Source organism: Halobacillus salinus (assembly GCF_004684905.1).
Taxonomy (GTDB): Bacteria; Bacillota; Bacilli; order Bacillales; family Halobacillaceae; genus Halobacillus; species Halobacillus salinus.
This window is the reverse complement of sequence record NZ_SRJC01000003.1, coordinates 227,164-342,506: the sequence shown is the minus strand read 5'-3', so window position 1 is coordinate 342,506 and position 115,343 is coordinate 227,164. Positions and strand designations below refer to the sequence as shown.

General features: G+C 46.2%; 105 protein-coding genes and 1 riboswitch (2 of these 106 only partly in view). Of the genes, 69 read left to right on the top strand and 36 right to left on the bottom strand.

Features of this window, described 5'->3' with window-relative positions; genetic code table 11:
* The 3 genes in view from E4663_RS14125 to E4663_RS14115 are tightly spaced (at most 1 nt apart) and all read right to left on the bottom strand, a layout consistent with a single transcriptional unit that may run on beyond the window.
* Positions 1-104, bottom strand: the start of a protein-coding gene (locus E4663_RS14125; protein ID WP_135328093.1) for a hypothetical protein. Its footprint begins 874 nt before the window's first position; 104 of the gene's 978 nt are visible here — the first part of the coding sequence; it begins with the start codon at positions 102-104; its stop codon lies off the left edge, out of view.
* Positions 101-1,336, bottom strand: a complete 1,236-nt coding sequence (locus E4663_RS14120; RefSeq protein WP_135328092.1) for a glycosyltransferase family 2 protein — start codon at positions 1,334-1,336, stop codon at positions 101-103. Before E4663_RS14120 ends, E4663_RS14125 begins: the two co-directional genes overlap by 4 nt.
* Before the next feature lies 1 nt (position 1,337).
* Entirely contained in the window at positions 1,338-2,096 is a 759-nt protein-coding gene (locus E4663_RS14115; protein WP_135328091.1) for a hypothetical protein, read from the bottom strand.
* Between the two features lie 332 nt (positions 2,097-2,428).
* Here E4663_RS14115 and E4663_RS14110 point away from each other — a divergent pair, with 332 nt between their 5' ends.
* Positions 2,429-3,814, top strand: coding sequence for an amino acid permease (locus E4663_RS14110; RefSeq protein ID WP_135328090.1), 1,386 nt, complete (start codon positions 2,429-2,431; stop codon positions 3,812-3,814).
* A 133-nt stretch (positions 3,815-3,947) separates the two neighbouring features.
* Here the strand turns inward: E4663_RS14110 and E4663_RS14105 are convergent, their stop codons facing one another.
* Together E4663_RS14105 and E4663_RS14100 are read right to left on the bottom strand one after the other, a co-directional pair.
* Entirely contained in the window at positions 3,948-5,129 is a 1,182-nt protein-coding gene (locus E4663_RS14105) for an MFS transporter (RefSeq protein ID WP_135328089.1), read from the bottom strand.
* Positions 5,130-5,143: 14 nt separating this feature from the next.
* Positions 5,144-5,560: a MarR family winged helix-turn-helix transcriptional regulator gene (locus E4663_RS14100; RefSeq protein WP_135328088.1), complete on the bottom strand. Its 417-nt coding sequence runs from the start codon at positions 5,558-5,560 to the stop codon at positions 5,144-5,146.
* Positions 5,561-5,814: 254 nt separating this feature from the next.
* Here E4663_RS14100 and E4663_RS14095 point away from each other — a divergent pair, with 254 nt between their 5' ends.
* The 8 genes from E4663_RS14095 to E4663_RS14065 all read left to right on the top strand — a co-directional run bounded on the left by E4663_RS14095 (position 5,815) and on the right by E4663_RS14065 (position 15,268).
* Positions 5,815-7,095 (top strand): peptidase, encoded by a 1,281-nt coding sequence (locus tag E4663_RS14095; protein ID WP_135328087.1) that lies wholly within the window; start codon positions 5,815-5,817, stop codon positions 7,093-7,095.
* A 2-nt stretch (positions 7,096-7,097) separates the two neighbouring features.
* Complete coding sequence (locus E4663_RS19995) at positions 7,098-7,268, top strand: hypothetical protein (protein ID WP_168927353.1); 171 nt, start codon at positions 7,098-7,100, stop codon at positions 7,266-7,268.
* Positions 7,269-7,292: 24 nt separating this feature from the next.
* Positions 7,293-8,885 carry a sodium:solute symporter family protein gene (locus tag E4663_RS14090; RefSeq protein ID WP_135328086.1) on the top strand — a complete coding sequence of 531 codons (1,593 nt, stop codon included), beginning with the start codon at positions 7,293-7,295 and terminating at the stop codon, positions 8,883-8,885.
* Positions 8,886-8,897: 12 nt separating this feature from the next.
* Positions 8,898-10,133, top strand: coding sequence for a Zn-dependent hydrolase (locus E4663_RS14085; RefSeq protein WP_135328085.1), 1,236 nt, complete (start codon positions 8,898-8,900; stop codon positions 10,131-10,133).
* 52 nt (positions 10,134-10,185) lie between these two features.
* The gene (locus E4663_RS14080) at positions 10,186-11,457 is read left to right on the top strand and encodes a sigma-54 interaction domain-containing protein (RefSeq protein WP_158290501.1); all 1,272 of its coding nucleotides are present in this window, start codon (positions 10,186-10,188) and stop codon (positions 11,455-11,457) included.
* Between the two features lie 16 nt (positions 11,458-11,473).
* The gene (gene gabT, locus E4663_RS14075) at positions 11,474-12,805 is read left to right on the top strand and encodes a 4-aminobutyrate--2-oxoglutarate transaminase (RefSeq protein WP_135328083.1); all 1,332 of its coding nucleotides are present in this window, start codon (positions 11,474-11,476) and stop codon (positions 12,803-12,805) included.
* Between the two features lie 59 nt (positions 12,806-12,864).
* The gene (locus tag E4663_RS14070) at positions 12,865-14,295 is read left to right on the top strand and encodes an aldehyde dehydrogenase family protein (protein WP_135328082.1); all 1,431 of its coding nucleotides are present in this window, start codon (positions 12,865-12,867) and stop codon (positions 14,293-14,295) included.
* 265 nt (positions 14,296-14,560) lie between these two features.
* A complete protein-coding gene (locus E4663_RS14065; protein WP_135328081.1) occupies positions 14,561-15,268 on the top strand; it encodes a transposase in 708 nt (235 codons plus the stop codon).
* Between the two features lie 233 nt (positions 15,269-15,501).
* Here E4663_RS14065 and E4663_RS14060 read toward each other — a convergent pair whose 3' ends face one another.
* The 3 genes from E4663_RS14060 to E4663_RS14050 form a co-directional block, all read right to left on the bottom strand.
* Positions 15,502-17,601 carry a TRAP transporter permease gene (locus tag E4663_RS14060; RefSeq protein ID WP_241657208.1) on the bottom strand — a complete coding sequence of 700 codons (2,100 nt, stop codon included), beginning with the start codon at positions 17,599-17,601 and terminating at the stop codon, positions 15,502-15,504.
* Entirely contained in the window at positions 17,598-18,116 is a 519-nt protein-coding gene (locus E4663_RS14055; RefSeq protein ID WP_135328080.1) for a DUF1850 domain-containing protein, read from the bottom strand. The genes E4663_RS14060 and E4663_RS14055 overlap by 4 nt, the downstream gene beginning before the upstream one ends.
* An 86-nt stretch (positions 18,117-18,202) precedes the next feature.
* Positions 18,203-19,216, bottom strand: coding sequence for a TAXI family TRAP transporter solute-binding subunit (locus E4663_RS14050; protein WP_135328079.1), 1,014 nt, complete (start codon positions 19,214-19,216; stop codon positions 18,203-18,205).
* A gap of 622 nt (positions 19,217-19,838) precedes the next feature.
* On the opposite strand from E4663_RS14050, the gene E4663_RS14045 reads away from it, so the two are divergent.
* The 11 genes from E4663_RS14045 to E4663_RS13995 all read left to right on the top strand — a co-directional run bounded on the left by E4663_RS14045 (position 19,839) and on the right by E4663_RS13995 (position 31,007).
* Positions 19,839-21,059 carry a hemolysin family protein gene (locus tag E4663_RS14045; RefSeq protein ID WP_135328078.1) on the top strand — a complete coding sequence of 407 codons (1,221 nt, stop codon included), beginning with the start codon at positions 19,839-19,841 and terminating at the stop codon, positions 21,057-21,059.
* A 314-nt stretch (positions 21,060-21,373) separates the two neighbouring features.
* Complete coding sequence (locus E4663_RS14040; protein ID WP_241657207.1) at positions 21,374-21,817, top strand: hypothetical protein; 444 nt, start codon at positions 21,374-21,376, stop codon at positions 21,815-21,817.
* A gap of 14 nt (positions 21,818-21,831) precedes the next feature.
* Positions 21,832-22,125: a helix-turn-helix domain-containing protein gene (locus E4663_RS14035; protein WP_135328077.1), complete on the top strand. Its 294-nt coding sequence runs from the start codon at positions 21,832-21,834 to the stop codon at positions 22,123-22,125.
* 214 nt (positions 22,126-22,339) lie between these two features.
* Positions 22,340-23,323: an N-acetylglucosamine kinase gene (locus tag E4663_RS14030; protein ID WP_135328076.1), complete on the top strand. Its 984-nt coding sequence runs from the start codon at positions 22,340-22,342 to the stop codon at positions 23,321-23,323.
* On the top strand, positions 23,316-24,224 hold the full coding sequence (gene murQ / locus E4663_RS14025) for an N-acetylmuramic acid 6-phosphate etherase (protein ID WP_135328075.1): 909 nt from the start codon (positions 23,316-23,318) through the stop codon (positions 24,222-24,224). The genes E4663_RS14030 and murQ overlap by 8 nt, the downstream gene beginning before the upstream one ends.
* Before the next feature lie 70 nt (positions 24,225-24,294).
* Complete coding sequence (locus E4663_RS14020) at positions 24,295-25,644, top strand: ABC transporter substrate-binding protein (protein ID WP_421803823.1); 1,350 nt, start codon at positions 24,295-24,297, stop codon at positions 25,642-25,644.
* Between the two features lie 67 nt (positions 25,645-25,711).
* Positions 25,712-26,605 (top strand): carbohydrate ABC transporter permease, encoded by an 894-nt coding sequence (locus E4663_RS14015; RefSeq protein ID WP_079478087.1) that lies wholly within the window; start codon positions 25,712-25,714, stop codon positions 26,603-26,605.
* A gap of 18 nt (positions 26,606-26,623) precedes the next feature.
* Entirely contained in the window at positions 26,624-27,460 is an 837-nt protein-coding gene (locus E4663_RS14010; protein ID WP_079478088.1) for a carbohydrate ABC transporter permease, read from the top strand.
* A 14-nt stretch (positions 27,461-27,474) separates the two neighbouring features.
* The gene (locus tag E4663_RS14005) at positions 27,475-28,344 is read left to right on the top strand and encodes a MurR/RpiR family transcriptional regulator (protein ID WP_079478467.1); all 870 of its coding nucleotides are present in this window, start codon (positions 27,475-27,477) and stop codon (positions 28,342-28,344) included.
* Between the two features lies 1 nt (position 28,345).
* Positions 28,346-29,749, top strand: a complete 1,404-nt coding sequence (locus E4663_RS14000) for an FAD-binding oxidoreductase (RefSeq protein WP_135328074.1) — start codon at positions 28,346-28,348, stop codon at positions 29,747-29,749.
* Complete coding sequence (locus tag E4663_RS13995; RefSeq protein WP_135328073.1) at positions 29,742-31,007, top strand: (Fe-S)-binding protein; 1,266 nt, start codon at positions 29,742-29,744, stop codon at positions 31,005-31,007. The genes E4663_RS14000 and E4663_RS13995 overlap by 8 nt, the downstream gene beginning before the upstream one ends.
* 58 nt (positions 31,008-31,065) lie before the next feature.
* On the opposite strand, the gene E4663_RS13990 is transcribed toward E4663_RS13995, so the two are convergent.
* Complete coding sequence (locus E4663_RS13990) at positions 31,066-31,569, bottom strand: DoxX family protein (protein WP_079478091.1); 504 nt, start codon at positions 31,567-31,569, stop codon at positions 31,066-31,068.
* A gap of 261 nt (positions 31,570-31,830) precedes the next feature.
* Here E4663_RS13990 and E4663_RS13985 point away from each other — a divergent pair, with 261 nt between their 5' ends.
* The 11 genes from E4663_RS13985 (at position 31,831) to E4663_RS13935 (ending at position 46,761) form a co-directional block, all read left to right on the top strand.
* On the top strand, positions 31,831-33,570 hold the full coding sequence (locus E4663_RS13985; RefSeq protein WP_135328072.1) for a sigma-54-dependent Fis family transcriptional regulator: 1,740 nt from the start codon (positions 31,831-31,833) through the stop codon (positions 33,568-33,570).
* A 183-nt stretch (positions 33,571-33,753) separates the two neighbouring features.
* Positions 33,754-34,755, top strand: a complete 1,002-nt coding sequence (locus E4663_RS13980; protein WP_135328071.1) for a 2-keto-3-deoxygluconate permease — start codon at positions 33,754-33,756, stop codon at positions 34,753-34,755.
* A 25-nt stretch (positions 34,756-34,780) separates the two neighbouring features.
* On the top strand, positions 34,781-36,109 hold the full coding sequence (locus tag E4663_RS13975) for a four-carbon acid sugar kinase family protein (RefSeq protein WP_135328070.1): 1,329 nt from the start codon (positions 34,781-34,783) through the stop codon (positions 36,107-36,109).
* On the top strand, positions 36,072-37,076 hold the full coding sequence (gene pdxA, locus E4663_RS13970; protein WP_241657206.1) for a 4-hydroxythreonine-4-phosphate dehydrogenase PdxA: 1,005 nt from the start codon (positions 36,072-36,074) through the stop codon (positions 37,074-37,076). Before E4663_RS13975 ends, pdxA begins: the two co-directional genes overlap by 38 nt.
* A 109-nt stretch (positions 37,077-37,185) precedes the next feature.
* Positions 37,186-38,376 carry a CdaR family transcriptional regulator gene (locus E4663_RS13965; RefSeq protein WP_135328069.1) on the top strand — a complete coding sequence of 397 codons (1,191 nt, stop codon included), beginning with the start codon at positions 37,186-37,188 and terminating at the stop codon, positions 38,374-38,376.
* Between the two features lie 139 nt (positions 38,377-38,515).
* A complete protein-coding gene (locus E4663_RS13960; RefSeq protein WP_135328068.1) occupies positions 38,516-40,198 on the top strand; it encodes an alpha-amylase family glycosyl hydrolase in 1,683 nt (560 codons plus the stop codon).
* Between the two features lie 4 nt (positions 40,199-40,202).
* Positions 40,203-41,360 (top strand): glycerate kinase, encoded by a 1,158-nt coding sequence (locus E4663_RS13955; protein WP_135328067.1) that lies wholly within the window; start codon positions 40,203-40,205, stop codon positions 41,358-41,360.
* A complete protein-coding gene (locus E4663_RS13950) occupies positions 41,357-42,982 on the top strand; it encodes a sodium:solute symporter family protein (protein WP_135328066.1) in 1,626 nt (541 codons plus the stop codon). Before E4663_RS13955 ends, E4663_RS13950 begins: the two co-directional genes overlap by 4 nt.
* A gap of 10 nt (positions 42,983-42,992) precedes the next feature.
* On the top strand, positions 42,993-43,529 hold the full coding sequence (locus E4663_RS13945; protein ID WP_135328065.1) for a hypothetical protein: 537 nt from the start codon (positions 42,993-42,995) through the stop codon (positions 43,527-43,529).
* Between the two features lie 167 nt (positions 43,530-43,696).
* Entirely contained in the window at positions 43,697-44,554 is an 858-nt protein-coding gene (locus E4663_RS13940) for a zinc metalloprotease HtpX (RefSeq protein WP_135328064.1), read from the top strand.
* Between the two features lie 260 nt (positions 44,555-44,814).
* Positions 44,815-46,761 carry a phospholipase D-like domain-containing protein gene (locus E4663_RS13935; RefSeq protein ID WP_135328063.1) on the top strand — a complete coding sequence of 649 codons (1,947 nt, stop codon included), beginning with the start codon at positions 44,815-44,817 and terminating at the stop codon, positions 46,759-46,761.
* Between the two features lie 44 nt (positions 46,762-46,805).
* Here the strand turns inward: E4663_RS13935 and E4663_RS13930 are convergent, their stop codons facing one another.
* Together E4663_RS13930 and E4663_RS13925 are read right to left on the bottom strand one after the other, a co-directional pair.
* The gene (locus E4663_RS13930; protein WP_135328062.1) at positions 46,806-47,648 is read right to left on the bottom strand and encodes an aldo/keto reductase; all 843 of its coding nucleotides are present in this window, start codon (positions 47,646-47,648) and stop codon (positions 46,806-46,808) included.
* A gap of 100 nt (positions 47,649-47,748) precedes the next feature.
* Positions 47,749-48,252 carry a peroxiredoxin family protein gene (locus E4663_RS13925; protein WP_135328061.1) on the bottom strand — a complete coding sequence of 168 codons (504 nt, stop codon included), beginning with the start codon at positions 48,250-48,252 and terminating at the stop codon, positions 47,749-47,751.
* Positions 48,253-48,499: 247 nt separating this feature from the next.
* Between E4663_RS13925 and E4663_RS13920 the strand changes: the two genes are divergently transcribed.
* Entirely contained in the window at positions 48,500-48,916 is a 417-nt protein-coding gene (locus E4663_RS13920; protein ID WP_206663492.1) for a hypothetical protein, read from the top strand.
* A 30-nt stretch (positions 48,917-48,946) separates the two neighbouring features.
* Here E4663_RS13920 and brnQ read toward each other — a convergent pair whose 3' ends face one another.
* The 5 genes from brnQ to bglX form a co-directional block, all read right to left on the bottom strand.
* Positions 48,947-50,308, bottom strand: a complete 1,362-nt coding sequence (gene brnQ, locus E4663_RS13915; protein ID WP_135328059.1) for a branched-chain amino acid transport system II carrier protein — start codon at positions 50,306-50,308, stop codon at positions 48,947-48,949.
* Between the two features lie 191 nt (positions 50,309-50,499).
* On the bottom strand, positions 50,500-51,864 hold the full coding sequence (locus tag E4663_RS13910; protein WP_135328058.1) for a PTS ascorbate transporter subunit IIC: 1,365 nt from the start codon (positions 51,862-51,864) through the stop codon (positions 50,500-50,502).
* Between the two features lie 32 nt (positions 51,865-51,896).
* The gene (locus tag E4663_RS13905; protein ID WP_079478102.1) at positions 51,897-52,163 is read right to left on the bottom strand and encodes a PTS sugar transporter subunit IIB; all 267 of its coding nucleotides are present in this window, start codon (positions 52,161-52,163) and stop codon (positions 51,897-51,899) included.
* Between the two features lie 16 nt (positions 52,164-52,179).
* Entirely contained in the window at positions 52,180-54,282 is a 2,103-nt protein-coding gene (locus E4663_RS13900) for a BglG family transcription antiterminator (protein ID WP_135328057.1), read from the bottom strand.
* 253 nt (positions 54,283-54,535) lie between these two features.
* A complete protein-coding gene (gene bglX, locus E4663_RS13895; RefSeq protein WP_241657205.1) occupies positions 54,536-56,707 on the bottom strand; it encodes a beta-glucosidase BglX in 2,172 nt (723 codons plus the stop codon).
* Between the two features lie 212 nt (positions 56,708-56,919).
* On the opposite strand from bglX, the gene E4663_RS13890 reads away from it, so the two are divergent.
* The 6 genes from E4663_RS13890 (at position 56,920) to E4663_RS13865 (ending at position 63,945) form a co-directional block, all read left to right on the top strand.
* Complete coding sequence (locus E4663_RS13890) at positions 56,920-58,152, top strand: sugar ABC transporter substrate-binding protein (protein WP_135328056.1); 1,233 nt, start codon at positions 56,920-56,922, stop codon at positions 58,150-58,152.
* Positions 58,153-58,224: 72 nt separating this feature from the next.
* Positions 58,225-59,109 (top strand): carbohydrate ABC transporter permease, encoded by an 885-nt coding sequence (locus E4663_RS13885; RefSeq protein ID WP_079478105.1) that lies wholly within the window; start codon positions 58,225-58,227, stop codon positions 59,107-59,109.
* Between the two features lie 72 nt (positions 59,110-59,181).
* Positions 59,182-59,958: a carbohydrate ABC transporter permease gene (locus E4663_RS13880; protein WP_421803827.1), complete on the top strand. Its 777-nt coding sequence runs from the start codon at positions 59,182-59,184 to the stop codon at positions 59,956-59,958.
* Between the two features lie 51 nt (positions 59,959-60,009).
* On the top strand, positions 60,010-61,011 hold the full coding sequence (locus E4663_RS13875) for a LacI family DNA-binding transcriptional regulator (RefSeq protein ID WP_135328054.1): 1,002 nt from the start codon (positions 60,010-60,012) through the stop codon (positions 61,009-61,011).
* A gap of 234 nt (positions 61,012-61,245) precedes the next feature.
* On the top strand, positions 61,246-62,265 hold the full coding sequence (gene galE, locus E4663_RS13870; protein ID WP_135328053.1) for a UDP-glucose 4-epimerase GalE: 1,020 nt from the start codon (positions 61,246-61,248) through the stop codon (positions 62,263-62,265).
* Between the two features lie 252 nt (positions 62,266-62,517).
* Positions 62,518-63,945, top strand: a complete 1,428-nt coding sequence (locus E4663_RS13865; protein ID WP_135328052.1) for an alanine/glycine:cation symporter family protein — start codon at positions 62,518-62,520, stop codon at positions 63,943-63,945.
* Positions 63,946-64,043: 98 nt separating this feature from the next.
* Here E4663_RS13865 and E4663_RS13860 read toward each other — a convergent pair whose 3' ends face one another.
* The gene (locus tag E4663_RS13860) at positions 64,044-64,487 is read right to left on the bottom strand and encodes a hypothetical protein (protein ID WP_135328051.1); all 444 of its coding nucleotides are present in this window, start codon (positions 64,485-64,487) and stop codon (positions 64,044-64,046) included.
* A 264-nt stretch (positions 64,488-64,751) separates the two neighbouring features.
* Between E4663_RS13860 and E4663_RS13855 the strand changes: the two genes are divergently transcribed.
* Both E4663_RS13855 and E4663_RS13850 read left to right on the top strand, forming a co-directional pair.
* A complete protein-coding gene (locus E4663_RS13855; protein ID WP_135328050.1) occupies positions 64,752-65,564 on the top strand; it encodes a transposase in 813 nt (270 codons plus the stop codon).
* Positions 65,565-65,691: 127 nt separating this feature from the next.
* Positions 65,692-66,507 (top strand): alpha/beta fold hydrolase, encoded by an 816-nt coding sequence (locus E4663_RS13850; protein ID WP_158290500.1) that lies wholly within the window; start codon positions 65,692-65,694, stop codon positions 66,505-66,507.
* A gap of 74 nt (positions 66,508-66,581) precedes the next feature.
* On the opposite strand, the gene E4663_RS13845 is transcribed toward E4663_RS13850, so the two are convergent.
* From E4663_RS13845 to E4663_RS13835, 3 genes are all read right to left on the bottom strand, one after another.
* Positions 66,582-67,436 (bottom strand): dimethylarginine dimethylaminohydrolase family protein, encoded by an 855-nt coding sequence (locus E4663_RS13845; protein WP_241657204.1) that lies wholly within the window; start codon positions 67,434-67,436, stop codon positions 66,582-66,584.
* A 123-nt stretch (positions 67,437-67,559) separates the two neighbouring features.
* Complete coding sequence (locus E4663_RS13840) at positions 67,560-68,396, bottom strand: YitT family protein (RefSeq protein ID WP_135328048.1); 837 nt, start codon at positions 68,394-68,396, stop codon at positions 67,560-67,562.
* 38 nt (positions 68,397-68,434) lie between these two features.
* The gene (locus tag E4663_RS13835; RefSeq protein ID WP_135328047.1) at positions 68,435-68,806 is read right to left on the bottom strand and encodes a MerR family transcriptional regulator; all 372 of its coding nucleotides are present in this window, start codon (positions 68,804-68,806) and stop codon (positions 68,435-68,437) included.
* A 92-nt stretch (positions 68,807-68,898) separates the two neighbouring features.
* On the opposite strand from E4663_RS13835, the gene E4663_RS13830 reads away from it, so the two are divergent.
* Positions 68,899-69,663: an SDR family NAD(P)-dependent oxidoreductase gene (locus E4663_RS13830; RefSeq protein WP_135328046.1), complete on the top strand. Its 765-nt coding sequence runs from the start codon at positions 68,899-68,901 to the stop codon at positions 69,661-69,663.
* 57 nt (positions 69,664-69,720) lie between these two features.
* On the opposite strand, the gene E4663_RS19815 is transcribed toward E4663_RS13830, so the two are convergent.
* The 5 genes from E4663_RS19815 to E4663_RS13810 all read right to left on the bottom strand — a co-directional run bounded on the left by E4663_RS19815 (position 69,721) and on the right by E4663_RS13810 (position 74,668).
* Positions 69,721-69,861 (bottom strand): hypothetical protein, encoded by a 141-nt coding sequence (locus tag E4663_RS19815; RefSeq protein WP_158290499.1) that lies wholly within the window; start codon positions 69,859-69,861, stop codon positions 69,721-69,723.
* A gap of 113 nt (positions 69,862-69,974) precedes the next feature.
* On the bottom strand, positions 69,975-70,655 hold the full coding sequence (locus E4663_RS13825) for a DUF421 domain-containing protein (RefSeq protein ID WP_241657203.1): 681 nt from the start codon (positions 70,653-70,655) through the stop codon (positions 69,975-69,977).
* A gap of 156 nt (positions 70,656-70,811) precedes the next feature.
* A complete protein-coding gene (locus tag E4663_RS13820; protein WP_135328045.1) occupies positions 70,812-72,479 on the bottom strand; it encodes a DUF2207 domain-containing protein in 1,668 nt (555 codons plus the stop codon).
* A gap of 93 nt (positions 72,480-72,572) precedes the next feature.
* Positions 72,573-74,045 (bottom strand): MDR family MFS transporter, encoded by a 1,473-nt coding sequence (locus E4663_RS13815; RefSeq protein ID WP_079478123.1) that lies wholly within the window; start codon positions 74,043-74,045, stop codon positions 72,573-72,575.
* A gap of 5 nt (positions 74,046-74,050) precedes the next feature.
* Positions 74,051-74,668, bottom strand: coding sequence for a TetR/AcrR family transcriptional regulator (locus tag E4663_RS13810; RefSeq protein ID WP_135328044.1), 618 nt, complete (start codon positions 74,666-74,668; stop codon positions 74,051-74,053).
* A 195-nt stretch (positions 74,669-74,863) separates the two neighbouring features.
* Between E4663_RS13810 and E4663_RS13805 the strand changes: the two genes are divergently transcribed.
* The 4 genes from E4663_RS13805 to E4663_RS13790 all read left to right on the top strand — a co-directional run bounded on the left by E4663_RS13805 (position 74,864) and on the right by E4663_RS13790 (position 77,844).
* A complete protein-coding gene (locus tag E4663_RS13805) occupies positions 74,864-75,418 on the top strand; it encodes a TetR/AcrR family transcriptional regulator (RefSeq protein WP_135328043.1) in 555 nt (184 codons plus the stop codon).
* A 110-nt stretch (positions 75,419-75,528) separates the two neighbouring features.
* A complete protein-coding gene (locus tag E4663_RS13800; RefSeq protein ID WP_135328042.1) occupies positions 75,529-76,416 on the top strand; it encodes a beta-keto acid cleavage family enzyme in 888 nt (295 codons plus the stop codon).
* 2 nt (positions 76,417-76,418) lie between these two features.
* A complete protein-coding gene (locus tag E4663_RS13795; RefSeq protein ID WP_135328041.1) occupies positions 76,419-77,372 on the top strand; it encodes a 3-hydroxyacyl-CoA dehydrogenase NAD-binding domain-containing protein in 954 nt (317 codons plus the stop codon).
* Between the two features lie 13 nt (positions 77,373-77,385).
* Entirely contained in the window at positions 77,386-77,844 is a 459-nt protein-coding gene (locus tag E4663_RS13790) for a thioesterase family protein (protein WP_079478128.1), read from the top strand.
* 130 nt (positions 77,845-77,974) lie between these two features.
* On the opposite strand, the gene E4663_RS13785 is transcribed toward E4663_RS13790, so the two are convergent.
* Positions 77,975-79,315 (bottom strand): sugar porter family MFS transporter, encoded by a 1,341-nt coding sequence (locus tag E4663_RS13785; RefSeq protein ID WP_135328040.1) that lies wholly within the window; start codon positions 79,313-79,315, stop codon positions 77,975-77,977.
* A gap of 239 nt (positions 79,316-79,554) precedes the next feature.
* Between E4663_RS13785 and E4663_RS13780 the strand changes: the two genes are divergently transcribed.
* From E4663_RS13780 to E4663_RS13765, 4 genes are all read left to right on the top strand, one after another.
* A complete protein-coding gene (locus E4663_RS13780; RefSeq protein WP_135328039.1) occupies positions 79,555-79,812 on the top strand; it encodes a YhdT family protein in 258 nt (85 codons plus the stop codon).
* Positions 79,809-81,260 (top strand): sodium/pantothenate symporter, encoded by a 1,452-nt coding sequence (panF, locus tag E4663_RS13775; protein ID WP_135328038.1) that lies wholly within the window; start codon positions 79,809-79,811, stop codon positions 81,258-81,260. The genes E4663_RS13780 and panF overlap by 4 nt, the downstream gene beginning before the upstream one ends.
* A 21-nt stretch (positions 81,261-81,281) precedes the next feature.
* On the top strand, positions 81,282-81,464 hold the full coding sequence (locus tag E4663_RS13770; protein WP_079478131.1) for a hypothetical protein: 183 nt from the start codon (positions 81,282-81,284) through the stop codon (positions 81,462-81,464).
* A gap of 488 nt (positions 81,465-81,952) precedes the next feature.
* Positions 81,953-82,657, top strand: coding sequence for a class I SAM-dependent methyltransferase (locus E4663_RS13765; RefSeq protein WP_135328037.1), 705 nt, complete (start codon positions 81,953-81,955; stop codon positions 82,655-82,657).
* 48 nt (positions 82,658-82,705) lie between these two features.
* On the opposite strand, the gene E4663_RS13760 is transcribed toward E4663_RS13765, so the two are convergent.
* Together E4663_RS13760 and E4663_RS13755 are read right to left on the bottom strand one after the other, a co-directional pair.
* Positions 82,706-82,831, bottom strand: a complete 126-nt coding sequence (locus E4663_RS13760) for a YjcZ family sporulation protein (protein WP_079478133.1) — start codon at positions 82,829-82,831, stop codon at positions 82,706-82,708.
* Positions 82,832-82,905: 74 nt separating this feature from the next.
* Positions 82,906-83,139: a hypothetical protein gene (locus E4663_RS13755; RefSeq protein WP_079478134.1), complete on the bottom strand. Its 234-nt coding sequence runs from the start codon at positions 83,137-83,139 to the stop codon at positions 82,906-82,908.
* A 120-nt stretch (positions 83,140-83,259) separates the two neighbouring features.
* On the opposite strand from E4663_RS13755, the gene E4663_RS13750 reads away from it, so the two are divergent.
* The 6 genes from E4663_RS13750 (at position 83,260) to E4663_RS13725 (ending at position 90,807) form a co-directional block, all read left to right on the top strand.
* Positions 83,260-84,087 (top strand): DUF2268 domain-containing putative Zn-dependent protease, encoded by an 828-nt coding sequence (locus E4663_RS13750; RefSeq protein WP_135328036.1) that lies wholly within the window; start codon positions 83,260-83,262, stop codon positions 84,085-84,087.
* A gap of 332 nt (positions 84,088-84,419) precedes the next feature.
* Entirely contained in the window at positions 84,420-85,061 is a 642-nt protein-coding gene (locus tag E4663_RS13745) for a YczE/YyaS/YitT family protein (RefSeq protein ID WP_135328035.1), read from the top strand.
* Positions 85,062-85,191: 130 nt separating this feature from the next.
* Complete coding sequence (locus E4663_RS13740; protein WP_135328034.1) at positions 85,192-87,120, top strand: alkaline phosphatase; 1,929 nt, start codon at positions 85,192-85,194, stop codon at positions 87,118-87,120.
* Positions 87,121-87,272: 152 nt separating this feature from the next.
* Positions 87,273-88,136 carry a formyltetrahydrofolate deformylase gene (gene purU / locus E4663_RS13735; RefSeq protein ID WP_079478138.1) on the top strand — a complete coding sequence of 288 codons (864 nt, stop codon included), beginning with the start codon at positions 87,273-87,275 and terminating at the stop codon, positions 88,134-88,136.
* Between the two features lie 66 nt (positions 88,137-88,202).
* Positions 88,203-89,738 (top strand): cryptochrome/photolyase family protein, encoded by a 1,536-nt coding sequence (locus E4663_RS13730; protein ID WP_421803815.1) that lies wholly within the window; start codon positions 88,203-88,205, stop codon positions 89,736-89,738.
* Between the two features lie 148 nt (positions 89,739-89,886).
* The gene (locus E4663_RS13725) at positions 89,887-90,807 is read left to right on the top strand and encodes a helix-turn-helix domain-containing protein (protein ID WP_135328032.1); all 921 of its coding nucleotides are present in this window, start codon (positions 89,887-89,889) and stop codon (positions 90,805-90,807) included.
* On the opposite strand, the gene E4663_RS13720 is transcribed toward E4663_RS13725, so the two are convergent.
* From E4663_RS13720 to E4663_RS13710, 3 genes are all read right to left on the bottom strand, one after another.
* Positions 90,804-91,376 (bottom strand): YdcF family protein, encoded by a 573-nt coding sequence (locus E4663_RS13720; protein WP_135328031.1) that lies wholly within the window; start codon positions 91,374-91,376, stop codon positions 90,804-90,806. The two genes, E4663_RS13725 and E4663_RS13720, sit on opposite strands and share 4 nt — an antisense overlap.
* Before the next feature lie 398 nt (positions 91,377-91,774).
* On the bottom strand, positions 91,775-92,662 hold the full coding sequence (gene dapA, locus E4663_RS13715; protein ID WP_168927352.1) for a 4-hydroxy-tetrahydrodipicolinate synthase: 888 nt from the start codon (positions 92,660-92,662) through the stop codon (positions 91,775-91,777).
* A 102-nt stretch (positions 92,663-92,764) separates the two neighbouring features.
* Positions 92,765-92,943, bottom strand: a riboswitch (Lysine riboswitch).
* A 285-nt stretch (positions 92,944-93,228) separates the two neighbouring features.
* A complete protein-coding gene (locus tag E4663_RS13710) occupies positions 93,229-94,083 on the bottom strand; it encodes an STAS domain-containing protein (RefSeq protein ID WP_079478143.1) in 855 nt (284 codons plus the stop codon).
* Between the two features lie 254 nt (positions 94,084-94,337).
* On the opposite strand from E4663_RS13710, the gene E4663_RS13705 reads away from it, so the two are divergent.
* The 4 genes from E4663_RS13705 to E4663_RS13690 all read left to right on the top strand — a co-directional run bounded on the left by E4663_RS13705 (position 94,338) and on the right by E4663_RS13690 (position 97,912).
* Positions 94,338-94,898 carry an RNA polymerase sigma factor gene (locus tag E4663_RS13705; RefSeq protein ID WP_079478144.1) on the top strand — a complete coding sequence of 187 codons (561 nt, stop codon included), beginning with the start codon at positions 94,338-94,340 and terminating at the stop codon, positions 94,896-94,898.
* On the top strand, positions 94,891-95,667 hold the full coding sequence (locus E4663_RS13700; protein WP_135328029.1) for an anti-sigma factor: 777 nt from the start codon (positions 94,891-94,893) through the stop codon (positions 95,665-95,667). Before E4663_RS13705 ends, E4663_RS13700 begins: the two co-directional genes overlap by 8 nt.
* A gap of 235 nt (positions 95,668-95,902) precedes the next feature.
* Positions 95,903-97,234: a copper amine oxidase gene (locus tag E4663_RS13695; protein WP_135328028.1), complete on the top strand. Its 1,332-nt coding sequence runs from the start codon at positions 95,903-95,905 to the stop codon at positions 97,232-97,234.
* Positions 97,235-97,282: 48 nt separating this feature from the next.
* The gene (locus E4663_RS13690) at positions 97,283-97,912 is read left to right on the top strand and encodes a class F sortase (protein ID WP_135328027.1); all 630 of its coding nucleotides are present in this window, start codon (positions 97,283-97,285) and stop codon (positions 97,910-97,912) included.
* A gap of 311 nt (positions 97,913-98,223) precedes the next feature.
* On the opposite strand, the gene E4663_RS13685 is transcribed toward E4663_RS13690, so the two are convergent.
* Positions 98,224-99,954, bottom strand: a complete 1,731-nt coding sequence (locus E4663_RS13685; protein WP_135328026.1) for a glycoside hydrolase family 13 protein — start codon at positions 99,952-99,954, stop codon at positions 98,224-98,226.
* Positions 99,955-100,234: 280 nt separating this feature from the next.
* On the opposite strand from E4663_RS13685, the gene E4663_RS13680 reads away from it, so the two are divergent.
* The 5 genes from E4663_RS13680 to E4663_RS13660 all read left to right on the top strand — a co-directional run bounded on the left by E4663_RS13680 (position 100,235) and on the right by E4663_RS13660 (position 105,359).
* The gene (locus tag E4663_RS13680) at positions 100,235-101,533 is read left to right on the top strand and encodes an extracellular solute-binding protein (RefSeq protein ID WP_135328025.1); all 1,299 of its coding nucleotides are present in this window, start codon (positions 100,235-100,237) and stop codon (positions 101,531-101,533) included.
* A gap of 80 nt (positions 101,534-101,613) precedes the next feature.
* Positions 101,614-102,903 (top strand): sugar ABC transporter permease, encoded by a 1,290-nt coding sequence (locus tag E4663_RS13675; RefSeq protein WP_135328024.1) that lies wholly within the window; start codon positions 101,614-101,616, stop codon positions 102,901-102,903.
* Position 102,904: 1 nt separating this feature from the next.
* Complete coding sequence (locus E4663_RS13670) at positions 102,905-103,738, top strand: sugar ABC transporter permease (protein WP_135328023.1); 834 nt, start codon at positions 102,905-102,907, stop codon at positions 103,736-103,738.
* Positions 103,739-103,856: 118 nt separating this feature from the next.
* Positions 103,857-104,894, top strand: a complete 1,038-nt coding sequence (locus tag E4663_RS13665) for a LacI family DNA-binding transcriptional regulator (RefSeq protein ID WP_079478152.1) — start codon at positions 103,857-103,859, stop codon at positions 104,892-104,894.
* Between the two features lie 255 nt (positions 104,895-105,149).
* Positions 105,150-105,359: a YkvS family protein gene (locus E4663_RS13660; RefSeq protein WP_135328022.1), complete on the top strand. Its 210-nt coding sequence runs from the start codon at positions 105,150-105,152 to the stop codon at positions 105,357-105,359.
* A 505-nt stretch (positions 105,360-105,864) separates the two neighbouring features.
* Here the strand turns inward: E4663_RS13660 and E4663_RS13655 are convergent.
* The gene (locus tag E4663_RS13655) at positions 105,865-106,866 is read right to left on the bottom strand and encodes an LCP family protein (protein WP_135328021.1); all 1,002 of its coding nucleotides are present in this window, start codon (positions 106,864-106,866) and stop codon (positions 105,865-105,867) included.
* Between the two features lie 215 nt (positions 106,867-107,081).
* Positions 107,082-108,542 (bottom strand): APC family permease, encoded by a 1,461-nt coding sequence (locus E4663_RS13650; RefSeq protein WP_135328020.1) that lies wholly within the window; start codon positions 108,540-108,542, stop codon positions 107,082-107,084.
* Positions 108,543-109,046: 504 nt separating this feature from the next.
* Here E4663_RS13650 and E4663_RS13645 point away from each other — a divergent pair.
* Positions 109,047-110,093: a glycosyltransferase family 4 protein gene (locus E4663_RS13645; protein WP_079478157.1), complete on the top strand. Its 1,047-nt coding sequence runs from the start codon at positions 109,047-109,049 to the stop codon at positions 110,091-110,093.
* A gap of 138 nt (positions 110,094-110,231) precedes the next feature.
* Here E4663_RS13645 and E4663_RS13640 read toward each other — a convergent pair whose 3' ends face one another.
* Together E4663_RS13640 and E4663_RS13635 are read right to left on the bottom strand one after the other, a co-directional pair.
* Positions 110,232-111,242 carry an LCP family protein gene (locus E4663_RS13640; RefSeq protein ID WP_079478158.1) on the bottom strand — a complete coding sequence of 337 codons (1,011 nt, stop codon included), beginning with the start codon at positions 111,240-111,242 and terminating at the stop codon, positions 110,232-110,234.
* Positions 111,243-111,258: 16 nt separating this feature from the next.
* Entirely contained in the window at positions 111,259-111,900 is a 642-nt protein-coding gene (locus E4663_RS13635; RefSeq protein ID WP_135328019.1) for a YigZ family protein, read from the bottom strand.
* A 158-nt stretch (positions 111,901-112,058) separates the two neighbouring features.
* Between E4663_RS13635 and E4663_RS13630 the strand changes: the two genes are divergently transcribed.
* The 4 genes from E4663_RS13630 to E4663_RS13615 all read left to right on the top strand — a co-directional run.
* Positions 112,059-113,198 (top strand): sensor histidine kinase, encoded by a 1,140-nt coding sequence (locus E4663_RS13630; RefSeq protein WP_135328018.1) that lies wholly within the window; start codon positions 112,059-112,061, stop codon positions 113,196-113,198.
* A 175-nt stretch (positions 113,199-113,373) separates the two neighbouring features.
* On the top strand, positions 113,374-114,051 hold the full coding sequence (locus E4663_RS13625; RefSeq protein WP_079478161.1) for a response regulator: 678 nt from the start codon (positions 113,374-113,376) through the stop codon (positions 114,049-114,051).
* Positions 114,052-114,220: 169 nt separating this feature from the next.
* On the top strand, positions 114,221-115,066 hold the full coding sequence (locus E4663_RS13620) for a DegV family protein (protein ID WP_135328017.1): 846 nt from the start codon (positions 114,221-114,223) through the stop codon (positions 115,064-115,066).
* 63 nt (positions 115,067-115,129) lie between these two features.
* On the top strand, positions 115,130-115,343 hold the 5' portion of the coding sequence (locus E4663_RS13615; RefSeq protein ID WP_241657202.1) for an ATP-dependent helicase ComFA. Its footprint extends 1,097 nt past the window's final position; the window shows 214 of its 1,311 coding nt (coding positions 1-214); the start codon lies at positions 115,130-115,132; its stop codon lies off the right edge, out of view.

Sequence of the window (115,343 nt, the reverse complement as noted above, 5' to 3'; positions counted from 1 at the left end):
CGCTCTTTTATTATTTTCTTCACATCGGTTTGGCCATCGAACAGCATGATGACGATCACTCCTCCTATACAAAGGATGATCAGAAGCAAAGCGATCCTTTTCATCCTTCTTCCCCTTGATTCTTGAAACGTTTCGTCTTGTCCCAGGTTTGATGACGGTCAGTGATTCTGCCCAAGATATAGACAAAGGTACTCCTCATCAGAAGGACCAGGAAGATCTGGGCGTAGGTGAAATACATGAGTAAAACGAACAGCACATTCTTAATGGAGACATTCTCGTCCACAACAAGCGCACTGAAAAAGTGAGAAACGTACACGATATAGCTCATAAACCAGATCAACATGAGAGGTATATCGGCTGTTGGAAGAGAGTAACCGAGAACGCCGGTGACGAAAAAGAAATCCGAAAGAAGCAAAAGGACGATGAATACGAAGTAGGTAAGCACGTGTTGCAAGCTTAAGAAAAAAGTACGACCGCTCCAATGATCCGATTGATGGAGCGATTTTTCCATTATATAGAGGTTCCCTGACAACCACCGGGTTCGTTGTTTGATGAATGTTTTGATTCTTTCTGGCTCTTGTTCCCATGTCCGGGAAGCAGGCTCTACAGGCAGAAGGTACCCTGCGGAAGTAATGCGGACAGAAAGTTCTGCATCCTCCGCGAGTGCCTGTTCATCATACCCCCCTACCTCATCGATGACCTCTCGCTTCAACAGCATGTTTGTACCGGCAAGAGATCCTAATTTGAAAAGACCCCATCTTCCGCTTTGCATCAACAGCTGAAATACTTGGAACTCAAGACCAATCATTCGGGTCAAGATGTTTCGGCTCATGTTGATAGTCTTCACATACCCGACGGCTCCAGCCGCATTCTCTGTTTGTAAAGCACGTTCCATTAATCGTCGCACGGCATCGGGTTCCGGTTGGTTGTCTGCATCATAGACCACGAAGTAATCAGAGTCTGATATATGTAGTCCATAGTTCAAGACGCGTGATTTACCCTTCGGTTCCCCATCTGGAACCAGAATATGATGGATGGAAGAGAAGACGTGGGAAAAGCGTTGGACAACGGAAGCGGTATTATCTGTCGACCGATCGTCCAGTACGTAAATATCAAGTTGTCCTGGATAGTCTAATCGCTGCATCGCTCTCAGCGTAGCTCCGATTACGACGTCTTCGTTAAAAGCGGGAATGAGAACCGCAACGCTCGGATAATGGTCAATTTGTGCTTTTTCTGGTATATTCGTACGCTGCTTCACGCCTGCAATCGTAACGATGGAATAAAATAAAAGCAGGAACCAAAAGAGTGAGGCAGATACATAGAGTAAGATCGTCAAATTAATCCACTCCTATCTGTTCTAAAAACTCTTCATCCTTCACAATCGTTTTCTCGACGGTGAAGGGGGAGTCGAGCAGTTTGAACCTCTCACGAATGTGCTGGTTGATCCTCTCAATTACAATGTCTACTCCTTCTCCTTTAGTATCCTTCAGTAATAAGTAGACGTGGTTATTGGCCGAAGTGATCAGATCGAAATGGTGTCGGATTGAATTCTTGGAAGCCTCTTCTACTGTCATCTGAATATTTTTTTCCACGTATGGCTGATTTTCTTTCACCTTTAAGTCAACTAACCATGCTTCGGATTGGTTTCGTTTCACAGACGTCATCACCCACTTCGCCCGCTCTTGAAATTCCCTTTTTGTAAGTACATTCGTCTCTTTATCGTATCGTTGCAGCCACTTCACCTGAGCATGTAACACATCCATCTGGTTTCCTAGTTTTTTAATATAACTAAATAAAATCCAGCTTAAAATTAAAATCCCTGTGAAGAGAAGGTGGATGGATATTAAGGCCGCCTGAATGCTGTTGGAAGTGTAGTCGTTCAGAAAGGCATATACAATCAAGAACAGACCAAATCCTAGAATCATCGTGATGGCATACAAAAAGGTCAATGGCTTGCGAAGCGCGCTCATCACTACAACCGATACAGCGCTCATGACCAGTACTTCATTGGTGAAAGGCAGGTCGAGAAACGAAAGAGTCACAGCAATTCCTATTAACAGAAGAACAAGAATTCCCATCGTCAGATTTTCTCTCATACTAGTAGTCTCCTTATTTTATGTAGAATATTGTAGAATCCATTTAATTCCAAATTAGTTTACAAAAAAGGTATACCCACTATTTTTTACCTAAAACTATAGATTCATCTTTTTGTTTAATTTAACCAACAAATGAAGAGGTGACGAGAAGCTACAAGGGTACTATTTCTTCTACAGTGGAATTCGAAGGCAAACGAAAGCGTTCATAGTACATCCTCTGTCGCGGGTTACGTGGAAGGGCTTTAAATAGGAAAAACACCCCGAGAGTCCAATATTTTCCTCGAAGTCAGGTCATACTATAATGTCTGATTTTATAATTAGGAGTGTATTCTGTGAAAAACCATCACCTGACCAAACAAGCAATCGAACATAAAAAAGCGAAACAACACGCCAAAGGAAAAGAAGGCTTAATGTGGTGGCAGGTGTCCTTGATCGGAATCGGATCTATCATCGGCGCCGGCTTCTTCTTAGGGACAGGGCTGTCGATTCAATTAGCCGGACCATCGGTATTGATCGGCTACCTCATCGCGGGCGTTACCACCTATTTCGTCTTCAGTGCGCTGGCGGAAATGAGTGTGAACGATCCGGAATCTGGCTCATTCCGTGCCTACGCTAAAAAAGCATTCGGCCATTCCATGGGCTTCGTCGCGGGCTGGATGTATTGGTTGTCGGGGATCTTGATCATGTCGAGTGAAATCGTCGCCCTGTCGACATTCAGTCAGTTCTGGTTTCCGAATGTACCGCTTTGGATCTTCTCGGTCGTGTTTGCAGCGTTAGGGTTCGGAATTAATTTGTTCGGAGTGAAAAACTTTGGAAAGATTGAATCCCTCTTTGCTGTGGTCAAGCTGTCTACACTCGTGGCTTTTATTGTATTCGTGGCATTGTTTTTGTTCGGAATTGTCAGTCCGGCAGAATCCCGGGTCATGACGCAGACGGGTATCAGTGAATTTTTCCCGAATGGTGTTAGAGGCTTGTGGTCGGCGATGATCTTCATCTTCTTTTCGTTCGGTGGAATTGCTGTTGTCGGAGTGGCTTCTGCTGAATTGAAGAATAAAAAGGATATTCCGAAGGCGGGAACGTTGCTGCTTCTGATTCTCGTTTCGGTGTACGTTGCCGGGTTGTTCTTTGTGTTGTATATGGTGGACTGGAGTGTGATCAACGAATCGGAAAGTCCATTTGTTACATCGCTGTCCGCTTTTGCGATACCTTATTTGGATTCGGTGTTCAATGCGGTCATCATGAGTGCCGCTTTTTCTACAATGGTAGGGGCACTATTTTCTATTACTCATATCATGGTTTCGCTGGCGGAAGACGGGGATGCTCCTCATAAACTGAAACGGAAAAATGAACGTGGCGTAGCTCTTCGGTCTCTTTTTCTAACAGCAATTGGAGTGGGTGTGTCGATTCTGTTCTTGTTTCTACTGCCGGATACGATGTATGAATACGTGACGACGTCTGCCGGGGTTATGTTGATTCTGAACTGGGCGATCATACTTGTTTCGCATCTGAAATTACAGAAAACCTATAAAGGGAATGCGGACAGCTTCCATACATTCGGCTATCCTTTCACGTCTTACTTAGGAATTTTTCTGATAGGTGTTGCGATTACAGGGGCGCTGCTTCGTGAGACGGAGCGGATTGGGTTGTTTATCAGCCTTGGCATGATTGTGGTGATTTTTGTTTGCTATCGTTTTGTTGGGGACGGTTCTGGTGATTGAATTTGAAGTTTGGGATAGGTGCTTTTGAGTTTGCTTTAGAGTTGGGCTTTTGAATTGGGGACGGTTCTCGCGTTAGGGTCAGAACATTTAAGTTGGGGACGGTTCTCACGTTAGGATGAATCGCTCGTTTCCATTAAGGAGACGAGCGATTTGCTTTTTCTTGAAATAGGTAGAAAACTCCGAGTACAGCGACTACGATCAATGCGCTGACATTGTAGAGCACGGTGAAGCTCGATAAGGAAACTAAGATACCTAATACATATGAGCCGAGCGCAATCCCGGTGTCATAGAGAGTGAAGAAGGTAGCTGTGGCGTGCCCGCTTCGGTTGTCTGCCGTCGATTGGATGGCCATCGTCTGGAAGCTCGGAAGCAAAGAACCGTAGCCCAAACCGATGATTGCTCCGGCGATCAGCAGTCCCCAGATGGTCTGGATGAACCCTAAGGTGACGAGTCCGATGGCGAACACAATCAGGCTTGGTATGATGACGATATTCGGTCCTCGTGAATCGAAGGCGCGTCCGAGTGATGGACGGGATAGGATCATCACGATCGCAAACACGACAAAGAAATAGCTGGACACGGAAGCGAGGCCAAGCGAATTAGCGTAAACCGAAATGAATGAAATGATACTTGAATAGGAGAACGCGATCATGCTAGCGATGATGGCAATTGGCAATGCTTTCGTATCGAACAAGTCGTGGAAAGACAGCTTCTTCGGCGCTTCGGGCTGTTCTTCTTTTTCATTAGCCGGTAGCTGAATCAAGGTCGAGCTGATGACGCCGCAGACCATCACTCCGCTCAAGACGAGAAACAGATTCGTGAAATCCGTGATCTGTAGCATCGTCAGGCCAAGGAAGGGACCGACGACTACGGCAACATTCATCGCCATGGCAAAATAGCCAAGTCCTTCGCCGCGTCGCTCTGCCGGGACGACGTCTGCTGCGATTGCTCCAGTCGTGGTGGTGAGTATTGCGAAAGATAGGCCGTGAATGAACCGTAAACCGAGTAGTGCCTGATATTGTGTTGCAATTAGATAGAATCCTGTTGTGATGGTGAACAGGAGTATAGAAATTACGAGCGCCTTTTTCTTGCCGAGTTTCTCGAGAATTTTTCCTGAAAAAGGACGGACGAGAATAGCAGCAAGCAGCATAATCGTAACGACGAGTCCGCCTTGCGCTTCGTTGCCTCCGAGTTCGTCGATGACGTAGATCGGCAGGGTGGTTAGTAAGGCGTAGAAGGTGACAAATACAATAAAATGCGTCAGCGATATACTGACGAAACTCTTCGTCCAAATTGGCCGTTTCGTGTGTTCCATAGTGTGTACTCCTTCTATTTGTTAGATGTAATATGCTCGAGTAGTTGCCTCAGTTGGTTTTCCTCCTCGGTGGATAAGTGGAAAAGTTGTTCGTCCTCGTACGAGCGGATGATATCAGCTAAACGGCTGACTTCGTCTTTTGCGTTATCAGCAATATGGACGATACGCTGCCTTTTGTCTGTGCCAGGCTTGCGGCTGAGCCAGCCTTTTTCCTCCAGGCGCTTCACTGTGCGTGTCACCGTTGGCGCTTCGACGTTCATGTACTGCCAAATGTCGGTCAGGGTCATTGGACCGTTTTTGTGGAGGCAGTAGATGATTGCCCACTGGGAGGTGTATAGGTCGTATTCTTTGAGTTTTTCGTTCATGCGTTGATTCATCAGTCGAACGCTTTGGTTGAGTAAGTGTAATAAGTTGTGATTGGAATAGTTCACGTTATTCTCCTTTGTATATTATTTACTTAGGTAAATAAATAGCATGACTACTATTCTAAGTCGGAGGGTTGAATTTGTAAATGGCTTTTTGGCTGATTTTAATCGGGGACGGTTCTGATGTTTGGAGTACAGTTTGCTTTAGCTTAGTGATGGAAAAAGCAAAGTGAGTCATATGTGACTTACTCCAACCCTACATTGCTTTATATAAAATTCAGAAAATTTAGTAATATATGAATCAACGAGGGGAGGAGAGGATGATTCCAATTAACGAAGAAGTGAAATCATTCATCAATAACCAAAGAGAAGACTATGTAGATTTATTGAAACAAATGGTTCAGCGAGAGAGTTTAGCAGGTCATGAAGCTTCTGTACAAGATTTGGTTGAGGAGAGGCTGAATAGTAATGGTCTCATGGTAGACCGTTGGGAGCTTGATTATAAGCAATTATCCAAACACCCTGAATTCTGTGCATCCCGCACTGACTTCGAAGGAAGTGAGAATGTCGTTGGTGTATGGAAAGGAGAAGGAGGAGGAAAATCCCTAATTCTAAATGGTCACGTAGATGTGGTACCTGAAGGAGAACTTGATCAGTGGGACAAAGCTCCTTATTCAGGTGAAGTTAAAGGTGGAAGGTTATATGGTCGGGGATCGACTGATATGAAAGGTGGCAACCTCGCCTCTCTTATTGCTTTAGAAGCCTTAAAGAAAACTGGAGTTAGATTAAAGGGGGACGTAATCTTCCAAAGTGTCGTAGAGGAGGAAGCTGGTGGATCAGGTACGCTTTCTACGATTGAACGCGGTTATAAAGCTGATGCCGCGTTGATTCCAGAGCCGACAAATTTAGCAATTTTCCCTGTGCAACAAGGTTCAATGTGGTTTAAAGTTCATATCTATGGAAAATCAGCCCATGGTGGTACACGTTATGAGGGAATAAGTGCAATAGAGAAGGCGTTCAAGGTGAACGAAGCAATCTTGAGCTTAGAGCGAGAAAGGAACGAATTATTAAGTAGGGATTTATACGATGGTAACCCAATACCTGTTCCGATCAATATAGGAACAATTAATGGTGGAAACTGGCCATCATCGGTACCAGATCATCTAGAGATGGAAGGGCGTATGGGGGTCATTCCAGGAGAGATCCCGCAGCAAGCTAAAAGCGAAATGGAAGAAAGGCTGCGGAAGTTGAGTGAACAAGATGAGTGGTTTGCTGAACACCCGGTTAAGATTGAGTGGTTCGGGGCGAGGTGGCTGCCAGGAGAGATTGATGAGAATCATCCTTTTCTTGAAAGGTTAGAGGAATCTTATACATCTCATAAAGGACAAGCTCCTGTAATGAAAGCATCCCCTTGGGGTACTGACGGCGGTTTGTTATCAACAATAGGCAATATTCCGACTGTAGTATTCGGTCCTGGGACAACAAGTGAGGCCCATCAACCGAATGAATCAATCGAACTTGATGCAATTTTCGACTGTGCAACTATTATGGCAGATACCATTCTAGAGTGGTGTGAAGTGGCAGAGAGGAAGGAGGAGTAAATATGAATGTAGATGTTCTAATTCTATTTCTGAATTGTATTTTGACAACCGTCGTTTCGTCGGTCGTTGTGATCTATATTTTACGTAAGCAGTATAAACCAGCCATTAAGAAGCTTGAGGAAGAAGAGCAGGATTTCACGCAATTTAAGGACAATCAATCCGCTAATGGATGACTCAATTAAAAGGAGGTATGAGAAATGACAACGACTGTATTTTTTGTAGTATTAGCTCTTTATGTTGTAGTTGGTGCTGGTGTCACTAGATTTGTAAAAAGCAAAGATGACTTTTATGTTATGGGGCAAAAAGGAACTACCGTTCTGATTGTAGGGACGCTTTCCGCAACATATTTAAGCGCTGTTACACTACTAGGGATTTCAGGTACTTCGTATAAAGAAGGGCCGCTTGTCATTGCTGCTCTTGGTTCTTTTGGGGCATGGATCGGTACGCTTATTGCTGTAGTTTACATAGGTAGAAAAATGAAGGCGCTAGACTGTAAGACAATGCCTGACTTCTTTGAGAAGAGATTCAAAAGTAGAACAGTCAGTATCATCGCAGTACTAATTATGATTGTCGGTTTGCTAGGTTACGGAGTTATTCAATTGATTGGTGCTGGACTTGTTCTGAGTGAGATCACGAACATTTCCTTCCCGGTAATGATTGTACTGTTCACAGCAGCACTCCTAATTTTCTGTGCACTTGGTGGTATGTATGGTGTTGTTATTACGGATACGTTGATGTTCTTTACGATGTTAGCAATATCCGTAGTCATCGCTCCACTTATCATCGGGAAAGCTGGTTTGGAAGAGATGAAAGCTTTATCGGACACTATTCCATTCTACTGGACGATTGAAGGGGCTAATGAAAGACCTTTAGGTTGGTCTATTTCACAGTTCCTTGTGTGGATTCTTTTCTTCTCATGTACACCTGCTCTCGTGTCACGTGTATTTCCAGCAAAAAACGATTTTGTCATTTTGAAAGCGGCTATCATCGGTGTCTTCTTCGCCCCGTTTATGCAAGTCATTGTGTTCTTAGCGGCGGGTGGAATGCGTGTACTTCAGCCAGGAATTGAGAACACAGATAACGTTATGATTATTGGATTCCTTCAACATGTACCTAGTTTCTTAGGTGGAATAGGTCTAGCAGGATTGATGGCTTCCATCATGTCTACCGCTTCTACTTTGTTCGTCCTTGTCGGCTTCGCTCTTGCTAGGGATTTATTTGAGAATTTAAGAAAAGAACCATTGAGTGAGAAAAATTCGTTGAAGGTTGGAAGATGGGCACAAGTGCTTGTGGGTGTAGTTGTCTGTCTTATTGCCATCAGTAGACCTGCTGCGATTTACTGGATCTCAATCTATGCAGGCGCAATCTTCGGAGTGGGGTGGCTTCCAACTGTTATTGCAAGTCTTGAGTGGAAGCGCATGAATAGCAAAGCTGCAATAGCAAGTATGCTTTCAGGGGTTACTTCCTTCATCTTAGTATCTGAACTGGCAAGCCGTGGAATTATTTCGCTCCCTATCCATATCGACGCGTTGATGATTGCATTTGCCATTTCATCAATCATTTTGATAGTAGTTGGGCTCACGACTACAGCGAATTCTCATGAAAAGAGCTTCTTCAGTAAGATGAAGCAGGTTAATCCGGCTACTCAGACTATCAAGTCTTTTGCATCCGAAAAAAATGGCTTGATGAAATTGAAAAAGCAGTATGCACAGACAATGGTAATTGCAATCTCCTTCATCTTTATATCTGTTTTGATTTGGGGATTCTTCTTTATTCAACTTGGTCTATAAGGGGAGAAAGTTATGAACAGAGAAAGGTTAATGCAAAGGTTCAGCTCAATGGCTGAAATTGGTCAAACCGATCGGGGAGGTGTTAATCGACTAGCTCTCACGGAAATGGATAAACAAGCCCGGGACCTTCTCTGGAAGTGGTCTGAAGAAATAGGCTTATCGGTGAGGGTGGACGACTTTGGGAATATATACGCACGCCTCGAAGGAGAGAAAGTCGACTATAAACCTGTTGTGCTCGGGTCTCACTTGGATAGTGTTCCTTACGGAGGGAAATTTGATGGTACTTTAGGCGTTTTGGTAGGACTAGAGTTGATGGAAACTATCATTGAGGAAGGGAAAACACCTGAGAGACCTTTGGAGTTAGCGGTGTTTACAAATGAAGAAGGTGCACGATTCCCTACTCCAATGCTTGGGAGTGGTGCAGTCACCGGTGTATTTACGAAAGAGCACGTTTACAACATGAAAGATGATGACGGTGTAAGGTTTGAGGATGCTTTAGTCAAAATTGGTTACGTAGGGGATTCCTTCAACAGAGTGACTGAAGTTGAAGCATTTATAGAACTTCATATAGAACAAGGGCCTGTACTAGAGTCAAAGGGTGTACCTGTGGGCATTGTTAATGGAATTCAGGGTTTGTCCTGGCATAGTGTACAATTTTTCGGAGAAGCGGGACATGCTGGAACAACACCCCTTCATCATCGTAAAGACCCATTAATTAGTTCTGTAAAGGCTATACAAAGAATCCATGATTGGGTGATGAATTTAGAAGATGAAACAATTGTCACCTTCGGGAAAATCGGTACAGCTTCGAATACGATTAACGTTGTATCAAACAGTGCGACTTTCTCACTCGACATTCGCCATCCTGACCATTCAAAGCTACTGAGTAGAATTGAAAAAGTGAAACGACTTATCAGAGAAGTAGCACTGGAAGATGATACAGAAAGTCTATGTGAGGATCTTTCCTATATGACACCCGTATCTTTTGATCCGGGCTTAAGTGAATTACTTAGTAACGCATGCAGAAAGCACAACGTTGATTTCTCAGAAATCGTCAGTGGTGCAGGGCATGACGCAATGTATATGAATCGTATAGGTAAAACAGTCATGGTCTTTGCTCCGAGTCGCGCAGGCAAAAGTCACTGTGAAGAAGAGGATACTTCTTGGGAAGACATTGAAAAAGCTGGAAAGGTAATGGAAGACACGGTTAAACGTCTTGCTTTTTCCACAGAGTCGGTAAAATCCTAGATGTTCTTGTTTGATATACTTTTCCTATACGACTAAGACATAGGTGATGACAATGAAAGAGAATCATTTGTTTGAAGAGATTGTTGAACATTCAGTAGACGAGATTTTCGTAATTGATCGTAATGGGATAGTTTTATATGTTAACGAAGCGTGTGAAACGAACTATGGTGTCCAGGCGGATCGCCTGATTGGAGCTAGTATAAAAAATTTGGAAGATGACTTGTTCACCCCTTCCGCGACCTTAGAGGTACTTAAAAGGCAGCGGCCGGTTGAGATTATGCAGAGGACAACAAGAGGGAAAAGGCTTTTTGTTAAGTCACGTCCTGTATTCGATAAAGAGACCGGAGAGCTTACAAAAGTAATCAGCTACGCACGTGATTTGTCAGACCTTAATGAATTGAGAGAGCGAGTACAGAAGCTTGAGAAACAATTGGAGGATCAATCTAAGACGCAGGGAGCAGTGTTTGGCGATATCATTGCAGAAAGTGATGAAATACAACAGGTTTTAAAAGCTTCTTCCCGCATAGCACTAACGGATGTCCCAGTTCTTTTATCTGGTGAAACCGGCGTAGGAAAAACATTGCTTGCAAAGAAAATTCATTCACTCAGCAAGTATAGTGACGGCGTGTTCCAGGAGATTAATTGTGCAGAACTTCCAAAACAGAACCGCCAAATAGAACTATTCAAGTATTTAGAAGGTGGAGAGGGGCTTGTTGAATTGCCGGATAGATGTACATTATTGTTTGATGAGATTAGTGAGATGCCACTACATTTTCAAGCGAATCTGCTGAAAACTCTTGAAAACAGTGATAAGTCGGTACGTTTCATCTTCTCAACAAGTCATAATTTGGAGGAAAAGGTGCAGAACGGTGAATTCAGAGGCGACCTCTATTACCGGCTTAACATTCTTCCGGTTTACATCCCTCCTCTTAGAAATCGGAAGAATGATATCTATCCGCTAGCTAATCATTTTCTACAGACATTCAATGAAGAATACAACCAGCATAAGACCTTCTCACCAATTGCTTTAAATGCTCTTTATGAGTATGAATGGAGAGGGAATATCAGGGAGATGGAGAACTTGATCCAGCGACTAGTTATCATGTCCGAGACTACAGAGATCACAATAGATCAGTTACCTTCTATTATCAAAGCAGGATCAATCTCACATGCTGAAACACTCCCTGAAAAGCTTGAACAAATGGAGCGGTATTTGATTACGGAAGCTTATGATTTGTACGGATCAAGCTATAAAGTCGCAGATAGTTTAGGCATCAGCCAGTCATCTGCTATGCGAAAGATCAAAAAGTATATGAAGAGTTAGGAAGGAGATGGGCCGAATGAATACAGAACAGATGACCCAAATTCCAGGGGCAAAAGGTGAGAAATTGCTAAAGAGAAAAGACAATATAGTTCCTCGAGCTATCAGTTGTGGATCTTCGACATTCGCTGAAAGTGCAAATGGGACGACTATCAAAGATGTGGATGGAAATGAATTTCTAGATTTTGCTGGAGCTATTGGCACAATCAATGTTGGCCATTCCCACCCTAAGGTAGTAGAAGCCATTTCTGAACAAGCATCTCGCTTTGTTCATACTGGATTTAACGTCATGATGTATGAATCGTATATTGAACTCGCAGAGCGTATCGCCGAGTTGGCTCCCGGTGAACATGAAAAGAAAGTGGCCTTTTTTAATAGTGGTGCTGAAGCAGTTGAAAATGCTGTTAAAGTTGCTCGCAAGGCGACTGGGCGAAAAGGAATCATTACATTCAATCGTGGGTTCCACGGGCGTACCCTGATGACGATGAGCATGACGAGCAAAGTGAAACCGTACAAGTTTGAGTTCGGTCCTTTTGCTCCAGAGGTGTACCGTGGTCCCTATCCATACTTATATAGAAAGCCGGATGAAATAGATTCAACAACTTATTCTAAGATACTACTGTCTCAGTTGGATGAATTGATTACCACAGAAATTAGCGCAGACCAAGTAGCAGCGGTTGTATTAGAACCCGTACAAGGAGAAGGTGGTTTTATTGTACCTGATGCTACTTTCATACAAGGGGTAGCTGACATATGTAAGAAGCATGGTATTCTCCTCGTTGCAGATGAAATTCAAACTGGCTTTGCGAGGTGTGGGCGCTACTTCGCTATTGATCATTTTGACGTAGTACCAGATTTGATTACGATATCCAAATCAATGGGAGCTGGTGTGCCGATTAGTGGATTAATAGGTCGAAAGGATCTAATGGACGCTGCGGAACCTGGAGAACTAGGTGGAACGTATGCAGGAAGTCCACTCGGTTGTCAGGCGGCTTTAGCTGTCCTTGATATTATTGAAGAAGAGAACTTAAACGAACGCTCAGCAGAAATTGGTGACATCATTAGAGCAAGGATGGAACAGTTACAGGGAAAATATCCTCAAATTGGTGACATTCGTGGACTAGGGGCAATGTGTGCTGTGGAAATCGTCAAAGACCCAGAATTGAAAGAGCCGGATCCAGACTCTGTAGCACACATACTTAAGGAAGCGAATCGACTCGGATTGCTCCTTCTAAAGTCAGGTGTTTATTCAAATGTAATTCGGTTCTTGTCTCCGTTGACTTTGTCAGACGAAGAATTGGATAGAGGATTAAATATTGTAGAAGAAAGTATGAGCAAGGTCTGGGGATAATCCAATAACATTCCTCCTTCTGAAAAGTAGGAGGAAATTTTTATAAGGGAGAGTGTGAAATGGCATTAGTGAGCACATACATAGAGGACCTGCTGGAAGGTAGTGAAGGAAGCTATAAGTTGGTAAATCCACATACAAAAGAAGAGGTTGCTACCATTCCGGAGTGCTCAAATTCTCAGATGGAGCGTGCCATTCAAGAGGCAGAGTCTGTTACTGACGAATTAGCATCGATGAGCTTGGCGGAGCGCTCCGAGATTTTGATTAAAGTAGCCGGTATTATAGAAGAAGAAAAAGAAAGGTTTGCTTCCACCATTGTTAAAGAGTCTGCAAAGCCGATCAAATATGCTCGCGGCGAAGTGGACCGCACAATAGAAACGTTAAAGTTTTGTGCTGTAGAAGCAAGAAAGCTCGAGGGAGAATCCATCCGACTGGATGCTGCACCAAATGGCCAAGGAAGGGATGCCTACACTATTTATGAGCCACTCGGTGTGATAGGTGCTATTACGCCTTTCAATTTCCCTCTTAATCTAGTAGTCCACAAAGTAGGCCCGGCGATAGCGGCCGGAAATACCATCGTCGTCAAACCTGCTGAGAAAACACCGTTATCCTCCTTCTTACTAAAAGAAGCTTTTGAAAAAGCAGGTCTACCTTCGAAAGCGTTAGCGGTTGTAACGGGAGATGGACCTCGTCTTGGAAAGGTTTTGATCGATCACCCTGATGTGAAAAAGATTACTTTCACAGGTAGTCCAGAGGTTGGGGAAACAATCAAGTCTCAAGTCGGATTAAAAAAATTGACGCTTGAGCTTGGTAATAATTCAGCTCTTTACATCGATCGAACGGAAGAAGAGAATCTAAGTGAAATTGCTGGAAAGGTAGCCACTGGTGCCTTCTCTTATAGTGGTCAAGTGTGCATTAGTACTCAAAGGGTGTATGTGCACAATCAAATCTCAGAAAAGTTTATTACAGAACTAGTTCAAGCTACTTCCAAATTACAATATGGTGATCCATTTGATGAGGGGACCGACATAGCTTCTTTAATAGATGAATCCTCACAAGCGAGGCTGTTGGATTGGATTGAGGATGCTACTAAAAATGGTGCAGAAATCTTGTGTGGAGGAAAGTGTTTCGGATATGGTCTTGAGCCAACGATCATGCAAGGTGTGGATGCATCAGATAAACTTTCTTCAAGAGAAGTCTTCGGCCCTATTGTAAACGTAAATGTTGTAAATGACAGTGAAGAGGCACTAGAGGAAATGAATGATTCACGATACGGCTTGAATGCTGGTGTTTTCACTTCAGACATAAAGACAGGCTTACGCATGGCCCATGCCCTTGATGTAGGACAAGTTCTCGTGAATGATATTCCTACGTTACGTTTTGACCATATGCCATACGGTGGAAGAAAGGATTCAGGCTATGGTTATGAAGGGGTCAAGTATGCGATTAAAGAAATGACGAAGATGAAGATGATAAGCTTGAATTATACTTGAATGATAGAAATGTAAGTTAGACGGTAATGTGATTGTTTAATGAAAAAACCTGAATTTCACCGACAAATGGTGGAATTCAGGTTTTTTGAGTTGGGTTTTGTGTTGGGGACGGTTCTGGTGTTTTGTCATCGCATTGTAGGTAAGAAATTGCTGTTTTACTAGAGTAAGTTTTGAAATTAAGAGCATTGGATCCTGCGAAACGGTTTAAATGCTCGTTCGCTGGATGACTTGAGAAAGGATATGCTTACCTTAAGGAGGTGAGTGTATGCCAAGGCGATCGAGGAGGAAGAGTAGGAGCGGCATCTATCATGTCATTCTGCGAGGGGCGAACCGACAAGAAATCTTTCACCATGATAAAGACAGGCTCCGATTTCTAGCAAAGCTGAAGCAATTCTCCGGGAAGGAGTTTCAGGTGATGGGATGGTGCCTGATGAATAATCACGTTCATCTGATGATTAAAGAGGGAAGAGAAAGCATTTCTAGTTTGATGAAGCGCGTGGGAGTGAGTTACGCCCGATATTACAATTTCACGTATGCGACGAATGGGCACCTTTTTCAGGACCGCTTTATAAGTGAGGTGGTGGAATCCGAGATAGCTGTTCTGAGGGTGATCCGGTATATTCATATGAATCCGGTGAAGGCGGGAATGGTTGATCATCCTGAGGAATATGTTTGGAGCAGCTGTCGGCTCTATTTCGGACAAGTCAGCTACCCCGTGAATCTATTGAATACTTCTACTGTGTGCGGGTTGTTTTCTAGAGAAAAGGATACGGCTAAGGGAAAGCTTATTGACTATCATAGGTTGCAAGAAGAGTATGATGGGATCGATGCTTGGCCGGTAAGTCAGAAAAGGATGACGGATGAGGAGGCTCGAATCAAGGTAATAGAAGTGATCGGTAAAATGGAGATTCCGCAGGTTAAATCTCTGCCAAAAGTGGAGAGAGATGAGGTGTTGCGTAGAGGAAGGCGCTAGAGGGTGTTACAGTCCGGCAGCTTGCTAGAATTTTAGGTGTGTCGGTGTATTTGATTTGTAAAGCTTAGTCCTAACGTGAGAACCGTCCCCGACACAAATCAAGCCCACCGCAAATTTCCATACAAAGCTGCGCTGGAAACCAAACAGCAGAACCGTCCCCAACACAAAAGCCCCACACCAGACCCACATAAAAAGACGGTTCTCCCAAACGGGAGAACCGTCCCCAAATTAAATTATGCGTTGCTGCTGGATTGTCTGTTGTTGACGACTGGTTTTCCAATCATGTCGCGTTTTACTAGGAACTGAAGTCCGAGTAGGATGACGAAGACGGAAATACCGATGACGTCACTGATCGTGCTCGGGTAGATCAAGGTTAGTCCGCCTAGGACGGCTGGAATCCTTTCGTACCATTCGACTTTACGATACCAGTAGCCGACTAGTCCTGCACCGATTGCAATCATACCTGATACGGCGGTGAAGAGAATCCAGATCAGTTCGACGAAGGATGTGTCGATCATGAGTAGCTGGTTCTCCAGGACGAACATGTACGGGATGATAAAGGCAGCAATGGCGAGCTTGGCGGCATTGACGCCGGTTCGTATGGGTTCGGATGATGCGACACCGGACGCGGCGAAGGCTGCTAGGGCAACCGGCGGCGTGATGTCGGCGATGATACCGAAGTAGAATACGAACAAGTGAGCAGCTAGGTCTTCAATGCCGAGCAGGATGATGGCTGGCGCGGCAATTGTTGACGTGATGACGTAGTTGGCAGTCGTCGGTGATCCCATTCCAAGGACGATGGCTGCAAGCATCGTGAAGAATAGAGTGATCAAGACTTGTCCGTCTGCGATCGATACGAGACTGTTCGCAAGCTTCAGGCCGAGTCCTGTTTTCGTGACGACTCCGACGATGATACCTGCTGCAGCGGTTGCTGCGACTACGCCAAGAGCGGTGCGGGCACCGTCTACTAGGGCATCGATCATGTCTTTGAAGTTACCATCGAAGAACAGGCTGACTGCGATGGTTGCGATGGTCGCTGCAATGAGCGATGATACGATGCTGAAGCTGTCTGCCATCGCTACGCTGTAGATGGCGTGTGCGACGAAGCCTGCACCGAATACGATTGGATAGATTTTGCGGAATTTTTCTTCACGGATCAATCCGACTAAGATAACTGTGAAAATACCGTATAGCGCAGAGCGCATGACACTGACGCCTGTTGCTAGGAACAAGACAATCGCAAGGATTGGTAGGAGTAAATACAATTTCTTGAATACTTCTTTTTTATCCGGGATGTCTTCATCAGGAAGTCCGCTGAGTCCAGTACGTTTTGCTTCAAAGTGCGTCATGATCCAAATCCCTGTGAAGTACAGGATGGCTGGAATCGTCGCTGCTTTGGCAATCGTCCAGTAATCGATGCCGATGAATTCGATCATTAGGAAGGCTGCTGCACCCATGATCGGTGGCATCAGCTGTCCACCAGTTGAGGCAGCGGCTTCGACGCCTCCTGCGAACTCACGTCGGTAGCCGAGACGTTTCATCATCGGAATCGTGAAGGAACCGGACGTTACAACGTTGGCAACGGAACTACCGCTAATCGTACCTTGCAGGGCACTTGAGAAAATCGCTACTTTCGCAGGTCCTCCGGTTCTTTTTCCGGCAAGGGCTACGGCGAGGTCATTGAAATACTGTCCGACGCCTGTTTTTACAAGGAAGGATCCGAATAGTAGGAATAGGAATATGAAAGTGGACGATACCGCAATCGGTGTTCCGAGAATTCCTTCTGTTGTAAAGAACATTGCCTGAACCAACGTGTCGAGGTCGACTCCTCGGTGGATCAGGAATCCAGGCATCTGTCGTCCCCAATACGCGTACGCCAGGAATAGGATGGCGATGACGGTGATCGGGATTCCGACGGCTCTTCTAGTCGCCTCGAGGACGAGTAAGACAGCTAGTGCTCCGACGATGAAGTCGAGCTGCGTCATGTCACCTGCACGCATGACGATTTGATCGTAGAATAATGGCCAGTACAGTCCTACTCCGATACTTAAGGCTGATAGTACAAGGTCATACCAACCGATCTTCCCTTTGACGCGGTTCTTTTTCGTTGCTGGGAAGAGGAGGAAGATAAGCGTTAAACCGAACCCAACGTGAACCGAGCGCAGGATTTGCGCTGGAAGCGGATATACGGTGGAAGTGGTGAGCTGGAATACGGAGAAGGCGAGTAATAGAATGAAAGCAACCTTCGCAAGCCACCCCGACAATTGTCTGACTTGGGAGTCTGGGTCGTATTTTTCCATGATTTCTTTTTGTTTGTCTACAGATTCACTCATAAGAGCTTCACTCCTTTCAACCATTGCCAATTAGAGATGTGTAATGGTTTAATTTTGACCCACGAACCTGCCTCTAAGTAATCCTTGAGTGGATAGGTGTGATCATGATAGATGATAGTGTGGTTGGCTCTGACTTGGCCTAGCATCACATCGATCGATTCATAATCGCCCTGAAGATTCGTGATGTAGTATTTACCGTCCCGCATTTCGAATGTTTCTCCTTCACCTGCATTGGAAGGCATTCCGATGGCCGTGTCCTCATAGATGAGCTGGACCGGTTTCAGTTTGGTGTCTTGGACGGCATATTCTTCAAAAACATCGGACAAGTGCACCGAGTGGGTGAACTTCAACTGGAAATGATCACTTTCCGATACAGGTAAATACGCATTCGTTTCTTTTTCCGGCATCATTTGAAAAGCGACGACATAACGCTCGCCTAGAAAAAGCCAGGCTGTTGCCGACAGAAGGACGGCAATACATAGGACAATAGATGTCCAAATCCACTTACTTTTCATAAAAAAAGTCTCCTTTTTTCTATTATTGGAAAGGAGAAGGGACTGTCCTCAGGAAGGGCAGTCCCAGATAAGCGTAAGGTCTGAAATTACTCAGCACTTACACCAGCTTCATCAAAGTACTTTTTCGCACCAGGGTGAAGTTCAATCCCGACACCATCAAGCGCAGACTCAGCAGTGATCAATTCACCTTTGCTGTGCTGAACTTGATCTGTGTTTTCGAAGATCGCTTTCGTCATGTTATAAACAAGATCTTCGCTCAAGTCACTGTTTGCTACAAGCATCGCTTGAACAGCGACTGTCTTGACTGGTTCTTCAAGACCGTACGTTCCTTCAGCGATTTCATCCTCTGCATAGTAACCGAACTCATCGATCAATGCTTGGATCTTAGACTCTTCGAACTTAACGATGTTGACGTCAGCCGTAGCTGCAAGGCTTTCTACCGCACCTGTTGGTGTACCAGATGTGATGAACGCCGCGTCGATCGTTCCGTCTTGGATACCAGAAGTAGAGTCACCGAAAGCAAGGTTACGAGCTTCGATGTCTTCATCGATAGAAAGGTCGTGGATGCTAAGGATATTCTCAGCGTTAGCATACGTACCAGAACCAGGAGCTCCGACAGATACAACTTTTCCTTCAAGATCCGCTACTGTTTCAATACCGGAATCTTTCGTTGTTACGATTTGGATTGTTTCAGGGTAAAGGGTACCGACAGCTTGTACATTATCGATTTGATCCCCTTCGAACATAAGCTTTCCTTCTGCAGCATAAGAAGCAATGTCAGTTTGGACGAAAGCTAGTTCCCCGTCGCCATCGCGTAGTGATTTCATGTTTTCAACAGAAGCACCTGTTGAAGTTGCGTTTGCTTCGACACCATCTACGTTGTTGTTGATGATCGTCGCGAAAGCTCCACCAAGAGGGTAATATGTACCCTGTGGTCCACCAGTCAAAATGTTGACAAATTGTGTTTCGCCACTGTCGCCTTCTCCGCCAGAAGCGCTGTCTCCGCCTTCATCTGAGTCGGCTGTTCCACCGCCACAGGCAGCTAGGACCAATGCTAAGAACCCAAGAGCCAGCACGGACCAAAAACTTTTCTTCATCATAAGAAGTCCCTCCTTGAATAATTGTATGAATCAACTGATTGGAACCGCTTACACTATATCTGTTTCAGCGACATATGATTCCAAACAGTATGAAACCAATGGATTTCCAAAAATTATAACATTTAATATTTTAAACTATAAAAGCAAAATTGGGAAGGGGGAGAGGATGGATTGGTGGATTTGTGTAGGGTTTTGGAGGGTGGGCTTTTGATTTGGGGACGGTTCTGGTGTTTGGGTGCGGGGGCTTGATTTGGAATAAGGGTTGAGGTTGGGCGAATGTGTTGGGGGTGTGGCGCTAAATTTAGGTTGGGGATTTAGGTTGGGGACGGTTCTCGTGTTAGGAGTGACAGGTGAACTTGGTTTGGAAGGGTGGTGGAGGTAGGGCGGATTTAGGTTGGGGACGGTTCTCGCGTTAGGAGTGATAGGTGGACTTGGTTTGGAAGGGGGGTTAGAGGTTGGGCAGAATTAGATTGGGGACGGTTCTCACGTTATGAAGAACACATCCACCAAACACGAGAACCGTCCCCAATGGAAACCCCTAAACGAAACAGGTATAATGGTTGTGATTCTGTCCTTTTTTGAAAGGGAGAAGGTCTGTTAATACATAAGGGGGAAATTTGTTTTGATCATTGCGATCATCTTATTGTTATTTGTATCTCTATTTTTCTCAGGAAGTGAAACGGCTTTGACGGCGACGAACAGGATGAAGCTTCAGTCAAAGGCGAATAATCATGATAAAAAGGCAGAGAAGCTGTTGAATTTGGTTTCGAAGCCGAGTCAGTTCATTACGACGATTTTGATAGGAAATAATATTGCGAACATCCTGCTACCGACGCTAGTCACGACGCTTGCGATCCAGTATGACTTTAGCGTAGGGCTTGCTTCGGCTATTCTGACGGTCACGATCATCATTTTCTCCGAGGTCATTCCGAAGTCGGTCGCGGCAACTTTCCCGGACCGAATTGCGCTTGCGGTATCACCTGTGATTCGCTTCTTTGTCGTTTTGTTCAAGCCGATTACGGTCGCGTTAAACAAGATGACCGATGCAATCACCAAGGCGCTCTCGAAGGGGCAGGTGCAGGAAGCCTCGGTTTCGAAAGAGGAACTCAGGTTGATGGTCGATATCGCGGATTCTGAAGGGACGTTCCACCCAGTGGAGTCGGACCGAATCAAAGGTGTGCTCGATTTTTATAATTTGAATGTAAAAGACGTGTTGAAGACACCGCGCGTGGATTTGGTAGCGTTGCCGAGTGATGCAGTTTACGAAGATGTGCGGGAAGTCGCGCTTCAGAACCCGTTTACGAGGTACCCGGTGTATCATGACGACATCGACGACATCGTCGGGGTGCTGCACTCGAAGTATTTGATTGCCTGGTCGACGGAGCAGGATAAGCCATTGATGGAATTCTGTGACACAGATCCCATGATTGTGTATGAATTCCATCAGATCGAGCGAGTGTTCCGGAAGATGACTTCTGAGAAAAAGCATCTGGCGATTGTGCTGGATGAGTATGGCGGAACGGAAGGGATCTTGACGCACGAAGATATCATTGAAGCGATGCTCGGACTTGAGATTTCCGATGAAACTGACCTCGAAACGGATTCGCTTGTCGAGAAGGTCACGGATACTGAAATCATCTGTGACGGTAAAATTCCGCTTCGTCGCCTGAACTCGATTTTCGATACAGAGATTCCGGAGGATGAGGACGTTCTGGCTGGGTATATTTTGAGTGAGTTGAATTACTTTCCGGAAGTAGGACAGATCTTAGAGCGGAATAACCTTACGTTCAAAGTGCTGAAAGTGGAAGATCGTACGATTCGAAAAGTGCAGATTGTGAAATAGATTTTTGTTGGGGACGGTTCTGCTGTTTAATTAAACAGCAGAACCGTCCCCATTTTTACCTGTTTTTATATTATTGAAGAGAAAGCGGTTAGAAATTTGAATCTTCTATAAGAGAAAAAATAGAATCTAGAGTCAATTCCAGTATATAAAGCTGTTTTTAGTTGTTAGACCCTTATAACCATTTACTGTATTCTAAAGATGAATTAGGAAATAAGCGTTCGAAAAAGGCTATTTCTAAGGTTGGAGGAGAAACGGTTCATTCAAATTTAGTGGCTTATATGCTATCATTTTAATAAAGGGAGTAGGGTTTCTTAGTGGATATACCTTTTGAAATCGTTTATAGAGGAAATGTGGAGGATTTTGAAGGCCTAATATTATATAAAGCTGAACAAGAGGTTAGAATAGGGAAAATGGGGATTTGGCGACAATTAGCTGATAGATATACTCGTCAATTAACTATTATTCAATATGACCCTTATCCTGATGATGAAGGAGTAGAAGAAGTTGGTGGAGAGGTACCTCCATCCATTAAGCATCTAAATGCCAATACTGTTTTCTCTAATTTTTATCGATGGGGTATAAAGGGAAGAAAAACTGGCGATCACCGAATACTCTATGCAATCCACAACTATTCCAAAGTTATTTTGCTATTCTACTTTGATAAACAATATAATGGTTCAGTTAAGCGGGAGGACATAGTGCCGGCAGAGTCTATTTATGAAGAGTACTGTATAGGTGATCCTAACCTATATGGATGATGGAGGTGTTCAAAATGAGTGATTATATTAGAAAGTATGCGGACTTGACTGGAAAGGATCACGTCGAGAATCTTCAGTGGGAGGGTCGCGTTGCTGCACAGATTAAAAAACATCGAAAAAAAATAGGTTACTCTCAACAAGAGCTTGCTGATAAAGCAGGCATTCCTAAATCGACTATTGGCAGAATTGAAGCTGGCTTAACTAGTCCTAGAACAGAAACACTTTATAAGCTTTCTAGAGTACTTGGGATTCCTTTTGTCATTGATGGCACGGAGGGCACTCAAGAAGATGAGTATTCAAAAGCGTGAAGAACATAATTTAGTTCGAACCTTACATATGAGGTTCGAACTTTTTTGTGGAGATTTTTGAGTTGGGGACGGTTCTCGTGTTTGCACAAACACGAGAACCGTCCCCAACTCAAATGCCCAACTCCAAACTCTGAAACAAAATTACAGAATAATTCAAAATATATTGACATATAATTTCAACACCCGTAGAATAAAGTCAAATGGAGGGGATCACTTGAAAGAGTTTCGAGTCGGTATCGACGGAGGTGGAACGAAGACGAAGTGTTTATTCCTTGAATCCTCAAGAACCGAAATGCCCGAGCAACCTTTGAGTATCACCGGAGCAGGATCGAATCCTCATATCGTCGGCTTTGAGGAAGCGGCGAGACGGATTAAGGGGCTGGTACTGGAAGGGTGCACCCGGTACAACATATCCCCGGAACAAATCGCCTCGATCGGTATCGGCCTTGCAGGTCTCGGTCGTGCGAAAGACATCAAACGTATGGAAGAAGCGCTCGATGCTCTCTTTTTTTCACTTAATTTATCAGAAAATACTGAATACTACATAGGATCGGATAGTGAAATTGCGTTAGAGGGAGCGTTGGCACCGGAAGTGCGGAGTGGGATGTTGGTGATTGCGGGGACGGGATCGAATGCTGTGGCTCGTGATGAAGTAAGTGGATTTTATCGCTGCGGTGGTTGGGGACATCTGCTTGGAGATGAAGGTGGAGCATACTATCTTTCTTTGAAAGCGTTATCTAGTGTGGTGAAGGCGCATGATGGGCGTGGTCCTCGAACGATGCTCAGCGAACTCGTGCTGCAAGCGTTGAACTTAGAGCACGAACAAGATTTGATCCAGTACATGTACGAGAAGCCGCGCGAGAAGCAGGAAGTGGCGCAGCTCGCCTCCCTTGTCATCAAGGCTTGTGAAAAAGGGGATGAAGTCGCGACCCGCTTAATAGAAGAAGCAGCGGATGAACTAGTCTTGCACGTTGCGAGTCTAGCAAAGCAGTCGCCTTATTTTAACGAGAGAACGCCGATAACGGTGGCAGGGTCGATGTTCACTTTTTCTCCCACATTGAAGCGGGCATTTCAAAACAGGTTACTAGATAGGAAGTTAGGCGTTTTCCAAGAGCCGCATGCGCCTCCAGAGTTCGGGGCGGTCATGCTTGGGAAGAAGGCAGAGAACGTAAGGGAAGGTGGTGGAGTCCATGACTGATTCACTCGCTTCATTGACGACAGAAAAACGGAACCCGAGGACGCAGAATTTGGATCAGATGACGGTGGGCGAGATGTTGCAGGTGATGAATCAAGAGGATCGGCACGTCCTTGATGCGGTGTCGGAAGTGATTCCGCAGGTTGAGGAGACGGTCAATATCATTACCGAAGCGGTGAAAAAGGGTGGCAGACTCTTTTATGTCGGCGCCGGCACGAGTGGCAGGCTTGGCGTGATCGATGCGTCGGAATGCCCGCCGACGTTCATGGTGCCGCCTGACATGGTGCAGGCTGTCATGGCAGGTGGCGATCGGGCTTTTTTGAAAGCTAGGGAGAATGCCGAAGACAGTGAGGAAGAGGGAGCTCATGACCTTGAGCAAAAAGCGGTCACGGAAGCGGACGTGATCATTGGCATTACGGCGAGCGGCCGGACGCCGTATCCGATCGGGGCTTTAAAGTATGCAGGCAAAATAGGAGCGAAGACCATTTCGTTATCTTGCAATCCGTCCTCTGAGATCAGTGCTTTTGCTGATGTGCCGATCGAGGTTTTGGTCGGACCTGAGGTGCTGACGGGCTCGACCAGGTTGAAAGCTGCGACCGCGCACAAGATGATCCTCAATATGATCAGTACGACGGTCATGGTCCAGCTCGGCAAAGTTTATGAAAATCTGATGGTCGATGTTCATGCTAGCAATTATAAATTACGAGAGCGAGCGAAACGTATTTTGATGGAAGTGACGGACGCGGGTTATAAGGAAGCGGAGCAAGCGTTGGATGAAGCGAAGTATCAGGTGAAGCCGGCGATTGTGATGCTGGAGTCGTCTGTTTCGCTGGAAGAAGCGAATGCGCGTTTACGACAACACGATGGGCAGCTCAGACGTGCGATTGAAAGTCGATCGATTTGAATACCTTAGTGGTTTCAAATATATTTCACCATTAAAAAAGGGGGAGTTCACCTTGATGATGCGAAAGGGTATGTCTTGGTTCTTGCTTGTCGTGTTGATGGTTTTCGGGCTGCTCGTCGGCTGTGCGCCGGGTGCGAGTTCGGATGATGGCGGTGAGGATGCAGAGGGAGAAGAGCCGGCAACGGATGAAAATGCCGAAGACGGGGAGATTTCCGGAGAGCTTGAAATCCAATATTTCGTTGGAGGCTACGGGGATTCTTGGTGGAAAGAAGTGATTGGAGACTTCCAAGAGGAGTATCCGGATGTCACGATTACGGAACACGCCGGACCGAATATCAATGAAGAGATGCGTTCGCGCTGGGTATCGGACGATCCGCCTGATGTCGTCTACATCGACGGTGCCGGTTCTAGTGAAACGCAGATGGTGGAAGACGGTCAGCTGATGGACATGACGGAATGGCTGTCATCGGTTGAACTGGAGGACGGATCGAAGCTTGAAGAGAGCTTCATCGTGGATCCTGCTACATATGATGGCAGCATCTACAGCTTGCCGCTCGTTTTTGACACGTGGGGCACGTGGTATGACAATGCTTGGTTCGAGGAAAATGACTGGACGGTTCCTTCCGATTTTCCTAGTTTCATGGATACGATGGGACAGATCAAAGAAGACGAGGGCATCGCACCGTTCGTCACGACGGGGCAGTATCCTTACTACTTCTTGCGTGGTGTGTTGTACCCTGCCTTTGGTGCCGCGGGTGGCGACGAGCTGCTGACGGACGTTATCGAAGGAAAAGAGGGCGCATGGACGAGTGAGCCTGTCATGAACGTCATGAAGAAAGTCGAAGAGATGCAGAAAGCTGGCTACATCGACGATGGTTTCGGTGCGCTGAACCATACGCAGTCTCAGATGAACTTCCTGCTTCATGACAATGCGTTCATTCCAGTCGGATTCTGGCTGCCGAATGAGATGGCGAATGATACGCCGGATGACTTCGAGTACGGATTTATTCCGTCTCCAATGCAGGATGAAGGCGAGCCTGGAGCGATCGTTCCTGACTTGAGACCACTTGCCATTGCTGAAAAAGCGGAGAACCCGGAAGCGGCGAAAGCCTTTGTCGAGTTCGTGTTCACGAAAGAATATGCGAAATCGTTCTCTGAACATACTGGCGCAATCATGAACTTACAAGGTGTCGACCTTGCTTCAAGTGATGAAGTGCCTGAGTTCTTGAAGAAGGCGAATGAAATGATCAACGATCCAGAACAGGTGCAGATCTATCAGAAGCCGCACCCGATGAGTGCGAGCCTCGAAACACCGATCAGTAACTCGCTTGTATCGCTGATGCTCGGAAACATTTCTGCTGAAGAGTTTGCAGAAGAAGCGGAAAAAGCGGCGTCAGAATATCGTCAAAGCTTGGAGTAGATCACAGATGAATGTAGGGGCTTCCTAGTCTCTACATTCTCTTTTTACAGAAAAGGGGTGTACATACGTGGTCCAATCGAAAAAACAGTCGTATTTGTTCCTGGCCTTTTGTCTTGTCCCGACCTTTATCTTGTTTGCTGTCTTTACGCTGTATCCGCTTGTGAATGGTCTTTATTATTCGTTATTCGAGTGGTCCGGTGCCTCTTCTGTCGGAGAGTTCGTTGGGTTCGACAACTACAAGAGGTTGTTCAGCGATGAAATTATTCCACGCACGATTCTTCATGACTATTTTCTCGTTGTCGCCAAAGTGATCGGCATTATGATCCTATCCACGTTCTTCGCGGTGGCGCTCACTCAGATGAGAATCAAGGAAGCGCCTTTTTACCGGATTATCTTCTTCTTTCCTAATATTATGTCGGTCGTCGTCATCGGAATCTTGTGGACGTTCATCTATAACCCGAACCTCGGACTCGTCAACTCTGGGCTTGAATTCATCGGGCTCGAGGAATGGACGAAGCCGTGGCTCGGAAGTGAGACGTGGGCATTGCCGAGTCTTGTTCTACCTTCCGTGTGGGCCGGGATCGGGTTGTTCATGTTGATGCTGATGGGCGGAATTTCGAACATATCGAAAAGTTATTATGAAGCAGCGGAGATTGATGGAGCGACAGAATGGCAGCAGTTCTGGAAGGTGACGTTGCCGCTGATCTGGCCGCAGATCAAGATCTCGATTCTCTATATCATCATTACAACGCTGAACGGCTCGTTCATCATCGTCCAGGTCATGACGCGCGGGGGGCCGAACAACTCGACGCACGTGATGGGGTCGTACTTGTATGAGCAGGCTTTTGTAAAATATAACTTCGGTTATGGTGCGACAATCGGCGTCATGATTTTGATCTTGTCGTTGATCACCGTCGTGATTATGCAATTCATGATGAGACGCGAGAAAGTGGAGTATTAATGTGAAGGAGGGGAAGACATGAAACAAAGAAGATGGCTCTCGAGGTCCGTTGTGCGTATTCCGCTTGTGCTATGGGCACTCGCCGTCCTCTATCCGATCATTTGGATGATTCTCGGTGCGTTCAAGTCGAATGCGGAGATTTATGCGAACCCGTGGGGACTGCCAGAAGTGTTCAACTTTCAAAATTTTGCTGATGCCTGGAGCAACTACAACATCGACATCAGCGTGTTCAATAGTTTGATCGTAACAGGGCTCGGTGCCTTGCTGACATTGGCAATGGCGATTCCGACCTCTTATGCGCTCGAGCGGATTCGCTTCCGCGGCAACCGGCTCCTTTTCACGATATACATTTCTGCGATGATGATTCCGATGGTGCTGGGGTGGATTCCGCTTTTCTTCTTATTGATGCAGCTGAATCTGCTTGATAATATCTTCGGACTTGCGATCGTGTATGCGGTCAGTCAGCTTCCGTTCAGTATTTTCGTGCTGACGAGTTTCATGGCGACGATTCCGAAATCGCTTGAGGAAGCGGCGGCGATCGACGGGATGTCTCCGTACGGCATCCTTTGGAAAATCATTACGCCGCTGTCGACAACCGGGATCATTACGGTTACGATCATGAATATGATCCAATTTTGGAACGAATATTTCATGGCTTTGATTTTTCTACAAAGTGAAGAGAATTACACGCTCGCTTTGGCGATTGATTACATCAGTAATGAAACGCAGTACACAAACGCGTGGGGGACGTTGTTTGCGAGTCTCGTCATCGCGATTGTGCCGGTGATTGTGTTGTATGCGATCTTCCAGCGACGGATTGTCAAAGGTATGACAGAAGGTGCGATTAAAGGATAGGTGTGGTGTCGATGATGAAGAACGGATTAACGGGCGGATTGATGATGCTGACAGAGATGCAGGAGAAACTGCCGCCCTCTGAGAAGAAAATAGCGAAGTTCATCCTGGAGCATCCGCATGAAGCGATCCATTGCACAGCGGCTCAGCTCGGTGAACTGAGTTCGACGAGCAGCGCGGCGGTGATTCGCTTATGCAAGTCACTGGGGCTGAAGGGGCTTCAGGAGCTGAAACTACGGATCTCAGGCGACCTCCATAAACGACCGGAGTCCAAGTTTCGGGATATCCAGCCGGGGGAAGAGCCTTATGAAATAGTAGAAAAAGTGACCAATAACAATTTGCAGGCGATTAAGGAGACATCCGAGCTCGTCGATTACGAGACGTTATCAAAAGCGGTGCAGCTGTTGAAGGAAGCGAGGCGCATCCACTTCTTCGGGGTCGGAGCTTCCGGCATTATTGCGCAGGATGCCCAGCAGAAGTTCTTGCGCATGAACCGGGCGACGTCCGCTTTCACCGATTTGCATAACGCGGCGATGAACATCGCGAACGTAGACGAGTCGGATGTCGTGTTCGGGATCTCTTTTTCCGGTGAGACGTATGAAACGGCGAAAATCATGGAAATCGCCCAGTCGAAGGGTGCGAAAACCATCAGTTTGACGCGGTATGGAAATTCAAGAGTAACGTCGTTTGCCGATGTCTCGCTTTACATATCTGCCTCCAGAGAGATTCCGGCCCCGTTCCGGAGCGGTGCGACGTCGTCCCGCCTTGCCCAGCTGCATATGATCGATATCCTCTTCGTCCATCTGGTGACGGATCAGTGGGACGAGGCGTCGGTCTATTTTAACGAAATCAGTGATGTCATCAGTCAATTGAAAGGAGACGGTTGAGGTGAACAAGTGGCTCAAGCCCCTGGAAGATTGCTTGGAAAAAGGGCGCGTGTTGACGGAAGTTGCGGATCTGTACAGTTATAGTTTCGATGCGTCGTTCGGGGAGCATTTGCCGGAAGCGGTCGTGCAGGTGAAGGATAAGTATGAAGTTGCGAGGATCTTGAAGCTTGCCAATGAGTATGGTGTGCCTGTTTATCCGCGCGGGGCAGGGACGTGCTTGAGCGGCGGACCGCTCCCGGTGCACGGTGGAATCGTCCTCGACTTATCGAAGCTTCCTGCTCGGATTGAAGTCAGGCCAGACGATTTGACAGTGACCGTTTCGCCGAGTGTGCGGACAGGTGATATCAATAAAGAAGCGGAAAAATATGGCCTCATGTATGCGCCGGACCCGAGTAGTGCACACGTGGCGACGATCGGAGGCAATCTGGCGGAGAATTCTGGTGGGCCGCGTGGGTTGAAATACGGTGTGACGAAAGACCATGTGCTCGGTTTGGAAGTCGTCACCCCGGAAGGTGAATTGATCCGGACCGGCGGGCAAACGATCAAGAACGTGACCGGCTATGACCTGACGAAGTTGATCGTGGGCTCTGAAGGGACGCTTGCTGTCATTGTCGAAGCGACATTGAAGCTGATGCCGAAGCCGCCGGCTGTCAGGACGATGATGGTCGCGTTCAACGAAGTCCGGACAGCAGGTGAAGCGATATCGCGGACGTTGACGTCAGGGGTATTGCCTTCGAAGCTAGAGTTTATGGACCAGGCTTGTGTCGTTGCGGTCGAGCAGTTCCAACCGATTGGCCTTCCTGTTGATGCTGCTGCGATCATTCTCGTCGAACTGGACGGGCCGGAGGAAGCGCTAAGGGTCGAGCAGGAGAAGATCGAAGCGATCATGAAGGACATGAAGGCGAAGGATATCATCATTCCGGAAAGCGACGAGGAAGCGGCGAAGCTCTGGCATGCGAGGAAGCAAGTGTCACCTGCGATTGCGAAGATCAAGCCGACGAAGGTATCTGAGGATGCGACGGTGCCACGTAGTAAGATTCCGGACTTCATGGACCGGCTGCAAGTGATCAAAGAAAAGTATAACCTCGAAGTCGTTGCGTTCGGTCATGCCGGGGATGGCAATCTCCATCCTAATATTTTGTGCGACCAACGTGATGCTGATGAGATGAAGCGTGCTGAGCTCGCGGTCGAAGAGATGTTCGAAGCGGCAATCGAGCTTGGAGGCACGTTGTCGGGTGAGCACGGAATCGGGACGATGAAGGCTCCGTTCATGGAAATGGAGTTAGGGGACGTCGGCGTCGACATGATGAGGCGGATCAAACAAGTGTGGGACCCGAATAACATTTTGAACCCTGGGAAGATTTTTGCGGAAAAAGGCCAGAAGCTGGTGCTGCGCAATGACTGACGGATTGAAGCATGCCTATGATCTGACATTCGACTGTGTGCAGTGTGGCTATTGTCTTCCGGCTTGTCCGACGTATGAAACGATGGAGTCGGAAACCCATTCTCCCCGCGGGCGCATCAATTTGGTGAAAATGGTGGCGGAAGGGAAAGCGTCGGTGGAAGACATGGAAGAACCGATCGAGAAGTGTCTCGGCTGTATGGCTTGTACTTCCGTGTGTCCGACGAATGTTCAATACGGATCGATTTTGGAAAATGCCAAGGAAGTGTTGGACGAATCGAAACAGACAGGAGCGGTCGAATCGTTCCTTTTTGATGATTTCATTCCTTCTAGAAGGTGGATGGATCGACTCGGGGTTGCGACGTGGCTTTTCCAGAAGTCTGGTGCTGACCGGATTGCGGACCGACTGCCTTGGAAAATGCCGCTTCACTTGGAGGCGTTCGCTGGAATCTTACCTGAGATGCCTTCTCCCGCGAAACGGAACGAGCGCGCGACGAGGTATATGCGGAAGCGTCCGGCAGTGAAGAAGGTCGGCTTTTTCACAGGGTGTATCATGGATAGTGTCTTCTTCGGCAGCAATGAGTCGACGATTGAGTTACTGCTCCGGAGTGGGGCGGAAGTCGTTTTGCCGGAAAATCAGACGTGCTGCGGTGCGCTGCATGCGCATTCTGGTAAGAAGGAAAAGGCGATCGAGCTTGCGAAACAGAATATTGCCGCTTATGAAGAGGAGCAGTTCGATTATATTGTCGAGAATGCCGGTGGATGTGGTGCTCAAATGATCGATTATCCGTCTCTTTTTGAAGAGGGAACGGAATGGCATGAGCGAGCAGTGGCGTTTTCGAGTCGGGTGAAAGATATATCGGAAGTACTTGTTGAGATGGACGGGCTAGCGTTTTCTAAAGAGGTCGATCAGACGGTGACGTATCAGCCTTCCTGCCATATGACGTATGTGCAGAAAGTGGTCGAGCCGCCGCTTGAATTGCTTCGGAAAGTTCCGGGACTCCAATTGGAAGAGTTGGAGCGCCCTGGGTTCTGTTGTGGATCGGCGGGTGTTTACAATTTGGTCCAGCATGAAGATTCGATGGATGTGTTGGATGTGAAGATGGAAGACGTGTGCCGGACGGGAGCGGATCAAGTAGTAACATCCAATCCAGGGTGCTTGCTGCAAATGAAGCTCGGAATCAAGCGGGAAGGGATGGAGAGTGAAGCTGTCCATCTGGTCGATTTACTGATGGAAGCGGATCCGGAGTCTCGCTACTGACCGCGCGCGATAAGGAAGAGAAAGCAGATACTGAGTGCTTTCTCTTCCTTATTTTGTTCTATGCATGTCTTGGTAAGTGAAGGTATTTCTGAACGACTGGTTGTTCTTTAAGGTAAGGCATAACCCATCTGTCTAATCCGTATTTGCCTGCGTTCGCACCAGCTACAATCAAGAAGACGGTCAATACTACCATTTGCGGGTTGGTGCTGGTTGTGCCGCTGAATAGGAAGGCGAAGTTCATGAAAATGCCGGCTAGAGCTGCAAAGTTTGTGAATAAACCGAGTATGAGTGCGATCCCTACAAGAATTTCTCCCCACATGACAAGGAATGTGAATAGTTCATGATTTGGTAAAGCGACGTTTTCTAGGAATGCTGCCCACCATGGTTGCACCGCTGGGTGTGCGCCTTCTGCTTGAGCGATTGCCCCTTGTAAGAAACCACTTGTTTCGAATCCTCCAGTAAGTTTGCCGATGCCTGCTGTGAGCCAAGTGTACCCTAAGTAAATACGAATAACTGCTAATACCATTGCCACTTTGTCGTTGTTTCTGAGCCATTTGTTCATCTTTCTCAACTCCTTAAAAGTTTGTTCACCATTTCACATGATGTGATGTGTGGTGGTTTTCTTTACACTCTTAGTATATTCTGGTTAAGCATTTATTTCCATAGTTTGTGATGTATTTCACAATTTGTACATAGATTTGTGGCGGAATTGTGAAGTGCGATCTCAATGGTTGCTTAGCATATATGTTGGTAAAACTTGATAAACAATGATGGATATGAAAAGATATAATTGTTTAAATTTGCAACAAATAAGGAGTCTGCAATGATAAAAGTTCTGTTTATAGCCCCTTACCATGGGTTGGCTGAAATAGTTAGGAAATATCATGATTTTGATAAAGAGTTATTGATAGATACAAAAGTGGGGAATTTAGAAGAAGGAATACAAGCTGCCAGAGAGGCTGAGTCTGAAGGGTATGACTTAATTATCAGCCGTGGTGGAACTGCCAGGCAAATCGAGGATGAAGTAAGTATTCCGGTGGTGGATGTTAAGATCAGCGGTTATGACATGCTCCGGATATTCGCTCTATTGAAGAATATGGATGGGAAGTCCGCTTTAGTGGGCTTTCCTAACATATCTCAAGGTGCCTCTACAATTTGTAACATCTTAGATATGGATGTAAGGACCATTACAATTGAAAGTAGAAAAGAAGTGACAGAGCTTTTAGCTGACCTTAAAGAAGAAGGGTATTCTGTCATCATAGGAGATGTCGTTACAGTAAGGCAAGCAGAGCAACACGGCTTGCAAGGTATATTGATCACGTCTGGAAAAGAGGCTGTCATCGAATCTTTTCAAGAGGCGAAGCGGCTATATCAGATGAAGAGAAAAATTCAGGCTCAAAGCTTTTTATACAATGAGGTCTTCGAACATTTTCCATACCCAATAGTTACTCTCAATCAGGACCAACAGGTGATCCTGGCAAATGATCTTTTCCGTGAACTGGAAGGCTCTCTGGACAAGAAGGTTGTTTCTTCTATGATAGAGAAAGAGAAAGAGAAAGAGAAAGAGTCATGGGGAGTAATGCCCTTTGGAGACAAGACGTATTTCGTACTAGGATACCCTCATTTAGGCGGAGACAGTAAAATGACATTTGTCTTTCAGGAACGATGGTTAAAGGAGAGGGAAGGGATTGCTGTACTGACCAATTCTTTTCATATCCCGATTTCAGGGTCTAGTCATACAGCCAATACTTTAAGGGAGAATCTCAAAAGTTACTCGGAATTAGATCGCCCTATATGGATTGAAGGAAAGCCTGGTACGGGCAAGACTATGTACGCACGGAACCTTCACTTTGAGCGGTACGGTCAGATGGCACCATTATTAATGATTGATTTTGCCGAAGTGGAAACTGATGAGGCTACCCGGCTATTTCAAACGGAGGGCATGCTCCTCCCGAATGAAGCATCTATTGTGCTAAAGAATATTCACCGTGCTGACAAGAGTTCGCAGTTAAGATCTGTCGTACAAGAATTGAGTAAGAAATACAAAATCATTATACTCTCGGAACCTAGCATTCAAAAGATGGTGGAAGACGATGAATTTGATTTTGATTTATATTACAAGCTCCCTTCTATAAAGATCACTTTACCGGACTTATCTGAAAGGATTGAAGATATAAAAGAAATGGTTCAAGCCTTCATTTCTTGGAACCACATGAACTATGGTTATGAAGCCATAGGGATACGGGGTAGTGCACTAGCTGAATTAAGGAATCACTCTTGGCGGGGGAATATTGCAGAACTGAAGCAAGTAGTAGATCAATTAGCCATGGACACTTCAGAACCATATATCACAAAAGAAAACGTGGTCTCTGCGTTAGGTGAACTAGGCGAAGGGGCGGAAGGTACGGATGTATCTTCGACTATCGTCCTTCAAGGAACATTGAAAGAAATGGAGAAACAAATCATCAATAAAGTGATGGAAGAGGAAAACCACAACCAGTCCAAAGTAGCTCAAAGGCTCGGGATGAATAGAACAACATTATGGCGCAAACTCAATTCATGAGTTTGCGTCGTTTTGTTTCAAAATGAAACAAACACGTTAAAGGTTGTTGAAAAATTAAATAAAACATTCGAAAAAGTGTTGCTTTTTTAATTTGTAAGCGTTATTATTTTTATTGAAAGCGCTTATATAATTCTTTGTTGTTGCAATATTAAACGTTTTTGTTATTATGAAGGAGGAGACAAGATGAAAATTAAAGCAACGCTCGAGAGAATTCCTGGAGGTATGATGGTTGTCCCGTTACTTTTGGCTGCAATATTGAATACGGTAGCGCCAGATTTACTTCGAATCGGTAATTTTACTCAAGCACTATTCGTAGATGGAGCTGGCACATTAATTGCTTTGTTCTTACTTTGTACAGGAGCTCAGATTAATTTGAAAACTGTCGGAGTGAGCTTGGGTAAAGGGGCAACTTTACTTACCGTGAAGTGGGTTGTTGGTGCAGCGTTTGGACTACTTGCTTATTTCCTCGCTGGAGAGAATGGGCTTTGGCTAGGTCTAGCACCTATCGCCATCATAGCTGCAATGACTAATAGTAATGGTGGTTTATACATTGCGATTGTAGGACAGTACGGTAACAAAACAGACCGTGCGGCGTACTCTCTTCTAGCACTAAACGATGGTCCTTTCTTCACAATGGTCGCATTGTCGATTTTCGGTGCAATGGGCTTCGTTGATGGGCTGTTCTCTCTAACTTCTTTCATTGCGGTACTGCTACCGATTGCTGTGGGTATGGTACTGGGTAACCTGGATGAAGACATGAGAAGTTTCTTAGACCAAGGAAGTTCCATGCTAATTCCGTTCTTCGCTTTCGCGCTTGGAATGGGAATTGATTTCGGTAAAATCATCGAAGGTGGTTTGTCAGGTGTGTTGTTAGGGGTTGCTACGACGTTGATCACAGGTACAGCTGGGTACTATGCTTTCAAAGCCTTTAAATGGAATCCGATCGCAGGAGCGGCAGAAGGTTCAACTGCTGGTAACGCGGTTGCTACACCAGCTGCCATAGCAGCTGCCAATGCAAGCTTCGCTAGTGTGGCTGATTTAGCGACGGTCCAAGTAGCGGCATCAACAGTAACGACGGCTGTTCTACTGCCAATATTTGTCGGGTTTTTAGTGAAGCGTTTAGAGCGGAAAGGTGTTCAATTACCTGAAGATTATCAGGAGATAAATGAGAAGGTGACAGCCTAGATTTATATCGAATGGGGTATGAGTGATGAGTTTACGTTTTGGAATGATTGCTGACGATCTAACAGGAGCAAACGATAGTGGCATACAATTGAAAGAAAAAGGGCTGGATACGGCTGTCTATTTCGAATTACCCAATGAGTCATCAGCTGAAGCAATTGTAATAGACACTGATTCAAGGGCATTGCAAGAAAACGAAGCCTATCAAGAGACCTTCAAGGCGGCGGAGTTTTTAAAACAACATGGGTGTAAACACATATATAAGAAAATGGATTCCACACTGAGAGGATACATTGGTAAGGAATTGCAGGCGATGGAAAACGCATTGAACCCTGAGTTCATTGTAATAGCGCCAGCGCTTCCAGCCTATGGTCGGACTACTGTAAGGGGATCCCATCAATTGCATGGGGAACCCGTTTCAGATACAGAATTATCAATGGACCCAAAGCACCCTGTGAAGGAATCCCATCTACCGACGCTTCTGAAGAATGAAATTGGGGAAGAGGCGGCCTTAATCACTTCTGACTTTTTAAATGAAGGTGTGGATGTTCAGGAACAGAGCGTACGTAAGTGGAAAGAAAATCAAACGAAATACGTTGTCTGTGACGCTGTTACGACTAATGATCTGTATGAAATTGCGAAGAAGTTCCAACGTTTCTCAGAGAAGGTCGTCTGGGCTGGTTCGGCTGGACTGGCCGAGGTTCTTCCTGAAGTATTGGGAATTGAAAAAGAAGAAAGTGTTACAAATAAGCATTCTGAAAGAGGACCTGTTCTTACAGTGTGCGGGAGTTTATCCCAAATCACCCAAACTCAAGTCGGTTATGCCGTCGATCAACCGGGAATCCGTCCTCTACTGGTTCGTACTGAAGAAATTTTCTCAGGAGATTGGTCTATGAAAGAAGAAGGGTATATAGAGGATAGCGTACGCTCGTTGCGTAATGGAGAAGATGTGGTGCTCTATGTCCCTTCTAATATAGAAGTAAGAGAGAGAGTCCTAATGGAAGCGAGCTCCTTAGGATTGAGCAAATTAGAGATCGGCAAGAAGATATCGTCTGCCTTGGGGGCAATGACGAAAAAAATTGTTGAACAAGTAAAAGAACTGAATTCTTTGGTACTGACCGGAGGAGATACAGCTAAAGATGTAGCGAAAAGCTTGGGTGCAACAGGCATCAGTTTAAGTTATCAGATGGAAGCGGGGATCCCTTCTGGTCACTTATTGGGGATTGAGCGTCCTATTCAGGTTGTGACCAAAGCGGGCGCTTTCGGGAAAGAAAGCTCCATTTATTCGGCAATAGAAACATTGAGGGGAGTGGAACGAGTTGACCGAGAAACCAGTAATCGGTATCACTATGGGTGATGCTGCAGGCGTTGGCCCGGAGATTATTGTGAAAGCTTTACAACAGGAAGAAATTCTCGAACAGGCTATCCCGGTCGTAATCGGTGATGCCAAAGCACTGTATCGAGCTTCCGAACAATTGAATGCGAATCTCGAAGTTAGTGTGGTTTCGTTTGATGAGGAAATAGAAGAGCAAAAGGGTAAGGTCCTATGTTTAGACTTAGACTTGTTACCTGAAGATTTAGAGCAAGGTACTGTATCTGAACAGGCTGGGCATGCGGCATTTGAATATTTGAAAGCTGCAATTGATTTAGCGAAGCAGAATAAGATCGACGCCATATGTACAGCGCCTTTGAATAAGGAAGCTTTACACAAAGGTGGTCATCAGTATCCGGGGCATACAGAGATACTTGCTCAAATGACGGAAACAGAAGATTATGCCATGATGCTGTCTTCTCCGAAATTAAAAGTGATACACGTTACGACTCATATCGGACTACGTGATGCGATAGATCGTATTGAGCCGAATAGAGTGTATAACGTAATAAAGATGGCACACGACACGCTGAGTAAATCTGGAATTGACCAACCAAGAATCGCTGTTTGTGGAATCAATCCTCATGCTGGAGAAAATGGATTGTTCGGGTACGGAGAAGAAGAACAAAAAATCATTCCGGCAGTGGAACGAGCTCAGGCAGAGGATATTGAGGTTGTAGGTCCTTTACCGGCTGACACATTATTCTTTAGAGCAGTACGTGGTGATTTTGATATTGTGGTAGCCATGTATCATGATCAGGGGCACGGCCCAATCAAAGTATTGGGACTGGAAGCCGGTGTGAACATCACCGTCGGACTCCCGATCATTCGTACAAGTGTCGATCACGGTACAGCGTTTGATATTGCTGGTAAAGGCATTGCGGATGAAAAAAGCATGCTTGAAGCTATGAATCAGGCTATTGAACTGGCACCGCAGCGTGTTAGAAGATAAGATTCCTCCTAGGAGGAATCTTTTTTTTATTTCAAAAACCTATCATGATCAATAGTGGGACAAAGTCCCTGTCCCCATATATAATAAACGGAGAAGGGGAGAGAGCGGTATGCTTATTTCAAAAGAGGTGGCGCAGTCGATTGTAGAAGAGGCTGTGTCGATCATGAATCACAACGTCAACTTCATGGATGAAGAAGGATTGATCATTGCGAGCCTGGATGCTTCTAGAATAGGCGATTTCCATGAAGGGGCAGTAGAGGTGCTACGCCGGAAGAAGGAAGTCGTCATCGATTCCGGCCAGCAATACGAGGGCGCAAAGCCGGGAGTGAATTTGCCTGTTTCCCTCAACAATCAAGTGATCGGCGTCATCGGAATAACGGGGGCACCGGAGGAGGTCCAGCAGTTCGGTAAGTTACTGCAACGCATGACGGAGATTCTTGTAAAGGAAGCCTACTTGGACGAACAGGATGAACTGGAAGCGCAGGCGCGCGAGGCTTTTGTACAGGAGTGGATCCAACGGAACTATGAAGATGAGAAACTATTCGCCACTCGTGGTTGGATGTTCGGGATCAATATCCATAAGTCGAGGATTGCGGTGATCTTGGAGATGAAAGATTTCCAGAATGAGTGGTATGAACGGATCAAGAATGAAAAAGTCGGTGTGAAGGAAGAAGTGAACATGCAGCGTTACCGTAAATCGCTTGTCCGATTGATCGAACGTCATTTTCCGGAGAAACATGAACACATCCTTCTGCCGCGTGATAGCGCCCGATATATTTTGTTATTGTCGGTGAATGATCAACAATCACAGGAAGGCATCAGGAAGTCGGTCGTGCACCGGTTGGACGAGATTCAGCAAGCACTCTTACATATGTATCAACAGCAAAGCGTCGCCGGGATCGGGGACGTCTGCACGAGACCGGGTGAGATGCGGAAGTCGATCGAGAAAGCGGACAGGGCGCTGAGGTATGGTGTGGATAATGGGCACAGGCATTACTTTTACGATGATCTCGGAATTGAATCGTTTGTCTATGATGTGCCGCTAGCTGTCCGGGAGCGTTTCGTCGAGCAGAAGCTGAAACCGGATCAGTTCAAAAACTTGGACGAGTACTTGGGGTTGCTGCAAGTCTTTTATCAGCATAATGGTTCGATCACCAAAGCTTCCGACGCTTTGCATATTCATAAGAACACGTTGCAGTATCGACTGAACAAATTCACGGATATGACGGGGCTCGACCCGCGGAGTCATCGGGATTCCACGCTCATCCAAATTGCGATCGCTTTCTATCATTCTAGCTGAACGCACTCTTTCTTTAGAGTGCGTTTGTTTTATGTACTAAATTGAAGCGTTTGAAGTTCTTCTATTTTGTCTTGTGTACCATAGTATGGAAGCGTTTTATATTTTATGATAGCGTTACCATACTTTGGAGGGTGAAACGATGACACAAACTACAGCACAACGTATAGAAGATAATCTCGTTTTTGTCTACGGTGAAGAAAAAGGACGCCGCATTATGAAAGCGGTTCAAGACTTGAAAGAATCCTATCAACTATCTGCTCAGAAGAAAGATTGGGTCGATCAAGAAGATGTGATGTTGATTACGTACGGTGATTCGATTGTCGGGGACAAGCAGAATCCGCTTCAGACATTACGTTCGTTCTTGAATGAATATGTAGGACAGGTCATAAATTCTGTTCATATTCTTCCTTTCTATCCTTACACTTCGGATGACGGTTTTTCCGTTCAAGACTATGAAAAGGTTCGTGAGGATTTAGGAGATTGGGAGGATGTTCATGATCTGGCCGGACAGTACGACTTGATGTTCGATGCGGTCATCAACCACATTTCCCGGAAGAGTGACTGGTTCCAGAAGTACCTGGAGGGTGAGGAAGCGTACCAGAACTATTTTGTAGAAGCGGATCCGGATGCGGATTACAGTTCGATCGTACGCCCGAGAGCTCTTCCTCTTTTGACAAAAGTGGACCATAAGGACGGAGAGAAGCATGTTTGGACGACGTTCAGTGACGATCAGATCGATCTGAACTTTGAGAGTGAAGAACTATTCATCGCCATACTGGATATCCTGCTTCAATACGTGAAAAATGGAGCGCGTTATTTGCGCCTCGACGCAATCGGTTTTCTGTGGAAGCGGTTGAACACAACGAGTATCCACTTAGAAGAAACGCACCGGATCGTTCAAGTGATGCGCGATGTTCTGGAAGAGGTGTCGCCTGGAACGATCATCATCACCGAGACGAATGTGCCGCATAAAGAGAACATCAGCTATTTCGGAAACGGCTACAACGAAGCGCATATGGTCTATCAATTCCCGCTACCACCGCTTACGTTGCACACTTTCTTATCCGGTAACGCGCGTCACTTGTCGGAATGGGCGGATGCGTTAGAGCCGACAACGGAGCATACAAGCTTCTTTAACTTCCTCGCTTCTCACGACGGAATCGGCCTGCGACCTGTCGAAGGGATTCTTGATGAAGCGACGATTGAAGAGATGGTGGAGACGACGAAGGGACGGGGCGGCCGTGTTTCTTATAAGAACAACGGTGATGGAACGGAGAGTCCTTATGAGCTGAACATCAATTACTACAGTGCGTTAGAAAATGCCGATGATTCTGTGGAGAAGAACGTGGAACGCTTCCTTGCCGCTCAAACGATTCTATTATCGGTAAAAGGGGTGCCTGGGATCTATGTTCATAGTTTACTAGGTTCGCTCAATGACCAGGCAGGTGTCGAAGAGACAGGACGTGCCCGTTCGATCAATCGTGAATCACTTCAGGTAGAGGAGGTAGAGTCCGAGTTGGATCAAGAAGACAGCCGACGCGGTCGAGTCTTCCATGAGCTACTGTCCCGGATCGAGAAGCGCAAACAGGAGACAGCCTTTCATCCGAATGCTGAGCAGGACGTTCTTTTCTTGGATGAACGAGTCTTCGCTATCAAGCGTTCGTATCAAGGGGAGCAAGTGACGGTGCTCGTTAACGTATCTGGTCAATCCGTTGCGCTATCTGATTCGTTCAGCGGAGTGGATGTGATGAGTGGACAGCGTGTCGAGACGGATGAACTGGAGCTCGATCCGTACCAAGCGATTTGGCTGAAGGAGGAATAAGGCGATGAGATTTTTACTTGCACCGGATTCCTTCAAAGGCTCGATGACAAGTGCTGAAGCGTGTGCTGCTCTTAGGGAAGGTATCCATGCGTTCGATGCCTCATCTGAAGTCCAGGCTGTTCCGATTGCGGACGGAGGAGAAGGGACAGTCGATGCACTGGGCGAGATTTTGGATGGTGAGAAGATCACTGAAAGGGTTCGGGATCCGTTAGGACGAGAAGTGAATGCGTCATATGGATGGATTGAGTCGGACAAGCTGGCGGTCATTGAGGTGGCCGCAGCCTCCGGGCTTCCGCTCCTTCACGAAACGGAGCTTGACCCTCATCAAGCTTCCACATTTGGAACGGGACAGCTGATTAAGTCGGCTCTCGATAAAGGGGCACGAGAGATTATCCTCGGACTCGGCGGAAGCGCGACAGTGGATGCTGGTACCGGATGCTTTCAGGCGCTCGGTGTCCATTTTTTCAATGAAAAGAAACAGGAGCTGACGATGAACGGCGGGGCGCTGCGTCATGTGGACGCTATCAATTTAGCCGATATGGACTCTCGGGTTCAAGAGGTGAAGTGGACGATCGCTTCAGATGTGACGAATCCTCTGCTCGGTGTTTCGGGTGCTGTTCATGTTTTCGGTCCGCAAAAAGGGGTCCAGCCTGATCAGCTGGAAGCTTTCGAACGTGGGATGAGTCGCTATGCCGGAGCCTTGCAGAAAGCGAGCGGCGTCGATCGACGCGAAGCGGAAGGCAGTGGTGCTGCAGGTGGCATCGGATTTACGTTAAGTAGTTTGTTAGCGGATGCTTCTGTGAAAAGCGGATTTGACCTGATTGCGGAACTAGGGAAGTTAGAAGAAGTGGTTGCGTCATCGGACTTCGTTCTGACAGGTGAAGGCAAATTCGACCGCCAGACGCTATATGGAAAAGGGCCGAGTGGTGTTGCGACGTTGGCGAAACGATACGACGTTCCGTGTATTGCTTTTGCCGGTAAGATCGACGATGAAGCGGACATCCGCACGCAGTCTGATGTAACGGCTGTTCTGCCGATTGTCGATGAACCGATGACGCTTGAGGATGCGATGCGGAACGGACCGAGGTTGTTACAGAAAGCCGTGCAGCGTTTCTTGGATGTGTATATAGCAGGACAATATCATAAGGAGGTACAGAGATGAGCAGTTTTACATTTATCGATTACGCAATATTCATCGTCTATATTTTAGGTACAGCTCTTGTCGGGGCTTGGTTTGGGAAGAAACAGAAGTCGACGAAGGATTATTTCTTAGGTGGGCGTAGCATTCCGTGGTGGGCGATCGGCCTTTCCGTTATGGCGACACAAGCCAGTGCGATTACGTTCATCGGGGCGCCCGGTTGGGGGTACGACGGTGGACTGACACGTATGACGACGTTCATCAACGTTCCGTTAGCAATGGCATTCCTGATCGCGACGATTGTGCCATTTTTCTATAAGACAGAGGTTTACACGGCTTATGAGTATTTAGAACGTCGCTTTGACGTGAAAACGCGTACATTGACAGCGGGACTATTCTTAATTGCCCGTGGACTTGCGACAGGGGTTGTCTTGTATGCGCCGGCGCTAGTGTTGTCTGTAGTAACAGGGCTTGATGTAAACGTAACGATCATTCTGATGGCGATCATCGCTGTTTCTTACACGGTGCTTGGCGGAATCAGTGCTGTTATCTGGACGGACGTTATTCAAATGGTTGTGCTATGGATCGGTGCTGGACTCAGTGTTTTCGTCATCTTCCAGAACGTACCTGGTGGATGGGGCGAGGTCATGTCGACTGCATCTGATGCCGGCATGCTGCAGTCGCTCGACTTCTCGTTTGATTTGAGTGTCGAGTACAGCATTTGGGCCGGTGTGATCGGTGGTTTCTTCCTTCATGCTGCCTATTTCGGAACGGACCAAAGTCAGATCCAGCGTGTTCTGACAAGTAAGTCGATTCGTGAGAGTAAGCTTTCGCTTGTGTTGAGTGGTGTCTTGATGATCCCTCAAATGCTGTTGTTCTTGTTGATTGGTGTTCTTCTATACATTTTCTATCAATATGCAGGAGACCCGAATATCGACAACTTGAACGAGTTGTTCCCACGCTTCGTAGTAAATGAGCTGCCTGTCGGTATTTCCGGATTGATCATGGCAGGTGTGTTCGCTGCTGCGATGTCGAGCTTGGATTCGGCATTGAACTCGCTATCTGCCGTATCTGTTCGTGACTTTTACAGTAAGTTCTTTAAGAAAAATGCGTCAGAGGAGCACTATTTGAAAGCTTCCCGCTATGCAACGATTCTATGGGGAATTTATGCGACGGTGTTCGCTTTCTTCGCTTCCAACCTTGGACCTGTCATCGAAGCGGTGAACAAAGTCGGTTCCTATTTCTATGGTGCACTGCTTGGTGTGTTCATCCTTGCGATTTTCACAAGACGTGTAAATGGTTCTGGTGCGTTCGCTGGTGTAATCGCCGGCATGATTTCTGTTTGGATGGTCACGGCTTTCGGTAACGTTTCTTGGCTATGGAACAACTTCGTCGGAGCGGTTGTAGCCGTCGCTGTCGGTTATGCTGTCAGCCTTCTTTTCAAAGCTCCATCTGCTGAAAAAGTAGAAGGATTGACGATTAATATGCAAAATAAGAATGTACAACAGGCCGTGAAGAGCCGTTCGGAAGCGGCAAGTACTGTAGAAGAAGGGGAAGAAGTGAAAGATACGAAGAGATGGCCGATCTATCTAGTGATCTACTTCTTCATCGTGATTGCGTTCTTACTTTATCTTCAGAATCTATAGGAGGGATTGGATGAGCAACTATCTGAAAGGTTCTATTGAAGAACAAGAAGCGACGTCTTTGATGAATCAGCACCTTCAATCGAGTTGGTGGAAGCGGATCGCCTCTTCCAAGACACTCGTATCGATTGAGTTTACCTATATTCCGGTTTGGAGCTTTTCCTATCAAGCATCCAGTCACGCGGTGTCAGAGGGCATGGAAGGGAAAATCACGATTGAGCCGGTCAGTCAGATGAGTGCGATTTTACCTGTTGAGTGTGATGTTCATCAGGGAGAGGTGTCCCAGCGTCCCGTCCTTCATGATGTATCGATGGAAGAAGCGCAAAAAGTGATCTACTGGGAAATGTTCGCAAAGGAAAAGCGACGTGAGAAGATCAACGTGCAGATGTTGGATAAGCAATTGCTGTACCTTCCTTATTGGGTTGGATACACGAAGGATAAGAGTGGCGTGTTTGATGTGGTTGTGTTGGATGCGCTGAATGGAAAGATCGATATTCCGATGAAGGAAACGGTTATGCAGTATGTGTGGAAGGAAGCGCATAGTGTGTAAATGATGAATAAAGAGTGCCGCTGAGTTACATAACTCAGCGGGCTTTTTTTGTTTGGTGACATTTTATAAAACAATAGAAAAGTGTCTAAATATCTGTAAAAATTTTACGATATAACTATTAGGTCCAAAGGTGTGGTGAAAAAGAATTAAAAAAAGGAGGCGTTTATTTGACTTATGTATTAGATTTTTTTAGTAGACTCTGGAGTAAAAGAAACGTGGGTATTATCATATTTCTTATTCTTAATACTTTAATTGTAATGGGGATTTTTGGTGAGCCGCTTCTTGGTTTATTTATCTATGTATTATCTCTAGTCATTGCTCTATCGCCATTAGGTGAGAAAATATTAAGGTTCCAGCAGGGGTGTAAACCATTAGCAAGAAAGGAACACATCGAAAGACTTCAGCCTCTATTTGAGGAGGTTTATGAGAAGGCGAAGATGATGGACCCGTCACTTCCCGATGATATCAAGTTGTATATAAGCAAGGAACAAGAGCCAAATGCTTTTGCAACCGGTAGAAAAACAATTTGCCTTACAAAGGGTTTTCTTGATTTTAGTGATGATGAAATCAAAGCAACGTTAGCTCACGAATTTGGTCACCTATCCAATAAAGATACAGATCTAGTGCTCCTGGTATCTATTGGAAACTTAATTGTTACGACTGTATTTGTGTTTTATCGTTTCGTTATTTTGATAGTCGGTACAATGGCGAGTGCGGCCAACAGAAGCTTAAGTTCGTTAATTATGACTTTCTTTATAGATATTATTTTAGCAGGTATGATGTGGCTATGGACGAAGCTTGGTACAGCGTTGGTCATGCACTCGAGTAGAAATAATGAGTTTGAAGCAGATGCATTTGCTCACTCAGTAGGCTACGGAGCTAGTTTGATAAATGTTCTAGATAAAGTAAGTAATCGTGAACTTCCTACAAAAGGACTTTGGGCTAATTTAGCTGCAAGTCACCCAGATGCTGATTTACGAGTAGCTAAGTTACAAGAGTTACAGGATACTGAAGTTACTGCGTAATAATTCAATTTTTTACCACATCAGGCCGATATCTTTCGATTGAAAGAGAATTTTTTAATACTTAAGCCAACCCTCTTTTTGATAATAGGGTTGGCATTTTTTATTTAGGAACAGGTGGGACGAAGTGCCTGTCCCCAAATGGTTGAATCTTCAAATGAAGTACGTCTATCGGCGGGTTTTGAATTAATATTCTGTAAATGGAGCACGGGGGTGAGGTGGATGTGTTACGTTTTTAGGGACTACTTTTGGGAGGTAAGACAATGAAGAGATTTGGTTGGATGTTGGTTTTGGCTTTTGTAATTTCTTGTGTGGCGTTACCGATGCTGTCTTCACAGGCTGCAACGACGAAAAGTGTCGTGATCAGCGAGGTAGCTTGGATGGGAACGGACGTCAGTTATAACGACGAGTGGATGGAGCTTCACAATACGACTACTAGTGACATTTCGCTCGATGGGTGGACGTTGAATGCTCAAGACGGTACACCTGCAATTTCGTTATCCGGTACCATTCCTGCAGGCGGTTATTATCTTTTAGAGAGAACAGATGATACGACGGTATCTGGCGCGGAAGCGGACCTTATCTACGCTGGTTCTTTGAGCAATTCTGGTGAGAACTTGGAGCTTCGTCAAGATACACAGGTGATCGATTCTGTAGACCAGTGGTATGCGGGTGATAATACTACGAAGGCTACGATGGAGCGTATTGATGTAGAGGCTGATGGGACCCTTAGCTCGAGCTGGGCGACGGCTACTAGTACATATACAGGAGGTTTGGGAACTCCGGTCGCAAGTGCTTCTGCCGAAGGAGCGGGCTGCGCGGATACTACCGAACAACTGAATCAAGTTTCGAATGATCCGGGAAGCATCAATGTTTATTTTAACAAGTGCGCGGAAGACCAGTATGCGACGACTGGAAACGCAGCGAATTATAATGTGAATTTGGAAGATCGACTGATTCACCGTATTCAGAACGCGACGACTTCGATCGACCTTGCAACATATGAAATCAATCTACCAAATGTAATCGGTGCGCTGACGACGAAGGCTGCCGAAGGGGTAGATGTGCGTGTGATCGCGGATGCGAAAGACGGAAGCGACCCGCACTATGCTGAACGATACAAACTGATGAGAATTTATGTGGAAAAACTTGTCCGAGGTGAAGACATGACAATCGGAACAGCAGACGATTCTACCGTATTCTCTGATTCGATCATGTTTGCCGTCGAGGATCAGACGATGCGCGAGCAATATGGCTTACCTTCTAATCCTGTAGGAATGGAGCAGGTTACGGTCGAAGTCGGAAACGGTTCTGAGACCGGATACGAGCTCGTCGATGCGGAACAAAAGAGTGCAGACGCTTATTATTCACCTGGCAACCAGATGCACAATAAGTTCGCTGTCATCGATGGGGAGTGGGTGTTCACAGGAAGCTGGAACTTCACGGTTACAGGATTGTATGGTTCTGAGGAAAACATGCAGAATGATGTGCTCGGTGGTAACACACAGCACGTCGTCGAGATCAACTCTCAAGATTTAGCTGATGTCTTTAAAACCGAGTTCGATGAAATGTGGGGAAGCAGCACCCTTACTCCAGACCCTGTCGCTTCGAACTATCACGGAAGAAAGACCGACAACACGCTTCATACTGTACAAGTCGGAGACAAACAAGTCGACATCTACTTTTCAGCTGGAGATGACGCAATCGGTGAAATGACGTCTTATGTGAAAAATGAAGCAGACTACAGTACGTACTTTTCCATTTTTGCCTGGAGTGACCAAGCACTCGTCGATGAGTTGAAGTATAAGTGGGAAGGTTCTTATCAAGATGGGCAGGGGACGCTGACAGGGTTCGATGTGCGCGGAATCTTCGATCAGAGCTTCTGGAACCAATGGTGGTCCGCATCTGTCGACATGACGGGACGCACAGCCAGCCAGACGTCTACGAACAATCCGAATACGCGTTGGAACAACCCTGCTCCTGTGTATGAAGATCAAGAAGATAGAAAAATGCACGCCAAAACGATGTTAGTCGATGCAGCTAATCCGAACAGTGACCCGACTGTCATTGTAGGATCGACGAACTGGAGCAACAACGGAAACGACATCAATGATGAGAACATGTTGTTCATTCATGATGCTGATGTCGCCAATCAATTCCTTCAAGAATTCTACGCCCGCTATGAAGCGGCAGGTGGAATGACGCCATAAAAAAGAAAGCGCATGGTTCTCGGACCATGCGCTTTTTATTATGGTTAAAATTCTTCGTAAGTGGCTGGGTCTTGGTCGTTGATACGGCCATCCGGTCTCGTCATCTCATTGATCAATCCCATTTCGGAGTCGCTCAATTCGAAGTTGAAAATGGCCAGGTTCTCCCGCTGGCGATTGGCGGATGATGACTTCGGAATCGGCAGGGAACCGAGCTGGTAGTGCCAGCGCAGAATGATCTGTGTCACGGATTTTTCGTGCTGAGCAGCAATGTTTTGCAGCGTTTTGTTATCCATGATTGCTCCGATTCGGTAGAGCGGGCTCCATGCTTCCGTTTGGATGTTTTTTTCATGGTGGTAGGCTCGTTGTTGTTCTTGGTTGAAGAAAGGATGCAACTCCACTTGGTTGATGGTCGGAAGTTCTCCTGTTTCTTGTTCTAAGCGGTCTATATGCTCCGGCAAGAAATTCGATGTTCCAATCGAGCGGATCAATCCCCATCTCTTAGCATCGACTAAAGCCTGCCAAGCTTCTAAATAGTGATCTTGCTTCGGATTCGGCCAGTGGATCAAGTATAAATCGAAGTAATCCAAGCGCGAACGGTAGAGAGATTCCTGGATTGCCGTGACAGCTTTCTTGTATTCGTGATAACGTCCAGGCAGTTTGGAAGCGATTCTGAGCTCGTGACGTGGAACCGAACTTTGCTGAATCGCTTTTCCGACCGCTCCTTCATTTTCATAATTATAAGCTGTATCAATCAGTCGATAGCCGACATCAATTGCGCTTGTGATGGAGTGGACTCCCGGGGGGCCATCCAACTGGTAAGTACCGAACCCTAGGCTTGGAACCGTAAGTCCATCATGCAATGTCTTTTCTGGTATCAGATTGCTCATATTTTATATCCTCCTAATATGGAGACGGAGGGTCAGGTTATCTGTCCCTCCGTCTATTTCGCAATAGTATTTCGTCTGAATAGGGACAGATAACCTGACCCTATTTTAAGTTATTTTGTATATACTTCACGATTTTGCGTAATTCTTTCGGGTGCGGGCGGCCGAACGGACTTGTCTGTCTTTGTTGATAGAGCAGCTTTCCGTTATCGTCTACGAGGAAGTAGGCAGGCTCCCCATGCGCCCCGTGATCTTCGTATGGGGCATCTTCTGAATGATAGTGAACATCATAGGTTTCGAGAAACTCGAAATCCTTATCAATCAGTACAGGGAAAGAGAATCCGTGCTCTTTGACTACCTTCTCCAGTTCATCTTCATCGTCGTGGGTGATGGTTGCAAGCTTTATGTTCTGTTTCTCAAAATAGTCCTTGCTCTCCTCGAATTCGTCCAACTCTCCCATACAAGCCGGGCACCATGATCCTCTGAAGTAGATCAGCAGATGCCACTGATCGCTTTCGTCTATTGTTTTAGTGAAATTGAACGACTCTCCTGAAACAGTCAGAAGCTCAAAATGGGGCACTTGGTCATTTAATTTGAATCTAGGCACAAAAACACTCCTCTTTCTAAAGAATAGTCTTCCTATACCCTGTTCGGCGCTCGATTTAACAAAATTTGGGGACAGGGCATGTGTCCCAACTTGGATTATGTACTAGAAACGAACGGAGAGTGGGACAGATGCCCTGACCCCAAAACCCCACCAATGAATAAAAGAGTGCTTGGATTGAGATACTAGCTTAATAGTTGAAGGGGGAGTGGAATGGGTGCGGGATGTTTTCTGTTATTATAGAAAGTCTTTGAAGTTATCTGGGTATGACTCTCCGGTTGAGAGAGTGGTGCGGCAGGATCTGGTTCTTTCTGAGCTTTGCATGGAGAAAGAGTGGAAAGTGTATAGGCGGTTCAGTGATATCGGGTTCCTCGGTGATCCTATCCGGAGGGCAGAGCTGATCGAGATGCGTAATCTGGTAGAGTCGCCGACGTGTCCGGTGGATCTGATGGTGATGTACAGTGTCTTTGCGGTAAGAGGAGATTCAAAGATGAACGAGGATCTGTTTCTTGAGAATGTGAAGGGTATCGGGGAAATATATTTTCACAAGCAGAAGTTGTGGATGGACTATGATCGGCTGCGCTTTTTCTTGAGAGGTCCTCAGTTTGTGCGGATGCCTTTGAAGAAAGAGAAGCCAGTCAGGTTAATTAAAAGGGAAAGAGCATGAGGATGGGGTCCTGCATGCTCTTTTCTTTTTTTAGGTTTCTACTGTTGCTGGGACAGAGTGCCTGTCCCCAATGATCATCCCAATTACTGCGCCGGCTGCTGCTGGGAGAATCCAGCCGAGGCCGATGTCGTAGAGTGGGAGGTAGTTCAAGTATAGCGTTTGGACGGAATCAAGTGCGGACAGAGCCGTTCCTGGCAGGCTGTCTGTCAGGGCACTGTATCCGTCGATGATACTGACGAGCAGTGTTAATCCAATGGACGCTGCATACACGCTGCGTTTGTGTTGGAAGAGCGGGGAAGCTAGTCCAAGTAAGATGAGAACAATCGCCAGCGGATAAAGAAGCATCAATACAGGAATCGCGAACTGGATGATGTTCGTAAGTCCGAAGTTTGCAATCGTAAACGAAACGAGGCACAAGATCAGCGCGAACTGCTTGTAGCTGACTTTCGGGAACGTTTCGTGGAAGAATTCACTACAGGCTGTAATAAGTCCAATACTCGTTTTCAAACAGGCGAGTACGATGATGATGGCTAATAGCACAGACCCTGATGGACCGAAGTAGTACTGCGCCACTTCTGTGAAAATAAGTCCACCGTTATCGAAAGTACCGATGGCATTCACGCTGGACGCTCCCATGTACGTGATCAATCCGTAAATGAGCATCATCAGTCCCATGGCAAAAAGCCCGGACTTCCATGTAGCTTTGGCAATTTCTTTTTTATCATCTATACCTTGTCGACGGATTGCATTGATGACAACAATCCCGAAGGCTAAAGATGCCAAAGCATCCATCGTATTGTATCCTTCTGTGAAGCCAGTCATGAAAGCTAGATTCGTATAATCTCCGCTTGGCTCACCGAAGCTTCCCATAGGGTTGAAAATGGCAGTCATAATAAGAATGAATAAGAACACTAGAAAGGTAGGTGTTAAATATTTACCTACATAATCCATGATTTTGGCTGGATTCAAAGAAAAATAATAGACAAGTGCAAAAAAGATGAAACTGAATACGCCGAGCCACAAGGTGATTTGGCTTGGATTGATGAACGGCTCGAAACCAACGACGAACGGAACGGTTGCGGTACGCGGAATCGCGAAGAATGGACCGATCGTTAAATAGAGTGCTAGGGCGAACGTGATGCCGAAAGCTGGATGAACCCGACTGGCTAAGTCGCGAAGTCCATTACTCCCGGATAAACCGATGGCCAAGATACCTAGGAATGGAAGGCCGATCGCGGTAACCAAAAAGCCGATCAAGGCTGGCCAGAAATTGGTCCCTGCCATCTGTCCAAGTTGAATCGGGAATATCAAATTCCCTGCTCCGAAGAACATGCCGAATAGCATAGTTCCGATCAAAGCATACGTCGAAAACGAAATCTGCTGCTTCTTCATAAACTTTTCCCCTTCTACGATGTAAAGTGTTTTAGCGTTAATGTGATTAATCATACCAGTGTTGGAAGGGTGGGACAATAGGGGACAGGCACTTTGTCCCGTACCGGGACGAAGTGCCTGTCCCCATGTATTATCCCCATGTATTAAAAAAAGCGGGAGTCTGCTATAACAGACTCCCGCTTTTAATTATATTATGCTGCGTTTTGTGGTGTTTCTTCTGGTTTTCTACGTTTTGCAACGATACCGAAGATGATTCCTAGAATCGCTAGGATCAGTACGATCGATAGAACGTTAGATTGTACTAGAGAGATGACGTTTCCTAGGATGATTCCGACAACTCCGAAGTCAGCATCCCCGAATGTTGTTCCTTCGAATCCAAGGGATCCAAGTACCGGAAGCAACATCGCTGGAAGGAAGCTGATTAATGCACCGTTCGCCATTGAACCTAGTACGGCTCCGCGACGGCCGCCGGTTGCGTTTCCGAATACGCCGGCTGCTGCACCTGTGAAGAAGTGCGGTACAAGTCCTGGTACAATAACCTTCAGTCCGAACAGTGGAAGTAGGAACATGCTGACTAGTCCAGCAAGGAAACTGCACAAGAAGCCGATGATAACTGCGTTACTAGCAAATGGGAAGATCGCTGGTGCGTCCAATGCTGGCTTCGCGTTTGGTACGACTTTGTCTGCGAATCCTTTGAAGGCTGGTACGATTTCACCAAGAAGCATACGAACACCGGCAAGGATGATGTAAACTCCGGCTGCGAAAGTAAGACCTTGCATGAAGGCGAAGACTAGGAAGTTCTGTCCTTCACTCAGCTGTCCTTCGATGTAAGTCGGTCCTGCGAATAGAGCGACGACGAAGAACAATAGTACCATTGTAAGAGAGACGGATACGGATGTATCACGCAAGAATCCAAGAGATTTCGGTACTTTGATTTCTTCTGTAGACTTCGAGTTTTTACCGACTGCTTTACCTACTAGTGAGGAAACAAGGTAGCCGGCAGATCCGAAGTGACCGATTGCAAAGTCATCAGAGCCAGTCACTTTACGAGTGAACGGTTGAAGCAGTGCTGGGAACATTACCATCAGGGATCCTAGAATAAGGGAGCCGATGATGACCATTGGTACACCTGTGATTCCACCAGTCGTGAGGATGACGGCGATCAAGCAGGCCATGAACATCGTGTGGTGTCCCGTTAGAAAGATATATTTAAGTGGAGTGATGCGTGCCAGTATGATGTTAGCAACCATACCGAACAGCATGATCATTGCCGTTTCTGTACCGAACGACTGCTGCGCGAGTGCGACGATTGCTTCGTTGTTCGGGATGACACCCTGAACAGCGAAGGCTTCGTCGAACATGCTTGAGAATTTACCTAAGGATTGGACGAGAACGGTTGCCCCGGCACCAAGAATAACAAAGCCCATCACGGTTTTCAGTGTTCCAGAGATAACGTCCGCGACATTTTTTCGTTGGGCGATAAGACCGATGAGTGCGAAGAGACCGACTAGAATAGCCGGGGTCCCCAATATGTCCTTCATAATTAAGTCGACCATGTGAATTCCTCCTTATCTTGTTCGTGGCTTTCTTACAGTTGAGTTTCTAGAGCTTCACGTAGTTCGTTTTTGTCCATCAAGTTCTTAAGCTGTGCAACATTACGGCTTCCATCATCAAGAGAACCAACGATGTCTTCAGATCCTAGGAAAAGGTCCGCGCTTTCTGATTTCGCTGTTGTCAGGTCCGTGTGTGATACGTCTGCTTCTTTACCCATGTCTTGAAGGATCGCCTTCACGTTCATCTCTACAATCATGCTGCTTCCTAGACCATTTCCGCATACTACTAATACTTTTTTCATTTGTAATTCCTCCTTATTATTGTTCAACCAGTTGATTTTGGATTAAATCGACGATCTCTTGTTGATCATCGGATTCGATTAATTTGGTGATGCTTTCTTCACTTGATAGAATTTCTGTCAGCTGCGACAACGCTTTCAAATGTGTTTGATTGTCGATGGCAGCAAGTACGAAGATCAGCTGCGCTTTGTGCTTTTCTTTCTCGGAGAACCAGACTGGCTCTTTCAAGCGCAGTAGACTCATAGAAAGTTTGTTTACTCCTGCCTCTGGTCTTGCGTGTGGAATCGCGATTCTAGGTGCGATCACGATATACGGTCCTAGTTCTTTTACGCTTTGGATCATAGCTTCTACATACGATTCTTCGATGGCGTGTTGCTCGAGTAGTGGGGCAGATGCCAAGCGCACCGCTTCTTCCCAGTCAGACACGCTGTCTCTCACTGCTATATTTTCTGATACGAGTAAGTCTGTAAGCATTGGTTGATCAAGCTCCTTTCGAGTCGGCGTTTTTTGTTCGAAAAATAGATCCAGGTCTTCAAGAAGCGCGTCTTTGTTATGGATGGTGGCGTGTTTCTCCACCAGTGCGAGCAACTTCTCGTTCTTTGACATGGCATTCGACGGATTCTCGAACAGCTCGTTCATCTGTTTCAGTACGTGTTCCTTGTCGTGGTTTTTCATAATGACAGGAACGTGGATGACCGGCGTTTCTTTCGGCTTAATATAGTTGGTTGAAAAAATGACATCGACGGGTTCCTTGAATTCGTGGAACTCCCTGATCGACAGCGTGGCTGTAATTTCGAGCCCGATGACCATATTCTCGAGTTGCGTTTTTACCATATTAGATGTGCCGATTCCGTTTTCACATACGATGACGGCTTTGTAGCGCGTCTCGACCTGCTTCTTTTCCCTAGTCAGCCAACCGCCGAAGTGAATGGCGATGTAAGCGATTTCCTCTTCGGGAATAGAAGTTCCGACGAAATACTCTAAATGATAGATGGTCCGCTGGGTCAGTCGGTAGATCTCGCTGTACTTTTCCTTGATCTGACTTGACCATTCATTGGACGGTGTCACGTTGTATTTCAATCGGTAATACGTCGGCTTCAAGTGTGCCATCAAATTATTCTCAAGCTCTTTCACATTGTCGAATACGACGCAGGCATACGTTTGGAAGTCATGGATCATGCGTTGGATGACCTGACGCAATCCTTTCAATTCTTCTTCGGTTCGTTCTGGGAATTCATCATGGTGTACTTTCGAACCGAGAAGTGCCATCGTCAGGAAGTACGTTTCCTCTGTCGGTATTTCCATATCGAAATGTTCTTGTAAGCTTTTCGAAAGATGGACGGCTCCTTGATACGCCTTGGTCTGGCTCAGCACCTCTTTCTCCTCCGGGTTCACGGTCACAAGCTGCTGTTCCTTGATCCGGCTCAGCATAGTGACGACCTGGAGAGCGAGTGCTTCGACCATCGCATCGGTGAAGGTCATGCCCATATCTTTTTCTGTTTCGAACAAAAGCTGCTTGACGGTTTCTCTGTTTAAATCATCAGATTTGGATTCTGTGTTCCATACCATCTTCTGAATCTCAGATCGGATGGTGTCGGATTCGGACTGGCTCAGGACGGTGGAGAAGAGGTCGGATAAATATCTTCGCTTCGTTTCTTCCGGTCCTTCGAGCTGGTAGCCCGTATTCTTCTTATAAGACAAGTCGAGTCCTGAATTGGCAAACTCTTTCTTCACTTGCTTTACATCATTTGCCACGGTTCCGCGGCTGACCCACGTTATCTCCATCCAATGTTGCATGGATGCCTGCTCGGGCTGCATGAGCAGGGAGGCGGAAATGAGTAACCGCCGTTCCTCTGGTGAAAAGTGATAATGCCACTTTTGCTGAGGCGCTGGTTCATTTATGATTTCTTTCGACTCGGTCTGTAGAAAGAGCCCTTTGCCCCGATCTCGCTGTACCGGCGGGAGTGATTTCTCCTTGAGCCAGTCATTGATCCGTTCTAGGTCATAGTAGATGGTGCGCTGGGATACATTCATTTGTTCGACCAGTTGTTTCATCGAAAGAGGAGTGGATGAATGTTGCAAGATGGATAACAGATGCATGCTTCGATTATCCAACATCATCAGGAGGTCCTCCTTATTCGTTTTGCAAAACTGTACTTGAAAGCTTTTGTTTAACTTCTTGTCTATTACTATATCAGCTATTAGTGGTTAATGTAAGGGCTTTCTAAGTGCAGAGTCTTTCAAACTACTTTTTGCAAAATTATACTCTTGTGGATTGAAAGGGTTTTGGGGGACAGGGAATCTGTCCCCACAGTAGATGAGACTCTCTAAAAATAGACATGAAAAAGGGGACAGATTCCCTGTCCCCTCGTCCCTATCTCAATAGGAAGTTTTGTGTTTTGGTGTCGCGGCTGTTTGGTCCGATGAAGAGTTCGAACCTGCCTTTGTCACTCTTGTATTCTAGGTTTGCGTGGTGATAGCGTAACTTACTTTCGTCGATTTCGAAGGTGACTTCTTTCGTTTCGCCTGGATCGAGCGTTATCTTTTCGAAACCTTTGAGCTCTTTCATCGGGCGGACGACTTCTCCGGCAACGTCTCTGATGTACATCTGAACGACTTCTTCGCCAGCGACTTCACTCGTATTGGTGACGTGAACGGTTGCTGTTAGGGAGTCGGATGCGTCGATTTCGTTCTTAGACAGCACAGGTTCTGAGTATTCGAAAGTAGCGTAGCTCAGTCCGTATCCGAACGGGTAAAGCGGTTCGTTCGGGATGTCTAAGTATTGCGAGACGTAGCGTACTTGGGCATCTGGTGCATCTTTCGGACGTCCAGTATTGAAATGATTGTAATAGACTGGCACTTGACCGACAGAGTAAGGCATGGTCATTGCTAGTTTTCCAGATGGATTGACGTGTCCAAATAGAAGGTCAGCAAGGGCGTTTCCGCCTTCCGTCCCTGGATACCATGCTTCGACGACCGCGTCAGAATGCTCGGCGACTTCTCTTAAATCGAGTGGGCGGCCATTGAACAATACGGTGACGACAGGTTTGCCGAGTGCTTTCACTTCTTTAAGTAGCTGCAATTGTACCTCTGGTATACGGATGTCAGCGCGGCAGCCGGCTTCTCCGCTCATATCGGAATGTTCTCCGAGTGCGACGACGATAGTATCTGCCTTTTTCGCTTGCTCCAATGCTTCTTGTAGGTCGGATTCCGTTCCTTCTTGAATGCCGCAGCCTTCTGCAATCGACAAGCCTTCGCCGGCGTAACGCTTCATGCCTTTATCCAATGTGATCGTATCTTCTGCTGAGCCGCCCCACGACCACGGGCCAAGGATGTCGGTGCTGTTAGCAAAAGGACCGACGAGCGCGATGCTGCTTGTGCTGTTCAGTGGCAGCGTCTTTTGTTTGTTTTCTAATAGAACGATCGATTTGTGTGCTAATGATCGAGCGGAATCTCGGTTCTCTTTTGTTAGAATCGATTTCTCTTCCGCTTCTTTACTAGCGCCGCGGTAAGGATTTTCAAAGAGTCCTAGTTTTTCTTTTAATGTAAGAATGCGGAGGACGGCTTCGTCGAGTATCCCTTCCTCAAGCGCTCCTTCTTCAATGAGTTCTTCGACGTGATTGGTGTAGCAGGACGTCATCATTTCAATATCGACTCCGGCTTTCATCGCTTTTTCCGCAGCTTGTTTCGCGTCCTCGGCAACACCGTGCGGGATCAATTCTTTCACAGCTCCCCAGTCGGAAATCAATGGTCCGTCAAAGCCCCATTCTTCACGGAGGAGCCCGCGCATCAATTGTTCATTTCCTGTGGAAGGGATGCCGTTCAGAATATTGAAGGCGGTCATCACCATTTCGCATCCTTCATCCAGTGCCGCTTTATAAGCAGGAAGGTATTGTTCGCGCAACATCCATTCGGACATATCAACGGTGTTGTAATCGCGGCCGCCTTCTGGTGCCCCATAAGCAGCAAAGTGTTTCACGCAGGATGCGACTTTCGTATTGTCGTTCTCCAAATCCCCTTGGAAACCTCGAACGAAAGAGCGTGCGAACTCGCTATTCAAAAATGGATCTTCGCCCGTTGATTCCATCACACGTCCCCATCTCGGTTCGCGTGACAGGTCGACCATCGGAGCGAAGGTGACGTGAACACCGGATGCGGCAGCTTCTTTCGCCGCAATTGAAGCGCTTTCTTCTGCGAGCTGCAAATCCCAAGAACATCCGATCGCTAATGGTACGGGGAAAATCGTCCGGAACCCGTGCACGATATCAGACATGAATAGAAGAGGGATGCCTAGGCGGTTTTCTTCTAAGTGTACTTTTTGGATGTTACGTGTTTCTTCCGCTCCGGAAGCTCCTAGTACGGATCCGGTGTTCTGGATATCTTTTTCTTCTATATTCATCTGCACCATCGGGCCAGTGATTTCGCCGCGATCGGTAGCCCCTTTGAAAAATGGAGTCGCTAGTTGGACGAGCTGTCCGACTTTTTCTTCTAAGGTCATTTTATTAAGTAAAGCGTCCAAGTCTTTCTTTGTGATTGGTGTGGTCATAGTAGATCCTCCTATCGATATTGGTGAAACGTTTCAATAACGGTTTAATAGAAGTATAAGGTTCGATATTTCTCTAGTCAATCATAATTAACTAGTTATTTTAGACGTTTTTCATTTTTTTGAAAAAAGTTATTGAAAGCGGATTCATAATAAACTATAATGCAGTTATCGAAACGTTTCAATAAAATTTTTGATTCAAAGGAGTGTACGTCATGAAATGGAAGTGGATGGCTTTAGGGGCTGTACTGTTTGTGTCCTTAGTACTTGTAGGGTGTTCTGAAAGTTCTTCATCAAAAGAATCAAGCGAAGATACCGTAACCGTATGGGCAATGGGAGAAGAAGGGAAAATGCTTCAGGACTTCAGTAAGGATTTCGAAGAAGAGTCTGGCCTTACAGTAGATGTTCAAGCAATTCCGTGGGGACAGGCGCACGATAAATTACTGACGGCTGTCGCATCAGGAGACGGACCGGATGTTGTGCAACTTGGTACGACATGGGTGCCGGAATTCGCGGAAGCGGGTGCACTCAAGGACTTGTCCGAGTATATGGAAGACTACCCGAACTTCGATAAAGGGAACTATTTTGACGGATCGGTCACTACGATGGAGTTTGAAGATCAAGTTGTAGGGGTTCCTTGGTATGTGGATACTCGTGTCATTTATTATCGTACGGACTTATTAGAAGAAGTCGGTTATCCAGAAGCACCGAAAACGTGGGATGAACTGAAAGACGCAGCGAAACAATTGGCTGATCGTGGTGAGGACATGTATGGACTCGACATCGACCGTAATGACCAGATCACTCCGTTCATTTTCGCGTGGCAAAATGGTTATGAAGCGAACGTGGAAGAAGGGGAATTGAACTTCACTTCTCCAGAGTTCAAGGAAGCATTCGAGTATTATACGAGTTTCTTTGAAGAAGGTATCAGTCAGAAGCAACAAGGTAAAGATATCGTCGAAGCGTTCAAAGACGGCTCGAAACCGATGTTCTTCAGTGGACCTTGGATGATCAACATCATCAACGATCAAGCGCCGGATCTGGAAGGTAAATGGGCGACTGCTGTCATGCCGACGAAGGAAAAGAACACGTCCAGCATGGGTGGGTCGAACCTATCAGTCTTTGAAAGCTCTGATAATGTCGAAGGCGCATTGGAGTACATCTCTTACATGACAGATGTGGACACGCAGCTAGATTGGTTGGAAGAGTCCAACACGCTTCCGTCCCGTACAGAAGCATGGGAAGAGCCGATCATGCAAGAGGATCCGATGTACGCAACGTTCGGGGAGCAGCTTGAAGATACGAAGCCAGGTTTGCAAACGCCTCAATTCGAACGTATAGCGCAGGAATTGCTGAGTTCCATTGAACGGATCACACAAGGTGGAGCGGATCTTGATAAAGAGCTCGAAGCCTTCAATGAAGAAGCGAAAAGCCTTTTAGAAAAATAAATCCTGAGATGATGGGGTGAAGATTCATTCCATCATCTTTTATACATGTCACGTCGAGATAGGTGGGAATCCATGAAACCATTTAAAAAACGTCATCCTTTTCTGTTTATCGGACCAGCCGTTGCATTGCTTACACTTTTCAGTTTGATCCCGATTGTCGTGGCTTTTGTGATCAGTTTTACCGACATGAACTTGAAGGGGCTAGCTGATTGGTCTGCAATCGGATTTGTCGGGCTTGAGAATTATAAGGAACTCTTTTCTGATTCAACGTTTTTGAAATCGATATTTAACACGTTTTTCTATGTCATCATCGGTGTGCCGTTAGTGATCATTTGCTCCTTATCGGTCGCGTTGTTGTTGAACTATGGCACAGGGAAGATCTTCAATACGTTCCGTGCTGTCTACTACATGCCGTCGATTACGAACATTATCGCAGTGGCGGTCATTTGGGGCTACTTATACAATACGGAATACGGCCTGTTCAACTATTTGCTCTCTTTCCTTTCTGTTGAAAATATTCCGTGGCTGGAAGAGCCGACGATCGCCAAGATCTCCTTGATCATATTGGCGGTATGGAAAGGAATCGGAATAAATATGATCATCTTCCTTGCAGCGCTGCAAGGTATTCCGAAGTCGTATTATGAAGCTGCTGAAATGGACGGGGCGAACCGTTTTCAAGTATTGTTCCAGATTACGTTGCCGCTTCTCCGTTATGCGACCTTCTTTGTCACTGTGACGACGTTGATCGGGTGGATGCAATTCTTTGAAGAACCGTTCGTCATGACGGACGGTGGTCCTTTAGATGGGACGATTTCCGTTGCGCTATTCATCTACGAGGAAGGTTTCCGCTTCAGTGAATTCGGTTATGCGGCAGCCGGTTCGTTCGTGTTGTTTGCGATGATTATTTTAGTGACGATGATTCAGTTCAAGTTTAGAAAAACGGACACGGAATACTAAGGAATAGGTGATATCCATATGGCTGCGACAAAGAATAAGAGTAAAGTAGAAAAAACGATTGTCCTATCCATTATGTTGATTGGTGGAATACTCGTCTCCATCCCGTTCATTTGGATGATTTCTAGTTCGTTCAAACCGGAAAGTGAAGTACTTGCCATTCCGCCGACGATCATTCCGGACAATCCGACGATCGAAAACTATATCAATCTGTTTACGAATATGAACTTTGCTGTGTACTTGAGAAATACGATTATCATCGTTTTGTTCTCCTTCCTTGGCTTGCTGTTCAATGCAATGGCTGGCTACGGATTTGCAAAGTATGATTTTAATGGGAAAGAGAAGCTATTCTACGTTGTGTTAGCGACGATGATGATTCCAGGGCAAGTTACGATGATTCCGGTATATTTGATTTTGAATTACATGGGGCTGACCAATACAATGGCAGGTATCATTTTGCCGGGCCTTGCGGTTGCCTTCAGTATTTTCTTGTTCCGGCAGTTCATGACGACGATCCCGAACGATTTGCTTGAAGCGGCGCGGCTCGACGGAGCGGGAGAATTTTTCATCTTCTTCCGATTGGTGATGCCGATTGCTAAACCGATTTTCGCCGTACAGGGGATTCTGACGTTCATTGCAGGATGGAACAGCTTCTTATGGCCTTTAATCATTGCGAATGATGAGAGTCTGTATACGTTATCCGTCGGGTTGTCACTGCTCCAAGGGCAATATGCAAATAACTACGCCTTGCAAATGGCGGGGGCTGCCTTCATGGTAGTGCCGATCATCATTATTTTCGCCTTCTTCCAAAAGTACATTGTGGAAGGGTTTACGATGTCAGGGCTGAAATAAGCAATACGAAAAACGACCTGTTACAATAGAAGTAGGAAACGGAGGACGAATATGGCTACGATCAAAGATGTGGCCAAAAGAGCTGGAGTAGCCATATCGACGGCTTCTTATGCGTTGAACGGAAGTACGAAAGTTAGTGAGGCTACGATTGAACGAGTTCTGAAGGCTGCGAAAGAATTGAACTATCAAAAGAATGGATTCGCTTCGGATTTGAAGCGGACGAAAACCAATACGATTGCGCTGATTTTGAGTGATATGTCTGGTCCATATTTCTCCGAGCTCATTAAAGGAGTGCAAGAAGGGGCGTCTGGTAATCAGTATGACCTGATTGCGTGCAGTTCCTTAGGCGGAGAGCGATCGACAGCTACGAAATTCTTGCGGGAGAAGCGAGCGGACGGGGCGATTATCCTAGCGAACAATATTTCCACTTCCATCATTGAAGAGTCGGCGCGCTCGGACATGCCAATTGTGGTGTTGGATAGGGATGTGGAGAATCCATTTGCGATTCATATTGAAGTTGATAACAAGAAAGGCGCCTATGAAGTGACGGAATACCTGATTCAGAACGGTCATGAAACAATCGGGTATATCAGTGGACCTCCAGAATCGCACGATAACGAAGAACGTTTCAAGGGGTTTTCGGATGCATTGAAAGACAATAACCTTCCGTTTCAGTCCCGTTTGAAAATTACCGGGGACTTTACTCGAGAAGGTGGATACAGGGCGACGAAGCTGCTCATTGCACAACAGAAATTGCCGGATGCACTGTTTTATGCAAACGATGAAATGGCGATTGGTGGTTTGCAAGCATTCGATGAAAAAGGAATCCGTGTGCCAGAGGACATATCGATCGTCGGATTCGATGATATTCAGTTAGCAGAATACGTCTCGCCTCCTCTGACGACAGTAAGGCAGCCGAAGTATGAAGCGGGTGCGTTGTCTGTCCACATGATTTTTCAAATGCTTGCGGGGGAAGAAGTGGATCGATCTTTTCACCTGCCAACCGAAATGATTGTCAGGCAATCCGTCAAAAACAAAAAGCTCAGCGATTAAAAGTCGCTGAGCTTTTTATTGTTTTGGGACTGGGGGTGCGCTTGGGGACAGGGACCTTGTCCCAGATGAGGATTTTCGTGATGAAGGAACGAGGAAATGGGACAAATGCCCTGACCCCAGGAAGAATATTGGTAGAAATGGTATTTGTATCTCATTTTCATAGAGAAATATGGTAAAATATGAGGAAGTTAAAGGGAAAATGACGAATGTATAAATAGAGGAGGACGAGGATAGATGAACGTTTTAGTTACAGGCGGAGCTGGATATATCGGTTCCCATACTTGCGTTTCCTTGCTTAAAGCGGGACATGACGTGGTGGTCGTTGACAACTTGAGCAATAGTAAGCGGGAAACGGTCGATCAAGTCGAAAGTATAGCAGGTAAAAATGTCACCTTTTATGAAGGAGACGTAACCGAAGCTGGTTTTTTAGTTGAGATTTTCGCTGCTCATTCTTTTGATGGTGTTATCCACTTTGCTGGTTATAAGGCAGTCGGCGAGTCGGTGGATCTCCCTTCTAAATACTATCGCAACAACCTGCTTAGTACGATTACGTTAGCGGAACTTTGCCAAGAGTATGACGTTCCAAAATTCGTATTCAGTTCTTCGGCGACGGTTTATGGAGAAAACGCTTCTCCGATGATCGAGAGTATGGATCTTTTACCAACAACGAATCCTTATGGGGAGACGAAGGCGATGAGTGAGCGGATCTTGATCGACATCGCTAAAGCGAACCCTGGTTTCGAAGTGTCGATTCTGCGTTACTTCAATCCGGTTGGTGCTCATGAGAGTGGTTTGATCGGGGAGTCTCCAAACGGTATTCCGAATAACTTGATGCCTTATGTGACGCAGGTGGCGAAGGGTATTCGCGAGAAGTTGAATGTATTCGGTGACGATTACGATACGTTGGATGGATCAGGTGTCAGAGACTACATCCATGTGATGGATTTGGCAGATGGTCATATTGCAGCACTTGAAAACCTTAGTGATGGGGTACATATTTACAATTTGGGTACAGGTCGAGGAACCAGCGTTTTGCAGCTGGTCGAGGCCTTCCAACAAGTGAATGATGTCCCGGTACCGTATGAAGTGGTCGGGCGACGTGCAGGGGATATTGCTGTATGTTACGCAGATGCAACCAAGGCTGAACAGGAGCTTGGTTGGGTTGCGAAACGCGGTATTCAGGACATGTGTCGCGATGCTTGGAACTATGAAAATAGCGTAGGGGCTGAATCGATGTCCCAAAACCGCAAATAATAATAGAATCCCGCTTTTCGTTCTTAATTAGAACGGAAGGCGGGATTTTTTTGTTTTTTTTGGGGACAGGGAGCTTGTCCCATTAAGTGGGACGAGGTCCCTGTCCCTCCCAGTCCATCTAATATATGTAAATAATCGTTACATGGAATGTTATGGAAACGAACTTATTTTGTCAGAAAATATTGAAATTTATAATTATTCGTGTAAACTAATAAACATCACATTTTTTTCAGAAAAAAAGGAGATGGATTCATGGAAGGTTTTTTGTCAGGGATTATTGATTCAGCTAATGGTGTGTTGTGGGGTTACGTACTGATTGCGGGACTATTAGGTTTAGGCATTTATTTTACAATCGCGTCCCGGTTCGTACAATTCCGCTTTATCGGAGAAATGTTTCGAGTTCTAACAGAGAAACCTGAATACAAAGAGGGAGAAAAGAATATATCCCCTTTTAAATCTTTTTGTATCGGAGCCGCGACGAGAATCGGGACAGGGAACCTTGCCGGGGTAGCTGTAGCGATCACGTTGGGTGGACCTGGTGCGGTATTCTGGATGTGGATTGTTGCGCTGCTTGGTGGAGCGACCGCTTTTATCGAGAGTACGCTTGCGCAGGTGTATAAGGTACGAGATTCTAAATCTTTCCGTGGTGGGCCAGCCTATTACATTGAAAAAGGATTGAATTCGAGAGCATGGGGCATTGTATTTGCGATCCTGATCGCTGTTACATTCGGACTTATTTTTAATTCGGTTCAGGCAAATACGATTGCGTTAGCGTTCGAAAACTCATTCGGAATCAACCGTTTGACGGTCGGACTTATTATTACAGCTGTTACCGGCTTGGTTATTTTCGGTGGAGTTCATAGAATCGCGAACTTATCCAGTATCATTGTGCCAGTGATGGCGATCTTGTACATTGCAATTGCACTTGTGGTACTTGTGATGAACTTCAGTGAATTGCCTTCTGTTCTAGGCGTTATTGTAGGAAGTGCATTCGGCTTAGAGCAAGCTTTCGGCGGTGCAATCGGTGCAGCTATTATGAACGGTGTGAAGCGTGGACTATTCTCAAACGAAGCAGGTATGGGTAGTGCGCCGAACGCAGCTGCAACCTCTACTACGTCTCACCCAGCTAAACAAGGATTGATTCAATCTTTGGGTGTATTCGTTGATACCATCCTTGTATGTTCCTCTACTGCATTCATCATCCTTTTGGCTCCTGTATTCCAATCGGGAGACGTATCCGGTATCGAGTTGCTACAAAACTCACTGGATTCACACATTGGTGGATGGGCAGGAATCTTCATTTCATTGGCGATCTTCTTATTCGCCTTCAGTTCGATCATCGGGTCTTACTATTACGGAGAAACGAATATTGAATTCATCAAACAGAGTAAAGCTGGTATTCTAGCATTCCGTTTTGCAACAATGGCGTTTGTATTGATTGGATCTGTTTCAAGCTTGAGCTTAGTTTGGAAAATGGCCGACTTGTTCATGGCATTGATGACAGTAATCAACTTGGTTGCAATCGGGTTGTTAGCAAAAGTCGCCTTCCGTGTCTTGAAAGACTATGAAGTGCAGCGAAAAGCAGGGAAGAACCCTGAATTCTCTCCTTCTAAACTAGGAATTGATAATGCAGAAGCTTGGGAGGAAGAAACGGAAGAAAAACAAGAAGCAGCAGGATAAAGAAAAAGAGCTTGGCTTAGCGGCCAAGCTCTTTCTTTGTGTGGGAGTTGTGGGGGACAGGGACCTCGTCCCATTCGGTGGGACAAGGTCCCTGTCCCCTATAAAAATTTCAAGGTGAATCCGCCGGTCTCTACTATGTGTTGTACGCCGTCGACGTAAACGACGTAGACGTCTTCTTGTTCTGTTGGAGTGATGGAATCTACGCTTTTGTTTCTTTCGTGGAAGTATTGATTAATTTCGGCTTGATCTTCTTTCTGAATCGGGAGGGTAGGAGCGAGTTGCACTTCGTCTTGTGCTTCTTCCGTTCGGTTCTGATTGCGGATGGATTCCAAGAGACGCAAGCCTTCTGCCAGACCGTAACACATCAAGGCAGCGAAAATCCCGCCAATCATCATCAAGGTTCCAATAATCCACTTGAAAGCACCTAACTCATATGTAAACTCAGGCATAATCCATATAACGAACCCCAGGATAAATCCAAACAACATCAACACAAGCCCGCTCCGCTTCACTATACCACCAACTGTATTTTCCTCTCCCATCAACCTCAACTCCTTCTTCCTTTTTTATACATTGTAACGTACTTGGGACGTTGGGGACAGGCACTTTGTCCCGATTTATGTATATGTAAATTTGATTTTCTAAGGTGTGTAGAGGCTCTATTTTTCTTAATTTCCTAGTGGGAAAAGAGTGTTTGTAGAGGGGATGTGGGAGGAAACTGCTCCTTTCATCAATGGAACGCTTCATGAACCTCTATTAAACTATTGGAAAAGGGACAAACGCCCGGTCCCCAAGGAGGTAGGAGTATGGCAAGAAGACCGAGAAGAAAGAGCAGCGAGGGATTGTATCATGTTATGATGCGCGGAGTTAATCATTTAGTGATTTTCGAAGATGATGAGGATCGTTTACGATTCTTGAGTACATTGGCAAGGGGGAAGAGAGCTGGACACTTCCAGTTGTACGGCTACTGTTTGATGGACAATCATGTACATTTGCTGATGGAAGAGCGGGATAAGGATATTTCCAACTGCATTATGCGGATGTGTGCGAGTTACGTTTATTGGTACAATGCCAAGCACGAGCGATGTGGTCATCTGTTTCAAGACCGGTTCAAGAGTGAACCAGTAGAAAGCGTGACTTCTTTTCTGAAAGTACTTCGTTATATTCATCAAAACCCTTTGAATGCGGGGCTCGTTCAGCGTGTCGATGTTCCGCAGTGGACGAGTTACCAAGATTACTTCCGTACTGCGGGATTGATCAATACGGAAAAAGCCCTCACCTTATTTTCTCCAAATATGTCTACTGCACGAAAGTTATTCGCCGTACACATGGCCGAATCGGATAAAGAGGAATACCTCGACTTGCCTGTACGTATCAAAGATTCGGATGTTATGGACTTTTTGAAAGACAAGGGAATCGAACACAACAGCCAGCTTCAGCACATGAACAAACAAGAGCGTGAATCCATACTAATAGAGCTGAAGAACCGAAAGGGAGTATCGATCAGACAACTCTCCAGAGTTACCGGCATCTCCAAAAGCGTAATCGGACGGTTGGGACGTTTGGGGACAGGGACCTCGTCCCAACTCAGAACAGTCAAAACTTTGTCAAAATGGTGAAATAGGGACAGAGAGCCTGTCCCCATGGAAGCGTTTGTGTTATCTTAGTAAACGAGAGAATTGTTGAATGGTGTCGATGTTCAATAGATTCTCTCTTTTTGTTATCCATCTAGAAAGAGGTGCATCCGTGTTAGAATATAGAGTCTTTGGTGAAGATCCTGCCAAAGAGAATGTTGTTTTGCTGCATGGTATTGGTGGAAGTGCCAGTATCTTTTTCCCTCAGATTAAAGCCTACAAGGAACAGTTCAATGTAATTGTTGTCCATTTGCGTGGACATAAAAACTCCCCGAGTGTCGAAGAAGTAGAGGATTTCTCGTTCCGTCGCGCGGCGAAGGACGTAATCGATGTGCTTGATGAGGTTGGAGTGTATAAAGCTCACTTTGTCGGTATTTCTCTCGGCTCTGTTTTGACCCACCAGATCATGTCGATGGCCCCTGAACGGGTCGAAAAGGCAGTACTCGGTGGTGCGATCACGAAAATGAGTCTTTCTTCGAAGTTTTTCTTCCTGATCGGTAAATGGATTAAAAACTTTACGCCTCATATTTGGTTATATGCCTTGTTTGCGATGATATTGATGCCAAGGCAGAACCATAAAGAATCTAGAAATGCTTTCATTAAAGAAGCCTCTAGAATGAAGAGAAAAGAATTCCTGGGATGGTATGGCATTGCTCATAATGTAAAAGTAACCTTTGCGAAGGTTCCGAGCGTCGCGAATTCTATCCCGAAGCTCTATATCATGGGAGAAGGCGACCATATGTTCAAACGTGACGTCATCCGTGATACCACAGGTTTAGCCAACGCCCAGTTGCACATCGTGCCCCACGCCGGCCACGTCGTCAATTTAGATGACTCCGATACTTTTAATCAAGTATCGATGGCGTTTATGAATGGGGACAAAGGGACGGAGTATTTGTCCCAAGATGAAAGAATGAAAGAATCGTAATAGGAATAAAAGAAGCCAGGCTCTGATCGGAGAGCCTGGCTTTCGTTTTGTTTGGCGGGACGAGGTGCCTGTCCCTATTGTCCCCGGTGCAAGGGGAGGGAGCAGCAACGGAAGGAGCCGCCGGATTTGATGATTTCACTGAAATCGATTCCAATCACATGGAAGCCTTGATTGGCAAGCTCTTGGTTGATCCGTTTGTTTTGCTTTAGACTGATGACGGTTTGATTTCCGATCGATAAAACATTCGGGCCGAGGTTGAAATATTCAGCTCTCGTCATAGGAATCAAGTTGAAACGAGATTGTATCCGTTTAATATCGGCTGTTGAAAACGCAGGTGGATAAATGAGCGCCCATGAATCACTCAGTATATTCAGTGCGCAGTCCAAGTGGAGAACGCCATCCCTCAAGCTGATTCCTTCGATTTGCTTATCAGGAAGCTCGCTTCGAAGGGCGTCAATCGCTTGTTCCGTAGTCCTGCTGCTTACCCCGATCCACACTCTCTCACCATCTAGAAGCACGTCCCCGCCCTCGATAGAACCGTTCTCAGATTCGTGAAAAGGAATTCCGTAGTCTTCACACCAAGCTTTTAATAACAAAGGTTCTTGTTTGCGTAATGGTTCGTCCATCGCTCCGATGAATAACAGGTCGTCAATCGTGAAACCGATATCTCGCGTGAAGACCTGCTCATTCAATTCCGGATTAGCGGGTAGCTCAATGACTTCTGCTCCGTTTTTCTGTAGTGTTTCTGTGAAGATATTGTGCTGTTCGGTTGCTCGCTGTTGGTCGATGTTCTCGTTTTTGAAATGTTTCTGGGTTTCATTCATGATGCTTTCAATCCGCATAAAAGTTGGAGGGGCTACGATCACACTCTTTAGCGTGCCATATTCTGACGTACAGTGAATCGTCTTCCGTTCGATCGCATCTTTCAAAATGAAACCCTCCTGTATAGTGGATAAGAGTTAGATAATGTTTTAATATTCCCCGTTTGTTGTGAGTTTAAACTAAGAGGGGACAGGGACCTTGTCCCTCTCGCGGGACAAAGTCCCTGTCCCCTAACTGCCTTTATAGCCTTGGCGGAAGATTTCTTGGACGCGGTGGGTGGTGATGTAGGTGTCTGGATCGATGTCTTCGATATATTTCTTCAGTTGTACGATCTCTCGTTTATGGATGACGAGGTATAGTACGTTTTTGTCTTCGTGCGTGTAGCCGCCTTTTGCTTCCAGCACCGTGACGCCTCGGTACATTTTCCGGGTGACGGTTTCAAGGATTTTCTCGTGTTGGTCGGAGATAATCATGACCGCACTTCTTTCTTCGGCGCCTTCGATGATGGCGTCGATTACCTTCGCCCCGATATAAATGGCAACGAGCGTGTACATCGCTCTTTCTTTTCCGATGACAAATGCAGAACCGGCGATGACGATGATGTCCATGATGAGCATCGCTTTTCCGACACTCCAGCCAAGGAATTGGTTCAGCAATCTAGCGATAATCGTGCTGCCGCCTGATGTTCCCCCTGCTTTGAAAATCAGCCCGATGCCGGCACCGACAGATAGACCTGCAAAGAGGGCAGCGAGCAACGAATCGCCATTCAAATTCTCTCCCCATCCGACGGAAATATGAAGGAAGAGGGAAGAAAGGAAAATCGAAATAATCGTATAGATTGTCATGCGTTTTGTGAAAAATTTATACCCGATCGCTAAGAGTGTTGAGTTCAAGATGAAGTTGACGACACCAGGTGACCATTCGAACAGGTAGTAGGTGACGATGGTAATTCCGATGATGCCACCTTCTGAAAGGCGGTTAGGAATGGCGAAGTAGTTCACTCCCATTGCGAAGATGAACGATCCGAGAACGAGCCAAATCAGATCGATCCAGGTTCTCTTATTCATAAACCGACCTCCTCTCTGGGGACAGGGACCTCGTCCCATCAGTGGGACAGTGTCCCTGTCCCCATCATGTCTTTATAGGTACTCACTTTGTGTTTTAGCATGATTTCTGTTTCTTGGAGTTCTTCGATTTGTTTGTGGATGGCGGTTAGATGCTCTTCGATGAGTTTTAGTCGCTCGGGGGCTGTGTGGTCCCCTTGTTTGTAATAGTCGACGTATTGTTTGATGACGGAGACGGGCATGTGTGTTTCCCGCAGTTTTACGACGAACCGGAGCCACTGGATGTGTTGTTCGGTGTAGCGGCGGACACCGGAATCTGTTCGTTCAGACTCTATGATGCCTTCTCTCTCATAGTAGCGGAGCGTATGTGGCTTGATTCCAAGCTTTCTTGCAACTTCGGTAATGGTGTACATAATCGGCTCTCCTTACTTATAATCGCTTGACTTGAAGTGCACTTTAACAAGTATGCTTGTATCGTAACATATAACAAGGAGGAGAAGCATTCATGGGTTATACAGTCATTACAGGAGCAAGTTCAGGAATCGGATATGAAGCGGCGATCGCTTTTGCATCAAGAGGAAAGGACTTGATTCTTGTAGCGCGACGCGAGGAGCAATTGAACGATCTGAAAAGTACCATTCAAAAAGATCACGACGTGGATGTTGTCGTTCGTCCGACTGATTTGACGGTCAGTGAGAACGTACAAGCGCTATACGATGATCTAAGTTCGTATGAATTAGAGACGTTCGTCAATAATGCCGGGTTCGGAAACTTCGACCCTGTCGCTGAGCAGGATCTTGGTAAAATCCAGAAGATGCTTCGCTTGAATGTGGAAGCACTGACGGTCCTCTCCACTCTATTCGTTCGCGATTATGAAAAGAAAGAGGGCACGCAGCTGTTGAATATCTCATCAGCAGGAGGTTACAACATCGTCGGTGGAGCGGTCACTTACTGCTCGACGAAGTTTTACGTAAGTGCCTTTACGGAGGGACTTGCCCAAGAGCTGCAAAACAAAGGGGCTCAAATGAGAGCGAAAGTCTTGGCGCCAGCTGCGACCGAAACAGAATTCATGAAGCGCTCACTTGATGTCGAAGACGTAGAATATGAAGGAAACGTAGCAAAATACCATACAGCAAAAGAAATGGCGCATTTCTTGTTGGATTTGTATGATAGCGAGAAAGTGCTTGGTATCGTGGATGGAGAGACATATGAATTCCATCTGAAAGACCCGGTTTATCCGTATGTAGAGCGTTCGTTCAGCGAAGATTAAAATATACAACAAAGCCCAGACCACTTAGTAGGTCTGGGCTTTCTTATGGTGGAAGAATTATTTTGTGTTCGCACCCGGTCCTTGATGAGGACGGTTCTTATTCGTACGCTTCCCGGTATCGTTTTGATGCGGTAGGCTTTCTGTCGGAGTGTTATTGCTTGTTAACGCCGCATCGCGTTGAGCTTTACGCTTCGTCATGATGCTCACCATCCTTTCCTCATTAGTGTGCTATAGTTTGAAGAAATTCATCCGTGGGGACAGGCACCTCGTCCCAAGTGGGACGAGGTGCCTGTCCCTGGTCTATCCATCCATCATTCCACGTCCGATGGAGATTGGAGGTTGTCTTTGTATTGGTCGATGAACAGGGTACCGGAGCTATTGATGACGGCATAGAAGACGTCTTTGATTTCTAGATTCCGTGACCGGCATTGCTGGGTGATCCAAGCTTTCGTATAGGTTTCATTCACATTTTTCTCAACGATCCGCCCATCCATGATCAGTTCACGTGGGATGCTGATGTTTTTCGATGGAAGGTGAAGATCTTGTTTGGTAACGGGTTGAAAGCGGTCTTTCTTCTGGATGGATAATTGTCCGCTTACTTCCAATAATACATAGTCGAGTTCGTTGAAATCGAACTCTCCAAGCTCGCGCAAGTGTTGATCCAAATCGTCTAGCGAAAACTTCAGCTTTTTCATATTGTGCTCGAGGATTTTTCCGTCTTCAATCAAAACAGTAGGGCGCCCTGAGAACCATTTACGAATCTTTCTACTCTTGGCCGATAGAAATAAGAATAAATAAAACATAAGGACAATCGTCAGGAATGATACCAATATTTGAATAAATGGAATCGCTGAATCGAAGGCCATATTGGCAATGATCGACCCGATAGTGATGGAGAGGGCGAAGCTGTAGTGCGTTTTATGAGAATTGATGTGTTTACCAATGATCAAAGTCACAATCAGCAAAATAATAAAACTCGAAATCGTCCGCAAAACAGGAAAAAGAAATGTTTCGATCCCACTCACCCCTTTCCCCGTTAGTATGTACAGAGCACCTGAAAAGCTTGCAGGGGACAGGGAGTTTGTCCCACTCTTCTATGCGTTTGCCCATGAAAAAAAGGGACAGATTCCCTGTCCCCACTTAATCAATTAAAATCCGCCTGCTCCACCGCCGCCTCCGCCGACACCGCCTGCGCTGTTTCCCGAAGAGGTAATGCCAGCTCCTGCGACAGCTGCCGAGGTATTGGCTGTTTCAAAGTCTTCCTGTAATAAAGAAGCTAGTGCCAAGTAGACGATCCAGTCACTTTGGCTCGTAGCAGGTCTCCATGAGTTTGGCATTTGTTCTTTCAACATGTTGTCCCGTCGTCCCATCGCAACCTGAAATAGCATGGCAGGAATTTGGTCGTCATGCTCCCAATCTTTCCATTTCTCACTCCACTTCAATGGCGCTAGTTGATTATGAATCCTCAACCCTTCCACAGAAAGTGGACGATAAAAGATGCTGAACAAGAGGAAGAAGACCAGTAACGCAATAGAAGCGAACATCCAGCCGAATAGATCACTTATAGGAAAAATGATCGCAAATGGTACCATTGCAAAAGCTGCAATCCCGGAAACGGTTCTCCACACTTTCCCGCCTTCGTCTCTTAAAGGCATGCGGCGCACCTCTTCCTGCACCGCGTATTTCCACCGCTCATAAAATCGTTGGTATACGTCTCGTTTTTTCTTATTCGCCGCGTAGTCTTTAAGGTCTTCGAGATCGAGCTCGCGACCGTCCGCAATTTCGTCAAAAAGCCACTCGATCAAAATGTCTTCGTGCTTATAGTCCGTTCTCCGGTGCAGCAGCCGGAACTCTTTTTCCGACACTTGTTCGACCAGCCCTTTTCGTACCAAATCAAGCAAGCTCGCCGTCATGGCATTGGTCGAAAGGACGCCGTGATTCATGAACGAGACCATCCCCGGAAGACTCATTGCATCCTTTGGAAAAGGGGAGGTGCTGGCAGCTTGGCGATCCAGTTCGTGCTCTGTCTCGCGCCGTTTACGGAGCCTGTGGATCATCAAACCTACCCCAACAACCAAGAAAGCGCCGAGTACGTAAGGCGCGATGGTATTCATAAACTTCTTCCGTTTCGCCAAAGCGGTCGCCTCGTTTTCCAATGATTGCTTCGCTTCTAGAATGTCTTGGCGCATGTCCTTGTCCGCTGCCACATCCGCAGCTGGGAAAAGAGAGGCGTCATAAGCGACTCTGACATCACCGTTGCTGCCACCTGATACTTCTCCCAAGGAAAAAGTGACCGATCCCTGATCATTGATCGACTCTGTCCCATATGCCTGATCGTACCCGAAAGCGATGGGATCAGTCGCCGGTTCAGGTGGTGTGACCGTAATCGTCAAATCCTCGAACGTCGACTCATTACGTTGATCGAAAAACGGCCAGTAAAATTCAGCGACATCGTTGTACACATCGGCCCCGTTCTCAATCGTGTAGGTCAATGTGATGGTGAACGTCTCATCCTCACCTGGGCGGTACACTTTATACGTATTGTCATCCTGTCCTATCTCAAGATTCTTGCCGTTCTCCGTAGCATGAACGTCCTGAATCGAGGTTCCTTCTTTCGGGAAAAGTGCCCGTGTGATGCCGTTGAATTCTCCTTCGAATGTGTATGTATGCTGTTCGGTCACTTCTACAGCTGCGTTTTCTTGAAGGTTCGCTTCTATTGTCGACTTTTCAATATCGAATTCGACGGCAAACACTTGGGTAGGAAAAAGTATTACAGCAAGAACCATTATAATAGCTGAAACTTGTCGTTTGATCATAGGTATCTCCCTTCTTTCTAACTACATATACGGTTGAAAAAGGAAAATCGTTTCAAAAAAAAGCAGGGACAGATGCCCTGTCCCCGCTTTGCATTAGTTCGTTTGAAGTTGGCTTTCGGTTGTTGGTTGTTGTGTTTTTTTCTTTCCTTTGACGAAGAAGGAAAGGATTAATCCGACGATGGCGATGATGGTAGCTGCAAAGAATGCTTTGTTGATACCGTGGATCATCGCGTTGGACATGATTTGTTGTTGTGTTTCTCCTGCACTTGGCGTGTAGGACTTGGATGCATTCGTCATGATCGTGACTAGGAATGCTGTCCCGATTGACCCAGCGACGGTACGCATCGTGTTGTTCATCGCTGTACCGTGCGGGATCCATTCTTGGGAAAGCTGGTTCAGGCCTGAAGTGGAAACAGGCATCATAACCATGGAAACCCCAGCCATCCGGATCGCATAGATGATCATGATGAACGTGTAAGTCGTGGACGCCGTTAGTGTGGACAGTTCGAATGTCGTTACGGCGATGATGGTCAAACCTGTGATAGCAAGCCACCTTGCCCCGACTTTGTCAAAAATACGTCCCGTGATCGGCGACATGACACCCATCACAATCGCTCCTGGTAAGAGGAGAAGACCGGACTCTAAGGCTGTGAATCCACGCATCGTCTGCATGTAAATCGGGATCAGCAGTTCTGCGCCGATCATGGACATCATAACGATCATCGTGATGACAGCAGCAAGTGCGAAAATCTTATTCTTAAAGACACGGAATTCGAGAATCGGTTTTTCCAGACGGAACTGGCGGATGATGAAGGCTGCCAAGGAAACCGCTCCGACTAGGATAGAACCGTAGACTTCGATGTCCCCCCAGCTTCCGTTACCTGCGCTACTGAACCCGTATAGCAGTCCCCCGAAACCGAACGTGGATAGGATGATCGATAGTACGTCGATGTTCGGATTGGTCTGTTTGGTAACGTTCTTCATCGCAAAGGCACCGAACACAATAGATAATAGTGCGATTGGGATAATGACGATGAATGGTGTTCTCCAGGAATACTCTTCAACTAGATACCCGGAAAGCGTCGGTCCGATTGCCGGTCCGAAGGCGATGACGAGTCCTGCCATTCCCATTACTGTCCCGCGCTTTTCAATCGGGAAGATGGTCAGCATGACGGTTTGCATCAGCGGCATCATGATTCCGGCACCACTCGCTTGGATCAAGCGGCTGATCAGTAAGACGGTGAAGTTCGGTGATAGCGCCGCAACGACCGTACCGATGGTGAATAGAGTCATCGCCGTGAAAAACAACCGTCTTGTTGTGAATTTTTCAATTAAAAAGGCTGTGACTGGAATCATGACACCGTTCACGAGCATGAAGCCTGTCATTAACCACTGGGACGTGCTCGCGGTGACATTCAACGATTCCATGATGTTAGGTAAAGCTGTATTGAGTAACGTCTGGTTTAAAATAGCGACGAAAGCACTGACTAATAATACTGAGACAATGGCAATACGGTTGATCGGTTTTTCTTCTGTGCTGTTTACATGTTGCGTTTGTTCAGCCATTTGTTTCACTCCTTCATTTCTAATCCTTTTCGCATCAAGTTCAGTTCTAACGTGAACGTCTCGAATGCTTCTTCTTTTGTCCATCCTTTGGAAAAGTGACGGACGAGGGTATGGAACATGAGTAAACGGACGAGATGGATCGTGTGACGAATCTCCTTCTCGCTATCTGCTTGAAGTAGATCAGCGTCTACATGTTCTTGGATGACGGATAGATGATCGGGAAAGTCTTTTTCCTTCTCGCCAGACGCCATCGTGTTCTGGATCTTATGGTTCATATTCAAGAACACATGCTTGAAATAGGAACGGTTCTCTTCTTTCTCGAAACGATCGAGCGTCTGTTGGAACATGATCGTCATCGCCTCGAACAGATTACCGTTGTGCTCATCTAATAAGAGCATCAATCGTTCCTGGCGTTCATTCGTGTATTGCTTCAGCAAGTAATAGAACGCGTCATCCTTATCTTCGAAATATTGATAAAAGCTGCCGCGGGAAACGCCGCATTTCTTGATGATATTAGAGATCGACGCCTCATGAAGAGGAGCTCTTGAGAATTCGACACGCGCTGCTTCCATCAACTTCTTTTGTTTGTCTTCTGGTAAATTGAAAAACGTTTGCTTCGGCATTGTATGCCATTCTCCTTCCGTGTGACACGGTGTCACTTTGTTCGGATACTATGCTATCTTAAGGCACGTAGAAGGGAAAGTCAACAGAAAAGTGACACCGTGTCATGTTCTTTTTTTATAAGGGCAACCTTGTCCGTTTCGTAGGAGATTGGTACGATAAGTGAAAATGAACGTGAAAATGAGGGGACGCTTTATATGCCAAGACAATCGAAACGACAATTGATATTAGAAGCAGCGGCTAAAATCGTGAAAGAAAAGGGGAGTGACGCCTTGACGCTGGATGCTGTCGCCAAACGCGCGGAGATCAGCAAAGGCGGGTTGCTGTACCATTTCTCATCAAAAGAAGCCCTGGTTAAAGGACTAGTCCAACATATGAACGATATGTACCGGGAGAATGTCGAAGCATTCGTTGAAAAAGACGGAGAGGATACCGGGAAGTGGGCGAGGTCGTTTATTAACGTTATGCATGATAAAGGCGTTGAGAACCGGACGTTATCTTCCGGCATGTTAGCTGCCCAGGGGATCAATCCGGAATTGCTCGAGCCACTTCAGAATACGTATGCCTCGTGGCAGGAAAACATGGAGAGAGATGGACTGGATGAAGTGGATGCGACGATATTACGGCTTGCAGTAGATGGACTTTGGCTGTCTGAAATCTTCGGTCTTGGGCCGCTCTCGGATGATTTACGAACAAAAGTATTGGAACGCCTGACGGAACGGACGTACCGAAAAGAAGAAACCGACTCCTGAAAAATAGGAGTCGGTTTTTTTGTGAGCTTTTATTTAGTGGAAGGTGTTGAAACTAAACCGACCAGATGGTATAGTTTCAACTAGTTAAAAAATCCGAGGAGGTTATCGATATGAACAAAGTATTGTTAACAGCGGCTGTGACAGGTGCAGGAGCGACTACAGAAAAGAATCCTCATGTACCTGTAACGCCAAAAGAAATTGCAGAATCAGCGATTGAATCAGCTAAAGCAGGAGCGACGGTTGCGCACGTTCATGCCCGTGATCCGAAGACAGGTGGCATCAGCCATAATGTCGAGCATTACCGTGAGATTGTCGACCGCATCCGTGAATCAGAGACAGATGTCATTATCAACATCACATCAGGCGGAGGCGGAGATTTCATCCCGAGTCTTGCTACACCAGCAGCTGGTGGGGACGGAACGGACATGCAGACACCAACTGAACGTCACGCACCGGTCGGAGAACTTTTACCAGAGATGTGTACACTTGATTGCGGAAGCACGAACTTCGGCAATATGGTTTACCTAAGCCCGACAGACTGGTTGCGTGAACAGGCGGCGCTCGTTCAACAAAGCGGCGTAAAGCCGGAACTTGAGTGCTTTGACACTGGTCACATCCGTTTTGCGAATCAGCTTGTAAAAGAAGGGTTGATCGATGGCGATCCGATGTACCAATTCTGCCTAGGAATTCCTTGGGGAGCGGCTGCGGATGCTGAGACGATGCAGTATATGAAAGGCCGTATTCCTGAAAATGCGCAATGGTCTGCATTCGGAATCGGACGTATGCAAATGCCGATGGCGGCTCAAACAGCAATGCTCGGCGGAAACATCCGAGTTGGTCTAGAAGATAATATTTATCTATCCAAAGGCGTTCCTGCTCGTAACGAACAGCTCGTGGACAAAGCGGTCACGATGCTGAACGGATTGGACATGGAACCGATGACTCCTCAAGAAGCAAGAGAACAATTCAACTTGCTTAATCCGAAGGGAGGAAAATAATCATGGCCAACCAAACCGTAGCTGTCGTAGGGACAGGCGTAATCGGAAACGGGTGGATCGCCCGGATGCTTGCGAGTGGATATGACGTTGTCGCAACCGACCCAGCGGAAGGAGCAGAGGGACGCATGCGCCATGCGGTTGAACAGTCCTGGGCATATGTGGAGGAGCTTGGTCTTGCAGATGGAGCTTCGAAAGACCGTTTGACGTTTGCAGGTAGCATTGAAGAGGCGGTTCGAGACGCTGATTTCATTCAGGAAAATGTACCAGAACGCGAAGATCTGAAGCAGATGGTGCTTAAGGAAATCGATCAGTACGCGAAGCCTGATGCGCTGATCGGCTCTAGTACGTCTGGAATTATGCCGACAGAATTGCAGGAGAACCTGCAGCATCCAGAACGCATTGTCGTCGCGCATCCATTCCACCCTGTTTATATTTTGCCACTTGTGGAAGTGGTCGGTGGTAAGCAGACGACGAAAGAGAATATTGCGAACGCGAAGAACTTCTATGAAGGGATGGGCATGAGTGTCCTGCATGTTCGGAATGAAATTGAAGGACACATTGCCGACCGTCTGATCGAGGCGATCTGGCGCGAATCGCTTCACATCGTAAATGAAGGAATCGCAACCACCGAGGAAGTCGACAAAGCCTTCACTCACGGTGCCGGTATGCGCTATGCCCAGTATGGTCCGTTCCTAACGTTCCACTTGGCTGGAGGAGAAGGCGGCATGCGTCATATGCTCAAGCAGTTCGGTCCGGCGCTTAAGAAGCCATGGACGAAGCTTGAAGCACCGGAACTTACGGATGAGCTTTATGAAAAAGTGGTCGAAGGCTGTGAGCAGCAGTCGAACGGCATGACGATGTCAGAACTCGATCAAAACCGTAATGAATTCTTGGTCAAACTGTATGAACTTGTACAAGAGTATTGGCCGCAAGAGAAGAATAAAACGCAAGTATAAGGAGGAGAATTGGATGACTTCCTATGAATTTACGCACCAAGTGCCTAGTGAATGGGTCGACTACAACGGGCACATGAACGATGCAGAATACAATCGTGCTTTCAGTCTTGCTACTGACGCTTTCATCGACTTCATCGGCCTAGATGAAGCGGCGCGTGAGAAGTACGGTTACACGATGTTCACGCTCGAGACGCACACATGCTATTTGAAAGAAATGCATGAAGGGGACACGTTCCATATCACTGCTCGTGTATTGAATTATGATGCCAAACGTGTGCACCTGTTTCTCAGCATGTTTAATGAAGAAGGGAAGCTTGTTTCCACACAAGAGGAGATGTTGATGGGAATCGATCAGAACGAAGGGCGTCCAGCACCATTCCCTGCTTCCATCACCCAATCGATCCAAACCATGTACGAACAAACCAAAACAGAAGAACAACCCAAACAAGTCGGAAGACAAATCGGGTTATAGGGGGACAGGGCATCTGTCCCTCCTTTTTTATGTCGCATAGTTTCTGTTCTTATAGGTAGATCCGAGGTTCATGAAAGAAGACATAACAAAAGGGACAGATTCCCTGTCCCCAATGTCCCGGCTGGGACGATTAACCTGTCCCTTCGCCGCGTAAGTCGTTTTCGATTTGTTCTAGGCTTCGTCCTTTGGTTTCTGGTACGAATTTCAGGACGAATAGGAAGGCGAGCACGCCGATGACGGAGAAGATGACGAATACCATAGCGGTTCCGATCGCTCCGAGTAGAATCGGGAAGAACAACGATACGATCAAGTTCGCTAGTGATAATAGTAAGGTTGTGAAACCAGTTGCTGCACCACGCGCTTTCAGTGGGAAGAGCTCAGGTAACATCACCCATACGACCGGTCCCCAAGTTGCGGAGAAGAATATGATGAACAATCCTAGGAAGACAACGGTTAGCCATGCAATGCTGGTCGTCAGTTCTTGAGTAAATAAGATCGTAGCAAGTATAGCTAAGCTCAATGTCATACCGACGTTTCCGATCAGCAGCAATTTCTTCCGTCCGACTTTATCGATTGTCGCAATGGCCACGAGTGTCATCAATACGTTCAGAATTCCGATCCCGACGGTTCCAAGAATCGATGCGGAATTCTCAAGACCTGCCTCTGTGAAAATGGTTGGCGCATAGTAAATGACCGCGTTGATTCCGATGAATTGCTGGAGCACGGCGATACCGCCACCGACTAGCAACATCGGGCGAACCCATTTGGAAGTTAGTACGTCCCATGTGCTCTCTTTTTGAGCTTCGATTTTCTTCATTTGCTTGATTTCGTCATCAATCTCACTCTGGTCCCGTGTCATCCCCATCACTTTACGGGCTTCTTTCTCCCTGTTCTGTTTAAGAAGCCATTTCGGGCTTTCCGGCATGAACATGACACCGATCATCAAGACGAGTGCAGGGACAGCTGCTAAGCCGAGCATCCAGCGCCATCCTTCAATCGGAGTGAACGCATAGTTGACGAAGTAGGCGAGCACGATACCGATGGTGATCATCAGTTGGTTTAAAGAAGCGAGCGCCCCACGCTGTTCCGTTGGAGCCATTTCAGATAAGTACACCGGTACGATGGCGGTCGAACCTCCGACTCCGAGACCGAGTATGACTCGCCCTGTTACGAGAATGGCAACGTTCGGAGCGAACGCCAGCACAAGTGATCCTATGATATAAATGAGCGCAATGACAAACACGACTCGTCTCCGTCCGAATCTGTCCGACACGTAACCACTCATGCCGGCTCCGGCAATTGCCCCGACAAGCAGGGAGCTTACGACGAGCCCCTCGAGAAAGTTCGTTAATGGAATATCGTCCGAAATGAACAGAAGCGCCCCTGAAATGACGCCTGTATCATATCCATATAGCAAACCACCCAAGGCACCGAAGAAGAATATCCATCCTTTACTTAAGTTCTTATTCATTTCAAGTCCACCTTTTCAATAAGCTGCATCCAACTTCCTAATTCCACCAATTCATGGATTGGAAACGTCATTCGGGGGTTTTGTTGGGGACAGGGCATCTGTCCCGGCACACTTCCTGTACTGGAAATGGGAGCAGAACAAGGATCAGCAGAGGTATGGAGCAAGTGGGACAGATGCCCTGTCCCCTTGTCAAAGAGGAGGGGGAGGGGGTAAAGTGGGTACGGAAGGAGTTGAGAGGTATGGATGGTAGATTCAAAATCGCCAATCGGGAGGCGCTGATCGGTGTGGCGCTTGCGTTGTTTAATTTCGGCTGGTGGTTTTTCTTTGCCTATGGCCTCGGTGACGCGTCACCAGAGGACTATTCTTATGTATTCGGTTTTCCGGCGTGGTTCTTTTACAGTTGCATTGTCGGGTTTTTAGTAATGGTCGCACTTGTCATCATCGTCGTCAGATGGTGGTTTGTCGAGGTTCCTTTTGATGAGGAGGAATCGTCGTGAACGCGGTTGTCGTGTCTTTATTCATTTTTTTAATCATCATTTTCATTATCGGATTCTGGTCCAGCCGTTCACTGAATCAGGTTCCGGAAGATTCATTCTTGCAAGAGTACTTCCTCGGAGGGCGTAAGCTTGGCGGCTTCATACTCGCCATGACGATGATCGCTACATATGGAAGTGCCAGTAGTTTCATCGGCGGACCTGGTGTCGCCTATACAGAAGGGCTCGGCTGGGTGCTCCTGTCGATGTCTCAAGTTGTGACGGGTTATTTCGTCCTGATGATCCTTGGGAAGAAGTTTGCGATCATGGCCCGAAAATACAAAGCGGTCACGTTGATCGATTTTCTGAAAGGGAGATATGAGAGTAAGGCGGTTGTATTACTTGCTGCATTCAGTATCATCATTTTCTTATTCTCGGCTATGGCAGCCCAGTGGGTCGGTGGAGCAAGGTTGATCGAATCACTAACGGGTCTCAACTATACGACTGCCCTGTTCATCTTCGCTGTTTCGGTTCTCGTCTACGTCATCGTCGGTGGTTTTCGCGCCGTCGCCCTGACGGATACGGTTCAAGGCGTCATTATGCTCGTCGGGACGCTGCTGCTACTGATTGCGACTATTATAGCCGGTGGCGGTGTCCAAACCATTATGAGCGATCTCGTAGCGGAGAATCCGAACTTAGTCACTCCTTATGGTGCAGAAGGGAACCTCACGCCTGCTTATGTGTCGTCCTTCTGGATTCTTGTCGGCGTCGCGGTCGTCGGTCTTCCACAAGTCACCGTCCGGGCGATGTCGTACCGGAGTTCGAAAGCCATGCACCGGGCGCTTATCATCGGGACTATTGTCGTCGGCTTCATCATGCTGAACATGCACTTGATCGGCGTCTTCGCCCGCCCAATTTTGCCTGGGATTGAAGTGGGTGACAAAGTGATGCCGATGATTGCGCAGGAAGTGTTGCCGCCGTGGCTTGCCGGATTCGTACTGGCCGCTCCGATGGCTGCCATCATGTCGACAGTCGATTCGCTCCTGCTACTCGTCAGTTCGGCAGTAGTGAAAGATGTGTACTTGAACTACGTAAATCCTAGTGCGACGAATGCTACAGTGAAAAAATGGAGCTTCACGGTTACGGCGGTGCTCGGTATCTTCGTATTCCTGATGGCTCTGAACCCGCCTGACTTGCTGATCTGGCTGAACTTGTTTGCATTCGGCGGCTTGGAAGCGACGTTCATCTGGCCGGTTGTGCTCGGGCTATATTGGAAGAAAGGCAACAAATACGGAGCGCTTGCTTCCATGGTCGTCGGAATCGCTTCGTACATCATCATCGATCAATTTTTCCCGAGCCTGCTCGGCGTTCACAACGTTGTCTTTCCGATCATTTTATCCTTGATCGCTTATATTTTGGGAAGTATGATGACGCAGGTTTCGCATAATCCTTTGACGGATCAACCACATTAAGAAAAAGGAGGATGATCCGTCATGCCGAAGGATTCAGAAAACACCCACGTCAACCCATCTCCGCATCGCGATGGCCGAAGAGATCGTGTCATCGAGGATGAGGAAGGGAGAACTTTTGGAGTAGTGGAGCGGAAGAAGGAACAGATTGAGTTGAAGCCTGATGAAGATATGCGGGAGTTTTCGGAGAATATGAAGAAATATTGACCAAAGGGCCCTAGCTTTGCTAGGGCTTTTTTTAATTTTAGAAGAAGGTTCTGTTATAAAAGAGTGGACCGTGGGGTGGAAAATAACTCGCTTTCCGGCCCAACATGACGTTGGGTCGTTCGACGTTGCCACGTGATGTGGCGGCCTTAGCTCGAACCTCCTTTAATAAAGGAGTCTCCTCGCTCCCTCCGGTCACTGTGGGGTCTCACGCTGTACTTCGACCCTACAGGAGTCTACTCGTTTCTCCAACACCTCTACTAAGATATAGAGGAACCTCTTTATCTCTCGGTCCATTTAAAAGCCAATAGTGACTAATGCTTTGTATAACTGCTACCAAAAACATTTGGTTTTGGTAGCACTGTATATTTCCGGCCCGCTGCACGCTACATATAATTAAGAACGGTTAAACTAACTTAAGATGATTCCTTCTGCATGATACAAACACACTCTTCGATATGCATCATACATTACATCGAGGAGTGTGAATCATGAGCAACGATTATCTTGATTTATTAGCACAGTTCGGAATTGGCGGTGCTCATCCTGGGGGGCTTCCGCTCACGAAAAAACTTTTTCAGGAACTTGAGCTTCCCGATGTGAAAGACATGTTGGAAGTCGGTTGTGGTACAGGGCAGACGGCTGTTTATTTGCATGAGAAGTTCGGGTGGAACGTTACGGGGATCGACCGTCATCCGGTGATGGTTGAAAAAGCGAATTCGAGATTGCAGGACCCGTCCGCACCTGTCCAGTTTCTCGAGAGTGATGCCGAGAACCTGGATTTTTCTGATGAATGCTTTGACTTCATTTTGTCTGAGTCCGTCCTCGCCTTTACCGACATAACGAAATCGTTAGTGGAACTGTCCCGCGTATTGAAGGACGATGGTTATCTGCTTGCAATCGAAATGACAGCGGACCGTGCTTTGAGTGAGGAAGCGTTCGATGAAATCAGCAAGCTTTATGGAGTGGCGAAGGTGCTGCATGAAGATGGGTGGGAGGATTATTTCAAGAAGGCAGGCTTCTCGACGGTTGAAGTGTATTATACGCCGACTGGTCTTGAAGAAACGGCTGTGTCTGACTTGAACCCTTCCAAGCAGCTGGATGAGAAGCTTTTCGACCTATGGGACCAGCACACGGCTTGGATTCTGCAAGATGACCGGCCGATCAGTTATCGCGTCTATCTCTGCCAAAAGTGATTATGTAATGCAAAACGCCCCACATCGAGTGGGGCGTTTTTAAATAGATTAGTTGTAGAAGCTAGCTCCAACGATGACAAGAAGGATGAAAAGCACTACGATAAGAACGAATGTGCTTCCTCCACCATATCCACCGCCGTAACCGCCGCCGTATCCGCCGCAGCCGTAACCCATGGAAATCTCTCCTTTCGTACCTTTATGACTAGCTTATGAAAAAGCAACCATTCTGGCAGTACAAACGCCTATTCTTACCAGAAAAAGGCGGATGCCAGAACGAGCCCTGTGACTGCACCTAAAGCAAACGGAACGCCGAATCCACCGTAAAAGTATCCATATCCACCTGGACCTCTACGAGGACGGAGCCAGACGTAGTTAGGGTCCACTCGGGTAATCGTACCGTAGTGAACGCGTCCGTCGCGATCCGTCAAAGCCACTTCTCTTCCCTGAAATCGGCAGCAACGATGATACATAGCTTGAGACATTATTAGAAGACCTCCTTTTCTTTACTAAATAAAGATCTTTCATCATAGATTATGAGAGGGAAGCGACTTTTGTTTAGACGCAAGTCCGAATTCCACGAATAACTAGAGAGGAAGTTATGTATGCCAGTCATCGACACCCGTAAACCTTTGCGCCTTTTCATAGAAAAGTGTAAGCAATCCCGCTTTTCATCTTCTACTAGGCTGCAGAAAGAAGTATTATGCGATCCAAGCGCTCATCCGTTTTCAGACAAAAGTTCAGAGGAGATTCAAGAGTTCATGATGGTGTATGGTCTTTTCCACGGCGATCAGTGGAAGAGGGTCGAGAAATTACTGAAAGATTGGGAGAAAGAAGAATTTTACAAGAAAGTAAATAAAGAGTTTCGTAGGCTTAGAAAAGAATGGAACGGTCCAGATGTGCCGTTGTACGTTTATCCTATTCATCAAGCGTTCATGGGAGAGCGGGAAAATAAGGGCGGCGTCGCTTTCAAAGAAGGATGTTATCTATTTTATGATCGGCCGGAGAAAAAGGAAGATTGGCGTTCTATTCTGGCCCATGAATACCATCACGTCTGCCGGTTGAGAGCACAAAGAGTGGATGTTGAAACGGTTCCTTTGATGGAGTCCGTCGTACTGGAGGGGATGGCAGAGTATGCTGTTTATGATCAGTATGGGGAGGATTACACAGCGGACTGGGTTGATCATCACAAGGAGGAAGACTTGAAGAAGATTTGGGGAAAACATTTCCTGCCTAATCTGAAGTTGAAAGGGCAAGAGAATCATACCGATTATTTATATGGAAACCGCCGCAAACGTCTCCCGCAGTGGATCGGCTATGAAATGGGCTACCGGATTGTGAAGAGCTACCACGAAGCCCATCCTAACGAGAAAATCGGGACGATGACGAAGCGAAGTGCGAAAGAAATCATCAAAGGTTCTGCCTTTTCCTAAAACCCACCCATAGCGGTGGGTTTTCCCATGAGAAAGTAAGTTTGAGGTTGGAAGATAGGCGGGAAGAAATGCCCTTGGATGGAGCGTTGAAAATGGATGAAATTGTCAGAGTTTCATCGATTGACGAGTGCCGTTTTCAACTAATATAATTCCCCGAGAAAAATAGTTAGGTAAGGCGTGGTCCATTACGATCTACCGCTTATCCGTCTATTTCTCGTTGTGTCGTCCACTTTTTGGGATGGCCTATTCAGAGGGCCGATGAATCTGTATGTATATCAACTTCAAGAAAAGGTTGACCCCTTCAACCAGGGGAAGGAAAGCGAGGGATCTAGATGGCTTATCGTCTATCCATTTATATATTCGGTATGTTTGTAAATTTCTTTGGTGTCGCACTTATCATTAATGCTACTTTAGGCGCAGGATTCTGGACAGCTATGTTCGTCGGACTCTCCGACCAATTCGGTTTGACGGTCGGATTCTGGTACGCAGCCGCACAGCTTCTGTTCATTTTCGTGAACGGATGGCTCATGAAACAGGCTCCGGAATGGAGAGCTCTACTGCCCTTAGTATTAGAAAGTCTGATCTTGGACTTTTGGCTTGAGGTCGTGTTCCGAAATCTCGACATGAGTACCGCACCATTCATGAGTCAAGGTGTCATGCTGCTCTTCGGCGTTGCGTTCACTGCACTGGGTGTTGCTATTTACATTTTACCTCAGTTGCCACGTGCGCCAGTCGATCAGCTATTCCTTGTCGTCGCGGAGAAATTCAACTTGAGCCTACGTGTCAGCCAGACGCTCATCGCTATATCCACCTCCACCGTCGCGCTGATCATCGGTGGTCCGGTCGGCCTCGGAACGCTTGCTGGTGTGCTGTTTCTCGGAACGTTCATCCAGTTTTTCTACGGCTACACGTATCGACTCTATTATCAAGTTCACCCACAATATAAAGAGAGATTTGAACCATACTATTATTAGGAAAAAAGGGCGGCTTTGTTTCGACAAAGTCGTTCTTTTTTCCTCTTTTTTCTAATTTACATAGAGTACACAGTAGATTTACAATAATGCGTTACTTTAATAGGGAATCAAATTTTTGGGAGGTTGTACGATGTTTAACAACGACAAAATTAAAAAGCTGTGCAAAGTGGCACTAGCTTCTACCTTAGCGGCGACTGGTTTTTTGAGCGTGAAGCCTGCTGTTACGAACGCGGAGGAACATAACGAGATCGAAAACGTCATTTTCATGATCGGGGATGGAATGGGACCGGCATACACGACGGGATACCGTCATATGGCAGATTCTGATCAATCTAATACTCTATTAGATCCGACTGTTTTTGACGAATACTTAGTAGGGATGCAGACGACGCATCCTGATGACCCAGTAGAAGACATAACAGACTCTGCAGCAGCGGCGACCGCTATGGCTTCCGGAATCAAGACGTATAACGGTGCAATCGGTGTCGATAACGATGAATCAGAAGCAGAGACGATCATCGAACGCGCGGTGAAGTCGAACAAATCAACTGGTATTGTTGCGACGAGCCAGATCAACCACGCGACTCCTGCAGCGTACGGTTCTCATGATGCCAGCCGTAAAAACTACGACGCGATTGCCAATGATTACTTCGACAATATGATTGATGGTGAGCACGTATTCGATGTCATGCTTGGTGGCGGAACAAATTATTACGATCGTGACGACCGTAACCTGACGGAAGAATTCCAAAACGATGGTTATGACTACGTGACGAGTCGTGAAGAAATGATGGCATCTGACGCAGACCAAGTGCTTGGATTGTTTGCACCTGTCGGCCTACCGAAAATGATCGACCGCACAGACGAAACACCGTCCCTTGAAGAAATGACAACGACTGCAATTGAAAAATTGGAACGGGATGAAGACGGCTTCTTCCTTATGGTAGAAGGGAGCCAAATCGACTGGGCCGGCCACGATAACGATGTCGTAGGCGCGATGAGTGAGATGGAAGACTTTGCTCAAGCATTCGAGGCGGTGATGGAATATGCTCGCAAGGACGAACATACTCTAGTGATCACTACAGCTGACCACTCTACTGGTGGTCTATCAATCGGAGCTCGTGGTCCATACGAATTCGATCCTGCTCCAATTAAAGCAGCAAAGCGTACGCCAGACTGGATGTCCGAACAGATTGCGAGTGGAGAAGATGCTCAATCCATCCTTGAACAGTACATTGATTTCGATCTGACGGAAGATGAACTTCAATCTGTTCTCGACGCAGAGAAGAATGCTAAAGAAGGCGAAGTACAAGGTGACGTGGACGCTGCCATCGAGCGCATTTTCGATGTTCGAAGCGGTACTGGCTGGACGTCCAGCGGCCACACAGCAGTGGACGTACCTGTCTACGCATTCGGCCCAGGGTCTGATCAGTTTGCTGGATTGATCGATAACACGGATCAAGCGAACAAATTATTCGAAATTCTGAAGAACAATGCTGGTGACGATGATGATCAAGGGGAGAACGAAGGATCTGAGTTTGAAGACGTGAAAGAAGGCGACTTCGGCTATGAAGAGATTATGAAACTTTATCGCGACGGCATCATCAAAGGGTACAGCAAGACAGAGTTCAAGCCGGATCTTGACCTTAACCGCGGACAAGCAGCACTTCTGTTTATGCGAGCTCTAGATCTTGAGGCGACGAACACGGAAGAAACGCCGTTCTCTGACATGGACGAATCGAGCCCTTATTATGAAGCGGCTGTTGCAGCGAAAGAAGCTGGCATTTTCGAAGGAAATGGCAAAGGGGAATTCAACGGGAAAGATTCTCTGACTCGTGAGCAGATGGCAAGTGTCCTTGTCCGTGCTTTTGACCTTGAAGGTGACTCTTCCGACGTTGAAATCAAAGATGAAGAGAAGATTGCTGGTTATCACAAGGAAGATGTTGTGACACTTTACCAGAACGGAATTACGACAGGACATACAGATGGCACGTTCGCACCGAAAGATGAAGTAAGCCGTGCGCAGTTCTCTGTATTCTTGTACCGAGCAACTAAATAAGTCTTGTGCCTGTCTCCTTGGGAGGCAGGCTTTTTCTATAAATCTATCAAACTGTTGAGTTTATAAATAAAACGGAAGGGGCTCACATTTATCATTTTATCCACCTCCAAGATGCTATATAATAGGGCAATACCTACAGAAAGGTGGATCTTATGAAGAATCAAGACAGAGCCAGGCTTTTAGTCAGCTGCGTCGATCAGCCCGGCATCGTATCAGCTATATCAACCCTACTCTATGAAAACGGAGCCAACATCGTAGAGTCGAATCAATACACAACCGACCCGTCAGAAGGACGCTTTTTCCTGCGTCTTGTCATCGAAGGGGATCAACTGCAAGCGAAAGAGAGCAAACTGAAAGCGGCTTTCGAGCCCGTGGCAGAGAAGTTCGGAATGACGTGGAAGTGGTCGTTCTTACATCACCGCAAGCGGACGGCGATTTTCGCATCAAAGGACGTCACGTGTCTTCGTGAACTGCTTTATCAGTGGGAAGGCGGTAATCTCGATACAGATATTCCACTCGTGATCAGCAACCATGAAACAGGTAGGGACATCGTCGAGTCGTTCGGCATTCCGTATTTTTATATTCCAGCCAATAAAGAGATCCGGAAAGAAGTCGAAGCGAGACAGATCGAGCTGCTGAAGGAGTATGACATCGACCTTGTCGTGCTCGCTCGTTATATGCAGATTCTGACTCCGGAGTTTGTGTCCGAGTACCCGGCGGAAATCATCAACATCCACCATTCCTTCTTGCCTGCTTTCATCGGAGCTAACCCGCACAGGAAAGCTTATGACCGGGGTGTGAAACTGATCGGAGCGACATCTCACTACGTCACTAACGACTTGGACGAAGGGCCGATCATTGAACAGGATGTGGGGCGTGTCGATCACCGTGATCAAGTGGAAGACTTGAAGAAACAAGGTAGCTTGATTGAGCGTACCGTTCTAACGCGTGGAGTGAAATGGCACTTGGAAGACCGCATTCTCGTCCACGATAACAAAACGATTGTATTCAACTGATGACTCGTCCTCGGACGGGTCTTTTTTTGGTTCAGTTGTTGGGAAAAAGGGGATGGTAGAACAGAGGTGATCGAATTGAGTACAAGATGGATTTTCGGCAATCAGTTGTGCATGGATCTTCCTATTATAAAAGAAGCGGATAAGGAGAGCGACGTAATCTTAATGGTCGAGGCCAAGTCACGTGCGCTGTGGCAGTCGTATCATAAGCAGAAGCTGACGTTTATTTTCTCTAGCATGCGTCATTTTGCAGAGGAACTGAAAGATAAAGGATACACTGTCGATTATAGAAAAGCAGATTCGTTCCGTGATGGGTGGGAGGAACATAAGAAGGCGTACGATTCTAGAGAAGTTCACCTGACACATGTGACGGACGATCGGATGAGGAGAGCGATTGAGAAATGGGCACAAGAAGTTCCTAAGGAAATCACTGTCCATTATGAAGAGGAGCGTCCGCTCTTTTTGTTATCAAAAGAGGAAGTGAAGGATCGTCTTCCTGGAGATGGTCCGTGGCAGGCAGATGCGTTCTATCGCAAGATGAGGAAGGATTTCGATATCTTGATGGAGGACGACTCTCCGATTGGCGGGAAGTGGTCCTTCGATCAGGAAAACCGGAAGCCTGCCAAAAGCGATATGGAATTTCCGAAGAAGCGGACCTTCCGACCAGACGAAATGACGAAACAGGTGATGGAGGAAGTAGAAGAAAACTACGGGGACCACCCTGGTTCACTCGATTCGTTCATATGGCCGGTGACGAGGCAAGAGGCGCTTAAGGCATTGAACCAATTCATCTCTGACAGGCTGCCGCTGTTCGGAACGTATCAAGACGCAATGCTGACGGATGAGCCGTTCATGTCCCATGCTGTGCTGTCTTCCGCCATCAACATCGGTTTCCTGAAGCCATCAGAAGTTATAGAAAAGGCGGAACAAGCCTATTATGATGGGGAAGCCCCGCTCAATGCAGTCGAGGGGTTCATACGTCAGGTGGTCGGATGGAGAGAGTATATGCGCGGCATTTACTTGAAGAAGATGCCCGCGTATAAAAAGGTGAATGTGTTCGATCACGATACGGATTTGCCTTCCTTTTTCTATACAGGCGAAACGAAAATGAAGTGTATGGAGCAGTCGATCAAGCCAGTTGTCGATGTCGGGTACAATCATCACATCCAACGTTTGATGGTGCTCGGTAATTTCGCGAACCTGTTCGGGATATCCCCTCAGCAGACTTCGGATTGGTTCAATGAAATGTACGTCGATGCGTATGACTGGGTCGTTCTGCCGAATGTGCTCGGTATGGCGCTCTATGCAGATGGCGGCGTGTTGTCGACGAAACCGTATGTGTCATCGGCGAACTATATTAATAAGATGAGTGATTACTGTGAGGAGTGTCCGTTCAACCCGAAACATAAGACGGAGGAGGATGCTTGTCCGTTCAATGCTCTCTATTGGGACTTCCTCGACCGGCATGAGGATAAGCTCGGTGATAACCCACGCATGAAACTCATTTACAGCCAGTGGAATAAACGCAAGGAAGAAGATAAAGAAGCACTGAGAAGCAAATCACGCTCGCTCAAACAACAGCTCGCAAAAGGCGGACTCCATTAGGGGGACAGGGCATTTGTCCCACTCCTTTATTTCTTATTGCTTCGCGTTATAATTTGGTAAGGGACAAATGACCTGTCCCCTTTGTCCATTTGGCGATATTGCTTTATAATGATGTACGGACAACTAGGAGAACGAGAGGAGTTACACCATGCAAAAAGTTGGTAGAAATGACCCGTGTCCATGTGGAAGCGGGAAAAAATATAAGAAATGTTGTATTAATGAAAATGTAGTGGAGTTCCCGGGTAAAGCGGTGAAAGATGAACTGGACCAAGCGTTCCAGCGTTATCAAGATTATTTAGTGAACGTTTATCCAGATTATTTGCCTAAGGAAGCGCCAAATACTCAGGAAGAACGGATCGGACAGTTTTTCCAATTACTTCAGGATAGTGTGTTCACTGCTCGTAAGGGTGGAACGTCTATCATGGAGGAGTTTGCAAACGAAGAAATGAAGACGGCCAAACGACCGCTTACGAAAGAATCGCTTCAAGCCTGGACGAAACCGGCTGCTGGCGTGTTTGCGCTAGATTCTAAAGAAAAGGGCGTACAGATCAAGAGTATGTTCAATGACGCCACTTATATGGTAGAAAAAGAATCGATTCCTCTAGAAGACATCGAAACTGCGCCGTACTACTTCGGTGTCCTTATGAAGTGGGGGAACGTCCATCAATTCATGCCGATTGCCATTCCGAAAGATGAGAAGCAATTCGAGCTTTATTGGACGCTGCTGACAGAAAATCAGAAGAGCCACGATTACTTTGAGAAAAACTTGGCCGATCAGTTCAAAGTATGGCTGAAAGGAAAAGAGGAAGCTCAGGCGAAAACCGAAGAAAGTACAGAAGAAGACTCAGTTCTCGCGCTTCTGGATGAATCTACTTCAAGAGAAGTGAAAGACACTTGGAAATCCTATCGTGATGCGGAAACGCCAAACATCCGTAAGCCTGAAGTCTTTGCAGCAGCGCTTGATTTCATAGCGGCTGAAGGCGTAACGAAAAAAGCGACAGCGGAGAAGTTCGGCGTTAGCCCGTCCAGCATGTCGCGTCGTATCAAGGAACTTGAGAACTACCGTTAAAAGATGAATAGCGTCAGCCAGTAACCGGATAGTTTCAAATATTCGCTGACGGCTGTGAAGTGATCGGATCTAGACATGGGACCGTCTTCTGAGAAGTGAGATGGTGCAGCGGCATAACTCAGTTCGATGCCGGAAGAGTCATAGATTTTGTTGAAGGTCATCTTCGTCCTTCTGGTATGATAATCGCTTGTCACCACGAGGGCAGAGTTGAATCCTTTTTCTTGCATGATGGCTCTGCTTAGTGTTGCATTCGTATAAGTATCTTCCGCTTCCGGTTCTTCAATGATGTCTGAAGAGTCGATGCCGAGCTCGAGGGCGTGTTCTCTGGTCGTCGCATATTTAGTGGAATTGGTCAGGATGACAGGTGTGCCTGGCTCATACCATTGCATCGCATAGCTGAGTCTTCCTGCACCTCCGCTCAAGACAATGATAGCATCTGCATTCTCTTCGGGATTGTCATCGATGACCAAAAAGGAACGCCCGAGAAGAAAGAAGGTCAGAATTGTCCCGAGAACCATCAAGACTAGACATATGATACTGGTTAAGAGTACTTTTTTTAATTTAGTCATGTTGGTAATGTTCCTTTTCTATTATTTGTTAATTGGAGTATAACACGGATGAAAGAGTTGCAAACCTTCTTTCGGAAGATATTTAAAATGCCTCCCCTTCATATAGGGGAGGCATTTTCAGATTGTTGACTAAGTGTAGAGTACTGTTTTGTTATGGAATATAGTGTTTCGCGGGCTGGAAAACAACTCGCTTTCCGTGGGCGAGTGCCGAGCTTCCTCGTTCGCTTTGCTCACTGCGGGATCTCGCCTATCCCGTACCTCCCACAGGAGTCTCGTCGTTTTCAAGCCCACTTTGCCATAATTCGTGCGAACAAAACCTCACTTAATGAGCAAATCCCTCAAAGTATGGGCCACAATATAAAGCTATTCTTTGCCTGAATTACAAGAGAGAGGCATTTTTAGTGGGTACCTGCAAGTTCAGCGTCCAATATATTCACAAGATCTGTCGTTTCTTCCTCCGTCAAAGGCAAAAGAGGAAGGCGTACACTACCGACCTCGACACCACGCTGGTTCAGGGCAGCTTTGACAGGCGCTGGACTTGGCGCAGAGAAGATCGCCTGCATTTTCGGCAGGAGTCTGCGGTGAATTCGCGCCGCATACCCGATATCGCCTGAACGATAGGCTTCGACCAAGCGCTGCATGTCGTCACCAAGCACGTGAGCAGAGACGGATACGATTCCGTTTGCACCGACGGCAAGGGAAGGCAGTGTTAGTCCGTCTTCGCCGCTATATACGGAGAAATCTTCAGGTGTTCTGGCAATGATTTCTGTCATCGCATCGAGGTCACCACTTGCATCTTTGATCGATACGATATTGTCAATCCGAGACAGGCGTACCACGGTATCCGGTTCCATGTTGATGACACTTCGGCCCGGGATGTTATAAAGCATGACAGGTAGATTCGTAGCTTCTGCTATCGTCTTGAAGTGTTGGAACAAGCCTTCTTGTGTAGGTTTATTGTAGTAGGGTACCACCAGCATGACGGCGTCGACACCTGCTGCTTCTGCTTGTTTTGTCAGTTCAATAGAAGCGTGGGTGTTGTTCGATCCGGTCCCTGCGATAATCGGAACTCGCCCGTTCGCTTTCGCAACCGTACGCTGGAAGAGGCTCACTTTTTCATTGGTTGATAAAGTTGGGGACTCACCTGTCGTTCCACCGACTACTAGTGCATCCGATCCGTGGCTGATTAAATAATCGATGAGTTGGTCCGTTCTGTCAAAATCCACCGCTCCGCTTTGATTGAATGGGGTCACCATAGCTGTTAATACATGACCAAAATTCATCATTTCACACCCTTTTTTAATATTAGTTTCGGGTGGAGGGGTCCTAGAAAAGCAAAAAGGCAACAACGAGGGCTCGTTGTTGCCGTAGAAACAAAATTCGTTCCTGCGTAAGATAGCCCTCCATATAGTTTCCTATATGACAGTCCCCGATCTGTTCAATCGAAGAACCAGCTTTCGGAACATGAGATTCCGTCCACTTCGGCGACTTCCCCTTTCCACATGAATCCAAGGATCTCATTCTCCTCCTCATGCTTACTGATGGTTGTCGCACCTCTATCCTTACTTCAAGGTTATTTGAAATAAGAAAAGTATTTAATTAGTTCAAATATAGCAAAAATTCCATTCGAGAACAAGATTTATTTTTGGAAATGTTGTATCATTTCATCGATGGCATCTTGAGAGGACAATTCCTCGTCCGTTTCCGAAAGTTGAATGATATGTTCGAACAAGTCTTTGAGATTATCCATTTGCATCCCCTTTTTTTATGTAAATATTCACGATTGTTGTCGCACATAAACGTCTAATATTGTCGAACAGGTAATTATTTACATAAAAAGGAAGTTGAGGGGTCAGTTCATTGTCAAATCAAAGCCGATCCGTTCAAGAGCGGATTCAAGGTCAACGACAGTTCTGACGTTGATATTATGAAAAGCTTCACTAGCTACTTCAAGTTTGGCAATTTCGGGGGTCATTCCTGTGACCATCGTCTCGATTCCCATCAACTGCAGGGACTGGACAAGCTGTTTCAAAACGGTCGGGAAATGGTTGTCTAAGATGACGAGTCCGGATAAGTCGATAATGAAGTACGACATTTGATGTTTCGCTCCATGGTTCAACACCGTCTCCATGATGATTCCTGACCTCGTGTCATCGATGACACCTTGAAGAGGCAGGACAGAGACGCCTTTCGTAATCGGGATGATCGGAACATTCAAGAATCCCATATGGTAATGCGTTTGATCCAGTTCAATCAAATAGGAAAGGACTTCGGACATTGATTTCAGAAAGTCCACATCTTCATCGGAAAATTCCTTCTCTTCCTTGTCTAGTGCGCAAAGAGTACCGAACACTTCCCCCTTCGAATCCAGAAGGGAAACACCGAGGAACCCTTTCACTTCCAACTCGGCCGTCGCTTCTAGTTCCTTAGCGAATTCGTCCTTCTGCAGGTTGATCGCATTGAGAGCGGAATCTTTATTGTTTATAATAAGCCTGCAAAACGTGTCGCTGTATTCTACGGATAATCCTTCTTCGACTATTTCCTCTTTTTCATTAAAAGAGCTGAGAACGGTCATGGCCGTTTGGCCTTTATGGGTTACATAGGCTGTATTGACCCCTAAATGACTAGTGATCGCTCGGAACATTTTTTGTGATGCCTTTCGGAGTGAACCAAATTCGGAAGATGTAAATTGTTGCTGTTCAGACATCCTATTGGCCCCCTTTCTAAGTGAAATCTATCACTATTCTAGCATAACGACGTGAGGGCGTAGAGTGAAAGGGATGTTTAAAAGGGAAATAGTTCGATAATTTTCTACTCATTTCCCGGGAAATGTCGCTTTCACACGAAAGGATTTCTTAAAAAGAGTGATCCAAATCGGATTTTTTTACGATAGCTATGTAAAGCCCCCTAAGGATATTGTGTGCTATGATGGCGTTAATCACAGAGAAAAAGGGGTGTGTTATGAGTAATCGTGATCTTGAGTATTATCAGAAGATGATAGAAGGCGATAAACAATCGTTAGAAGCGATTTATGATAAATATGAGAAACTCCTCTATTCGTTCGTCATCAAATTATCCTCTGATCATTCATTAGCAGAAGAAGTGTTACAGGAAGTGTTCATCAAATTATGGACGCAAAAAGCCAAGTACGATAATACGAAAGGGAAATTTTCTTCTTGGATTGTAACCATCACAAGGTACACAGCAATCGATATCATTCGTTCTAAGAAAGAATCTGTTTCATTGGAAGAGGAAACGGACGTTCCAGAGGAGCAGAGTGAGTCAGTAGAAGACCTCGTCGAGTGGAAGGAGAAAAGCTCTACTATTAGAAAAGCCCTCGACCAATTATCAGATGAGCAACGTAAGATCGTCGATTTATTCTATTTCAAGGGGTGCAGTCAAAGCGTGATTGCAAAAGAATGCGACTTGCCGCTAGGCACAGTAAAAGGCAGGCTAAGGCTTGCTTTGAAACATCTGAGAAAAAACTTAGCTACTGTGAAAGGAGGTATTCGTGATGCGTGAATGCGAGAAAGTCTTAGATTATTTTAATGATGAGTTGTCCGAAGGGGAAAAGGAACAATTCGAACGTCATTTAGAGTCATGTGAAGATTGTAGAGAAGAAATAGAAGAACTCCGATCTTTAACTGATGACCTGCCATTCAGCTCGGAACCGGTCGATCCTCCAGAAGGAATGAAAGACCGAGTGTTGGGAGCAGTTTTTGCAGAGGAAGAGACAGAAGAGAAATCACAGGAAGAAGAGAATGTCGTTCCGTTGGAGCAACATCTCGAACAAGATTCCAGCAGGGAAGTAGATAGACCGACACGATCGAATCGCCAAGCGTGGTTAATGCGCGGATTGGCCGCTGCACTGGTCGCGTCTTTGGTCGGAAATGTGTTCGCATTAACAGGGGGAGAAGAGACGGTCTCGGAGCCACCAGCAGTAGAAAGTACGGATCAAGTGAATCAGCGGGTGAGTCTTGAAGGGGAGTCCACTCCTGCGAGAGCATCGGCTGCGATGATTCGTCAAAATGGTAGCCAGCTACTCACGTTACAAGCCGAGCAACTGGAACCTCTACAAGGTGATGAGGTTTATCAAGTATGGTTGCTGAACGGGGATGAGCCATACAGAGCCGGAACATTTGTCGCCAATCAGAATGGAGAAGGAGCTGTTGCCTTTTCTATGGATCAGTTACCCTCCGAATTGGATTGGGATGCTGTAGCTATTTCGAAAGAACCTAATGCACAAAGTCAGACACCACAAGGGGAAGTCATTTTGAGTTCCAGCTTGTAATAGAAAAGCCTGAAACCACTCGTCGGTTTCAGGCTTTTTTTCATGATAAATAGAGTGGATCAGTTTTTTTGAAACTTTTTATTTCATCGATAGAATCCCTTCGTGAAGGTGTTTATAGGAGATGTGTCGACCAATTTAAACAACTTTCTATAAATTTTTTCAGAGAAAAGTGATCCAATTCGATTTCTCTCCCGATAGCTTAGTGAATAAACAAAAAACAAAGGAGAGATTTTCAATGAACAAGAACGTACGTAATGCTTTTCTAGCTGTACCTTTGAGTGTATCTCTACTGATTCCGACGACGTTGACAGTGAGCGCGCAAGATCATGCGAAACCTTCCGTAACGACAGAAGCGGTGGAACTTCGATCTACATTAGATAACCTACTAAGTGAGCACGCTTACCTTGCAGTGGAAACGATGAGAAAAGGTGCTGAAGGTGCAGAAGACTTTAAAGCATCTGCACAAGCACTATCCGCTAACACAGAAGACTTGTCCGGAGCGATTGCTTCTGTTTACGGCGAAGAAGCAGGCCAACAGTTCAGTCAAATGTGGACGGATCATATCGGCTTCTTCGTGGACTATGTTAACGGAACAGCTAATGATGATGAAGAAATGAAGCAGATGGCTTTAGACGAATTGAATCAATACCGTCAAGACTTCTCCCAATTCCTTGAGTCTGCTACAGATGAACGCCTAGAAGCAGACGCACTAGCGGAAGGACTTCAAATGCACGTCAAACAATTGATCGGAGCATTTGATAGCTACGTAGCAGGAGACTACGAGAAAGCTTATGAGTATGAGCGTGAAGCGATCAACCACATGTATGGGGTAAGTAAAGGTCTATCCAGTGCGATCGTGAACCAATTCCCAGATAAATTCAATAACACGAAAGCGGTTACGCCAGCTGCTGACCTTCGTTCCAACCTGAACCACCTACTAAGTGAACACGCTGGTCTTGCTGCAATGGCAATGCAGAATGGAATCGATGGATCTGAAGACTTTGATGCTTCTGTACAAGCTCTATCCAACAACACAGATGACCTAGCAGCAGCGATCTCTTCCATTTACGGAGAAGAAGCTGGAGCTCAGTTTAAAGAAATGTGGTCTGGACATATCGGTAACTTCGTTTCTTATGTAGAAGGTACAGGCGCAGATGATGCAGAGAAGAAAGAAGAAGCGATGCAGGCTCTGACACAGTATCGTGCGGACTTCTCCCAGTTCCTTGAAACAGCAACGGAAGGCGAATTGGATGCAGATGTACTTGCTGGTAACCTTCAAGAGCATGTCGATCAACTAATCGGTACTTTTGACAGCTATGTAGACGAAGATTACACAGCGACGTATGAGAACTTGCGTAATGCTTATGCACATATGTTCGGTGCATCCAAGGCATTGTCTTCTGGTTTCGTAGCACAATTCCCAGACAAGTTCGCATCTGACATGCCTTCTGAGATGCCGGATACAGGAATGGGCGGAACAGCTGATTCCAACAACATTTGGATCTTCGCTTCTATCTTGGCATTGCTAGCGACAACTACTCTATTCATCCGTAAATCAGAACAATAAGAAGGAGAGAGGGATCCCCTCTCTTTTTCTATCTAGGAGCTATTCACTATGAGACGAATCCTTTTCTTTCTTATCATTCTGTTAGCCGCTTGCAGCACGAATGAATCGCCGTCCTCCGCAACGAAAGAACCACCTGCGGATGAACAGTCCCAAGAGGAAGCGACCCAAGGTTTACAGAAGAAAAAACAAGGCATGTATGCAGATCCCATTCTGAAAGAAGAAGATGTCAGCGTGACACCGGTCCGCTTGGAGATCCCTTCTATTGGAGTAGATACCTCAATTGAAAAAGTAGGGACTTTAGCAAACGGACAAATGGGTGTACCAGAAGACGTTCAGAATGTTGCCTGGTTTGAACCAGGTGCAAAACCTGGAGCCAAGGGAAGTTCCGTCCTTGCTGGGCATGTCGGACAAACCGAGGGGGCGGCTGTCTTCTATCATCTTCAGAATATGGAAGAAGGGGATGAAGTGAAGATAACCGGGGAAAGCGGAAAAGAGCTGACCTTTGTTGTTACTGGTCGGGAGGTTTTCCCTCAGAATGATGCTCCTGTTGAAGATATTTTTGGTTATACGGCGAGGAAGACGTTGAAGTTGATTACTTGCACAGGGGAGTATATACGGAATAATGGTGGTCATCAGGACCGACTTGTTGTTTATACGGAGTTAAAAGAGAGTTCATAAGAGGTTGAGGAAAAAATATAATTACGAAGAAACCCGAATTAATAATTCGGGTTTTCTTTATGCCGTGATACATGCGTGCGCCACTCTGGCAACATACTTTGCTTGATGGTGGCAGGCTCGGTTTTAAGAGGTTCACACTAAACTTTCATAAGGTTTTGGAGAAACGGGTAGACTCCTGCAGGACCGATGTACAGCGTGAGACCCCACAGATAACGTAGTGCTCGCGGAGGATAACCGGACGCCTGCGGAAAGCGGACCGTTTCTCCAAAACCGTTCTTCAACATAGAAAAGAATCGAGGGGACTTACTCGCTCAAATCTCTATAATGACAAAACCTTCCGCTGCAACCTGTAGCTCCTGATCTCCAACATTAGACTTCTGATCCTGATAAACCACTCGCTCGATTTTGTCATTTAAACGAACACTGTGATCACAGTCCGTTGTGTTCACTACAAAACGCAACGTTTGGTTGTCTGATTTCTTTTCATAGATCAATAGATCGTCATCGTCCAGGAACGTCATTCGGCCTCCGTTATCGAAGGCGGGTTCTGTTTTTCTCCGTTCGATCAGACCTTGTACGAAAGAGAATAGATCGTGGTCCTGTTCGTCTTCCTCCCAGACCATGCACTTCCGGCAACCTGGGTCATCTCCTCCGGTCATACCGATTTCATCTCCGTAATAGATACAAGGAGATCCTCCATAGGAAAGCTGGAACAGATACATAAGTTTTACGGCTTCTTTATTTTCTTCCGTGTAGGTCAGAATCCTCTTCGTATCGTGGCTGTCGAGCAAGTTGAAGGAGACTTCGTTTACGTTCTCTGGATACATATGCTCGACGTGCATGATCTCGTTTCGGAATGCCTCGAGCGGAATTTCCCCGTTGAAGAATTTAAGGACCGCATTCGTGAACGGGTAGTTCATGACAGCGTCGAACTGATCTCCTTGTAGCCAAGGCATGGAATCGTGCCAAATTTCCCCTAGAATATAAACTTCCGGTTTGACTGATTTCACCGTACGACGGAAATCTCTCCAAAAGGCATGGTCGACTTCGTTTGCAACATCGAGTCGCCATCCATCGATATCAAACTCTTCAATCCAATACTTCGCAACATCCAACAAGTACTGCTTCACTTCAGGGTGCTCCGTGTTAAGCTTCGGCATTTCCGGTACGAAAGCGAAGGTGTCATAGTTCGGCTGAGGAGTCGTCTTGACTTCTTGGTCCCACATGTGGAACCAAGAGAAGTACTTCGAGTCGGTGCCTTTTTCTAATACGTCCTGGAATGGCTCGAAGTAATAACCGCTATGGTTGAAGACCGCATCGAGCATTACTTTGATTCCGCGTTTGTGACACTCCTGCACGAGCTTCTTGAACGTTTCTTTATCCCCGAATTGCGGATCGATTTCCATGTAATCGATCGTGTCGTACTTATGGTTGGAGTACGCTTTGAAGATCGGAGTGAAATAAAGTCCGTTGATCCCGAGTGATGTCAGATGGTCCAAGTGATCGATCACGCCTTGGAAGTCTCCACCGAAGAAGTTGTCAGGTTGCGGTTCGGCACTGCCCCAAGGGAGTATTCCTTCCGGGTTCAAAGACGGATCCCCATTGGCAAACCGTTCCGGGAAAATCTGATACCAGACCGTTTCTTTTACCCATTGAGGTGGAGTGAAGACATCGACTTCATTCAAGAATGGGAAACAGAAGTGATAAGCTGTGTCATCCGCTGGAACATGGTCGTAGAAACCTTTTTCTGTGTAAACGGTCTGTTCTTGATTATCCGTCAGTAAAAAGGAATAACGCAGTCTGCGGTAGGGAGGCTTGATGGCAACGAACCAATAGTCGAACAAGTCGTCGCTTCCACTTTTCGTCATGGGTGCCCGGTCATATTGCCAAGCGTCCTCTTTCCATACATAAGGATCGCCGTGAATGAGCGTAACTTCTTCCACATCATGACGCTTCGTTCGTAGGCGAATGTGAATCGTTTCTTTGTCATAGGCGTAAGCAAAATTATGCTTCGGTCTATGGTATATGGCTTCCTTTATCATCCATCTCCATCCTTTCTGAACAATCGCTTGCACAAGCATATCGTTTTCACTATTAAAGCTATAGAAAAGATAGATTGAAGTCAACGGAAACAATGAAAGCGGTTTAGATATTATAATGATGCTATAAAACTACTGAAAATATTTTCTATCGAATTTTGCGAAAACGCTTGCAATAATAATAGGTGTTTGTATAATAGAAATCAAGAGTTGTGCAATCGTTTTCACTAACGCTTGTCACCTTCACGTTTTACGTGAGCTATTATTCTAAGGGGGAAATATCATGAAGAGATGGTTAAGTGTTTTGCTTATTGCTTTTCTTGCGGTTGGTTTACTAGCTGCTTGTGCACCAGAGCGTGAACAAGAAGCAGAAGGATCAGGAACAGACGGAGAATCATCTGAAGAAGGCTCGACAGATGAAACTGCTGAGAAACCTGACAAACTAGTCGTTTGGGAAGACAAAGATAAAGGGGTTGGACTTGAGCCAGCCATTGAAAGTTTCGAAGAAGAATACGGAATTGAAGTAGAATATAAAGAATTGAACATGTCTGATAAAATGCGTGAACAGCTTCGTCTTGATGGCCCGGCTGGTACAGGCCCAGACGTACTGACACTTCCTCATGACCAAATCGGTCAGCTTGCAATCGAAGGATTGATTTCTCCGATCGAAGTGGACAGTTCTGTAACAGAGAAGTTCACGGAATCTTCTATTCAAGCACAAACATATGATGGACAACTTTATGGCCTTCCAAAAGCAACAGAAACACCAGTGTTCATCTATAACAAAGAGCACATGGACAAAGCTCCTGAATCATTCGACGAGCTTTATGAATTCTCTCAAAACTTCGGTGGCGACAAAGAGTACGGTTTCCTAGCACTTTGGGACAACTTCTACTTTGGTAATGCGATCATGGCTGGATACGGCGGATACGTATTCGGTGATGACAACGGAGCGGCTAACCCACAAGATCTTGGCTTGAACAACGAAGGTGCAATCGAAGGTGCTAAGTACATCCAGAAATGGTATGAGGACGTCTTCCCTGCAGGTATCGTAGGCGAGAGCGGTGGCTCTGCTAAAGACGGTCTATTCCAAGACGGAGACGTTGCTTCTATGATGGACGGTCCTTGGGCTTATCAAGCATTGAACGAAGCAGGTATCGATTATGGTGTATCCCCACTTCCAGAGCTTCCAAACGGTGAATATCCACAAACATTCATCGGTGTGAAAGGCTGGCACGTGTCTGCTCAATCTGAAAACCAAGAATGGTCTACTAAACTTGTAGAACACTTAACGAATGCTGAAAATGCGAAGATCCGCTACGAAAAAACAGACGAAATTCCACCGGTTAAATCTCTGATGGAAGATCCGATCATTGCGGACAACGAAAAAGCGAACGCAGTTGCAGTTCAATCTCAACGTGGTACTCCAATGCCGAACATCCCTGAGATGGGTGAAGTATGGGAGCCGATGGCACAAGCGCTTCAAGTTATTGCAACAGGAAAAGCTAGTCCTGAAGAAGCTCTGAACGAAGCACAAGACACGGTTAAAACAAACATTGAATTGAACCACTCTGGTAATTAATTAGGCGGAGCAGCACCCGGCCTAAGGGTGCTGCTCCTCTTTTAAAAAAGAGAGATGTTTCAAGGGAAAGGAGATTGAAAATGGGGGAACAGGAAAGTACTTATACATCCAATCACCGGACGAAGGCTCTTGCTCTATCGATCATTCCTGGACTCGGTCAGGTCTATAACAGGCAGTGGATTAAAGGAATCGTCTTTTTCATTTTGACAGCATCTTTTTTCATTGCTTTCTCAGATTTGCTTCAGTACGGCTTTTGGGGACTATTCACTCTTGGAATCGATCCCAAATTCGACCACTCGATCACATTACTAGTTGAGGGGATCTTGGCTGTCATTGTCACCGTACTTGGATTCGGAATCTATGCACTTAATTTAAGAGATGCTTTCAAAGTGGGAAAACAGCGGGATGCGAATGAAACACCGAACTCCGTCCGCCAACAGTATCAGAACTTAGTCGGCGGCGGCTTCCCGTACCTGATGATGACGCCTGGATTCTTACTATTGATATTCGTCGTCATTTTCCCGATTTTGTTCGTCATCTTGCTGTCGTTTACGAACTACGACCTATACCATTCACCTCCAGCGAACCTGGTGGACTGGATCGGCTTCCAGAACTTCATCGATATCTTCCGGATTCCGATTTGGCGTGAAACGTTCTTCAGCGTACTAGCTTGGACGGTCATCTGGACATTCGGTGCAACGACACTACAGATAGGACTAGGGATTTTCCTTGCCGTGTTGATGAACCAGAAAGAAATCAAATTCCAGAAACTCATCCGTACGATTTTCATTCTGCCTTGGGCGGTTCCAGCGTTCGTATCGATCCTTGTTTTTGCCGGAATGTTCAACGAAACGTTCGGTACCATCAACAACGATATTCTATCGATCTTCGGACTTGGCAACATTCCGTGGTTAACAAACCCAACGTATACGAAAATCGCTTTGATCATGATCCAGACTTGGCTTGGCTTCCCGTTCATTTTCGCAATGGTGACGGGTGTATTGCAGTCGATTCCTAGTGAATTGTATGAAGCGGCAGAAGTCGATGGTGCGACGATTATGCAGAAGTTCCGTTCCATCACGCTCCCGCTAGTGCTTTATGCAACAGCACCGATCTTGATCACGCAATACACGTTCAACTTCAACAACTTCAACGTCATCTTCCTTTTCAACGGGGGAGGACCTGCCGTTGCTGGACAGAACGCCGGCGGTACAGATATTTTGATCTCTTGGATCTACTCGTTGACCGTAAGCTCCGCTCAGTACGGTAAAGCGGCCGCGATTACGATGATCCTATCGTTAATTGTAATTGTCGTAGCTCTATGGCAGTTCAAGAAGACGAAATCATTCCAAGAAGAGGATATGATGTAATATGAAAGGAAAAACACTACAACTTACACTGTCGTATATCGTCATTATCATCGTGTCAGCGATTATCCTGTATCCGATCCTTTGGGTTATCGGTTCTTCCTTCAACCCAGGGAACAGCTTGTCCGGGTCGTCGATCTTCCCGGCTGATGCAACGCTTAAGCACTACAAGGATTTGTTTGACTTAGAGAACAGCAACTATTTGATCTGGTACTGGAACACGCTGAAAGTCTGTATCATCACGATGGTTCTCTCCGTCATCATGGTTTGCCTGACAGCATACTCGTTCTCAAGGTTCCGCTTCGTCGGTCGTAAAAACGGCCTGATGACGTTCTTGATCCTGCAGATGATACCGAACTTCGCAGCCTTGATTGCAATCTATGCACTTGCTAACCTGACTGGACTATTGGATACGCACCTTGCGTTGATTCTTGTTTACACAGGTGGAGCGATTCCGATGAACACGTATTTAATGAAGGGATACCTCGATACCATTCCGAAAGAGCTGGATGAATCCGCTCGTATGGATGGTGCCGGCAACTTCCGTATCTTCTGGCAGATCGTCATGCCACTTGCAAAACCGATGATTGCTGTTGTATCTCTATTTACGTTCATCATTCCTTTCACAGACTTCATCTTAGCCCGTGTACTTCTTCGTACAGAAGAGAAGTTCACGTTGGCGGTTGGTCTGTATGAACTGATTGCCGATCAGTTCGGTAACGAATTCACCAAGTTCGCAGCAGGGTCCGTTATGATTGCGATCCCGATTGCGATTATGTTCTTATCTCTACAAAAGTACTTCGTATCTGGTCTTACAGCTGGAGGCACGAAGGGATAAAAGGGAAGAAGCGGATTGCAAATCAATCCGCTTCTCTTCATTTACAGCCGATCATCTGCAATTTTCGACAGAATCGGTTACAATAAAGATAACGTTTTCATAACAGAGGGTGATAGAAATGGGAGTCACAATTAAAGACGTAGCCAAAGCAGCAGGCGTAGCCCCTTCGACGGTATCCCGCGTCATCGCGGATCATCCGCGAATCAGCGCTTCCACGAAGAAGCGGGTGAAGAAAGCGATGAAGGAAATGGGCTATCATCCGAACGCGAATGCGCGCAGTCTAGCCAACAAGTCGAGCCAGTCTATTGGTGTCGTGATGCCGGCTGGAGCGGATAAGGCTTTGCAGAACCCGTTCTTTCCAGAAGTTCTGCGTGGTATCAGCAGCATCGCACATAAAATGGACTACTCTCTTCTATTAAATACAGGAGAATCGACGGAAGAGATATTAGAAGGGGTACAGCGTATGGTGAACTCCAACCGTACGGATGGCATCATCCTTCTGTATTCGCAGTTGAACGACCCGGTCGTCAACTTCTTGCTGGAGCACGATTTTCCATTCGTCGTCATCGGTAAGCCGTACGAGCGGATTGATGAAATTACGCATGTCGACAATGATAACGTCCGTGGTGGTAAAGAAATCACTGAACACCTGATCAAGCAAGGGCATGAACGGATTGCTTTCATCGGTGGCTCGACAGATCTAGTCGTGACGGTCGATCGGATGAAAGGGTATCAACTAGCTCTGGAAGAAGCTGGCCTTCCGTTTCTAGATGAGTACCGGATCCATGAAGAGTTTCTGGAGTCAGGTGGCCAACAAGCCGTGAACGAATTGTTCGCCCTACCGGAACCTCCGACAGGACTCGTCGTGACCGATGATTTGATGAGTATCGGTGTTGTCAGCATGCTAGAGAAGTGTGGCAAGCTTGTGCCGGAGGATATATCGCTTGTCAGCTTCAATAACGTCTACTTATCGGAGATAACACGTCCGCCATTGACGACGGTCGACATCAAGATTTATGAGCTCGGCCTTCAGGGTGCGAAGTGTCTGATTGAAAAAGTGAAAAATAAATCGGAGCCGGCGAAGAGGATCATCATTCCTTATCAAATCGAGTATCGTGCCTCCACAAAGGAAAGAGAAGTACCCTTTTATAAATAAAAGGGGTGCTTACTCTTTTTCTTTGGTTTGGGCTGACTAGAGCATGAACGCATAATAGAAAGCTTGAATAAGCTGGGGGATGAAGGCTCGGATTTTATAGTTCTTTCAGGGTTTTTGTCATGAAAAGTTTTCACTTGAAATTTTTTGTCAAATAAAGTAATATATCCTGTAAATCTTTTTTATTTGAATTGTCAGTAAAATTTAGAGACAAAAAAATAATTAAACCATTATTAGACAGGGGAAGGGTAGGAAGTTATGATACAACCAGATGATCGTATTGCTGAAGTGGGTCAAGTCGTAAGCTTTGAGAGAAACGATATTACATTTACAGGTCGAGTTATTCCGAGTCAATGTCAGCGTTCCGTTATTGTTGATTTGACGATTATGGATAACTTGGATGAAATTGATTTCGAATATGAGAGAACAGTTGTGGCTCATACCAACTACCGTGTTATAGAAGAGTAATAGCAACCTCCATGTATTATTTGTACATGGAGGTTTTCGTTTGAGTGGAGAAAGGTTCTGTTTAGAGGAAGTGGACCGTGGGGTGGAAAACAGCTCGCGTTCCGCGGCGGACGCCGAGCCTCCTCGGGCTTTGCGCCCTGTGGGGTCTCGCCGTTGTCCGTGCATCCCGCTGGAGTCTCCCTGTTTTCCACCCCACTTTATGACAAAAGCATAAACAGAACCTTACGAAAATAGAAGGTACTACATGTGTTTTTCTTTGATGAGGAGTAATAGAGGTTCAACCTATTACGGTAAAGGTGTTGGAGAAACGAGTAGACTCCTGCGGGATCAAAGTACAGGGTGAGACCCCACAAAGACCGTAGGAATCGAGGAGGCTCACCGGACGCCCGCGGAAAGCGAATCGTTTCTCCAACACCGACACTCTTCATCCGAGAACCGACAGAGAATGAATTAGAAAAACAAAAAAAGAGGAAGGGGGATGCCCTTCCTCTTTTTGGTGCTATTTTTAGTATGATGGTGTATATTCTAAGCGGTTTTGTAGTTCAGTTTTGACTTCATCGAGACTTTCTTCGTCAGGTACGAAGTAGAATAGCCCGTCTTCGAGTCTTTCGTTTACTCCGTCGATCTTAATTGTTTCTGTCGTCAGCTCTTCTGAAGAGAAGGCTTTTTGAAAGGAATAAATTTCTCTTAGGGACATGTTTGTGGAGATGTTGTCTCCGACGATGTCAGATAGCTGATTCATCTTGAAGATGGTACCAGCTGAGATTGCTTGATCTACGGTAGCTTTGATGAATTGACGTTGTCTTTCATCTCTTGGGTATTCGACAGCGACATCACGTTTTCTCATTCGGACAAAGGCGAGAGCTTCTTCGCCGTCCATTTCCGTCGGTCCTTCTTCGAATTCGATGATGTTACTACGGTCGACAGTACTTCGCTCCCAGAACGGCTTCTTCACGTCGATCGTTACGCCTCCGAAGAGATCGACGACTTCCATGAACCCTTCAAAGTTGATGGTGGCATACTTGTCGATTGGGATGTTCAAGTAGTCCTCCACGGTCTCGACAGCAAGCTTCTCTGCTCCATAACCTGTTAGGGCACCTAAAGAATAGGTGGCATTGAGTTTATGCTTTCCTGCATACTCTTCGCCAACTTTTTCAGCAGGGATCTCGACACGTGTGTCCCTCGGGATACTTGTCATCGTCATTTCTTCCGTTTTCGGATTAAGGGTCAGCACAATTTGGGTGTCCGCCCGGCCATTTTCCCCATTAGAAGAGTAATCTTCTACACCTAATAGTAAAAGAGAGATAGGATCCTCTCCTATATCAACCGCTTCTTCCCGGACGGCGGATTTTTCTCCTCTGTCCAAATCTTTATAAGAAGCACTATATATTTGAGAAGTGTAATAGATGGCGATACCGACTCCAAGACCAAGCACGAGCAAAATGACTGCTGCGATTCTTCTTCTACGCTTTTTAATATTCTTTCTTCGACGAATTCTTTTCTTCATTGACAAAACACCTCAATTTCTGAGTAGTTCACAAAATATTGTACCACACTCGAAAAGGACCGAAAGTAGGAAGCCATATTGAACGTGTTTCTGTAAATTATGGATATAACAAGTCTTAGTTCCTGGTCATTCTCTTTTATTATTCGTGAAAACAGAAGGAATTCATACGTAAAACAAAGCACCTTGCTCTATCACAGAACAAGGTGCTTAAACATTTACTGAATTTCTTCTTTTTCTAGAATAAGGTAGTTCATATCTTTTCTTGAGATCTGGTTGTATCGTTTCGCATTCAATAGATAGAACACGATACCGATCACGATCCAAATTCCTAAGGCAATATACGATTCTTTACCTAGGGAAGCCGGGGACCATGGTAGCAATAACAGAACCAAGAAGCCGATCGCACTGATCATTCCGATTAGAGATAATAATTTTCTCCCAGGAGCAACGGCTTTGTGGAAATCTCCGTCTGGTTGATTCCGAGACCAGCGGAAGAACTTATAGGCGGTCGCTGTACAGAAGAAGTACGCGATTGCGACACCAGTTGACGACATGTCTACGACCCATAATAGTGCCTCTCGTCCGAACCACGGAGCAATCAAGCATAGCGCCATCGTGAACAAGATTCCTACATATGGTGTGTGGTGCTCAGGGTGCAGCTTCCGGAAGATTTCCGGCAGGATGCGTGCACGACCCATCGCGAACGTCAGGCGGCTTGCTGATAGATAGAAACCGTTCAATCCTGTGAAGATTCCCATCGTGACAGCGGCGGCGATGACGAATACACCGATACGTCCCATATAACTTTCTATCGCATCACCTGTTCCCCAGACCGATCCGGTTTCCTGGATCTGAACGAGCAGGGACTGCCAAGGCATAGAGCTTGCGGTAATGATGATCATTGCACTGTAAGCTAATCCTGCAGCTACTAGTGACCAAATGATAAGACCAAATGCTTTCTTCGCTTCGAATTGGAATTCTTCCGCCGCCTGCGGGATGTTGTCGAATCCTACATAGGCGAAAGGTGCAATCGCAAGGATTGTCAAGATCGATGCGATGACCGATTGATCAGGGCTGAACATCGGTTGGACGTTGCTGATCGAAGGTCCTTCCGAGAATATAGCTCCAACCGCTAACAGCACGATCCCGATAATTAGAATGATACTGAATACAAATTGTGTCTGACCAGAAAAACTAGCTCCTCTGATGTTCAGAAAAGCGAATAATATAAGAGCGATACTCGCTATTGCGATTTGAATAATAGAAACCTCGTAACCGGCAACCGTATAAAGGTTACCTGTGCGTACGAAATCAGGGAATAAGAACTTCGCAAGTAGAGCTAAGGCGGAAGCGTTCAGCGCCACGATACAAGTGTAGCCTAACGTCAGGAACCATCCCGCTATGAATGCAAATATCCTTCCGAATCCGATGTATGCATAAGCGAATTCTCCCCCTGTGACCGGGAATTTCTCGATTAAAAATCCATAACTGACCCCGATAATCATCATGAGGGCTGCGCCAAGTAAAATGCCGATTACAACGCCGACGGGTCCGGCTTGACTGATCCAATCTGTCGGTAGTACGAAAGCTCCCCAGCCGATCGCTGATCCGAAGGCAATAGCCCAAACCCAATGGGGCTTCAGTGATTTCTCGAGTTTTTTCCTCTCTGTGTCCATACAGTAAAATCCTCCTAAAGGTAGATAGAGTGCGTTACCCATTCTAATGTTTTTGAGTAGAAGGAAGCAACAATTTTGTGATGTCAAAAACATCTAGCTTCCCATAAAAGGTTCAACGATTGAGAAAAGGGTATAAGGGTTAAGTAGATTTTTCACACTCGGTGTCCTATCTGTAGAGTACCCAAAAAAATTGTCGATTTAACTTCCAAGGGTTTACAGCTAAGACGTCGAATACTTCGTAGTAGATAAACCATTCCCGTAAGTCTATATACCTGTACAATTTTCAGACTTTAGAATGAAAAACAGTGGATTATGTTTGAAAATGTTGATTTGGGGATAGCAGAAAATAAACAAGAAGGGGTATTATCTTATATAAGGGGATGTGCTATAATTCATTAGAAATTAGCTTGCGTTAAGCGTCACGGAATATTCGCGTGGACTTGGAAATAACTGATTTACTTACGATATACAGAGAAGGATATACTATATTCGAGGAGGGTCTTTATGGAATATAAGGCCTTGTTATTTTGCTTGATCGCTTCTATTCTCATAACACCGCTTGTTAAGAAATTAGCGGTCAAAATAGGTGCAACAGACCAACCAAATCATCGGAAGGTTCACCAGATCGTCATGCCACGTTTAGGTGGACTGGCCATATTTTTAAGTTTTGCAACAGGAATGCTGTTCTTTTTCCCGGAAAGTGAATTGACCTGGCCGATCTTGATCGGTGCGACCATCATCGTCATTACCGGTGTGTTGGATGACATCATGGAATTGTCACCGAAGCTGAAACTATTGGGGCAGCTAGTTGCGACAGGTGTTGTCGTAAGTGGCGGGGTGGTTGTTGAATTCATCAACTTACCATTCGGCGGTCAAATCGAATTCGGTATCCTCAGTATTCCGATTACCGTATTATGGATTGTCGGCATCACCAACGCGATCAACTTGATCGACGGGCTGGACGGTCTTGCAGCAGGCGTCTCCTCGATTGCCTTGCTGACGATTTCCGGTATGGCGATTACGATGGGCAACGTATTTGTTGTCTTCGCCGGTTTTATGATGCTCGGAGCAACGGTCGGATTCCTTGTGTACAACTTCTATCCTGCCAAGATCTTCATGGGGGATACAGGAGCTCTGTTCTTAGGGTTCATGATCAGTGTGCTGTCCTTATTAGGATTTAAAAATGTTACCTTGTTTTCCTTTATCATTCCCGTCATCATTCTCGGTGTACCGATTTCGGACACGCTGTTTGCGATCGTCCGTCGTGTCCTTCAGAAGAAGCCATTATCTGCACCAGATAAATCGCACTTGCACCATTGCTTGATCAATCTTGGATACAGTCATCCCGAAACGGTCTTGATCATATACGCTGTAGCGTCCTTGTTCAGTTTAGCGGCTGTCATCTTCACGAAAACGACGATGTTCGGCGCAGCCATTGTCTTGTTCTGCTTAGTGCTCATGATCGAAATGATCGTGGAAATGACCGGCTTGATCGGCAAAAATTACAGACCGATCCTCAATTTGATCAGAGATTATCGGACAAAACGATAAACGGATTTATATTTATCTCTAGAGCAGCCTTCCTTGGCTGCTCTAGAGTTTTTTTATGGATTGGGAAAATAAAAAACGCCCTGTAGAAGGAAGACCTTCTGAAGGGCGTTTTAAACTATATTCGATGAAAGGCAGGGATCAGCTCGATTCCTCGTTATCCGGATCATCATCGGTAGCTGTTTCCGTGACAGAGCCGCCGAGTTCTAAGTGACTCTGCAGTGTAGCTGTTTTTTCCTGAAGGTTCTGTTCGTTCACATCAAAGTACCAAATGCCTTCTTTGTACATGCCTTCTCCTGTCAGCTGCATCGTATCAAAAGCGAGATTGTCTTTCTGAGTGAAATACTTGTTGAACTGAATAATTTGGCTGAAGGACAAGTTAGTACTCATGTTGTCTTCTATCGACTGAAGAATGTCGTCCAGGTTGCGCACCGTATTCGTCGAGATGGACTGTTTGACGATTTCCTGGACCAGCTCCATTTGTCTTTGTCCACGCTTGAGGTCGTTATCGTATTTCCTTGTCCGGGCTAAGGCGAGTGCTTCTTCACCGTTCAAGGTTTGTTCTCCTTCTTCCAATTCGATCGCCCCGTTGTTGTCCCGACTGTTTTGTTCAGTCAAAGCAAATGGGACATCGTACTCGACTCCGCCGATCGAATTGACGAAATCTACGAATGAATTGAAGTTGAGTCGTACATAATAGTCGACGGGAACATTCAAGAGGCCTTCCACGGCTTCTACCGTAGCGTCGATGCCGCCGAATGCATGGGCGTGTGTGATTTTGTCTTTGTAGCCGATTTCTGGGATGTACGTGTAAGAGTCGCGGGGGATGCTGAGCATTTTGACGGACTGGTCGTCATTATTGAACGTCGCTAATATGAGGGCGTCGGATAACGCGCTGCGATCACCGCCTGAGGAGCGCTTCTCGCTGTCATCGACGCCGACAAACAAGACGGAAGTGTGGTCGGCTACGGGGTTGACGGTCTCGACACGCATCTTGGATTTTTCACCACGGTCGAGCTCTACGTGTGAGGCGGTCACCGTCTCCTTGACCTCCTGCGTCACATACGCAATATATCCCGCAGCCGCACCAATACCTAGTAATAGAACGGCTGGAATCGTCCATAATAGAATTTTGAACTTCCTATTTTTCATTTACTTTCCTTCTCCTTCACTCAGAGGTGACATCGAATTCAACGTAAGTTGGTTCACCATGCGCAAGTTCGGCATGATTACTCGTCAAGTTCACCATCCAATCTTCGAAAGCTTGTTCTTGTCCACTTTCTACATATATTACTAATTCCACATTTTCCAAATAGTTAATCGTATCCAATGTGTACGAAGAGTTGCGGACTTCGTTTTCGACTTTACCGAGTAGGTGATAAGGAAGGGTGACTTTTACTTGTTTCATCAGTTGGCGACGGACCACTCCTGTCGTTTCGATCGCTTGAGAAGCGGTTCCTCCGTACGCGCGAATCAGACCGCCAGCTCCTAGCTTAATGCCACCGAAGTAGCGGGTCACGACGATGGCGGTGTCTTTCAAGCCCCTTTTCTTCAGGACTTCAAGAATAGGCACGCCGGCCGTTCCGCTCGGTTCACCGTCATCATTGGCCTTTTGGATCAGGTCATGTTCGCCGATCATATAGGCAGAGCAATTATGGGTCGCATCGCTATGTTTCTGTTTGATCTCTTGTATGAATGCTTGCGCTTCTTCTTCGGTCTCGCAGCGTTTCACGTAGCCGATGAAGCGGGATTTCTGGATGGTTACTTCATCCGAACCTTCTGGTTTTACGGTATAATAACTTTCTAGCATAGTTTCAGACCTCCTAGAAGATAATTATATAATTGCCTTCACAAGTTAGGCAAACAAGTCGAAATTAAGAAAATAATAGACAAAATGATAAGTAACACCCCCATAAAACGACTTAGGTCAATCGAATGAGTGTGTGAATATTGATGGAGGGACTTGTGATGACTGAACAAAAACTTGGTGATAAAGCCCTTGATACGATTATCAATGAAATGGTGGATACCGTCACCAACAGCAAAGATGAGATCTTCCAAATCAGCGAAGACTCACGTAATGAATTTGAAAAACTGAGTCAAGAATTGATTGACACGAAGCGACAAGTCCACACATTGATTGATGATGGCGACAAGTTGCAGCAGAAAGTGAAATTCTCACGTATGCGGTTATCGGAAGTGAGCAAACAATTCCAGGAATATTCAGAAGAAGATATCCGGCAGGTGTATGAACAAACACATGCCCTACAAATGGATTTATCGATGACACGTGAAAAAGAAAAGCAGATGCGCGAACGACGAGATGATTTAGAGTTTCGTTTGCGTAATCTTGAAGACACCATTGAACGAGCAGAAGGCCTTGGTGGGAAAATTTCTGTCGTGCTCAACTATTTAACAGAAGACTTCAAACACGTTTCAGATGCGCTTGAAGATGCGAAAGAAAAGCAGCAGTTCGGCTTGAAAATCATTGAAGCCCAGGAAGAAGAGCGGAGACGCCTGTCCCGGGAGATTCATGATGGACCGGCTCAGATGCTTGCGAACGTGATGCTACGGTCTGATCTTGTCGACCGTACATACCGCGAACGTGGCATCGACCAAGCGATGGCGGAGATGAAGAGCCTGAAGAAAATGGTACGCTCGGCACTTTATGAAGTGCGACGTATTATTTATGACCTGCGTCCTATGGCGCTGGATGATCTTGGTCTCATTCCGACGCTTAAGAAATACATCGCGACGATGGAAGACTACAACAACGTACGCATTACGTTCCAACCATTCGGGAAAGAGCGTCGCTTTGAAACGAAGTACGAAGTCGCGTTGTTCCGCCTTTTACAAGAAGCGGTACAGAACGCATTGAAGCACGCAGAAGCAACAGAAATCAAAGTGAAGGTCGAAATGACCCACAATGCAACCACCATTATCGTCAAGGATGACGGCAAAGGGTTCGACCCCTCAGAGAAGAAAGAGCAATCGTTCGGTCTAGTAGGTATGCGCGAACGCGTCGACATGCTGGACGGAGAAATGAAGATTGACTCTAGCCCAGGTAAAGGGACCATGGTAACGATTCTTATTCCAATAAATGGTTAATTGCATAAAAACTATGTAATTTGGCGTGAATCGTTTATAATATGGTCATAGGATTAGGATTAGGATTAGGACGTATGGAGTGACTTCCATACAAAAAGAACCAGAGACAGAAAAAAATAGAGTATAGGTGAGGGGACAAAAAACCCTAAGGCAAAGAAAATAGGAGGAAGAGATCATGACGACAAGAATAGTTCTGATTGATGACCATAAATTATTCCGCGAAGGCGTTAAAAGAATATTAGACTTTGAATCTAGTTTTGAAGTAGTAGCAGAAGGGGACGACGGTTCATCCGCCGTTCATCTGATTGAACAATATATGCCGGATGTTGTGTTGATGGATATCAACATGCCTTCTACCAACGGTGTAGAAGCAACAGCCGAAGTGACGAAACGATTCCCGGACATGAAAGTAATCATTCTGTCCATCCATGATGACGAAAACTATGTAACACACGCATTGAAAACAGGTGCACAAGGTTACCTGCTGAAAGAAATGGACTCTGACGCATTGATCGATGCAATCAAAGTCGTTTCAGAAGGTGGATCGTACCTGCACCCGAAAGTGACGCACAACCTCGTACAGGAATACCGCCGCTTGTCTGAAACGAACGGCAGCAACGCGTACCGTACGATCGAATACCGCAAACCGCTCCACTTGCTAACTCGTCGTGAATGCGAAGTACTTCAGCTTTTGGCTGACGGTAACAGCAACCGCGGAGTAGCAGAATCCCTGTATATCAGTGAGAAGACGGTCAAGAACCACGTCAGCAACATTTTACAGAAGATGAATGTAAACGACCGTACCCAAGCTGTTGTAACAGCAATCAAGAACGGCTGGGTGGAAGTCATTTAAGTTATTAATAAGGGCCTGAAGAGCACACCTCTTCAGGCCTTTTCTATTAATCTACGAATGTGGGAATATCAGATGCAAAAAGACCGGGCTTCATGTAAAATGATAGGAAACGAATAGCAATAGAACTTATACATACATTGAAAGAAAAGCATATAGGGAGTGGAAAAGCATGAAAACGGCGGTAATCACAGATAGCACGGCCTACTTGCCTAAACAGATCCGCAACGAGAAGCAAATACATATGGTGCCCCTGAACGTCATCTTCGGGCACGAATCCTATCAAGAGGAAGTAGACATCCAAGCTGATGACTTCTACGACATGGTCAAAGAAAACGGCGACCTGCCGAAAACATCCCAGCCGTCGATCGGCATGATGACGGAAAAGTTAGAAGAGCTCGCTAAAGAATACGACGCGGTCGTAGCGATCCACCTCTCAAGCGGCATCAGCGGCACGTACCAGGGGATGATGACAGCTGGGGACATGGTGGAGGACATCGATGTCCACGTCTTCGATTCCGAAATCAGCTGCATGATGCAAGGTTTCTATGCCATCGAAGCCGCCGACTTGGCACAGAACGGCGCGACACCTAAACAAATCATGGAACGGATGAACGAAATGAAGACGACGATGAGCGCATACTTCATGGCGGACGACCTCTCCCACCTGCACCGCGGAGGGCGACTGAACGGAGCACAGGCTTTCGTAGGAGGCTTACTCCAAGTGAAGCCGGTCCTACACTTCGTCGATACGAAGATCGTTCCATTTGAAAAAATCCGCACACGTAAAAAAGCCTTGAAGCGAATCCTCTCCTTGTTTGAGGAAGATGTCCAAGGTGGCGGCGAGTTCAAGGCGTGTATGATTCACGCCAACCGCGAAGAAGAAGCGGCGCAGATCAAAGCAGAAATCGAGAACCAGTTCGATAACGTAGAAGTTGAACTGAGCTACTTCGGCCCGGTCATCGGTACGCACCTCGGCGAAGGCGCGATGGGACTCGGCTGGTACCGCAAATCCTAATGACGATAGAGCCTGTTTGTGAGACTCAAGCAGGCTCTATTTTTATAAATAGGATGTGATTCTTTGAAACACGCTGGTAAACTCCTTCTTCCTCACGACATCACCCCAGAAGACCTCTCTCATTACACTCCTGTCCCTTCGATTATCAAGCGTCGCTTCGGCTACCAATGCAAGCGCTGTGGCAACAGCCAATCTCACCTCTTCGGGCACATGCCCCACGACGCCTGCCAGAAAACCTGTCGATACTGCCGGAACTGCATCCAAATGGGACGCGTGA

What these genes read in the sequence shown, in the direction of transcription:
- E4663_RS14115 (WP_135328091.1), bottom strand. Translation starts at nt 2,096, where the DNA reads ATGAGAGAAAATCTGACGATGGGAATTCTTGTTCTTCTGTTAATAGGA.
- E4663_RS14105 (WP_135328089.1), bottom strand. Translation starts at nt 5,129, where the DNA reads ATGGAACACACGAAACGGCCAATTTGGACGAAGAGTTTCGTCAGTATA.
- E4663_RS14095 (WP_135328087.1), top strand. Translation starts at nt 5,815, where the DNA reads ATGATTCCAATTAACGAAGAAGTGAAATCATTCATCAATAACCAAAGA.
- E4663_RS19995 (WP_168927353.1), top strand. Translation starts at nt 7,098, where the DNA reads ATGAATGTAGATGTTCTAATTCTATTTCTGAATTGTATTTTGACAACC.
- E4663_RS14090 (WP_135328086.1), top strand. Translation starts at nt 7,293, where the DNA reads ATGACAACGACTGTATTTTTTGTAGTATTAGCTCTTTATGTTGTAGTT.
- E4663_RS14085 (WP_135328085.1), top strand. Translation starts at nt 8,898, where the DNA reads ATGAACAGAGAAAGGTTAATGCAAAGGTTCAGCTCAATGGCTGAAATT.
- E4663_RS14080 (WP_158290501.1), top strand. Translation starts at nt 10,186, where the DNA reads ATGAAAGAGAATCATTTGTTTGAAGAGATTGTTGAACATTCAGTAGAC.
- gabT (WP_135328083.1), top strand. Translation starts at nt 11,474, where the DNA reads ATGAATACAGAACAGATGACCCAAATTCCAGGGGCAAAAGGTGAGAAA.
- E4663_RS14070 (WP_135328082.1), top strand. Translation starts at nt 12,865, where the DNA reads ATGGCATTAGTGAGCACATACATAGAGGACCTGCTGGAAGGTAGTGAA.
- E4663_RS14065 (WP_135328081.1), top strand. Translation starts at nt 14,561, where the DNA reads ATGCCAAGGCGATCGAGGAGGAAGAGTAGGAGCGGCATCTATCATGTC.
- E4663_RS14060 (WP_241657208.1), bottom strand. Translation starts at nt 17,601, where the DNA reads ATGAGTGAATCTGTAGACAAACAAAAAGAAATCATGGAAAAATACGAC.
- E4663_RS14055 (WP_135328080.1), bottom strand. Translation starts at nt 18,116, where the DNA reads ATGAAAAGTAAGTGGATTTGGACATCTATTGTCCTATGTATTGCCGTC.
- E4663_RS14050 (WP_135328079.1), bottom strand. Translation starts at nt 19,216, where the DNA reads ATGATGAAGAAAAGTTTTTGGTCCGTGCTGGCTCTTGGGTTCTTAGCA.
- E4663_RS14035 (WP_135328077.1), top strand. Translation starts at nt 21,832, where the DNA reads ATGAGTGATTATATTAGAAAGTATGCGGACTTGACTGGAAAGGATCAC.
- murQ (WP_135328075.1), top strand. Translation starts at nt 23,316, where the DNA reads ATGACTGATTCACTCGCTTCATTGACGACAGAAAAACGGAACCCGAGG.
- E4663_RS14020 (WP_421803823.1), top strand. Translation starts at nt 24,295, where the DNA reads ATGTCTTGGTTCTTGCTTGTCGTGTTGATGGTTTTCGGGCTGCTCGTC.
- E4663_RS14010 (WP_079478088.1), top strand. Translation starts at nt 26,624, where the DNA reads ATGAAACAAAGAAGATGGCTCTCGAGGTCCGTTGTGCGTATTCCGCTT.
- E4663_RS14005 (WP_079478467.1), top strand. Translation starts at nt 27,475, where the DNA reads ATGAAGAACGGATTAACGGGCGGATTGATGATGCTGACAGAGATGCAG.
- E4663_RS13995 (WP_135328073.1), top strand. Translation starts at nt 29,742, where the DNA reads ATGACTGACGGATTGAAGCATGCCTATGATCTGACATTCGACTGTGTG.
- E4663_RS13990 (WP_079478091.1), bottom strand. Translation starts at nt 31,569, where the DNA reads ATGAACAAATGGCTCAGAAACAACGACAAAGTGGCAATGGTATTAGCA.
- E4663_RS13985 (WP_135328072.1), top strand. Translation starts at nt 31,831, where the DNA reads ATGATAAAAGTTCTGTTTATAGCCCCTTACCATGGGTTGGCTGAAATA.
- E4663_RS13980 (WP_135328071.1), top strand. Translation starts at nt 33,754, where the DNA reads ATGAAAATTAAAGCAACGCTCGAGAGAATTCCTGGAGGTATGATGGTT.
- E4663_RS13975 (WP_135328070.1), top strand. Translation starts at nt 34,781, where the DNA reads ATGAGTTTACGTTTTGGAATGATTGCTGACGATCTAACAGGAGCAAAC.
- E4663_RS13965 (WP_135328069.1), top strand. Translation starts at nt 37,186, where the DNA reads ATGCTTATTTCAAAAGAGGTGGCGCAGTCGATTGTAGAAGAGGCTGTG.
- E4663_RS13960 (WP_135328068.1), top strand. Translation starts at nt 38,516, where the DNA reads ATGACACAAACTACAGCACAACGTATAGAAGATAATCTCGTTTTTGTC.
- E4663_RS13955 (WP_135328067.1), top strand. Translation starts at nt 40,203, where the DNA reads ATGAGATTTTTACTTGCACCGGATTCCTTCAAAGGCTCGATGACAAGT.
- E4663_RS13950 (WP_135328066.1), top strand. Translation starts at nt 41,357, where the DNA reads ATGAGCAGTTTTACATTTATCGATTACGCAATATTCATCGTCTATATT.
- E4663_RS13945 (WP_135328065.1), top strand. Translation starts at nt 42,993, where the DNA reads ATGAGCAACTATCTGAAAGGTTCTATTGAAGAACAAGAAGCGACGTCT.
- E4663_RS13935 (WP_135328063.1), top strand. Translation starts at nt 44,815, where the DNA reads ATGAAGAGATTTGGTTGGATGTTGGTTTTGGCTTTTGTAATTTCTTGT.
- E4663_RS13930 (WP_135328062.1), bottom strand. Translation starts at nt 47,648, where the DNA reads ATGAGCAATCTGATACCAGAAAAGACATTGCATGATGGACTTACGGTT.
- brnQ (WP_135328059.1), bottom strand. Translation starts at nt 50,308, where the DNA reads ATGAAGAAGCAGCAGATTTCGTTTTCGACGTATGCTTTGATCGGAACT.
- E4663_RS13910 (WP_135328058.1), bottom strand. Translation starts at nt 51,864, where the DNA reads ATGGTCGACTTAATTATGAAGGACATATTGGGGACCCCGGCTATTCTA.
- E4663_RS13905 (WP_079478102.1), bottom strand. Translation starts at nt 52,163, where the DNA reads ATGAAAAAAGTATTAGTAGTATGCGGAAATGGTCTAGGAAGCAGCATG.
- E4663_RS13900 (WP_135328057.1), bottom strand. Translation starts at nt 54,282, where the DNA reads ATGATGTTGGATAATCGAAGCATGCATCTGTTATCCATCTTGCAACAT.
- bglX (WP_241657205.1), bottom strand. Translation starts at nt 56,707, where the DNA reads ATGACCACACCAATCACAAAGAAAGACTTGGACGCTTTACTTAATAAA.
- E4663_RS13890 (WP_135328056.1), top strand. Translation starts at nt 56,920, where the DNA reads ATGAAATGGAAGTGGATGGCTTTAGGGGCTGTACTGTTTGTGTCCTTA.
- E4663_RS13885 (WP_079478105.1), top strand. Translation starts at nt 58,225, where the DNA reads ATGAAACCATTTAAAAAACGTCATCCTTTTCTGTTTATCGGACCAGCC.
- E4663_RS13880 (WP_421803827.1), top strand. Translation starts at nt 59,182, where the DNA reads ATGTTGATTGGTGGAATACTCGTCTCCATCCCGTTCATTTGGATGATT.
- E4663_RS13875 (WP_135328054.1), top strand. Translation starts at nt 60,010, where the DNA reads ATGGCTACGATCAAAGATGTGGCCAAAAGAGCTGGAGTAGCCATATCG.
- galE (WP_135328053.1), top strand. Translation starts at nt 61,246, where the DNA reads ATGAACGTTTTAGTTACAGGCGGAGCTGGATATATCGGTTCCCATACT.
- E4663_RS13865 (WP_135328052.1), top strand. Translation starts at nt 62,518, where the DNA reads ATGGAAGGTTTTTTGTCAGGGATTATTGATTCAGCTAATGGTGTGTTG.
- E4663_RS13860 (WP_135328051.1), bottom strand. Translation starts at nt 64,487, where the DNA reads ATGGGAGAGGAAAATACAGTTGGTGGTATAGTGAAGCGGAGCGGGCTT.
- E4663_RS13855 (WP_135328050.1), top strand. Translation starts at nt 64,752, where the DNA reads ATGGCAAGAAGACCGAGAAGAAAGAGCAGCGAGGGATTGTATCATGTT.
- E4663_RS13840 (WP_135328048.1), bottom strand. Translation starts at nt 68,396, where the DNA reads ATGAATAAGAGAACCTGGATCGATCTGATTTGGCTCGTTCTCGGATCG.
- E4663_RS13835 (WP_135328047.1), bottom strand. Translation starts at nt 68,806, where the DNA reads ATGTACACCATTACCGAAGTTGCAAGAAAGCTTGGAATCAAGCCACAT.
- E4663_RS13830 (WP_135328046.1), top strand. Translation starts at nt 68,899, where the DNA reads ATGGGTTATACAGTCATTACAGGAGCAAGTTCAGGAATCGGATATGAA.
- E4663_RS19815 (WP_158290499.1), bottom strand. Translation starts at nt 69,861, where the DNA reads ATGACGAAGCGTAAAGCTCAACGCGATGCGGCGTTAACAAGCAATAAC.
- E4663_RS13820 (WP_135328045.1), bottom strand. Translation starts at nt 72,479, where the DNA reads ATGATCAAACGACAAGTTTCAGCTATTATAATGGTTCTTGCTGTAATA.
- E4663_RS13815 (WP_079478123.1), bottom strand. Translation starts at nt 74,045, where the DNA reads ATGGCTGAACAAACGCAACATGTAAACAGCACAGAAGAAAAACCGATC.
- E4663_RS13810 (WP_135328044.1), bottom strand. Translation starts at nt 74,668, where the DNA reads ATGCCGAAGCAAACGTTTTTCAATTTACCAGAAGACAAACAAAAGAAG.
- E4663_RS13805 (WP_135328043.1), top strand. Translation starts at nt 74,864, where the DNA reads ATGCCAAGACAATCGAAACGACAATTGATATTAGAAGCAGCGGCTAAA.
- E4663_RS13800 (WP_135328042.1), top strand. Translation starts at nt 75,529, where the DNA reads ATGAACAAAGTATTGTTAACAGCGGCTGTGACAGGTGCAGGAGCGACT.
- E4663_RS13795 (WP_135328041.1), top strand. Translation starts at nt 76,419, where the DNA reads ATGGCCAACCAAACCGTAGCTGTCGTAGGGACAGGCGTAATCGGAAAC.
- E4663_RS13790 (WP_079478128.1), top strand. Translation starts at nt 77,386, where the DNA reads ATGACTTCCTATGAATTTACGCACCAAGTGCCTAGTGAATGGGTCGAC.
- E4663_RS13785 (WP_135328040.1), bottom strand. Translation starts at nt 79,315, where the DNA reads ATGAATAAGAACTTAAGTAAAGGATGGATATTCTTCTTCGGTGCCTTG.
- E4663_RS13780 (WP_135328039.1), top strand. Translation starts at nt 79,555, where the DNA reads ATGGATGGTAGATTCAAAATCGCCAATCGGGAGGCGCTGATCGGTGTG.
- E4663_RS13770 (WP_079478131.1), top strand. Translation starts at nt 81,282, where the DNA reads ATGCCGAAGGATTCAGAAAACACCCACGTCAACCCATCTCCGCATCGC.
- E4663_RS13765 (WP_135328037.1), top strand. Translation starts at nt 81,953, where the DNA reads ATGAGCAACGATTATCTTGATTTATTAGCACAGTTCGGAATTGGCGGT.
- E4663_RS13760 (WP_079478133.1), bottom strand. Translation starts at nt 82,831, where the DNA reads ATGGGTTACGGCTGCGGCGGATACGGCGGCGGTTACGGCGGTGGATAT.
- E4663_RS13755 (WP_079478134.1), bottom strand. Translation starts at nt 83,139, where the DNA reads ATGTCTCAAGCTATGTATCATCGTTGCTGCCGATTTCAGGGAAGAGAA.
- E4663_RS13750 (WP_135328036.1), top strand. Translation starts at nt 83,260, where the DNA reads ATGCCAGTCATCGACACCCGTAAACCTTTGCGCCTTTTCATAGAAAAG.
- E4663_RS13745 (WP_135328035.1), top strand. Translation starts at nt 84,420, where the DNA reads ATGGCTTATCGTCTATCCATTTATATATTCGGTATGTTTGTAAATTTC.
- E4663_RS13740 (WP_135328034.1), top strand. Translation starts at nt 85,192, where the DNA reads ATGTTTAACAACGACAAAATTAAAAAGCTGTGCAAAGTGGCACTAGCT.
- purU (WP_079478138.1), top strand. Translation starts at nt 87,273, where the DNA reads ATGAAGAATCAAGACAGAGCCAGGCTTTTAGTCAGCTGCGTCGATCAG.
- E4663_RS13725 (WP_135328032.1), top strand. Translation starts at nt 89,887, where the DNA reads ATGCAAAAAGTTGGTAGAAATGACCCGTGTCCATGTGGAAGCGGGAAA.
- E4663_RS13720 (WP_135328031.1), bottom strand. Translation starts at nt 91,376, where the DNA reads ATGACTAAATTAAAAAAAGTACTCTTAACCAGTATCATATGTCTAGTC.
- dapA (WP_168927352.1), bottom strand. Translation starts at nt 92,662, where the DNA reads ATGATGAATTTTGGTCATGTATTAACAGCTATGGTGACCCCATTCAAT.
- E4663_RS13710 (WP_079478143.1), bottom strand. Translation starts at nt 94,083, where the DNA reads ATGTCTGAACAGCAACAATTTACATCTTCCGAATTTGGTTCACTCCGA.
- E4663_RS13705 (WP_079478144.1), top strand. Translation starts at nt 94,338, where the DNA reads ATGAGTAATCGTGATCTTGAGTATTATCAGAAGATGATAGAAGGCGAT.
- E4663_RS13700 (WP_135328029.1), top strand. Translation starts at nt 94,891, where the DNA reads ATGCGTGAATGCGAGAAAGTCTTAGATTATTTTAATGATGAGTTGTCC.
- E4663_RS13695 (WP_135328028.1), top strand. Translation starts at nt 95,903, where the DNA reads ATGAACAAGAACGTACGTAATGCTTTTCTAGCTGTACCTTTGAGTGTA.
- E4663_RS13690 (WP_135328027.1), top strand. Translation starts at nt 97,283, where the DNA reads ATGAGACGAATCCTTTTCTTTCTTATCATTCTGTTAGCCGCTTGCAGC.
- E4663_RS13685 (WP_135328026.1), bottom strand. Translation starts at nt 99,954, where the DNA reads ATGATAAAGGAAGCCATATACCATAGACCGAAGCATAATTTTGCTTAC.
- E4663_RS13680 (WP_135328025.1), top strand. Translation starts at nt 100,235, where the DNA reads ATGAAGAGATGGTTAAGTGTTTTGCTTATTGCTTTTCTTGCGGTTGGT.
- E4663_RS13675 (WP_135328024.1), top strand. Translation starts at nt 101,614, where the DNA reads ATGGGGGAACAGGAAAGTACTTATACATCCAATCACCGGACGAAGGCT.
- E4663_RS13670 (WP_135328023.1), top strand. Translation starts at nt 102,905, where the DNA reads ATGAAAGGAAAAACACTACAACTTACACTGTCGTATATCGTCATTATC.
- E4663_RS13665 (WP_079478152.1), top strand. Translation starts at nt 103,857, where the DNA reads ATGGGAGTCACAATTAAAGACGTAGCCAAAGCAGCAGGCGTAGCCCCT.
- E4663_RS13660 (WP_135328022.1), top strand. Translation starts at nt 105,150, where the DNA reads ATGATACAACCAGATGATCGTATTGCTGAAGTGGGTCAAGTCGTAAGC.
- E4663_RS13655 (WP_135328021.1), bottom strand. Translation starts at nt 106,866, where the DNA reads ATGAAGAAAAGAATTCGTCGAAGAAAGAATATTAAAAAGCGTAGAAGA.
- E4663_RS13650 (WP_135328020.1), bottom strand. Translation starts at nt 108,542, where the DNA reads ATGGACACAGAGAGGAAAAAACTCGAGAAATCACTGAAGCCCCATTGG.
- E4663_RS13645 (WP_079478157.1), top strand. Translation starts at nt 109,047, where the DNA reads ATGGAATATAAGGCCTTGTTATTTTGCTTGATCGCTTCTATTCTCATA.
- E4663_RS13640 (WP_079478158.1), bottom strand. Translation starts at nt 111,242, where the DNA reads ATGAAAAATAGGAAGTTCAAAATTCTATTATGGACGATTCCAGCCGTT.
- E4663_RS13635 (WP_135328019.1), bottom strand. Translation starts at nt 111,900, where the DNA reads ATGCTAGAAAGTTATTATACCGTAAAACCAGAAGGTTCGGATGAAGTA.
- E4663_RS13630 (WP_135328018.1), top strand. Translation starts at nt 112,059, where the DNA reads ATGACTGAACAAAAACTTGGTGATAAAGCCCTTGATACGATTATCAAT.
- E4663_RS13625 (WP_079478161.1), top strand. Translation starts at nt 113,374, where the DNA reads ATGACGACAAGAATAGTTCTGATTGATGACCATAAATTATTCCGCGAA.
- E4663_RS13620 (WP_135328017.1), top strand. Translation starts at nt 114,221, where the DNA reads ATGAAAACGGCGGTAATCACAGATAGCACGGCCTACTTGCCTAAACAG.